The sequence below is a fragment of the Demequina subtropica genome, assembly GCF_000971235.1.
Taxonomy (GTDB): domain Bacteria; phylum Actinomycetota; class Actinomycetes; order Actinomycetales; family Demequinaceae; genus Demequina; species Demequina subtropica.
The window spans coordinates 144659-248035 of sequence record NZ_BBMB01000004.1 but is presented as its reverse complement, the minus strand read 5'-3'; the positions used below and the strand labels follow the sequence as shown (position 1 = coordinate 248035).

The 103377-nt window shown below is 70.6% G+C and carries 107 protein-coding genes, 1 tRNA gene and 1 pseudogene (1 of these 109 running past the window's edge); 23 read left to right on the top strand and 86 right to left on the bottom strand.

Translation table 11 applies throughout. The features are described from left to right. Window positions 1-54 precede the first annotated feature (54 nt). From guaA to AOM06_RS14930, 4 genes are read right to left on the bottom strand one after another with little or no spacing between them, the layout of a single operon-like run. Window positions 55-1626, bottom strand: coding sequence for a glutamine-hydrolyzing GMP synthase (gene guaA, locus AOM06_RS04805; RefSeq protein WP_062303449.1), 1572 nt, complete (start codon window positions 1624-1626; stop codon window positions 55-57). After that, window positions 1623-1970 carry a DUF3817 domain-containing protein gene (locus AOM06_RS04800; RefSeq protein ID WP_062303446.1) on the bottom strand — a complete coding sequence of 116 codons (348 nt, stop codon included), beginning with the start codon at window positions 1968-1970 and terminating at the stop codon, window positions 1623-1625. Before AOM06_RS04800 ends, guaA begins: the two co-directional genes overlap by 4 nt. Next, the gene (locus AOM06_RS04795; protein WP_062303444.1) at window positions 1967-2752 is read right to left on the bottom strand and encodes an SURF1 family protein; all 786 of its coding nucleotides are present in this window, start codon (window positions 2750-2752) and stop codon (window positions 1967-1969) included. The genes AOM06_RS04800 and AOM06_RS04795 overlap by 4 nt, the downstream gene beginning before the upstream one ends. Beyond that, window positions 2749-3918 (bottom strand): GGDEF domain-containing protein, encoded by a 1170-nt coding sequence (locus tag AOM06_RS14930; protein ID WP_062303441.1) that lies wholly within the window; start codon window positions 3916-3918, stop codon window positions 2749-2751. The genes AOM06_RS04795 and AOM06_RS14930 overlap by 4 nt, the downstream gene beginning before the upstream one ends. Window positions 3919-4110: 192 nt before the next feature. On the opposite strand from AOM06_RS14930, the gene pta reads away from it, so the two are divergent. The 5 genes from pta to AOM06_RS04765 all read left to right on the top strand — a co-directional run bounded on the left by pta (window position 4111) and on the right by AOM06_RS04765 (window position 14242). After that, the gene (pta, locus tag AOM06_RS04785) at window positions 4111-6189 is read left to right on the top strand and encodes a phosphate acetyltransferase (RefSeq protein ID WP_062303438.1); all 2079 of its coding nucleotides are present in this window, start codon (window positions 4111-4113) and stop codon (window positions 6187-6189) included. Further along, on the top strand, window positions 6186-7322 hold the full coding sequence (locus AOM06_RS04780; RefSeq protein WP_062303436.1) for an acetate/propionate family kinase: 1137 nt from the start codon (window positions 6186-6188) through the stop codon (window positions 7320-7322). Before pta ends, AOM06_RS04780 begins: the two co-directional genes overlap by 4 nt. Before the next feature lie 185 nt (window positions 7323-7507). After that, window positions 7508-9964, top strand: a complete 2457-nt coding sequence (locus AOM06_RS04775; protein WP_062303433.1) for a phosphoketolase family protein — start codon at window positions 7508-7510, stop codon at window positions 9962-9964. 185 nt (window positions 9965-10149) lie between these two features. Then, window positions 10150-11964 carry a hypothetical protein gene (locus AOM06_RS04770; RefSeq protein ID WP_062303431.1) on the top strand — a complete coding sequence of 605 codons (1815 nt, stop codon included), beginning with the start codon at window positions 10150-10152 and terminating at the stop codon, window positions 11962-11964. Window positions 11965-12157: 193 nt separating this feature from the next. Next, window positions 12158-14242 (top strand): methyl-accepting chemotaxis protein, encoded by a 2085-nt coding sequence (locus AOM06_RS04765; protein WP_062303428.1) that lies wholly within the window; start codon window positions 12158-12160, stop codon window positions 14240-14242. A gap of 19 nt (window positions 14243-14261) precedes the next feature. Here AOM06_RS04765 and AOM06_RS04760 read toward each other — a convergent pair whose 3' ends face one another. Further along, window positions 14262-14741, bottom strand: a complete 480-nt coding sequence (locus tag AOM06_RS04760) for a cupin domain-containing protein (protein ID WP_062303425.1) — start codon at window positions 14739-14741, stop codon at window positions 14262-14264. Window positions 14742-14823: 82 nt separating this feature from the next. Here AOM06_RS04760 and AOM06_RS04755 point away from each other — a divergent pair, with 82 nt between their 5' ends. Then, window positions 14824-15783, top strand: a complete 960-nt coding sequence (locus AOM06_RS04755; RefSeq protein ID WP_062303423.1) for a zinc-binding dehydrogenase — start codon at window positions 14824-14826, stop codon at window positions 15781-15783. 6 nt (window positions 15784-15789) lie between these two features. On the opposite strand, the gene AOM06_RS04750 is transcribed toward AOM06_RS04755, so the two are convergent. Beyond that, window positions 15790-16176, bottom strand: a complete 387-nt coding sequence (locus AOM06_RS04750) for a DUF3054 domain-containing protein (RefSeq protein WP_062303420.1) — start codon at window positions 16174-16176, stop codon at window positions 15790-15792. Then, window positions 16173-16865 carry a glutamine amidotransferase-related protein gene (locus tag AOM06_RS04745; RefSeq protein WP_062303417.1) on the bottom strand — a complete coding sequence of 231 codons (693 nt, stop codon included), beginning with the start codon at window positions 16863-16865 and terminating at the stop codon, window positions 16173-16175. Before AOM06_RS04745 ends, AOM06_RS04750 begins: the two co-directional genes overlap by 4 nt. 62 nt (window positions 16866-16927) lie before the next feature. Between AOM06_RS04745 and AOM06_RS04740 the strand changes: the two genes are divergently transcribed. The 5 genes from AOM06_RS04740 (at window position 16928) to AOM06_RS04720 (ending at window position 22392) form a co-directional block, all read left to right on the top strand. After that, window positions 16928-17347, top strand: a complete 420-nt coding sequence (locus AOM06_RS04740) for a nitroreductase family deazaflavin-dependent oxidoreductase (RefSeq protein ID WP_062303414.1) — start codon at window positions 16928-16930, stop codon at window positions 17345-17347. A 154-nt stretch (window positions 17348-17501) separates the two neighbouring features. Further along, window positions 17502-19349, top strand: a complete 1848-nt coding sequence (locus tag AOM06_RS04735; protein ID WP_062303412.1) for an ABC-F family ATP-binding cassette domain-containing protein — start codon at window positions 17502-17504, stop codon at window positions 19347-19349. Between the two features lie 101 nt (window positions 19350-19450). Beyond that, window positions 19451-20806, top strand: a complete 1356-nt coding sequence (locus tag AOM06_RS04730; RefSeq protein ID WP_062303409.1) for an urease accessory protein UreH domain-containing protein — start codon at window positions 19451-19453, stop codon at window positions 20804-20806. A 69-nt stretch (window positions 20807-20875) separates the two neighbouring features. Then, complete coding sequence (locus AOM06_RS04725) at window positions 20876-21946, top strand: malate dehydrogenase (RefSeq protein WP_062303407.1); 1071 nt, start codon at window positions 20876-20878, stop codon at window positions 21944-21946. Continuing rightward, on the top strand, window positions 21943-22392 hold the full coding sequence (locus AOM06_RS04720) for an ACT domain-containing protein (protein ID WP_062303404.1): 450 nt from the start codon (window positions 21943-21945) through the stop codon (window positions 22390-22392). Before AOM06_RS04725 ends, AOM06_RS04720 begins: the two co-directional genes overlap by 4 nt. Before the next feature lie 79 nt (window positions 22393-22471). Here the strand turns inward: AOM06_RS04720 and AOM06_RS04715 are convergent, their stop codons facing one another. Beyond that, complete coding sequence (locus AOM06_RS04715; protein WP_062303401.1) at window positions 22472-23596, bottom strand: GuaB3 family IMP dehydrogenase-related protein; 1125 nt, start codon at window positions 23594-23596, stop codon at window positions 22472-22474. A 108-nt stretch (window positions 23597-23704) separates the two neighbouring features. Between AOM06_RS04715 and AOM06_RS04710 the strand changes: the two genes are divergently transcribed. Both AOM06_RS04710 and AOM06_RS04705 read left to right on the top strand, forming a co-directional pair. Continuing rightward, on the top strand, window positions 23705-24481 hold the full coding sequence (locus AOM06_RS04710; protein ID WP_082105312.1) for an exonuclease domain-containing protein: 777 nt from the start codon (window positions 23705-23707) through the stop codon (window positions 24479-24481). A 125-nt stretch (window positions 24482-24606) separates the two neighbouring features. Continuing rightward, a complete protein-coding gene (locus tag AOM06_RS04705) occupies window positions 24607-25881 on the top strand; it encodes a Glu/Leu/Phe/Val family dehydrogenase (protein ID WP_062303399.1) in 1275 nt (424 codons plus the stop codon). Between the two features lie 66 nt (window positions 25882-25947). Here the strand turns inward: AOM06_RS04705 and AOM06_RS04700 are convergent, their stop codons facing one another. The 3 genes from AOM06_RS04700 to guaB all read right to left on the bottom strand — a co-directional run bounded on the left by AOM06_RS04700 (window position 25948) and on the right by guaB (window position 29470). Next, complete coding sequence (locus tag AOM06_RS04700; protein WP_062303396.1) at window positions 25948-26697, bottom strand: TSUP family transporter; 750 nt, start codon at window positions 26695-26697, stop codon at window positions 25948-25950. Window positions 26698-26722: 25 nt separating this feature from the next. Continuing rightward, window positions 26723-27829, bottom strand: a complete 1107-nt coding sequence (locus AOM06_RS04695) for a peptidoglycan DD-metalloendopeptidase family protein (RefSeq protein ID WP_082105311.1) — start codon at window positions 27827-27829, stop codon at window positions 26723-26725. Between the two features lie 129 nt (window positions 27830-27958). Continuing rightward, a complete protein-coding gene (gene guaB, locus AOM06_RS04690; protein ID WP_062303392.1) occupies window positions 27959-29470 on the bottom strand; it encodes an IMP dehydrogenase in 1512 nt (503 codons plus the stop codon). A 442-nt stretch (window positions 29471-29912) separates the two neighbouring features. On the opposite strand from guaB, the gene AOM06_RS04685 reads away from it, so the two are divergent. Beyond that, the gene (locus AOM06_RS04685) at window positions 29913-30203 is read left to right on the top strand and encodes a WhiB family transcriptional regulator (protein ID WP_062303390.1); all 291 of its coding nucleotides are present in this window, start codon (window positions 29913-29915) and stop codon (window positions 30201-30203) included. 143 nt (window positions 30204-30346) lie between these two features. Here the strand turns inward: AOM06_RS04685 and groES are convergent, their stop codons facing one another. Further along, the gene (groES, locus tag AOM06_RS04680; RefSeq protein ID WP_062303388.1) at window positions 30347-30640 is read right to left on the bottom strand and encodes a co-chaperone GroES; all 294 of its coding nucleotides are present in this window, start codon (window positions 30638-30640) and stop codon (window positions 30347-30349) included. A 169-nt stretch (window positions 30641-30809) separates the two neighbouring features. Between groES and AOM06_RS04675 the strand changes: the two genes are divergently transcribed. Continuing rightward, window positions 30810-31979 (top strand): THUMP-like domain-containing protein, encoded by a 1170-nt coding sequence (locus AOM06_RS04675; RefSeq protein ID WP_062303386.1) that lies wholly within the window; start codon window positions 30810-30812, stop codon window positions 31977-31979. Window positions 31980-32000: 21 nt separating this feature from the next. On the opposite strand, the gene AOM06_RS04670 is transcribed toward AOM06_RS04675, so the two are convergent. Then, window positions 32001-32405, bottom strand: a complete 405-nt coding sequence (locus tag AOM06_RS04670; RefSeq protein WP_062303383.1) for a VOC family protein — start codon at window positions 32403-32405, stop codon at window positions 32001-32003. A gap of 61 nt (window positions 32406-32466) precedes the next feature. On the opposite strand from AOM06_RS04670, the gene AOM06_RS04665 reads away from it, so the two are divergent. Beyond that, the gene (locus AOM06_RS04665) at window positions 32467-33417 is read left to right on the top strand and encodes a helix-turn-helix transcriptional regulator (RefSeq protein ID WP_062303381.1); all 951 of its coding nucleotides are present in this window, start codon (window positions 32467-32469) and stop codon (window positions 33415-33417) included. Here the strand turns inward: AOM06_RS04665 and AOM06_RS04660 are convergent. Genes AOM06_RS04660 through AOM06_RS04650 form a run of 3 tightly spaced genes read right to left on the bottom strand, consistent with a single transcriptional unit; the run spans window position 33414 to window position 34904 of the window. After that, complete coding sequence (locus AOM06_RS04660) at window positions 33414-33692, bottom strand: helix-turn-helix domain-containing protein (protein WP_062303379.1); 279 nt, start codon at window positions 33690-33692, stop codon at window positions 33414-33416. The two genes, AOM06_RS04665 and AOM06_RS04660, sit on opposite strands and share 4 nt — an antisense overlap. Before the next feature lie 9 nt (window positions 33693-33701). Next, window positions 33702-34253, bottom strand: a complete 552-nt coding sequence (locus tag AOM06_RS04655) for a GNAT family N-acetyltransferase (protein WP_062303376.1) — start codon at window positions 34251-34253, stop codon at window positions 33702-33704. Between the two features lie 33 nt (window positions 34254-34286). Further along, complete coding sequence (locus AOM06_RS04650) at window positions 34287-34904, bottom strand: LysE/ArgO family amino acid transporter (protein ID WP_062303374.1); 618 nt, start codon at window positions 34902-34904, stop codon at window positions 34287-34289. Window positions 34905-34974: 70 nt separating this feature from the next. Here AOM06_RS04650 and AOM06_RS04645 point away from each other — a divergent pair, with 70 nt between their 5' ends. Beyond that, window positions 34975-35856 (top strand): ArgP/LysG family DNA-binding transcriptional regulator, encoded by an 882-nt coding sequence (locus AOM06_RS04645; RefSeq protein ID WP_062303371.1) that lies wholly within the window; start codon window positions 34975-34977, stop codon window positions 35854-35856. Here the strand turns inward: AOM06_RS04645 and AOM06_RS04640 are convergent. Genes AOM06_RS04640 through AOM06_RS04625 form a run of 4 tightly spaced genes read right to left on the bottom strand, consistent with a single transcriptional unit; the run spans window position 35843 to window position 39138 of the window. Then, window positions 35843-37471 (bottom strand): glycoside hydrolase family 3 N-terminal domain-containing protein, encoded by a 1629-nt coding sequence (locus tag AOM06_RS04640; RefSeq protein ID WP_062303369.1) that lies wholly within the window; start codon window positions 37469-37471, stop codon window positions 35843-35845. The genes AOM06_RS04645 and AOM06_RS04640 overlap by 14 nt on opposite strands. After that, window positions 37471-38508, bottom strand: coding sequence for a tRNA (adenosine(37)-N6)-threonylcarbamoyltransferase complex transferase subunit TsaD (gene tsaD / locus AOM06_RS04635; protein WP_156163583.1), 1038 nt, complete (start codon window positions 38506-38508; stop codon window positions 37471-37473). The genes AOM06_RS04640 and tsaD overlap by 1 nt, the downstream gene beginning before the upstream one ends. A 34-nt stretch (window positions 38509-38542) precedes the next feature. Further along, a complete protein-coding gene (locus AOM06_RS04630; protein ID WP_062303364.1) occupies window positions 38543-38893 on the bottom strand; it encodes a type II toxin-antitoxin system PemK/MazF family toxin in 351 nt (116 codons plus the stop codon). Further along, window positions 38893-39138 carry a ribbon-helix-helix domain-containing protein gene (locus AOM06_RS04625; RefSeq protein ID WP_062303362.1) on the bottom strand — a complete coding sequence of 82 codons (246 nt, stop codon included), beginning with the start codon at window positions 39136-39138 and terminating at the stop codon, window positions 38893-38895. The genes AOM06_RS04630 and AOM06_RS04625 overlap by 1 nt, the downstream gene beginning before the upstream one ends. A 131-nt stretch (window positions 39139-39269) precedes the next feature. Here AOM06_RS04625 and AOM06_RS04620 point away from each other — a divergent pair, with 131 nt between their 5' ends. Further along, the gene (locus tag AOM06_RS04620) at window positions 39270-39896 is read left to right on the top strand and encodes a malonic semialdehyde reductase (RefSeq protein ID WP_062303360.1); all 627 of its coding nucleotides are present in this window, start codon (window positions 39270-39272) and stop codon (window positions 39894-39896) included. A 164-nt stretch (window positions 39897-40060) separates the two neighbouring features. On the opposite strand, the gene rimI is transcribed toward AOM06_RS04620, so the two are convergent. Genes rimI through glmS form a run of 6 tightly spaced genes read right to left on the bottom strand, consistent with a single transcriptional unit; the run spans window position 40061 to window position 44953 of the window. Then, window positions 40061-40522, bottom strand: a complete 462-nt coding sequence (gene rimI, locus AOM06_RS04615) for a ribosomal protein S18-alanine N-acetyltransferase (protein WP_062303358.1) — start codon at window positions 40520-40522, stop codon at window positions 40061-40063. Continuing rightward, the gene (gene tsaB, locus AOM06_RS04610; protein WP_062303356.1) at window positions 40519-41127 is read right to left on the bottom strand and encodes a tRNA (adenosine(37)-N6)-threonylcarbamoyltransferase complex dimerization subunit type 1 TsaB; all 609 of its coding nucleotides are present in this window, start codon (window positions 41125-41127) and stop codon (window positions 40519-40521) included. Before tsaB ends, rimI begins: the two co-directional genes overlap by 4 nt. A gap of 4 nt (window positions 41128-41131) precedes the next feature. Then, window positions 41132-41629: a tRNA (adenosine(37)-N6)-threonylcarbamoyltransferase complex ATPase subunit type 1 TsaE gene (gene tsaE / locus AOM06_RS04605; protein ID WP_062303353.1), complete on the bottom strand. Its 498-nt coding sequence runs from the start codon at window positions 41627-41629 to the stop codon at window positions 41132-41134. Continuing rightward, window positions 41626-42732, bottom strand: a complete 1107-nt coding sequence (gene alr, locus AOM06_RS04600; protein WP_062303351.1) for an alanine racemase — start codon at window positions 42730-42732, stop codon at window positions 41626-41628. The genes tsaE and alr overlap by 4 nt, the downstream gene beginning before the upstream one ends. After that, on the bottom strand, window positions 42732-43085 hold the full coding sequence (locus tag AOM06_RS04595) for a holo-ACP synthase (RefSeq protein ID WP_062303349.1): 354 nt from the start codon (window positions 43083-43085) through the stop codon (window positions 42732-42734). Before AOM06_RS04595 ends, alr begins: the two co-directional genes overlap by 1 nt. A 2-nt stretch (window positions 43086-43087) precedes the next feature. Continuing rightward, window positions 43088-44953 (bottom strand): glutamine--fructose-6-phosphate transaminase (isomerizing), encoded by a 1866-nt coding sequence (gene glmS / locus AOM06_RS04590; protein WP_062303347.1) that lies wholly within the window; start codon window positions 44951-44953, stop codon window positions 43088-43090. Window positions 44954-45065: 112 nt separating this feature from the next. On the opposite strand from glmS, the gene coaA reads away from it, so the two are divergent. Continuing rightward, the gene (gene coaA / locus AOM06_RS04585; protein WP_228372853.1) at window positions 45066-46022 is read left to right on the top strand and encodes a type I pantothenate kinase; all 957 of its coding nucleotides are present in this window, start codon (window positions 45066-45068) and stop codon (window positions 46020-46022) included. A gap of 1 nt (window position 46023) precedes the next feature. Here the strand turns inward: coaA and AOM06_RS04580 are convergent, their stop codons facing one another. The 39 genes and pseudogenes from AOM06_RS04580 to rpsJ all read right to left on the bottom strand — a co-directional run bounded on the left by AOM06_RS04580 (window position 46024) and on the right by rpsJ (window position 68680). Further along, on the bottom strand, window positions 46024-46905 hold the full coding sequence (locus tag AOM06_RS04580) for a class I SAM-dependent methyltransferase (protein WP_062303483.1): 882 nt from the start codon (window positions 46903-46905) through the stop codon (window positions 46024-46026). After that, entirely contained in the window at window positions 46895-47638 is a 744-nt protein-coding gene (locus AOM06_RS04575) for a DedA family protein (RefSeq protein WP_062303344.1), read from the bottom strand. The genes AOM06_RS04580 and AOM06_RS04575 overlap by 11 nt, the downstream gene beginning before the upstream one ends. Before the next feature lie 167 nt (window positions 47639-47805). Beyond that, window positions 47806-49167, bottom strand: coding sequence for a phosphoglucosamine mutase (glmM, locus tag AOM06_RS04570; protein WP_062303342.1), 1362 nt, complete (start codon window positions 49165-49167; stop codon window positions 47806-47808). A 10-nt stretch (window positions 49168-49177) separates the two neighbouring features. Next, complete coding sequence (gene rpsI, locus AOM06_RS04565) at window positions 49178-49663, bottom strand: 30S ribosomal protein S9 (protein WP_062303340.1); 486 nt, start codon at window positions 49661-49663, stop codon at window positions 49178-49180. A gap of 23 nt (window positions 49664-49686) precedes the next feature. Next, a complete protein-coding gene (rplM, locus tag AOM06_RS04560) occupies window positions 49687-50130 on the bottom strand; it encodes a 50S ribosomal protein L13 (RefSeq protein WP_042213112.1) in 444 nt (147 codons plus the stop codon). Window positions 50131-50312: 182 nt separating this feature from the next. Next, window positions 50313-51167 carry a tRNA pseudouridine(38-40) synthase TruA gene (gene truA, locus AOM06_RS04555; RefSeq protein ID WP_062303338.1) on the bottom strand — a complete coding sequence of 285 codons (855 nt, stop codon included), beginning with the start codon at window positions 51165-51167 and terminating at the stop codon, window positions 50313-50315. A 40-nt stretch (window positions 51168-51207) separates the two neighbouring features. After that, window positions 51208-51723, bottom strand: coding sequence for a 50S ribosomal protein L17 (gene rplQ / locus AOM06_RS04550; RefSeq protein WP_062303336.1), 516 nt, complete (start codon window positions 51721-51723; stop codon window positions 51208-51210). An 18-nt stretch (window positions 51724-51741) separates the two neighbouring features. After that, window positions 51742-52728: a DNA-directed RNA polymerase subunit alpha gene (locus AOM06_RS04545; RefSeq protein WP_062303333.1), complete on the bottom strand. Its 987-nt coding sequence runs from the start codon at window positions 52726-52728 to the stop codon at window positions 51742-51744. A gap of 156 nt (window positions 52729-52884) precedes the next feature. Further along, entirely contained in the window at window positions 52885-53274 is a 390-nt protein-coding gene (gene rpsK / locus AOM06_RS04540; RefSeq protein WP_062303331.1) for a 30S ribosomal protein S11, read from the bottom strand. A gap of 3 nt (window positions 53275-53277) precedes the next feature. Beyond that, entirely contained in the window at window positions 53278-53646 is a 369-nt protein-coding gene (rpsM, locus tag AOM06_RS04535) for a 30S ribosomal protein S13 (RefSeq protein ID WP_062303328.1), read from the bottom strand. 126 nt (window positions 53647-53772) lie between these two features. Continuing rightward, window positions 53773-53886: a 50S ribosomal protein L36 gene (gene rpmJ, locus AOM06_RS14355; protein WP_062069916.1), complete on the bottom strand. Its 114-nt coding sequence runs from the start codon at window positions 53884-53886 to the stop codon at window positions 53773-53775. Window positions 53887-53934: 48 nt separating this feature from the next. Further along, a complete protein-coding gene (gene infA / locus AOM06_RS04530; RefSeq protein ID WP_042213122.1) occupies window positions 53935-54156 on the bottom strand; it encodes a translation initiation factor IF-1 in 222 nt (73 codons plus the stop codon). A gap of 237 nt (window positions 54157-54393) precedes the next feature. Then, entirely contained in the window at window positions 54394-54714 is a 321-nt protein-coding gene (locus AOM06_RS04525) for a hypothetical protein (RefSeq protein WP_156163582.1), read from the bottom strand. Window positions 54715-54805: 91 nt separating this feature from the next. Continuing rightward, window positions 54806-55408 carry a hypothetical protein gene (locus tag AOM06_RS04520; protein ID WP_062303324.1) on the bottom strand — a complete coding sequence of 201 codons (603 nt, stop codon included), beginning with the start codon at window positions 55406-55408 and terminating at the stop codon, window positions 54806-54808. Between the two features lie 114 nt (window positions 55409-55522). Next, window positions 55523-56095 carry a hypothetical protein gene (locus AOM06_RS04515; protein WP_062303322.1) on the bottom strand — a complete coding sequence of 191 codons (573 nt, stop codon included), beginning with the start codon at window positions 56093-56095 and terminating at the stop codon, window positions 55523-55525. A gap of 172 nt (window positions 56096-56267) precedes the next feature. Next, window positions 56268-57074, bottom strand: a complete 807-nt coding sequence (gene map, locus AOM06_RS04510) for a type I methionyl aminopeptidase (RefSeq protein WP_062303320.1) — start codon at window positions 57072-57074, stop codon at window positions 56268-56270. Window positions 57075-57081: 7 nt separating this feature from the next. After that, window positions 57082-57645 (bottom strand): adenylate kinase, encoded by a 564-nt coding sequence (locus tag AOM06_RS04505; protein WP_062303317.1) that lies wholly within the window; start codon window positions 57643-57645, stop codon window positions 57082-57084. Further along, window positions 57645-58943, bottom strand: coding sequence for a preprotein translocase subunit SecY (gene secY, locus AOM06_RS04500; RefSeq protein ID WP_062303315.1), 1299 nt, complete (start codon window positions 58941-58943; stop codon window positions 57645-57647). Before secY ends, AOM06_RS04505 begins: the two co-directional genes overlap by 1 nt. Before the next feature lie 79 nt (window positions 58944-59022). After that, window positions 59023-59712 (bottom strand): 50S ribosomal protein L15, encoded by a 690-nt coding sequence (rplO, locus tag AOM06_RS14350; protein WP_082105308.1) that lies wholly within the window; start codon window positions 59710-59712, stop codon window positions 59023-59025. Continuing rightward, a complete protein-coding gene (gene rpmD, locus AOM06_RS04490; RefSeq protein ID WP_062293932.1) occupies window positions 59712-59894 on the bottom strand; it encodes a 50S ribosomal protein L30 in 183 nt (60 codons plus the stop codon). Before rpmD ends, rplO begins: the two co-directional genes overlap by 1 nt. Before the next feature lie 2 nt (window positions 59895-59896). Further along, window positions 59897-60466 carry a 30S ribosomal protein S5 gene (gene rpsE / locus AOM06_RS04485; RefSeq protein ID WP_062303312.1) on the bottom strand — a complete coding sequence of 190 codons (570 nt, stop codon included), beginning with the start codon at window positions 60464-60466 and terminating at the stop codon, window positions 59897-59899. 26 nt (window positions 60467-60492) lie between these two features. Further along, window positions 60493-60864 (bottom strand): 50S ribosomal protein L18, encoded by a 372-nt coding sequence (gene rplR / locus AOM06_RS04480; protein WP_062303308.1) that lies wholly within the window; start codon window positions 60862-60864, stop codon window positions 60493-60495. Between the two features lie 3 nt (window positions 60865-60867). Continuing rightward, on the bottom strand, window positions 60868-61404 hold the full coding sequence (gene rplF, locus AOM06_RS04475) for a 50S ribosomal protein L6 (RefSeq protein WP_062303307.1): 537 nt from the start codon (window positions 61402-61404) through the stop codon (window positions 60868-60870). A 21-nt stretch (window positions 61405-61425) separates the two neighbouring features. Then, a complete protein-coding gene (gene rpsH / locus AOM06_RS04470) occupies window positions 61426-61824 on the bottom strand; it encodes a 30S ribosomal protein S8 (RefSeq protein WP_062303305.1) in 399 nt (132 codons plus the stop codon). A gap of 57 nt (window positions 61825-61881) precedes the next feature. Continuing rightward, window positions 61882-62067, bottom strand: coding sequence for a type Z 30S ribosomal protein S14 (locus AOM06_RS04465; RefSeq protein WP_042213145.1), 186 nt, complete (start codon window positions 62065-62067; stop codon window positions 61882-61884). A 3-nt stretch (window positions 62068-62070) separates the two neighbouring features. Beyond that, window positions 62071-62631: a 50S ribosomal protein L5 gene (gene rplE / locus AOM06_RS04460; protein ID WP_062303303.1), complete on the bottom strand. Its 561-nt coding sequence runs from the start codon at window positions 62629-62631 to the stop codon at window positions 62071-62073. Then, window positions 62631-62969 (bottom strand): 50S ribosomal protein L24, encoded by a 339-nt coding sequence (gene rplX, locus AOM06_RS04455; protein WP_062303301.1) that lies wholly within the window; start codon window positions 62967-62969, stop codon window positions 62631-62633. Before rplX ends, rplE begins: the two co-directional genes overlap by 1 nt. Next, window positions 62969-63340, bottom strand: a complete 372-nt coding sequence (rplN, locus tag AOM06_RS04450) for a 50S ribosomal protein L14 (RefSeq protein WP_062293953.1) — start codon at window positions 63338-63340, stop codon at window positions 62969-62971. The genes rplX and rplN overlap by 1 nt, the downstream gene beginning before the upstream one ends. A 58-nt stretch (window positions 63341-63398) precedes the next feature. Then, a complete protein-coding gene (gene rpsQ, locus AOM06_RS04445) occupies window positions 63399-63686 on the bottom strand; it encodes a 30S ribosomal protein S17 (RefSeq protein ID WP_062303299.1) in 288 nt (95 codons plus the stop codon). A gap of 18 nt (window positions 63687-63704) precedes the next feature. Then, window positions 63705-63935, bottom strand: a pseudogene (rpmC, locus tag AOM06_RS04440) (50S ribosomal protein L29); the annotation flags it as partial. After that, a complete protein-coding gene (gene rplP / locus AOM06_RS04435; RefSeq protein ID WP_062303297.1) occupies window positions 63935-64354 on the bottom strand; it encodes a 50S ribosomal protein L16 in 420 nt (139 codons plus the stop codon). The gene rplP and the pseudogene rpmC, both read right to left, overlap by 1 nt. 2 nt (window positions 64355-64356) lie before the next feature. Then, window positions 64357-65166, bottom strand: a complete 810-nt coding sequence (rpsC, locus tag AOM06_RS04430) for a 30S ribosomal protein S3 (protein ID WP_062303295.1) — start codon at window positions 65164-65166, stop codon at window positions 64357-64359. 11 nt (window positions 65167-65177) lie between these two features. Next, complete coding sequence (gene rplV, locus AOM06_RS04425) at window positions 65178-65537, bottom strand: 50S ribosomal protein L22 (RefSeq protein WP_062303292.1); 360 nt, start codon at window positions 65535-65537, stop codon at window positions 65178-65180. Window positions 65538-65568: 31 nt separating this feature from the next. Continuing rightward, the gene (gene rpsS / locus AOM06_RS04420; protein WP_042213173.1) at window positions 65569-65847 is read right to left on the bottom strand and encodes a 30S ribosomal protein S19; all 279 of its coding nucleotides are present in this window, start codon (window positions 65845-65847) and stop codon (window positions 65569-65571) included. A gap of 12 nt (window positions 65848-65859) precedes the next feature. Further along, the gene (rplB, locus tag AOM06_RS04415; protein ID WP_062303289.1) at window positions 65860-66699 is read right to left on the bottom strand and encodes a 50S ribosomal protein L2; all 840 of its coding nucleotides are present in this window, start codon (window positions 66697-66699) and stop codon (window positions 65860-65862) included. Window positions 66700-66718: 19 nt separating this feature from the next. Then, window positions 66719-67024 (bottom strand): 50S ribosomal protein L23, encoded by a 306-nt coding sequence (gene rplW / locus AOM06_RS04410; RefSeq protein ID WP_062303287.1) that lies wholly within the window; start codon window positions 67022-67024, stop codon window positions 66719-66721. Next, window positions 67024-67671: a 50S ribosomal protein L4 gene (rplD, locus tag AOM06_RS04405; protein WP_062303479.1), complete on the bottom strand. Its 648-nt coding sequence runs from the start codon at window positions 67669-67671 to the stop codon at window positions 67024-67026. The genes rplW and rplD overlap by 1 nt, the downstream gene beginning before the upstream one ends. Before the next feature lie 5 nt (window positions 67672-67676). Beyond that, window positions 67677-68339: a 50S ribosomal protein L3 gene (rplC, locus tag AOM06_RS04400; RefSeq protein WP_062303285.1), complete on the bottom strand. Its 663-nt coding sequence runs from the start codon at window positions 68337-68339 to the stop codon at window positions 67677-67679. 32 nt (window positions 68340-68371) lie between these two features. Beyond that, complete coding sequence (rpsJ, locus tag AOM06_RS04395) at window positions 68372-68680, bottom strand: 30S ribosomal protein S10 (protein ID WP_042213186.1); 309 nt, start codon at window positions 68678-68680, stop codon at window positions 68372-68374. A gap of 367 nt (window positions 68681-69047) precedes the next feature. Between rpsJ and AOM06_RS04390 the strand changes: the two genes are divergently transcribed. Next, window positions 69048-69605 carry a hypothetical protein gene (locus AOM06_RS04390; RefSeq protein ID WP_062303281.1) on the top strand — a complete coding sequence of 186 codons (558 nt, stop codon included), beginning with the start codon at window positions 69048-69050 and terminating at the stop codon, window positions 69603-69605. A 10-nt stretch (window positions 69606-69615) separates the two neighbouring features. On the opposite strand, the gene AOM06_RS04385 is transcribed toward AOM06_RS04390, so the two are convergent. From AOM06_RS04385 to AOM06_RS04320, 14 genes are all read right to left on the bottom strand, one after another. Continuing rightward, window positions 69616-70563, bottom strand: a complete 948-nt coding sequence (locus AOM06_RS04385) for a hypothetical protein (RefSeq protein WP_156163581.1) — start codon at window positions 70561-70563, stop codon at window positions 69616-69618. A gap of 104 nt (window positions 70564-70667) precedes the next feature. Then, a complete protein-coding gene (gene tuf, locus AOM06_RS04380; RefSeq protein ID WP_062303275.1) occupies window positions 70668-71858 on the bottom strand; it encodes an elongation factor Tu in 1191 nt (396 codons plus the stop codon). A gap of 118 nt (window positions 71859-71976) precedes the next feature. Then, complete coding sequence (fusA, locus tag AOM06_RS04375) at window positions 71977-74091, bottom strand: elongation factor G (RefSeq protein ID WP_062303272.1); 2115 nt, start codon at window positions 74089-74091, stop codon at window positions 71977-71979. Window positions 74092-74134: 43 nt separating this feature from the next. Next, a complete protein-coding gene (gene rpsG / locus AOM06_RS04370; RefSeq protein WP_042213191.1) occupies window positions 74135-74605 on the bottom strand; it encodes a 30S ribosomal protein S7 in 471 nt (156 codons plus the stop codon). Continuing rightward, window positions 74605-74979, bottom strand: coding sequence for a 30S ribosomal protein S12 (gene rpsL / locus AOM06_RS04365; protein WP_042213193.1), 375 nt, complete (start codon window positions 74977-74979; stop codon window positions 74605-74607). Before rpsL ends, rpsG begins: the two co-directional genes overlap by 1 nt. 199 nt (window positions 74980-75178) lie before the next feature. Continuing rightward, window positions 75179-79051 (bottom strand): DNA-directed RNA polymerase subunit beta', encoded by a 3873-nt coding sequence (locus AOM06_RS04360; RefSeq protein ID WP_062303269.1) that lies wholly within the window; start codon window positions 79049-79051, stop codon window positions 75179-75181. A gap of 71 nt (window positions 79052-79122) precedes the next feature. Beyond that, on the bottom strand, window positions 79123-82596 hold the full coding sequence (gene rpoB / locus AOM06_RS04355; RefSeq protein WP_062303268.1) for a DNA-directed RNA polymerase subunit beta: 3474 nt from the start codon (window positions 82594-82596) through the stop codon (window positions 79123-79125). Window positions 82597-82908: 312 nt separating this feature from the next. Next, window positions 82909-83292: a 50S ribosomal protein L7/L12 gene (rplL, locus tag AOM06_RS04350; protein WP_062303266.1), complete on the bottom strand. Its 384-nt coding sequence runs from the start codon at window positions 83290-83292 to the stop codon at window positions 82909-82911. Between the two features lie 60 nt (window positions 83293-83352). Further along, window positions 83353-83874, bottom strand: coding sequence for a 50S ribosomal protein L10 (gene rplJ, locus AOM06_RS04345; RefSeq protein ID WP_062303264.1), 522 nt, complete (start codon window positions 83872-83874; stop codon window positions 83353-83355). Window positions 83875-84206: 332 nt separating this feature from the next. Next, a complete protein-coding gene (gene rplA, locus AOM06_RS04340; protein ID WP_062303261.1) occupies window positions 84207-84905 on the bottom strand; it encodes a 50S ribosomal protein L1 in 699 nt (232 codons plus the stop codon). 66 nt (window positions 84906-84971) lie between these two features. Next, a complete protein-coding gene (gene rplK / locus AOM06_RS04335) occupies window positions 84972-85406 on the bottom strand; it encodes a 50S ribosomal protein L11 (protein ID WP_062303259.1) in 435 nt (144 codons plus the stop codon). 60 nt (window positions 85407-85466) lie between these two features. Then, window positions 85467-86162: a transcription termination/antitermination protein NusG gene (gene nusG / locus AOM06_RS04330; RefSeq protein WP_062303257.1), complete on the bottom strand. Its 696-nt coding sequence runs from the start codon at window positions 86160-86162 to the stop codon at window positions 85467-85469. Between the two features lie 23 nt (window positions 86163-86185). Then, complete coding sequence (gene secE, locus AOM06_RS04325) at window positions 86186-86443, bottom strand: preprotein translocase subunit SecE (protein ID WP_062303254.1); 258 nt, start codon at window positions 86441-86443, stop codon at window positions 86186-86188. A 50-nt stretch (window positions 86444-86493) separates the two neighbouring features. Continuing rightward, window positions 86494-86566, bottom strand: a tRNA-Trp gene (locus AOM06_RS04320). Between the two features lie 243 nt (window positions 86567-86809). Here AOM06_RS04320 and AOM06_RS04315 point away from each other — a divergent pair. The 3 genes from AOM06_RS04315 to AOM06_RS04305 all read left to right on the top strand — a co-directional run bounded on the left by AOM06_RS04315 (window position 86810) and on the right by AOM06_RS04305 (window position 89821). After that, window positions 86810-88021, top strand: a complete 1212-nt coding sequence (locus AOM06_RS04315) for a pyridoxal phosphate-dependent aminotransferase (protein WP_062303252.1) — start codon at window positions 86810-86812, stop codon at window positions 88019-88021. A gap of 109 nt (window positions 88022-88130) precedes the next feature. Continuing rightward, on the top strand, window positions 88131-89006 hold the full coding sequence (locus AOM06_RS04310) for an ABC transporter ATP-binding protein (RefSeq protein ID WP_062303250.1): 876 nt from the start codon (window positions 88131-88133) through the stop codon (window positions 89004-89006). Continuing rightward, window positions 89003-89821 carry an ABC transporter permease gene (locus AOM06_RS04305; protein WP_062303248.1) on the top strand — a complete coding sequence of 273 codons (819 nt, stop codon included), beginning with the start codon at window positions 89003-89005 and terminating at the stop codon, window positions 89819-89821. Before AOM06_RS04310 ends, AOM06_RS04305 begins: the two co-directional genes overlap by 4 nt. Window positions 89822-89834: 13 nt before the next feature. On the opposite strand, the gene AOM06_RS04300 is transcribed toward AOM06_RS04305, so the two are convergent. From AOM06_RS04300 to AOM06_RS04270, 7 genes are all read right to left on the bottom strand, one after another. Then, complete coding sequence (locus tag AOM06_RS04300; RefSeq protein ID WP_062303245.1) at window positions 89835-91199, bottom strand: PP2C family protein-serine/threonine phosphatase; 1365 nt, start codon at window positions 91197-91199, stop codon at window positions 89835-89837. A 4-nt stretch (window positions 91200-91203) separates the two neighbouring features. After that, window positions 91204-91764, bottom strand: a complete 561-nt coding sequence (locus AOM06_RS04295) for an FHA domain-containing protein (RefSeq protein ID WP_156163580.1) — start codon at window positions 91762-91764, stop codon at window positions 91204-91206. A gap of 517 nt (window positions 91765-92281) precedes the next feature. Beyond that, on the bottom strand, window positions 92282-94831 hold the full coding sequence (locus AOM06_RS04290; RefSeq protein WP_062303241.1) for a transglutaminase domain-containing protein: 2550 nt from the start codon (window positions 94829-94831) through the stop codon (window positions 92282-92284). Further along, window positions 94828-96213: a DUF58 domain-containing protein gene (locus AOM06_RS04285; protein WP_062303238.1), complete on the bottom strand. Its 1386-nt coding sequence runs from the start codon at window positions 96211-96213 to the stop codon at window positions 94828-94830. Before AOM06_RS04285 ends, AOM06_RS04290 begins: the two co-directional genes overlap by 4 nt. Next, the gene (locus tag AOM06_RS04280; protein ID WP_062303235.1) at window positions 96210-97199 is read right to left on the bottom strand and encodes an AAA family ATPase; all 990 of its coding nucleotides are present in this window, start codon (window positions 97197-97199) and stop codon (window positions 96210-96212) included. The genes AOM06_RS04285 and AOM06_RS04280 overlap by 4 nt, the downstream gene beginning before the upstream one ends. Further along, on the bottom strand, window positions 97196-103333 hold the full coding sequence (locus AOM06_RS04275) for an Ig-like domain-containing protein (protein WP_062303232.1): 6138 nt from the start codon (window positions 103331-103333) through the stop codon (window positions 97196-97198). The genes AOM06_RS04280 and AOM06_RS04275 overlap by 4 nt, the downstream gene beginning before the upstream one ends. Next, window positions 103330-103377 carry the end of a serine/threonine-protein kinase gene (locus tag AOM06_RS04270; protein ID WP_062303230.1) on the bottom strand. 1044 nt of this gene lie beyond the right edge of the window, so 48 of the gene's 1092 nt are visible here — the last part of the coding sequence; the start codon falls outside the window, past its right edge — the gene reads right to left on this strand; it ends in the stop codon at window positions 103330-103332. Before AOM06_RS04270 ends, AOM06_RS04275 begins: the two co-directional genes overlap by 4 nt.

Here is a 103377-nt window from a genome sequence, read left to right as displayed (position 1 = left end):
GCAGATTCGAGCACTGAGCACCTCGTCGGGCCCCGATCGCGAGGATCGAGCGGGTCACTCCCACTCGATGGTGCCCGGCGGCTTGCTCGTGACGTCGAGCACCACGCGGTTGACCTCCGACACCTCGTTGGTGATGCGGTTGGAGATGTGCGCGAGGACCTCGTAGGGCACGCGCGACCAGTCGGCAGTCATGGCGTCCTCGGAGGACACGGGGCGCAGCACCACGGGGTGGCCGTAGGTGCGGCCGTCGCCCTGCACGCCCACCGAACGGACGTCCGCGAGCAGCACCACGGGGCACTGCCAGATCGACTGGTCCAGGCCGGCCTTGGTGAGCTCCTCGCGCGCGATCGCGTCGGCACGGCGCAGGATCTCGAGGCGCTCCCACGTCACCTCGCCGATGATGCGGATGCCCAGGCCGGGGCCCGGGAACGGCTGGCGGCCCACGATCTCCTCGGGGATGCCCAGCTCACGGCCCACCGCGCGGACCTCGTCCTTGAACAGCGCGCGCAGCGGCTCCACCAGCGAGAACTGGAGGTCGTCGGGAAGGCCGCCCACGTTGTGGTGGCTCTTGATGTTCGCCGCGCCCTCACCGCCGCCGGACTCGACCACGTCGGGGTAGAGCGTGCCCTGGACCAGGAACTCGACGTCCTCGCCGTGCGCGCCGGCCTCCTCGACCACCTGGCGCGCGGAGTCCTCGAACACGCGGATGAACTCGCGGCCGATGATCTTGCGCTTGGTCTCGGGGTCGCTCACGCCGGCGAGCGCGGACAGGAAGCGCTCCTTCTCATCGCGGATGATGAGGCGCACGCCGGTCGAGGCGACGAAGTCCTTCTCGATCTGCTCGACCTCGCCGGCTCGCATGAGGCCGTGGTCGACGTGGATGCACGTGAGCTGGTCGCCCACGGCCTTCTGGACAAGCGCCGCCGCCACCGCGGAATCCACGCCACCCGAGAGCGCGCAGATGACGCGCTTGTCCCCGACCTGCTCGCGGATGAGCGCGACCTGCTCGTCGATGACGTTCGACGGCGTCCAGTCGGGCTGGAGCCCGGCCACGTTGTAGAGGAAGTTCTCGATCGCGTGCTGGCCGAGCGGCGAGTGCTTGACCTCGGGGTGCCACTGCACGCCGCACATGCGCTTGTCGAGGTTCTCGAAGGCCGCGACGGGCGCGCCCTCGGTGGTCGCGAGCACCTCGAAGCCGGGGGGCGCGGACTGCACCGAGTCGCCGTGGCTCATCCAGACCTCCTGGACGGCCGGGCTGCCCGCGAGCGCGGTGCCCGCGGTGCCCACGGACGCCTGGGTGCGGCCGTACTCGCGCAGGCCCGTCTTGGCGACCGTGCCGCCCATGGCCTGCGCCATGGCCTGGAAGCCGTAGCAGATGCCCATGACGGGCACGCCGGCCTCGAACAGGGCGGGATCGATCTGCGGGGCGCCGTCCTCGTACACGGACGAGGGCCCGCCCGAGAGGATCACCGCGGCGGGGTCCTTCGCGAGCATGTCGGCCGCCGACATGCTGTGCGGGACCACCTCGGAGTACACGTTCGCCTCGCGCACGCGGCGCGCGATGAGCTGCGCGTACTGCGCGCCGCAGTCGACGACGAGGACGGGACGATGCTGGGTCTCAGTCACTTCTTGACCTCCAGGCTGGCGAGCACCTCCGCGTGGACGCGGCGCTCGGCGAAGAACGACAGCAGCGGGACCACTCCGCCCGCCGCCATGTAGATCACGCGCGGGACATCCCACCGCATGAGGAGCCACAGCTGCAGGACCGTGACCAGGTAGACCATGTAGACGAAGCCGTGGAGCTGCGCGATCACCAGCATCGCGGGGTCCAGGGTCTCCTTGAGGTCCTCGAGGCCGGGCAGGTACCGCAGCATGCCGAGGAAGACGACGATGAGCAGCGTGCCGGTGACGAAGGCCATCACGCGGTAGCGGGCCAGGGCGCCGGGGATCTTGCTGGAAGCGTCGCTCACGCGTGGTCCTCTCCGGTGGCATGCGCATCCTCCGGGGTATCCGGGCGCGCGCGACCATTGTCGCGTATCCAGCGTGCCGTGATGAACAGCGCGAAGCCTCCGAACAGCCACCACTCGATCGCGTACGCCGCGGAGCGGAAGTTGATCTCGGTGGTGGGCGGCAGCGGCTCGAGCGCCGTCCACGACGCGGAGCCGTCGTAGGACACCAGCAGCGCGCTGTACATCGGCGCGGGCCACACCTGCGCGAGCTCCGAGGTGGCCATCGCGGAGGCCCAGAACGTCCCGTCCGCGGGCTCCTCCTGCGGGAGGGACGATGCGGTCGACGCCTCGGGCGCCCGGAGGTAGCCCTCGAGCGCGACCTCCGTGCCCCACGCATCGTCCGGGCCGGCGACCTCGCCCTCGGGGCGCCACCCGACCACCACCGCGAGGGTCGCCTCCTCGCCCGTCCCGGTCTCCGCGGCCGGCACGGTCAACGCCCGCACCAGCATCTCGGCGGCCACGCCGTCGACCTCGCGGCCCGGGACCACGGCGGCATCCTCATCTGCCCACGTGCCCGTCACGGTGACCTGACGACCGATCGCGGTGCCGGCGGCCTGCGCGGGCGCGAGCACGTCCGCGAGCGCGACCGCGGGGTCCGGGAGCACCGTGCGGCCGGTGGTCGACGCCCGCGTCCACTGCCACCAGCCGAGCGCGCCGCACACCCCGACCGCGAGGGACACGACGAGCACGGCGGCGATCACGCGGCCCCAGAGGATGGCGCCGCGGGTGTCGGTCCGCGTCACCTCGCGGGCCGTGCCGACGTCCGTGACGAGCCGGGCTCGCCGAGCGGGCGCATGCGGACGCAGTCGCGGCCCGCCTGCTTGGCGTCGTAGAGCGCGTCGTCCGCCCGCTTGACCACGCGGTGGCTCATGCGGTCGGCCACGCCATCGGCGACGCCCACCGACACCGTCACCTGGTGCTCGTGGTCGCCGCACACGATCGGGCGCTCGCCCACGATCCTTCTCATGCGCTCCATCATGACGGCTGCGTCGGCCAGCGTGGAATCCGCGAGCACCACGATGAACTCCTCGCCGCCCCACCGGCCGAGCGCATCGGTCACGCGGACCTGGCCGCGCAGGCGGTCGCCCAGCTCGGCCAGCACGCGGTCGCCGCACGCATGCCCGTGAAGGTCGTTGAGCTCCTTGAAGCGGTCGAGGTCCGCGATCGCGACGCAGTACGCGTGCCCCTCCGCGGCGGCGAGCTCCTCGAGGCGTGCCGTCACGGGTCGCCGGTTCGCGAGCCCCGTGAGCGGGTCCGTGTTGGCCAGGAACTCGGCGTGGGCCGCCAGCCTCTCCGCCTCGGCGCGGGCCGCGCGAGCGCGATGATGCGCGACCACGGACAGGATGAACATGAGCGTCGCGGTGCCCACGGCGTTGATCGCGAACGTGTCGGCGATGTGGTCGCGGTCCGCGTACGGCCCGATCCCCTCGGTCGCGAGCTGCGCGTACACGAACGCGCCGGCTGACAGCACCGCGAACGTCCATCGCCAGGAGCGCTGGCGCTCGGTGAACATGAGGAACACCAGCTGGGAGGCGGTGATGAGGTAGAAGTGATGGCCGGAGGCCCAGCCCATGAGGACCGCCATGTACAGCATGCCCGCGGTGGCCGCCGAGAGGTACACGATCGCGGCCAGCAGCTGGCGACCGCGGGCGACGAGCACGAGCACCGCGACGAACGCCGCGATCTCGACGCCGTTGAGCCACGGCAGCGGTCCGGACGCGACCGCATCGTCCATGACGTAGCGCACCGTGAACAGCGCGGTGCTGACGATCGACACGAGCGCGAAGGTGCGCACGGTGCCTGCCGCGGCGCCCTCCGCGCCGCTCAGACCGCCCGCGCGGCGCTCGAAGAAGGTCGACAGCGCTGCAGGCAGGCGCGAGCCCTGAGCCTCGGGATCCCCCGGTCCCATCGCGCCTCCCTCCGGCCGCACCGCCGTGCCGGTGGCGCGACTCGCGGCCCAACCCCTCAGCGGGACCGCTACGACCAGCGTACGCAACCAGGGGGGCGATCGCTCCCGCGAGCGGCCGGAGGGGCATGGTGTCACGGCGTCTCCGGGACCTCTGGCCGCGAAGGTCCCGGCCATCCGTGGAACCATAGGGGCGTGGCACGAAGCATCTACATCGCATCGGCCGAAGGCGACACGGGGAAGTCCACCATCGCGCTCGGCATCACCAATCTCCTCGCGAAGCAGGTAGGACGGGTCGGAATCTTCCGTCCGGTCGCCCGCGTCGCGGATGGATCCGACTACGTCCTCCAGCTCCTTCTGGGACACGACAGCATCGACCTCAGCTACGAGGAGGCGATCGGCGTCCGCTACGAGGACGTCCACGCCGACCCCGAGAAGGCCCTCGCGACCATCGTGTCGCGCTATCACGAGGTCGAGCGCAAGTGCGACGCCGTCGTGATCGTGGGTACCGACTACACGGACGTCTCGGCGGCGGCCGAGCTCGAGTTCAACGGCCGCGTCGCGGCGAACCTCGGCGCCCCCGTCGTGCTCGTCGTGCACGGCAACGAGCGCACGCCGGCCGAGGTCGCCCAGGTCATCGACCAGGCGCGCCTCGAGCTCGTGGGCTCGCACGCCCACATCTCCGGGATCTTCGTCAACCGCTGCAACCCGGCCGACGCCGAGACCATCGCCGCGAACCTCCCCGACGCGCTGCGCCTGGGAGTGCTGCCCGAGGACCCGCTGCTCATCGCGCCGTCGATGAACCAGCTGGTCGAGGCCGTCGAGGGCGAGCTCATCACGGGCGACCCGGCTCTCCTGTCGCGCGAGTCGCGCGGGATCATGGTCGGCGCGATGACCACGTCGAACCTGCTCGACCGCCTCGAGGACGGCTCCGTGGTGCTGGTCCCCGGCGACCGCTCGGACACGGTGCTCGCGCTCCTCGCGGCGCACGGCGCGGAGGGCTTCCCCGCCCTGTCGGGTGTCATCCTCACCGGCGGGCTCGAGCCGCGCTCCGCGGTCCGCCGCCTGCTCGAGGGCCTCGGCTCGCCGCTGCCGGTGATCCGCACCGAGCTCGACACGTTCGAGACGGCACGCCGCTGCTCCGCCACCAAGGGCCGCCTGTCGCGCGAGAGCCAGCTCAAGGTCGACACCGCGCTCGCGATGTTCGAGCAGCGCGTCGACGCCGACAAGCTCCGCGAGGTGCTCGACGTCGCCCGCACGGACGTCATCACGCCGCTCATGTTCGAGTACGACCTGCTGGACCGTGCGCGCTCGCGCAAGCAGCACATCGTCCTCCCTGAGGGCGGCGACGACCGCATCCTGCGCGCCGCATCGTCCCTGCTCACCCGTGACGTGGTCGACCTGACCATCCTCGGCAACGAGCAGTCCGTGCGCGCCCGCGCCGCGGAGCTGGGGCTCGAGCTCGACGCCGCGCGCGTCCTGTCCCCGCAGGACCCGGAGTACGTCGAGCGGTTCGCCGCCGAGTACTACGAGATGCGCAAGGCCAAGGGCGCGACGCTCGAGGCAGCGCGCGACCGCGTCCAGGACGTCAGCTACTTCGGCACGATGATGGTCGAGCTGGGCCTCGCGGACGGCATGGTCTCGGGCGCCGCCCACACGACCGCGCACACCATCCTCCCGTCGTTCCAGATCATCAAGACGGTCCCGGGCGTGTCCGTGGTCTCGTCGGTGTTCTTCATGTGCCTCGCGGACCGCGTGCTGGTCTACGGCGACTGCGCCGTCAACCCCGACCCGACCGCGGAGCAGCTCGCGGACATCGCGATCTCCTCGGCGGACACAGCCGCTCAGTTCGGCGTCGAGCCCAAGGTCGCGATGCTGTCCTACTCGACCGGCGAGTCCGGCTCGGGGTCGGACGTCGACAAGGTCCGGGAGGCGACGCGCCTGGTCAAGGAGCGCCGCCCCGACCTCCTGGTCGACGGGCCGATGCAGTACGACGCGGCGGTGGAGCCCTCCGTCGCGCGCTCGAAGGCTCCCGACTCGCCCGTGGCGGGTCAGGCGACGGTGCTGGTCTTCCCGGACCTCAACACCGGCAACAACACCTACAAGGCCGTGCAGCGCTCCGCGGGAGCGGTCGCCGTCGGCCCCGTCCTGCAGGGCCTGCGCAAGCCGGTCAACGACCTCTCGCGCGGCGCGCTCGTGCAGGACATCGTCAACACGGTCGCGATCACCGCGATCCAGGCTCAGAACCTCGACTCCTCGGAAGGCAACGCGTGAGCGTCAACTACACGGGCATCGCCCTCGTCCTCAACTGCGGCTCCAGCTCGATCAAGTACCAGGTGGTGGACACCGCCCAGGACGCGCCCCTCGCGTCCGGCCTGGTCGAGCGCGTGACCGACCACAACGAGGGCGTGCGCCAGATCATCGCCGACCTCTCCCAGCCGGACTCCGGCGTCGACCTCTCGACGCTCACCGTCGTGGGCCACCGCGTGGTGCAGGGCGGCTCGGAGTTCACGGCCCCGACCGTCGTCACGGACGAGGTCGAGGACCACATCGCCAAGCTGTCGACGCTCGCGCCGCTGCACAACCCGGCGAACCTCGCGGGCATCACGGCCGCCCGTGCCGCGTTCCCCGACATCCCGCACGTGGTGGTGTTCGACACCGCGTTCCACGCGACGCTGCCCGAGGCGGCGTACACGTACGCGATCGACCGCCGTGTGGCCGAGGAGCACGGCGTGCGCCGCTACGGCTTCCATGGCACGTCGCACGCCTACGTGTCGCGCGAGACCGCGCGGCTCATGGGCAAGGACCCCAAGGACGTCAACATCATCGTGCTCCACCTGGGCAACGGCGCGTCGGCGTGCGCGGTCCAGGGTGGTGTCTCGGTGGACACCTCGATGGGCCTCACCCCGCTCGAGGGCCTCGTCATGGGCACGCGCTCGGGCGACATCGACCCGGCCGTCGTGATGCACCTCGGTCGCACCGCGGGCATGGACGTCGACGAGGTCGACGCCCTCCTCAACCGCCAGTCCGGCATGCTCGGCCTCACCGGGTACTCCGACATGCGCGATGTCTGGACTGCCGCGGACCAGGGCGACGCCGCGGCGCAGCTCGGCCTCGAGGTGTACGGGCGTCGCATCAAGGGCTACATCGGCAAGTACCTCGCCGAGATGGGCCGCGTCGACGCGATCGTCTTCACCGCGGGCGTGGGCGAGAACGACCACGGCGTGCGCGAGCTCGCGACGCGTGGGCTCGCGGGCCTGGGCATCGAGCTGGACCTCGAGCGCAACGACGGCCGCAAGAAGCAGGCGACGCTCGTCTCGACCGACGCCTCGCCGGTCCAGATCTGGGTGGTGCCCACCAACGAGGAGCGCGAGATCGCGCTCCAGTCGGTGGCCTCGGTCTCCTGACCCCCTCTGACAGCCGCAACGGATCTCACCTCGACACGCGGGTGGGAGGCCCCGGAAACGGGCCTCCCACCCGCGTGTCGTTCTGGTTTCCGTTGCCTCTGTCGAAAGGGACGATGCGGGACCTTCGCCGCGCCGTGTGAACGTTCACCATGGAACGATGAGCGGGTACCCGAACTGGAGGAGAAATGGCACCGAAGCCCTGGTCCCCCCGCACTGCGGATTCCGTCAGCGATGCCGAGGTCGAGGCCATCGACCTGTGGTGGCGCACGGCGAACTACATGTCGGTGGGGCAGATCTACCTGCTGGACAACCCGCTGCTCAGGGAGCCGCTGCACCGCGACCATGTGAAGAAGCGCCTCGTGGGCCACTGGGGCACCACGCCGGGCCTCAACTTCATCTACACGCACCTCAACCGCATGATCACGTCGCGCCAGCAGCCGACGATGTACATCATCGGCCCCGGCCACGGCGGTCCCGGTCTGGTCGCCGCGAGCTACCTCGAGGGCACGTACAACGAGACCTACCCCGAGATCTCCGAGGACGCGCGCGGCCTGCAGCGCCTGTTCAAGCAGTTCTCGTTCCCCGGCGGCATCCCGTCGCACGTCGCGCCCGAGACCCCCGGCTCGATCCACGAGGGCGGCGAGCTCGGCTACGCGCTGAGCCACGCGTACGGCGCGGCCTTCGACAACCCGGACCTGCTGGTCGCGGCCGTCGTGGGCGACGGCGAGGCCGAGACCGGCCCGCTCGCGACCAGCTGGCACTCGAACAAGTTCATCAACCCGGCCACCGACGGCGTCGTGCTGCCGATCCTGCACCTCAACGGCTACAAGATCGCCAACCCGACGGTCCTCGCGCGCATCGGCGACGACGAGCTCGAGGCCCTCATGGTGGGCTACGGCCACAAGCCGCACTTCTTCACCGCCGGCTTCGACGAGGAGTCGCCCGAGTCCTTCCACCGCCGCTACGCGGAGCTGATGGACGAGGTCATGGACGAGATCGCGGCGATCAAGGCCGAGGCCAAGGTCAACCCGCAGATGGACCGCCCCAAGTGGCCCATGATCGTGCTGCGCACCCCCAAGGGCTGGACGTGCCCCCCGTCGATCGACGGCAAGCGCACCGAGGGCTCGTGGCGCGCGCACCAGGTGCCGCTGTCCAACGCCCGCGACACCGACGACCACCTCCACACCCTCGAGGCGTGGCTGCAGTCGTACGGCCCCGAGGACCTGTTCGACGAGCACGGCGTGGTCAAGCCCGAGGTGCTCGGCACGGTCCCGCAGGGCGAGCTGCGCATGTCGGCCCGTCCCGAGGCCAACGGCGGCCTGCTCATGAAGGACCTGGTCATGCCCGACTACCGCGACTACGCGGTGGACGTGCCGGCCCCCGGCGCGGAGATCGGCGAGGCGACCCGCACGCTCGGCGACTTCCTCAAGGGCGTCATGGAGCGCAACCCCGACAACTTCCGCATCTTCGCGCCCGACGAGCTCGCCTCGAACCGCATCCAGGCGGTCCTCGACGTGACCCAGAAGGTGTGGAACGCGGAGATCGACCCCGACGACGGCCCGATGGGCCACAACGGCCGCGTGGTCGAGATGCTGTCGGAGCACCAGTGCCAGGGCTGGCTCGAGGCCTACAACCTCACCGGTCGCCACGGCCTGTTCACCTCGTACGAGGCGTTCATCCACATCGTCGACTCGATGTTCAACCAGCACGCCAAGTGGCTCAAGGTCGCCCACGAGCTGCCGTGGCGCCGGCCCATCCCGTCGCTCAACTACCTGCTCTCGAGCCACGTGTGGCGCCAGGACCACAACGGCTTCTCTCACCAGGACCCGGGCTTCATCGACCACGTGGTGAACAAGAAGGCGGAGGTGGTGCGCGTGTACCTCCCCGCCGACGCGAACACCCTGCTCGCGACCTACGACCACTGCCTGCGCAGCCGCGACCGCGTCAACGTGGTCGTCGCCGGCAAGCAGCCCCAGGCGCAGTGGCTCACCATCGAGGAGGCGGAGAACCACTTCGCGCGCGGCGCCGGCATCTGGGAGTTCGCCTCCAACGTGCCGCTGGGCGAGGAGCCCGACGTGGTGATGTGCGGCATCGGCGACGTGCCGACCATGGAGGTCCTCGCGGCGATCGACATCATCCGCGAGGAGCTGCCGGAGCTCAAGGTCCGCATGGTCAACGTGGTCGACCTCATGCGCCTGCAGCCGGAGAAGGAGCACCCGCACGGCATGACCGACCGGGAGTTCGACCAGCTGTTCACCGCGGACAAGCCGATCATCATGAACTACCACGGCTACCCGTGGCTCATCCACCGCCTCACGTACCGCCGCAACGGGCACGAGAACCTGCATGTCCGCGGCTTCAAGGAGGAGGGCACCACCACCTCGCCCTTCGACATGGCGATGGTCAACGACATCGACCGGTACCACCTGGTCATGGACGTCATCGACCGCGTCCCGTCGCTCGGCAGCCGCGCCGCGTCGCTGCGCCAGAAGCTGCAGGACAAGCGCTTCGAGGCCCAGCGCTACGCGTACGAGACCGGCGCCGACCTCCCCGAGGTCGCCGAGTGGGTCTGGTCGGGTGCCGGCACCGAGGTGCAGGCGAAGCTCTCGGGCGCGCTCGCGACCGACGGCGACAACGAGTAGCACGGAGCACGCGGCGCCACGCCGCAGCACAGGGGCCGATGGGCCGGGGCGATCCCGGCGCATCGGCCCCTCGTCGTACCCCTGGTCGTCGCGAGCCGCCGATGCGCTGGGCCTCCTACGGCGCTTCGTCGCCGGGTAGCGATACACTCGCGCGCACAATCGCATATGACTGGGGGAACACCACCTTGATCACACGTCTCGGTGCGCGCACGCTGGCGGTTGTCGCCGCGTCCGCACTCGCCTTCACGGGCCTCGCCACGGCGGCATCCGCCGAGGACGCCGCCACCCTGACGATCGGCTTCGCCGACGCCCTCGCACTCCCCGCCGGCGACGGCGTGCGCGACGAGACCACGGTCACCGTCACGTCCGACATCGCGACCACCGTGAGCGCCACCGTGGCGGAGGTCGGCCCGGGCGGTGACACCGTGCTCGCGTTCGCGCCCCGCGAGATCAACCCGGACACACCGCAGACGTACAAGGTGCCGGTGGACACGCTGCACTACGGCGGATACGAGCTCATGGTCCGGCCGGCCGTCGGCGATCCGGTCATCTCGATCATCAGCGTGAGCGACGGCAACCCGGTGGACATGTCCCTCAAGCTGTCCGCCTCCACCATCTACTCGTGGACCGGCGCGACGCCGACGACGACGACCGCGTCGGTCACCGCGTTCGATGAGCTGGGCCTGCCTGTGCCGTTCTCCGGCACCGTGACGGCCGCGATCGGCCCCAAGACCTTCACCGCCCCGATCGTGTCGACGACCGACGCGCCCGGGACCGCGGTCATCCCCGCGTCGAGCCTCACCGCCGGCACCGGCGCCGTGACGGCGACGGTCCTCGCGGCCGAGGACGTCGAGCTCACGGACTCGGCGCCCCTCACGCTCAAGCGCACCTCGGTGACGGGCGTGTCCCTGGCCCGCAGCGCGAGCACGGTCTACCCGTACAAGGACTCGTACCGCGACACGGTGAGCCTCACCGTCACGCCCACGACCACCACCGGCAAGGTCTTCCCTGCGACCGGCAGCGTCGCGATCATCCGTGACGGCAAGACCGTGAAGTCGTGGAAGCTCACGTCCTCCGCGAAGAAGACCTTCACGTGGGGCGGCCTCGCCGACGGCAAGGTGGTCCCCGGCACGTACACCGTGAAGACCGCGCTCCGCGGCCCCGAGGGCGGCACGCAGACTGCCACGATCACCGTCACGGTGGTGAACACCGCGGTCAAGAGCGTGGGCCTCACCAAGAGCGTCGCCACGGTCTACCCGGTCAAGGACTCCTACAACGACACGGTGTCCTTCACCGTCACGCCGACCTCAACCACGGGCAGGGTGGTGCCCACGACGGGCAAGGTCACCATCGCGCGCAACGGCACCACCGTGAAGTCGTGGAACCTCACCTCGTCCGCGAAGCGGACCTTCACGTGGGGCGGCCTGGCCAACGGCGCGATCGTGCCCGGCACCTACACCGTCACGGTCGCGCTGAAGGGCCCCCAGGGCACCACCAAGACCACGAAGACGACGGTCAACGTCAGCAAGAAGAAGCTGGTCACCGCGACCAAGAAGGTGACGCACAAGGCGGGCGCCGTCCTCACGTCGTACGTGCCCTTCGACTACTACTACGACGGCTACTGCGAGTCGAGCTACGACCGCGTCGGCGACGTCTTCTGCTGGAGCGAGGACGCCTACGACTACGACGACCTGGCGCTGATGGCCACGGGAAGCATCTCCGTGCCCGCCGAGGTGGTGGCCGGTCAGAAGCTCGGCGGCGCCTCGGTCAAGGTGCTCGCCGACTGGGAGAGCCTGTACGGCGACACCCTCTGGAGCTACGACAGGACCTCGACTGGGACCGCCAAGATCGGCTTCGCGCAGGAGGGCATCCAGGGCCTCGGCACGCTCAAACTGCCCGCGACGTCGAAGAAGGTCTACCTGACCGTGGGCCTCGGCGAGTACGCGTGGGCGCAGGTGAACACGTTCACCGCGGTCTACACCTACAAGAAGCTCGTCTAGGCGCGAGCAGCACAGCAGCATCGAGGGGCCGATGCGCCGGGTCGCCCGGCGCGTCGGCCCCTCGTCGTGTGCGGGAGATTCGACATGAGGGGCCGTAAAGCGGCAGGTTAACTCTGCGTTTCGACGTCTCACATCGACAGCCCTCGGCCGATGGGACGGATGATCCCCGTCATCCCGCTCCGGAAGGCCCCTCATGCCGCTCCCGTCCTTGCGCACCAGCCTGCGCCTCCAGCTCGTCGCGCTCGGCGCGGTCGCCGTGCTCGGCTCGTCCATCGCCCTGACCGCCGTGGGCACCATGCAGGCGCAGAGCCTGGCGGACCAGGCCACCGAGGACGTGCAGCAGCTCAACGCCGCCTCGATGGAGCAGACCGCGCGCTCGGCCCGTCAGCTGGTGTCGAGCCAGGTGGACGCCGTGACGTCGCGCATGGAGTCGGAGCTCTCCGTCGCGCAGGCGATCATGGCGACCATGGGCGAGGTCTCCCACGGCCAGCCGCGCACGTGGCAGGCGACGAACCAGAGCACGGGAGAGGTCACCGAGGTGACGCTGCCCCGCCTCCTCGTCGGAGGCCAGGACCTGGGCAAGGTCGCGGACCTGAGCACCCCGGTGCCCGTGGTCGACACGGTCACCGACCTCCTCGGCGCCGCCACCACCGTCTTCCAGCGCATGAACGATGCGGGCGACATGCTGCGCGTGGCGACCACCGTGCCGGGCTCCGACGGCTCGCGCGCCATCGGCACCTACATCGGCGCGACGAACGCCGACGGCACGCCGAACGCCGTGGTCTCCGCGCTGATGTCGGGCAACCCGTTCTACGGCACCGCGACCGTGGTGGGCGAGCAGTACGTGACGGCGTACGCGCCGATCATGGAGGGTGACGAGGTCACGGGCGCGATCTTCGTGGGACTGCCTCAGGCCGCGGTCGACACGCACCTGCGTGCCGCCCTGGCCGAGATGACCGTCGGCCAGACCGGCTACGTCACTGTGACGGACGCCGCGGGAGCCTGGGTGGTGCCGCCGCCCGGCACCGAGTCCGGCACGGTCGCGGACGAGGCGATCACCACCGCTCTGGCCGATGCCGAGGCGTCCCTCGAGGACGAGGCCGCGACCGCGGCGACCCATCTCGACCTCGCGACCGACGGCGCGCACGTCGAGGTCGCCCGCTACGCGCCGTGGGGCTGGACCATCGCCGCCTGGGGCCTCGACAGCGAGCTCGAGGTGGTGCCCAACCACCTCTCGGAGGGCATCGCGGCGCTGACGCGCACGCTGCTCATCGTGGGCCTCGTGGTGTCGGCGCTCGCCGTCGGCCTCATCGTGGTCGTGTCCGGCCGCATCGTGGGCCGCGTCCAGCGCATCACCGCCGCCCTGCACCGCGTCGCGGACCATGACCTCTCGCGCGACTTCGCGGCCGAGGGAGGCGACGAGATCGGCCGCATGGGCGACGCGCTCGGCGCGACGATCATCGCGATGCGCGACACGGTCACCAGCCTGCGCACGGGCGCCGAGTCGGTGCGCACCACCGCCGACCAGCTGCACGGCTCGAGCACCGACCTCCAGGGGGATGCCTCGCTCACCGCGACCCACGCCGGCAGCGCCGCGCAGACCGCGACCGCGATGAGCCTCGAGGTCCAGTCGGTCAGCGCCGCGATGATCGAGATGCGCACCACCATCGAGTCCGTGGCGCGCGATGTGCATGCCGCGACGGGCGAGACCCGCACGGCGGTCCAGACCACCGACGAGGCGGCGGCGCTCTCGGGCCGCCTCGAGGACTCGTCCTCGCGCATCGCCTCGGTGCTCACCACCATCACGGCCATCGCCGCACAGACCAACCTGCTCGCGCTCAACGCGACCATCGAGGCCGCACGCGCCGGCGAGGCGGGCAAGGGCTTCGCGGTGGTGGCGAACGAGGTCAAGGACCTCGCGCAGCAGACCGCGAGCGCGATCGAGACCATCCGCCCGGTGCTCGAGCACGTCGCGAAGGACTCCGCCGAGGTCCAGGCCGCGGTGGAGCGCGTCGCCGGATCGATCGCGCGGGTCGACGAGCACCAGTCGTCGATCTCCGCCGCGATCGAGCAGCAGAGCGCGACCACCACCGAGGTCGAGCGCAACCTGGTGGTCGCGGCCGACGGCGCGAGCGAGATCTCGACCGCCGCGCACCAGCTGTCCGACTCGGCGGAGAGCGCGCGCCGCAGCGCCGACGAGGTCGGCGGCGTGGTGACGGGGCTCACCGGGATCGCGAGCGACCTCGCGACGGGCGTCGAGAAGTTCGTGCTCGCCTAGGGTGCCCCCGCTCCGGCGCCTACCCGGCGTCCGGCTCCCCGTCGTAGTACGGGACCGCGTCGCCGTCGCGGTGGAATGCGACGGCGACGCCGCCGAGGATGAGGCCCGCCTTCCCGGAGTCGGGGTAGTGGGTCACGTCCGGGTCGCTCGTCGTGTCGACGTCGACGTACCGCAGCACCTCGGTGCCGTCGTTGGTGAGCCGGTGCGCGCCGGCGAGACCCGGCGGCAGCACCACCACGTCCCCGGCCTCCACGCGCCGGTCGCCCTCGGGCGTGCGCAGCGTGCCGGAGCCCGCGAGGATCACGTAGACCTCGGTCACTCCCTCGTGCCAGTGGTACGGGTAGCCGGACCGGCCCGGCGGGATCTCCATGAACGCCACGGTCGCCTGGTTGCCCGCCCGCGGGACCACCAGCCGCTTGCGGTACTCGAAGGCTCCGGCCTCCTGGTGCTCGGGTGCGAGGTCGCTCCCGTCGGTCACGATCGTCCTGTCGATGCCCATGCGCTCATCATCGTGCGTCGGCGGTGACGATGCGCGACCTGGGTCCCGGCGGCCGCCCGCGCATCGTCCTAGGGTGAGAGGCATGCTCGCCGCCTATGCCGCCCGCTTCTCCCCCGACGACCCCGCCAGCGCGCTCGAGGTGGGCGAACGGCCCGAGCCGGAGCCGCGCGAGCACTGGAGCACCGTGACGGTGCGCGCCGCGAGCATCAACCACCACGACGTGTGGTCGCTGCGCGGGGTGGGGCTCGCGGAGACGCAGCTGCCGATGATCCTGGGCTGCGACGCGGCGGGGGTCACGGACGACGGCGCCGAGGTGGTGGTGCACGGCGTCATCGGCGCGGACGGCCACGGCGTGGGCCCGCGCGAGCCGCGCTCGATCCTCTCGGAGCGCTACCCCGGCACGCTCGCCGAGCGGGTCGCGGTGCCGACGGCGAACCTCATCCCCAAGCCCGCCGAGCTCACGTGGGAGGAGGCCGCGTGCCTCCCCACGGCGTGGCTCACCGCGTACCGGATGCTCTTCCACGGAGCGGACCTCAAGCCCGGGCAGTCGCTGCTGGTCCAGGGCGCGGGAGGCGGCGTCGCGAGCGCGGCGATCGCGCTCGGCGCGGCGGCCGGGCTCGAGGTCTACGCGACGTCCCGGTCGGAGGCCAAGCGCGCGGCCGCCGTGGGGATGGGCGCCGTCGCGGCGGTGGAGCCGGGCGCCAGGCTGCCGCGCCGTGTCGACGCGGTGATCGAGACGGTGGGCAAGGCGACCTGGAAGCACTCGATCGCGAGCGTGAGGAACGGCGGGACCATCGCGATCGCGGGCCACACCACGGGCGATCCCGACCCCGCGCTGCTCACCCGCGTCTTCTTCCACGAGCTCCGCATCCAGGGCGTCACGATGGGCACGCGCGAGGACCTCGCCTCGCTCATGGCCTTCCTGGTGCGCACCGGCCTGCGTCCCACCATCGACGGCGTGCATCCCCTCGCGCATGCGCGCGATGCGGTGGCGCGGGTGGTCTCGGGCGAGCAGGTGGGCAAGGTCGTCGTGACCGCGTAGGCGGTCTCAGCCCGGGAGCCCCCGCCGCTTCGCGATCGCGCCGGACACCACGCGCCACCCGATCAGCGCGGCCGCGAGGAACGTCCCCGCGACGATCACGAACGAGACCTGCACACCCTGACCGCTCGCGGCACGCAGCGCCATGCCGCCCGCCAGGGTCGACGCCCAGACGACCAGGCCCGTGCGCCGCCAATCGCATGGCCTCTTCCACCCACGCGCGAGCACCCATCCGAGCGCGGCTCCCGCGGCGAACGGCCAGACCGTCGTCGCGAGCCCGGATCCGCCGGGGCCCAGGATGCCCTCGTCATGGCTCGCGCGCCCGATCGCGGCGAACACCACGATCGCGCCCGCATCGAGCGCCGCCGCTCCCGCCGCGGCCTGCCTGAGGTTCATGCCTTGCCCCTTCCCGGCCCCCGCAGCCAGTCCCGGATCATGAGGATCCCGGCCACCGCCGCATCGTCCCCGACCTCGCGCGACCGCTCCCGCAGCCCCGTCACCGACACCCCGAGCGAGCGCAGCTCGCCGGTATGGCCGATGAGCCACCGCTCGATGCGCTCCGCGTCCACCTCGGGATGGAACTGGAGCGCGAGCGCGGAGCCGTACGCGAAGGCCTGGCACGGGGTCGCGGAGGTCGAGGCCAGCACGGTCGCGCCCGCGGGAGGGACGATGCGGTCGCCGTGCCAGTGCAGGACCGGGGCCCCGTCGAGGCGACGCAGCGGCGTGCCGGCGGCCTCGGGCGTCAGGTCGACGGTCTCCCAGCCGACCTCGGGCTCGCCATGCTCGACCGTGCCGCCGAGCGCGTGCGCGAGCAGCTGCGCACCCAGGCAGACGGCGAGGGTGGGCATGCCCGACGTCACGCGCGAGCGCAGCAGCGCGGCCTCCTCGGCGAGCACGGGGTAGTCGTCGATGTCGGCGACCCCGACGGGCCCGCCGAGCACGATGCCGAGCTCGGCGGACGCGAACGGCGCGAGATCGTCGACCCCGGAGTCGAGGTAGACCACCTCGTAGCCGTGCGCCGCGATCTCCGCCTCCCAGATGCCGAGGTCCTCGAAGGCGACATGGCGGATCGCGACGCATCTCATGCCTGGGAGCGTAGCCGCGACCGCACTGCGCGGCGCCGCGCCTCATGCGCACAATGGAGCACATGACCTCCGCGATCGACCTCCACGGCCCCGCACATGTCGCGCGCTACCTCGAGACCGACGGCGCGGACGGCCACGACTGGCGCCGGGGCACCACAGTCCTGCTGCTCACCACCACGGGCCGCAGGAGCGGCGAGGCGCGCACCAGCCCGCTGATCTACCGGGAACAGGGCGGCGCGTACCTCGTGGTCGCGTCGCGGGGAGGCTCCGACGCACCGCCGGCATGGTTCCTCAACCTCGAGGCGAACCCCGAGGTCGCCGTGCAGATCAAGGCCGAGAGGTTCACCGCCCGCGCGCGCATCGCCACCGCCGAGGAGAAGCCCGCGATGTGGGCCGCGATGGTCGACGCGTGGCCCGACTACGACTCCTACCAGGAGCGCACCGATCGCGAGATCCCCGTGGTGGTGCTCGAGCGCGCCTGACCCGTCGCTACGGCTCCGCCACACGTCGCTCCGCGCACCGCCGTCGACGCCAGACCTGCAGCGCCGACACGCCGGCGACACGCCGGTCGCGGTGTGGCGGAGCCGCGGAGCCGTGTGGCGGAGCCGTGGGACCGGGCGCGACTACCCTTGTCGGGTGGCTCACCTGCTTGGCGCCGAGGCGCTTCACCTGGACTTCGGCACCGGACCCGTGCTCAACAACATGACCGTCGGCCTCGACGATGGCGACCGGATCGGCATGGTCGGCACCAACGGCGCGGGCAAGTCCACGCTCCTCAAGGTCCTTGCGGGCCGGGTCGAGCCCGACGACGGACGCGTGACGGTCGCCCGCGGCACCCGCATCGGCGTCCTCGACCAGTCCGACCACGTCGACGAGTCGCTCACCGTCGCCCAGGCGATCGTGGGCGACCGGGACGAGCACGAATGGGCCGGTGATCCGCGCGTGCGCGACATCATGTCCGGCCTGGTCCCCGACCTCCCCGCGGATGCGGTCGTGGGCGACCTCTCGGGCGGCCAGCAGCGGCGCGTCGCGCTCGCGCACGTGCTCGTGGGCGACCACGACGTGGTCTTCCTCGACGAGCCCACCAACCACCTCGACGTCGAGGGCGTGACCTGGCTCGCGGACCACCTCAAGCGGCGCTGGACCGCCAACAAGGGCGCCCTCCTGGTGGTCACCCACGACCGCTGGTTCCTCGACGAGATCTCCACCAAGACGTGGGAGGTCCACGACGGCGAGGTCGACATGTACGAGGGCGGCTACGCCGCGTACGTGCTGCAGCGCGTCGAGCGCGACCGCATCGCCGCCGTCACCGAGCAGCGCCGGCAGAACCTCATGCGCAAGGAGCTCGCGTGGCTCCGCCGCGGCGCCCCCGCGCGGACCTCGAAGCCCAAGTTCCGCATCGACGCCGCCAATGCGCTCATCGCGGACGTGCCGCCCATCCGCGACACCGTCAAGCTCCACCGCATGGCCGCCGCGCGTCTGGGCAAGGACGTGGTCGAGCTGGTGAACGTGGGCGTGAGCTACGGCGACAAGGAGGTGCTGAGGCACCTCGACTTCAACATCGGCCCCGGCGACCGCATCGGCATCCTGGGCGAGAACGGCGCCGGCAAGTCGACGTTCCTGCGCCTGGTCACGGGCGAGCAGGAGCCCACCTCCGGGCGGGTCAAGACCGGCATGACGGTCCGCGTCGAGCAGCTGAGCCAGCAGCTCGCGGAGCTCGACGACATCGCGGACGAGCGCGTCTCCGCCGTGGTGAAGCGCTACGCGTCGATCAAGCTGAGCGACGGCCAGGAGATGACGCCCAGCCAGCTGCTCGAGCGCATGGGCTTCACCTCGATCCAGCTCAAGACGCCCGTCGGGCGCCTCTCGGGCGGCCAGCGCCGGCGCCTCCAGCTCCTGGTGGTGCTGCTGAGCGAGCCCAACGTGCTCGTCCTCGACGAGCCCACCAACGACCTCGACACCGACATGCTCGCGGCGCTCGAGGACCTGCTCGACTCGTGGCCCGGCACGCTCATCGTGGTGAGCCACGACCGCTACCTCATGGAGCGCATCACCGATCAGCAGTACGCGGTGGTCGACGGCGGCCTGCGCCACCTCCCCGGCGGCGTCGACGAGTACGTCGCGATGTCGCGCGAGCGCCGCGCGGCCGGCTCCTCCGGCATCGGCACCTTCGGCGTGGGAGGGGACGATGCCGCGGCCACCGTGCGCGCGGCGTTCCCCGACGCCGTGGCGACCCCCGCATCGTCCGGCGAGCCCGAGCTCAGCGGCGCCGAGCGACGCGCCGTCGAGAAGGAGCTCAAGGCCGCCGAGCGCCGCATGGCGAAGATCCAGGAGCTCACCGAGGGCCTCCACAACGAGATGGTCATGCACGATCAGAGCGACTTCGCGGGCCTCGCGAGGTACATGAAGGAGCTCCAGGCGCTCGAGGGCGAGAACGCCGAGCTCGAGGAGCGCTGGCTGGAGCTGACCGAGCAGCTGGGCTGACATCGCCTACCATCCCTGCCCCTCGGGCAGGGTCGCGACCTCGGTCCCGAGCGCCACGGCTGCTGCTGATGCTTAATGGACTCACCCGAAGGAGAGTCCCCGTGAGCGAACGCACCGTCCCCATCGCCGGCATGACCTGCGCGGCGTGCGAGGGCACCGTCACCGCGGCGGCGCTCGCCCTCCCCGGGGTCGAGTCCGCGAGCGCGGATCGACGCTCGGGCCGGCTGACGCTCGAGGGCCGCGGCCTCCCCTCCGACGCCGATGTGGACGGCGCGCTCGCCGGCACCCCGTACTCGGTCGGGACACGGCCGTGGCTCAGCCGCGACCCCTTCGTCTGGCGCGACCTCCTGGTCGCCGTCGCGATCGTCGGGATGCTCGCCGCTGCCGCGTGGGGGCTCGGGCTCGCGTCGCGCGTGCAGGACCTGACGTCGGGCGCCTCCGCGGGATCGGCGGTGGTGGTGCTCGGGCTCGGCGTCGCGGCCTCGGTGTCCACATGCATGGCGCTGGTCGGAGGACTGGTGATCTCGCTCGCCGCGTCGGTGCCGTCCCGCGCGACGGGCCTGGCACGGCTGCGCCCGCACCTGGCCTTCAACGCGGGGCGGATCGTGGGGTTCGCGGCGTTCGGCGCGCTCATCGGGCTCGTGGGCCGCTCCCTCGCTCCGTCCGGGGTGCTGCTCGCCGTCGTGGTCCTGCTCGCGGCGGCCGTCATGGCGATCGTGGGGGTCCGCCTCACCGAGACCTCGCCGCGTGTCGCGGCGTGGCAGCTCTCGCTGCCGGGGCGCTGGGGCGCCTGGGTCAACGGCGCCTCGTCGGACGATGCGGGGGGCGGCACCGTGCGCGCGCTGGCGCTGGGCGCCGCCACGTTCTCCCTGCCGTGCGGTTTCACGCAGGCGGTCCAGGTCTACGCGCTCTCGACCGGCAGCCCGCGCGAAGGAGCGCTGGTCATGGGGCTGTTCGCGATCGGCACGACGCCGGGACTGCTGGCGGCGGGGGCGGCCGCTGGCGCCGCCGCATCGTCCCGCCGCCCTGCGGCCGGTCGCGTCCTGAGGGGCGTCGGCGTCGCCGTGGTCGCGTTCGCGCTGGTGACGGCCTCGGGAGCGATCACCCAGCTCGCTCCCGGACTTGGCGCGGCCACCGTGACCGCCACCGAGCGCACCTCCAACGTCACCGACGCCGGCGGGGTCCAGCACGTCACGACGGAGGTGGTCGACGACGGCTACTCCCCCGCGACCACCGTCGTGTACGTCGACGAGCCCGTCGCGTGGACCCTCGAGCCTGTGTACAAGGGATGCCAGAGCGCGATCGATGCGCCGTCGCTGGGCCTCGACCGGATCATGGTGCTCTTCGACGCCGAGACCGTCGAGTTCACGCCCACCGAGACCGGCACGTACCGGTACTCGTGCGCGATGGGGATGTACACGGGCGAGTTCGTGGTGATCGCGCGTCCCGAGACCTGAGGTCCGAGCGCCGGCAGATCGCGTCCCGCGGCAACACCCGGGACACACGCGCCGGGTACCGTCGAGGGCATGGATGTCGCGATCGTCGGAGCCACCGGAGACGTAGGCCGGGCGATCTGCGGCTCGCTCATCGAGCGAGGCGAGCTCGGGGCATCGTCCCGTCTCCAGCTGGTGGGCCGCACCGGCGGATCGTCGGGCGCGGCGGTGCACGGCCTCCGCGTGGACCTCATCGACGCGTACGACGAGCGCGCGCCGCACATCGACGTGGCGACCAGCCCCGAGGACGTGGTCGCGGACGTGGTGGTGATGACCGCGGGGCGCACCGTGCCCACCGGCACCGGCCAGGTGATCGACCGGGACAAGCTCGCCGCGGACAACCGCAAGGTCTTCGAGGAGTACGCCGACGCGCTCGCCGCGCACGGGTCCGGCCACGAGGTCGTCATCGTGGTCTCCAACCCCGTCGAGCTCGCCGTCGAGGTCTTCGCGCGGCGCCTGGGCCGTCATCGGGTGATCGGGATGGGTGCGTGGCTCGACACGCTGCGCTTCCGACGCGAGATCGCCGCGACGCTCGGCATCCGCCGGCACCGCGTCAGCGGCTTCGTCGCCGGCCAGCACGGCGACATGATGGTGCCGCTGTGGTCGAGCGTGCGGCTGCGCGGCCTCGACCCCGACGAGCGGGCCGAGATCGTCGACCGCCTCCGCGGGGACCGGACGCTCGCCTCGTTCCGCTCCGAGGTCGCGACCGCGAAGCAGCGCATCGTCGCGACGCCGGATGTCGCGAGCGCCTTCGCCGCGATCGACTCGTACCCGCCGGACGTCCAGGCCGTGATCCGCCCCTACCTCACCCACCAGAGCGGCGCGAAGACCGCGAACGGCACCGCGAACGCGACCGTCGACCTGGTGCGCACGGTCCTCGACGGCCGCGACATCGTCGTGGCGGGCCAGGTGCTGCTGGACGGGGAGATCGAGCTGGGCGGCGTCCCCTGGACCGGCGTGCTGGGCGTGCCGGTCGCGGTGGGCCCGGACGGTTGGACCCGCGTGATGCTCGACGACACCGCGCCCGACGAGTCGCGCGCCCTGTGGGAGGTCGCGCAGACCATCAACGAGTCCGTGGTCGCGTGGGGAGGCGGCGCCTCATGAGCACCCTGACCCAGCGCTGGTTCGCCTTCGTCCAGGTCGAGGACCGCTCGGGCGCGTCGGCCGCGATCGCGGGCGTGTTCTCCGAGCGCGGCGTGAGCTTCGGCTCGATCTCGACGCTCGACGTGCATGGCGGCGTGGGCACCCTGTGCATCGAGTTCAGCGCGTCCGAGAGGCTCGCCCAGGTGCTGATCCGCACGCTCGCGCGGCTCGCGGTGGTCCGCGCGGTCGACCTGGTCCACGCGGACGATGTGCGGGTCAGGGCGGTCGGGGTGGTCTCGGGCGCGCGCGACGACCTGCTGCTGGAGGCCGCCGTCGGCGTGCACCACGACGAGGCCGGCGGGACGGTGATCCTCACCGGCCCCGTGGCCGATGTGCGTGCCGCCGTGGCATCGCTGCGCGTCGACGGCGCGACCGTCGAGGCGCTGACCGTCCTGCCGCCGCGCTGACGCGCGCCGCTCCTGCCCGTGCACGCGACGACGCCCGGGCGGGTGACCCGCCCGGGCGTCGTGTGCGATGAGGTGCGGCTCAGCCCGCCTGGTACGGGCTCACCACGATGTCGACGCGCTGGAACTCCTTGAGGTCCGAGTAGCCGGTGGTCGCCATCGACCGGCGCAGCGCGCCCATGAGGTTCGAGGTGCCGTCGGCGCTCGTGCCGGGACCGAAGAGGAGCTCGTCGAGCGTGCCGTGGGTGCCGACGTGGACGCGCTCGCCGCGCGGCAGCACGGGGTGGTGCGCCTCGGGGCCCCAGTGGTAGCCCGCGCCCGGCGCCTCCTCCGCGCGCGCGAGCGCGGCGCCCAGCATGATCGCGTCCGCGCCGCACGCGAACGCCTTGACGATGTCGCCCGAGCGCCCCAGCCCGCCGTCCGCGATGACGTGCACGTAGCGGCCGCCGGACTCGTCGAGGTAGTCGCGTCGCGCCGCCGCGACGTCCGACACGGCGGTGGCCATCGGCGCGTGGATGCCCAGCGTGGTGCGCGTGGTCTGCGCCGCCCCGCCGCCGAAGCCGACGAGCACGCCCGCGGCGCCCGTGCGCATGAGGTGCAGGGCCGCCTGGTAGGTCGAGGCGCCGCCCACGATGACGGGCACGTCCAGGTCGTAGATGAACTTCTTGAGGTTGAGCGGCTCGGCCCCGTCGGAGACGTGCTCGGCGCTCACGGTGGTGCCGCGGATCACGAACAGGTCCACGCCGGCCTTCACGACCGTCGCGTAGTGCTCCTGGGTCCGCTGCGGGCTCAGGGCACCGGCGACCACGACGCCCGCGGCGCGGATCTCCTGGAGGCGCGCGGTGATGAGCTCGTCCTTGATGGGCTCGCGGTAGATCTCCTGCATGCGCGAGGTGGTGTCCTCCGGATCGAGCCCGGCGATCTCCTCGAACAGCGCGGCAGGGTCCTCGTAGCGGGTCCACAGGCCCTCGAGGTCGAGCACTCCCAGTCCGCCCGCGTTGCCGAGCGCGATCGCCGTCGCCGGGCTCATCACGGAGTCCATCGGGGCGCCGATGACGGGGATCTCGAACTGGAACGCGTCGATCTGCCAGCCCAGGCTCACCACCTTCGGGTCACGCGTGCGCCGCGAGGGCACCACCGCGATGTCGTCGAAGGAATAGGCGCGGCGTCCGCGCTTGCCGCGGCCGATCTCGATCTCGTTGCTCACGGGTCACCAGCCTAGCGTCCGCGTGCGACACCGCCGCAGGACGATGCGCCTCCCGCGCCTGGGGACAAGGGTGCGCCCTGTGTCGGAGCGGCGTGCCAGGCTAGGACCATGAGCTGGCTCGACGAGACCATGGTGGGATTCGACACCGAGACCACGGGCGTGTCCACCGCGACCGACCGCATCGTCACCGCGGCGGTGATCACGCGCCGCGGCGACGCGATCGCGACGCGCACGTGGCTGATCGATCCCGGCGTCGACATCCCCGCGTCCGCGAGCGCCGTGCACGGCATCTCAACGGAGAAGGCGCGTGCCGAGGGCGTCCAGCCGCCGGATGCGCTCGAGGAGATCGCGTCCGCCCTGGCCGATGCCCTCAACGCGGGACACCCCGTGGTCGCCTTCAACGCGCAGTTCGACCTCACGCTGCTCGAGCACGAGCTCGCGCGTCATGGGCGGCCGTCGCTCGCCTCGCGCCTCGAGCGCGAGGAGGTGCGCCCGGTGATCGACCCGCTCGTGCTGGATCGCAAGCTCGACCAGTACCGCAAGGGCAAGCGCAAGCTCATCGACCTGTGCACGCTCTACGCGGTCAAGGTCGATGCGGACGACCTCCACGCGGCCGACGCCGATGTGCTCGCGACGCTCGAGCTCGTCCAGGCCCTCGCCGCGGCGCATCCGACCATGCGGACCACGCCGCTCGACTCGCTGCACGATCTCCAGGCCTCGGCGCATCACGACTGGGCCGTGCGCTTCGGCGCCTGGCTCAAGTCGAAGGGCACCACGGACGACCTCCCCGACCCTCTGTGGCCCGTCGCGGCGCCGGCGCTCGCGCTGACCGCGCCGGCCTCGCCCGCCGGGGCGGACGACGGCGACGGAGAGCTGCTCTTCTAGCCCGCGCATCGTCCGGACGCGATATACAGCGCGGCCAACGCCCAGCCGTATTCTCGCCACCGCGGCGGTCTGCGGCGGTGACAACCGGGGATAGTGTCGAAGGACACACCTACCCGGAGGTCACAATGACGTGGTCCACCACGGAGGCCGCCCCTACAGGGGCCGGTCCTCTCGCCGATGCGCTCTCCCAGCTCGACTCCGCGCTGGCGCACCTCGGCATCAACGGCGGCATCAAGAAGATGCTCACCACCCCACGACGCGAGCTCATGGTGAGCGTCCCGCTGCGCCGCGACGACGGCTCGATCGCCGTCTACTCCGGCTACCGCGTGCAGCACAACTTCTCGCGCGGCCCCGCGAAGGGCGGGCTGCGCTACGCGCCGTCCGTCGACCTCGACGAGGTCCGCGCGCTCGCGATGTGGATGACGTGGAAGTGCGCGCTCGTCGACGTGCCCTACGGCGGCGCCAAGGGCGGCATCGCGATCGACCCGCGCGCGCACTCGCAGGCCGAGCTCGAGCGCGTCACGCGCCGCTACACCTCGGAGATCCTGCCGATCATCGGCCCCACGAAGGACATCCCGGCGCCCGACATCGGCACGGACGAGCGGACCATGGCGTGGATCATGGACACCTACTCGGCGGCCATGGGCCACACCGTCCCGGGCGTGGTGACGGGCAAGCCCGTGAGCCTGGGCGGATCGCTCGGGCGCGCCGCGGCGACGTCGCGCGGCGTCGCGCACATCGCACTCATGGCGCTCGCCTCGCGCGGGATGGACCCCTCGCGCACCACCGCGTCCGTCCAGGGCTTCGGCAAGGTCGGCCGCGACGCGGTGCGGTTCCTCGCGGCCGCCGGCGTCAAGGTGCTCGCGGTGAGCGACATCGACGGCGCGGTCTACGACGAGCGCGGGCTCGACATCGGCCGCCTGGCCGATCACGCCGACCGGACCGGCTCGGTGGCAGGGTTCGAGGGCACCGAGTCGATCGACCCCTCGTCGATCCTGCTGCTCGACGTCGACATGGTGGTCCCCGCCGCCGTCGAGGGCGTGCTCACGGCGGACAACGCCGCGAAGGTCCAGGCGCGCATCGTGGTCGAGGGCGCGAACGGGCCCACCACCAAGGATGCCGACGCGATCCTCGCGGACCGCGACGTCCTGGTGATCCCCGACATCCTGGCCAACGCGGGCGGCGTGGTCGTCTCCTACTTCGAGTGGGTCCAGGCGAACCAGGCCTACCAGTGGTCCGAGCGGGACGTGAACGACCGCCTCGAGGAGCGCATGACCAAGGCATGGCACGACGTGGTCGACTACGCCGGGGCGCACGGGCTGTCCTACCGCGAGGCCGCGACGGCGCTCGCCGTCGAGCGGGTCACCGACGCGCATCGGCTCCGGGGGCTCTACCCCTGAGCCCGCTCCGCCGGGAGCGGTGCTGGGCCGTGCGCGGCTCGGCACCGCTCCCGAGCCGGGCGCGGCTCAGCCGAGCAGGTAGCGGATCAGCATCCCCACGCTCATCACCACGATGAGCACGCGCAGCACCACGGGCCTCACCCGGAAGAGCACGTGCGACGCGACGTAGGCCCCGAGCAGCTGCCCGCCGATCATGACGCCGCCGACCGCCCACACCATCTTCCCCGCGAAGGCGAACACCAGGAGCGAGGCGACGTTCGTCGCGAAGTTGAGGGTCTTGGCGACTGCGGTCGAGCGAGGGAGGTCGTACGCCCGCAGCGTCACCCCGGAGAGCGCGAAGAGCGAGCCCGTGCCGGGTCCGAACGCGCCGTCGTAGGCGCCGATGGCGGGGACCACGGTCGCCTCGTACGGCGCGGCGCTCAGGCGGGCGTGAGCGGGCGGCTCATGCGCCTTGGGCACGAACGCGAAGTAGGCGGCGATGACGGCGAGCACCACCGGGATGACCACCCGCAGCGGCTCGGGGTCGACGAACTGGATCGCGACCGAGCCCGCCGCGGACCCCAGGAACGCCCACAGCATCGGCCACCGCGCATCGGACCACCGCACGCGACGCCGCCGGATCACCTGCCACGTCGCCATGCCCGTCCCGAAAGACCCCTGAAGCTTGTTGGTGCCGAGCGCCTGCAGCGGAGGCACCCCCGCGAGCAGGAGGGCGGGAAGCGTCAGCAGCCCACCCCCGCCCGCGAGCGTGTCAAGGAACCCCGCGAGCAGCGCGACGACCGCGAGGATCGCGAGCGTCTGCCAGGCGAGGTCCACCCTGAGAGCCTACGGGCGTGGAGGATCAGCACGTACCCGTCACCGGGTAGTTCGACCCGGTCTCGAGGTAGGCGTCCGAGACGTAGCCGACACCGGTGATGCGGTACCAGATGGTCGACCGGCCGTAGGGACCCGTCACAGCGGTGCCGGTCTTGTAGCACCGGAGCGCCACGAGCGACCCCGCATTGATCTTGCCCAGGTAGGTCGAGGACGTCGATGGCCCGCTGCGCAGGTTGACGTACTGGGAGCCGCCTGCCGAGGTCACCTTCGCGACGAACCATGACCCGGACGTCTTCGAGGTGGTGGTGTAGCCGGATCTCGACGCGGTCACCTTGAGGCTTACCTTCTTGAGATAGTCACCCGACGAGAGCTTGTAGGAGGTCCCGGTTGCACCGCTGATCGTCGATCCCGAGCGTAGCCACTGGTACCTGAGCGTGGGAGTCGGGCTCCACGTACCCGCGCTCCCCTTGAGCACCGCGCCGAGCGAGGTCGCCGTCACTCCCGGCGTCGGTGCGGAGGCGAAGGCCTTCGTCGTGGTGCACCCGCTGACCGAGAAGGTGGTCCCGCCCCAGATGCCGTTGCGGTTGGTGCCCGACGATCCCATGTCCGGGGCCCCGCAGATCCGCAGGCCGTTCGACGAGCTGAACGTCAACGGCGAGCCCGCGTTGTAGCAGTTCGGTGCGTTCCAGTACTCGAAGTGCAGATGAGCGACACCGTTGTTCTCGCGCTTCCCCGACGCGGCGACCTTGCCTACCTGCTGGCCCTTGGAGATCTTGCCGCTCGTGATCGAGGCGTCGATGTGGGTGAGGGTGTAGCTCCGTGTCGAGCTCACGTTGATGCAGAGGTTGCCGTATTCGGGCTGCCAGTACGCGACAGTGCCGGCCTGCGGAGCGACGACAGCGCGCCCTGCGGTCGACGTCGTGCTCGACGACGACGTGAGATCGAGCCCATACTTCGAGGTTCCCGTATGGGTTCCCGACGAGTAGCCCTGGTACACGTACACCGAGCCGGACGCGAACGGCGCCGGGATGTTGCCGGTCGCGGCAGATGCCGCGGGGGCGAACATGAGGCCCGAGACAAGGAGGAGGGCTGCGGAACCCGCAGCGATGACGGCACGACGCAAAGAACCCATGTGGATCCCCCAGCGCTAGTCATGCCGCCTCGCGACGAGACGGCACCGGTGCCCACCATGAGCCCAAACCGGACATTACTAGGCAGGACGCCGCCCCGCAACGAGAATTCGCGGGCGACCTACCGTCGTCTAGCTTCGGCCCGCGTAGTTGGGCGCCTCGACCGTGATCTGCACGTCGTGCGGGTGCGACTCCTTGAGCCCCGCCGGCGTGATGCGGACGAACTTCCCTCGCTCCTGCAGCTCGGGGATGGTGCGCGCGCCGACGTAGAACATCGACTGGCCCAGGCCGCCCACGAGCTGGCGGACCACCGAGGACACGGGGCCCTTGTAGGGGACGCGACCCTCGATGCCCTCGGGGATGAGGTCGTCGTCGCTCGGGGCGTCGGCCTGGAAGTAGCGGTCCTTGGAGTAGGACACGCGGCCGCGGGACGCCATCGCACCCATCGAGCCCATGCCGCGATAGCTCTTGAACTGCTTGCCGTTGACCAGCACCAGGTCGCCCGGGGTCTCCGCGCAGCCCGCGAAGAGCGAGCCGAGCATGACGGACGATGCGCCGGCCACCAGGGCCTTCGCGATGTCGCCCGAGTACTGGAGCCCGCCGTCGGCGATGACGGGCACGCCCGAGGGGTGCGCCGCCTTCCAGGCCTCGTGAACCGCGGTGACCTGCGGCACCCCGACGCCGGCGACCACGCGCGTGGTGCAGATCGAGCCGGGGCCCACGCCCACCTTGACCGCGTCGACACCCGCGTCGATGAGCGCCTGCGCGCCCTCGCGCGTCGCGACGTTGCCGCCGATGACCTGCACGTGCGCGGTCGCCGGGTCGGACTTGAGCCGCTGGATCATCTCGATCATCTTGCGCGCGTGGCCGTGCGCCGTGTCGACCACGAGCGCATCCACGTCCGCCTCCACGAGCGCGGTCGCGCGCTCCCAGGCGTCGCCGTAGAAGCCGACCGCGGCGGCCACGCGCAGGCGTCCCTCGGAGTCCTTGGTCGCGAGCGGGTACTTCTCGGTCTTGACGAAGTCCTTGACGGTGATGAGGCCGGTGAGACGCCCCTCGGCGTCGACCAGCGGGAGCTTCTCGACGCGGTGCTTGGCGAGCAGCTCGGAGGCCTCGGCGTTGGAGACCCCCTCGCGCGCCGTGATGAGCGGCATCGGCGTCATGTGGTCCTTGACCAGGCGCGACCCGAACTCGGATGCCGGCACGAACCGCAGGTCGCGGTTGGTGATGATGCCCAGCAGGCGGCGCTCCTCGTCCACCACCGGCAGCCCGGAGACCCGGTACTTGCCGCACAGCGCGTCGAGCTCGGCGAGCGTGACCTCGGGCCCCACGGTGACCGGGTCGGTGATCATCCCGGACTCGGAGCGCTTGACGATCTCGACCTGGTGCGCCTGGTCCTCGATCGACAGGTTGCGGTGGAGCACGCCGATACCGCCGAGCCTCGCGAGCGCAATCGCCAGGCGGGCCTCGGTGACCGTGTCCATCGCCGCGGACAGCAGCGGGACGGCCACGGAGATGCCCTTGGTGAGCCGCGTGGTGGTGTCGACCTCCGAGGGGATCACGTCCGACTCCCCGGGCAGCAGGAGGACGTCGTCGTAGGTCAGACCGGTGAAGGCGAAGGGATCGTTCTCAAGGGGCGCCATATGCAGAGTCTAAGTGCCCGTGGCGGGGCCGTCGTCACCGCGGAGACCGCGCGGATCGGCGTGCAACCCGCCCCGCGGCAGGCCCGCGTCGCGGGAGTCGGCCACGCAACCCTGTGGGCGCCAGAACCCCGCCCAACTAAGGCACACCTTACCTCACAGGTGAACAAAGTGGCTGGTAGATGAGATTTTGTAGGACAAGTAGACCGATATAGCCCCTGCTAGCGCCGCTCCTCGCGAGAACATCCGATGAAATGTCGGGAAACCCGGCAAATCGGGACTTCCCAAGCACCAGGGACGATGTTATGAATGGCTGTGGGGGGAGGGTGATCAGCACCGGCCACAAGCCGGCTGTTGGTCACATGCATAGGACGAGCATGATCGGCTCTGGATGGCAATGGCGCCATCCGTGGGGAGAGCCGACGGGAACCCACAAGGGGGCGCGATGGAGGCCGTGGCGAAGCTGCCAGCACCTACTCAGGATCAATGGGAATGGCAATACGAAGGTTCGTGCCGCGACGCGGATCCGGACCTGTTCTTCCACCCGGAAGGCGAGCGTGGAGCGGCGCGGAGGCGCCGTGCGGAGGCGGCGAAGGAGTACTGCGCCGGCTGCCCCGTGCTCGATACGTGCCGCGAGCGCTCGCTCCAGGCACGCGAGCCCTTCGGGGTCTGGGGCGGGCTGAGCGAGGATGAGCGGCACGCCGTCCTCGCCGGGCGCCTCAAGCAGGCGAGCTAGCGTCGCGCGGCGACCCGCGCCTCGTGCAGGCTGGACGATGCACGGGTCGCCGACGGCGGCGCCTCGCCCGCGACGAAACGGGCGCAGGAACGCCGACGGGCCCCGAGGCTGACGCCTCGAGGCCCGTGCGGATGCTGCCGGTGCTAGCCGACGATGGCGAGCAGGTCGCGCGCGGAGAGGATCAGGTACTCCTCGCCGGCGTACTTGACCTCGGTGCCGCCGTACTTGCTGTAGATCACCTTGTCGCCGACGTTGACGTCGACGGGGATGCGGTTGCCGTTGTCGTCGATGCGACCCGGGCCCACCGCCACGACCTCGCCCTCCTGGGGCTTCTCCTTGGCGGTGTCAGGGATCACGAGGCCGGACGCCGTCGTGGTCTCGGCCGCAGCGGCCTTGACAACAACCTTGTCCTCCAGGGGCTTGATGGAGACCGACACTGCGGACCTCACCTTCCGTGCTCGAAGTAAGTTCGGTGCAGACCCTGAGGACCGCCGTCGCGGGGGTCGATCCTGGATCTGCGCTCATGAGAGCACCATCAATCTAGCACTCGGGTGCCGAGAGTGCTAACGCGCTCCGGGCGTCGGCCACGGGTGAGATGATCCGGGGATGGACGTCGTCACCGCGCGCCTCACGGTCTCCGAGGCATGCCTCGAGCTCGCCGCGTCGCTGCGGGACGTCTCGCCCAAGGATGCCCTCGCCGTCACCGGACGGCTGCGCCGTGAGGGCCACTCCCCCGCGCTCGTGGCCGCGGCGATGACACTCGCGGATCTGCGGGGCGAGGCGCGGCCCCGTCTCGGCGAGACGGTCGACTCGATGGTCTTCCACCGCGCGGGGCTCGAACAGGCCTCGCGGGAGGTGGTCGCGCAGCTGCATGCGGCGCGGTTCGCCCAGGCGCACTGCCGCAAGGTCGCCGACCTCACCGCCGGCCTCGGCACCGACGCGATGGCGATCGCACGGCGAGGGCTCGGCGTCGTCGCCTTCGAGGCGGACGAGGCCACCGCGATCCTCGCCGCGCACAACCTCGCGCCGTGGCCGCTCGCCCGCGTGGTCCACGGCGACTCTCTCGCAGGCCTCGCGGACGTGCGCGTCGACGGGATCTTCGCGGATCCCGCGCGACGCAACGCGCGGGGCCGCCGCCACGACCCTGCGGACTACTCGCCGCGCCTCGACGCGGTGCTCGATCTGCGGCACCACGTCCGCGCTCTCGGCGTCAAGGCCGGCCCCGCTCTCCCCCACGAGGCGATCCCTGCGGACATGGAGGCGCAGTGGGTGAGCGTCGACGGGGACGTGGTCGAGGTGGGCCTGTGGGCCGGCGACGCCTCGCACGGCGCGGGCCACTCGGCGCTGGTGGTGCGCGGCGAGGACCACCACGAGATCGCCGGGCCCACGGACCGCGCAGGTTCGGGCCCCCTGGGCGAGTGGCTGCTCGAGCCCGACGGCGCGGTCATCCGCGCCGGGCTCGTCGGCGTGCTCGCCGAGGACGTCGGTGCGCACCTGGTGGACCCCAGCATCGCCTACCTGACCGCGGACGCGCCGATGAGCACCCCGTTCGGCCGCGCCTACCGTGTCATCGAGCGGCTGCCCCTCGACGTCAAGGCGCTCGCGAAGGAGATGCGCGCCCGCGACGTCGGGACCGTCGACATCAAGAAGCGCGGCGTGGACCTCACCCCCGAGCAGCTGCGACCCCGCCTCAAGCTCAAGGGCTCGCAGCGCGCGACGCTCGTGCTCACGCGCCTCGAGGGGCGCCACGCGGCGTTGCTCGTCGAGCCCGCCTAGCCCGGGGTCGCGCGCCTCGTCTCACGCCCGATCGGCGTGCTCGACCCAGTTCGGGTTGGTCATGATGGCGAGGATGTTGCCGAACGGGTCGACCACCGAGGCCGTGGTGAAGCCGTGGCCCCGCTCCCGGATACCGTCATGCACCGCCGCCCCGAGCGCGATCAGGCGATCGAAGGTGGCCGCGAGGTCGTCGACATGCCAGGACACGACCGCGCCGGCGGGACCGCCCGCCCCGGGCGCGAAGCGACGGTCGATGATGCCGAGCTCGTCCGCATGGTCGCCGATCCGGAACTCGACGTAGCCGTCGACGATGAAGTACGGCTCGGTGCCGAGGACCCGGGTGTACCAGACGCGCGCCGCGTCCAGGTCGTCGGCGAAGAAGGACACGTTGGCCAGGCCACGGAAGCTGCTCTCAGACGTATTCATACCTCCACCATCGCACCTGAAGTGCTCACCTTCTGCGTACTTTCTTTGAGATGGTGGGGACATGCGCGCGGATCGGCTGATCGCCACGCTCCTGCTCATGCAGGCGCGGGGCCGGGTCACGGCCGCCGAGGTCGCGCACGAGCTCGAGGTGTCGGTGGCCACCGCACGGCGCGACCTCGAGGCCCTCTCGACGGCCGGCATCCCCGTCTACCCGCAGCCGGGGCGGGGAGGCGGCTGGTCGCTCGTCGGCGGGTCGCGAACCGACCTCACGGGCCTCAGCGCGACCGAGGCCCAGGCCCTCTTCCTGCTCATCGGCACCTCGCGGACGGACCGCTCGGCAGAGGCGACATCGGCCCTGCGCAAGCTGGTGCGCGCCCTCCCCGCCACGTTCCGCGCGGACGCGGAGGCTGCGGGCCGCGCCGTGATCGTCGACCGCGAGACCTGGGGCGCGGCGCATCGCGACGACCCGACGTGGCTGGTGAACCTGCAACGCGCGGTGGTGCGGCACCGCCAGGTCGAGCTCACCTACGCGGGCCGCGACGGGGAGTCGCGCCGCGTCGTGGATCCGTGGGCGCTCGTGGACAAGGGTGGCCGGTGGTACCTGATCGCGGGCACCCCGGCCGGCCGGAGGACGTTCCGGGTCGACCGCATCGTGGCCGTCACCGTGGAGGAGACGCCGGCGGCGCGGCCTGCCGAGGACGACCTCGAGGGCATCTGGGACTCCGTGGTCGAGGACGTCGAGTCCCACCGGGGACGCGTCACCGCGACCGCCGTGACCCCGCCATCGCTGCTGCCGGTCCTCGGCAGGCTGTTCGGGCGGCACCTCGAGGTGCTGCAGGAGGACGATGCGCGGGCGGAGGTCCGGGTGGCCTCGCACACCGCGCGGTCCGTCGCCGAGCATCTGGCCGGGCTGGGAGCGGCCGTCGAGGTGATCGAACCACCGGAGGTACGCCAGGAGCTCGTCGCTCTCGCCGCGGAGATCTCGGACCTCTATGGCGGCGGCGGATCCTAGCCTCGAAGCGTCTTCGACACCATCTGCTGGCTGGTCCCCACCTCGCGAGCGATCGCGGTCTGCGACATCCCTCCGGCCGCAAGCTCCCGGATGCGCGCCTTGTGCTCGTCGGTGAGCGTGCCCGCGCGCTTCGACGGCCCTCCGCGACGCCCGCTCATGATCGAGTCGACGCTCGCCTTCGAGATCCCGACCGCCTCGGCGACCGCCACCCGCGGCTCCCCGGCCTCCACGCGGCGGCGCACCTCCGCGACCTGCTCCTCGGTGATCCGTGCCATGGCGCCAGCCTAGACAGCCGCCGGGCCGGTCCAGGAATCGTGGACGGCTTGGAACATGACGTGGTCCTGCCAGTCGCCCGCGATCCGCAGGTAGCGCGGCGCGTAGCCGTAGCGCTCGAACCCGTTGCGTGCGAGCACACGCTGGGAGGCGACGTTGTGCGGCAGCGTCTCCGCCTGGATGCGGTGCAGGCCCAGCGGCCCGAACGCGAGCTCCTTGATGCGCGCGACAGCCTCCGTCGCGAGCCCCCGCCCGTTGAGCTCCTGCGCCACCCAGTAGCCCATCCCCGCCGACTGCGCGGGACCCCGCGCGATCCCCCCGAGCGTGATGCGGCCCGCGACCGTGCCGTCGTCCGCGAGGATCACGTGGGGCAGCGCGCGCCCGTCCGCATGGTCCCTCAGGAGGCCGGCGATGACGGCCCGCTGCCCCGCCTCGCTGTAGAACTCGTCGTGGCGGACAGGGTCCCACGGCGCCATGAACGCGCGGTTCGCGGCGACGAGCGCGGCCAGCGCGACCGCGTCCTCGACCGCGATCAGCCGGGTGCGGGACGGGTCGGAGGTCATCCGGCCATCGTTCCACGGCGACGAGCGCGCGCGTCAGCCCGCGACGATGAGCGACACCGCGATCGCCGCCATCACCAGCGCGATCGCTCCGTCGAGGACCCGCCAGGCGCCGGGGCGCGCGAGCACCCCGGAGAGCAGCCGCGCCCCGTAGCCGAGCCCCGCGAACCACAGGATGCTGCCCGTGACCGCGCCGGCGGCGAACAGCCACCGCGCCTCATGCGTCGCCGCGACGGTGCCCAGCAGCACCACGGTGTCGAGGTACACGTGCGGGTTGAGCCACGTGAGCGCGAGGCACGTCGCGGCGACCGCGCGCGCGGACGATGCGGAGGGGCCTCCGGCGCGTGGCGCATCGTCCGTCTCGAGGCGCTCCCCCGCAGGCCTGAGCGCGCGCCGCGCCGCCAGGACGGCGTAGACCGCGAGGAAGGCGGCGCCCGCCCACCGGGCAGCTGTGAGCAGCCACGGCACCGCGACGATCGCCGCCCCGAGTCCCGCGACGCCCGCCGCGATGAGCACGGCGTCCGAGGCCGCACAGATCAGCACCACCAGCCCGACGTGCTCGCGGCGCAGGCCCTGGCGCAGCACGAAGACGTTCTGCGCGCCGATCGCCACGATGAGCGAGAGGCCGAGGCCGAGGCCGGCGAGGTAGGTCATGGCGACACGGTAGAGCCGAGTTATCCACAACACCACTAACAATTGTGAATACTGCATTAGCGTTGCTTATATGAAGATCCCCGCCGACCTCGCGCAGACGCTGGCTGCCGTCGTCGACGAGGGCTCGCTCGACGCCGCGGCGGGCGCGCTTCACGTCACGCAGTCCGCGGTGAGCCAGCGCCTCGCGACGCTGGAGCGCCTCGCAGGGCAGGTGCTGCTCATCCGCTCGCGCCCCGTGCGCGCCACGCCGGCAGGCGAGGCCGTGATCCGCTACGCGCGCCAGGTGACGCTCCTGGAGGCGGAGGCCGCGAGCGCGCTCGGCATCCCCGAGGACCGCCCCGCGCCGCTCCGCATCGCGGTCAACGCCGACTCCCTCGCCACCTGGCTGCTGGCACCGCTGGCACAGGTGCTGCCCGGGCTCGGCACCACGGTGCACCTCCACCGCGAGGACGAGTCCTACACCGCGGAGCTGCTCGCGCAGGGCGCGGTGGTCGCGGCGGTCACCACGCGCGCCGCGGCGGTCCCCGGCTGCACGGTCTCCCCGCTCGGCCGCATGACCTATCGCGCGGTCGCGGCGCCCGCCTTCGCGCGGAGGTGGTTCCCGGACGGCGCGACGGGCGACGCGCTGGCGACCGCGCCCATCGTCGACTTCGATCGCCGCGACGACCTTCAGTCGCGTTGGCTCGACGCGCACGGCGCGGGCACGGGCGCACCGCGCCACCTGGTGCCGTCCTCGACCGAGTTCGCCCAGGCGATCGCGCTCGGGCTCGGCTGGGGCCTGCTCCCGCGCGCGCAGCGCGAGGGCCTCGACCTGGTCGACCTGGGCGAGCCGGCGCTCGATGTGGCGCTGCACTGGCAGCAGTGGCGCGTGCAGTCCGCGAGCCTCGACACTTTGGCACGCGCGATCGCGGACGCCGCGCGGGCCTCTCTCGAGCCCGTCAGCCCGCGCTGACGGCGCACGCCGGGAACGGTGCGCCGCTCATCGCGACCGGCCAGGCGCCGCCCGGCTCGGCGGCTCCCGTGAGCACGTCCGCGAGCCCGGCGATGGTCGCACGCGACCCGCCGTACGTCGCGACGTAGGCCTCCGCGTCCGACGCGAAGAGCCCCCACGGCGCCCCGAGCGACACCACCACATCGGCAGTCGCACGCGTCCGCCCGGAGGGGACCAGCGCGATCGTCGTACCCTCGTCCCCGACCGCGACACCCGCGTCCTCGAGCCGGGCCGCGAGCGCGGCCCGCGCATGCTCCGGACCGGAGACGATGCTGGCCTTGCGCCCCACCAGCGGGGCGTCGCAGTCGTCGGCGGCCACCGTTATGCCCGCCGCGGCGAACCCACGCGCGTATCCCGGCGCGGGAACGGCCGTGTCGAGGCCCGCCGACCACCGCATGAGCAGGATCGAGCGCGCCGCCGCCTCGTCGAGCCGGTCCCGCGACACCCGGCCGCTGCGCACGGCCTCCACGAGCGCCTCCGCCGCGTCCCCCGCGTTCCTCGGCATGAGGAGCACGTCGGCCCCTGCGGCGAGCGCGTCGACGGCCGCCTGGCCCGAGTCGCGCGACCCGGTCACGGCGCCCATGTTGAGGGCATCCGTGACGATCACGCCCGTGAAGCCGAGCTCGTCCCGCAGGTACGCGTACGCCTGCGGCGCGAAGGTCGCCGCGTCCTCGCCCCACTCGGGCACCACGATGTGCCCCATCATCACCACGGGCGCACCGGCGTCGATCGCCTCGGCGAACGGCACCAGGTCGGCACCCGCGAGCCGCTTCACGGAGCGGTCCTGCACGGGGAGGCCGATGTGCGAGTCGACCGTGACGGAGCCGTGGCCCGGGAAGTGCTTGATGACGGGGACGACGCCACCCGCGACGAACCCCTCGACCGCCGCCGTCACCGCGGCCGCGACCGCCTCCGGCCCGTCGCCCGCGCTCCGCGTCCGGATGATCGGGTCGGCCGTGCCGATCGTGACATCCGCGACGGGCGCGTAGTCCACGTTGACGCCCAGCGCGCGCATCTCGCCCGCCGAGGCCCGGTACGCGTCCGTGACGGCGTCCTTGTCGGTCGCCGCGCCGGCGGCCATGAAGGAGGGCAGGCTGGTGACCGCGGCCGAGAGGCGCGAGACCACGCCGCCCTCCTCGTCCGCCGAGATCCAGACGGGCCACGTGCGGTCGTCGACGCCCTGGAGGCCCTCCGCGATCGCGGCGACGGCCTCGGCTGACGGTGCGGCGCCGTCCATGAGGATGACCCCGCCGAGGTGATGACGTCGCACCCGGTCGAGCGCCACGTCGACGTCCGGCGTGTAGAGGTCCGTGACGATCACCTGGCCGGCGGCGCGCGACAGCGGCAGCGCGCGTGCGGTCGCGAGCGCCTCGTCCCAGTCGGCGACGGCAGGCCCCCAGGCCAGGCGCTCGACGTCGACGGTGGCGACCGGTGCCGGGAGGGACGATGCGGCGACGGACGGCAGCGGCTCCGCGGCGGTCACGGACGGCGAGGGCGCGCGCGCCTCGTCCCCGTTGCTTGCGGTGCAGGCGGCAAGGAGCAGCACCGCGAGCGCCCCGGCCGCGGCCGCGCGCATCAGACCGTGATGGTCGACAGCGGCATGGACGAGTCGACGCCGATGTCGAGGCGGCTGGGGGCCACCCCTGCCTCGACCACGGCCGAGCCGAGCGCGGCGATCATCGCGCCGTTGTCGGTGCAGTAGCGCAGCGGCGGGATGCGGACGTCGATGCCGGCCGCCTCGCCTCGCGCCTGGGCGAGCTCGCGCAGCTGGCTGTTGGCGGAGAACCCGCCGCCGATCACGAGCGTCTCGACATCGTGCTCGCGGCACGCGTTGAGGGTCTTGGTGACCAGCACATCGGCCACCGCGGCAGCGAAGCTCGCGCACACGTCCTCGATCGGGACCTCCTGGCCCGAGTCGCGACGTGCCTCCACCCAGCGCGCCACCGCGGTCTTGAGCCCCGAGAACGAGAAGTCGTACGCATGCTTGGCCATGTCCTTGGGCTTGGACAGGCCGCGCGGGAACGGGATCGCCTCGGGATCGCCTTCGCGAGCGAGACGGTCGACGTGCGGACCGCCGGGGTAGGGCAGGCCGAGCAGACGCCCGACCTTGTCGAAGGCCTCGCCCGCCGCATCGTCGAGGGTGTGGCCCAGCTCGGTGACCTTCGTCGCGATGTCGTCGACCATGAGCAGCGAGGTGTGGCCGCCCGACACCACGAGCGCCATGGTGCGGTCCGGGAAGCGGCCGTGGACCAGCTGGTCGACGGCGGCGTGGCCGATGACATGGTTGACGCCGTAGAGCGGACGGCCGAGCCCGAGCGAGAGCGCCTTCGCCGCGGAGACGCCGACCGTGAGCGAGCCCACCAGGCCCGGCCCGGACGCGACCGCGACCGCGTCGACGTCGGAGAGCGTGCGCCCGGCGCGGCTCAGCGCCTCGTCGAGCGTCGGGAGCACCGCCTCGAGGTGCGCGCGCGACGCGACCTCGGGGACGATGCCGCCGAACCGCGCGTGCTCGTCCATCGACGAGGCGACCACGTCGGCGAGCAGCTCGCCGTCCTCCACGAGCGCGACACCCGTCTCATCGCAGGTGCTCTCGAGTCCCAGTACCAAAGCCACGGGACAACTGTAGTCGCGGGCCCGCGCACGCAGGTCAGAGCGAGAGGAATGTGCGAAGCCCGCGGTCGACCTGATCCATCACGTGGGCGGGGAGGAGACCCTCCCGGGCTCCGAGGACCCGGCGGTCCACCGTGGCGATCGCGGTCACGTTCACGCACGAGTCCTTCGCCAGACCCGTCGAACCGGCCGGCAGGAACACGTTGCCTGGAAGGTCCGCGAGCGCGGTGTTGCCCGTGATCACCAGCACCGCGACCGTGCCGAGCCGCGACCTGTTGTACGCGTCCGCCTGGACCACCAGCACCGGGCGGCGATGCGCGGGCGCACTCCCCTGCGCGGGTCCGAGGTCCGCCCAGCACACCATGCCGCGCGCCAGCGGCTCCGGCATCACCAGTCCTCGGATTCGAGCAACCCGCGCCCCACCTGGGCCGCGAACGCGGTGGACTCGTCCTCAGCGATTGCGATGCGCTCGAGCACGCTGTCGATGCGGCCGGTGAGCGCCGCCTCGTCGAGGTCTCGGAGATACCGCTGCGCGGCGACGGAGAAGAACTCGGAGCGGCTCATGCCGAGCGCAGCCGCACGTGTGGTGACCGCCTCGAACACGGCATCGGGCAGGGAGATCGCCGTCTTCATGCCTCGAGTATCACCCGGTATGACGGGCGCAGCAACAGCCTGTGGACGCGGGAGGCTGCTCGCGGGCGGACTTGGAGGCCGGGACCTCCGACCGTCGCGAGCACCTGTCAAAGAGAGGGATCATGGTTGATATGACAACTGCGAACCTTCCCCAGTCGACCGTCGACTTCTCCCTCGACCAGGAGGCGCGTGAGGCGCTCTTCACCGAGGCCCGCTCCGCGATCGCCTTCGACAGTGGCGAGGTCGACGCAGAGCTGGTGACGCGCGCCTGGGACCTCGCGAAGTGGGGCCCGTCGAGCATGAACACGCAGCCGCTGCGGCTCGTGGTCGCGCGTTCGGACGCCGCCCGCGCGGCCGTCATCGACGCCGCGATGCCCGGCAACCGTCCCAAGCTCGAGCAGGCCCCGCTGCTGCTCGTCGCCGCGCACGACGAACGCTTCCACGACCACCACGAGATCACCGCTCCCGGCTTCGCGGGCTTCCACGAGCGCTTCGAGTCCAACCCCGAGATGCGCGCGTCGCTCGCGACCTCGGGCGCGATGCTCCAGCTGGGCTACCTCATCATCGCGCTGCGCGCGGAGGGGCTCGCGCTGCGCCCGTACGGCGGCTTCGACAAGGCCGCGCTCGACGCCACGCTCATGCCCGAGGGCTGGCGCTCCGAGGTGCTCCTCGGGATCGGCCGGCCCGCGGCCGGCGACGACCAGTCGGGTGAGCGCCGCGGCCGCATCCCCGCGGACCTGGGCGTCCGCGAGCTCTGACCCTCCCGGGTTGGGACACTCAGCACTCCGGAATCCTTGAGGACACCGGCTTGCGGGACGCTGGGCTCCGCGCTTCTCGGCTCCACGGAGCTGAGCGTCCCGCGAGCACGCGTAGCAGCGGATCGAGGAGTGCTGAGTGTCCCCAACCCCCGACGGGCGGGCGGTCAGCCCTCCGGCTGGTACCCCCGCAGCGCGACCCGCATCACCAGCGCATCGATCCCCTCCGGCTGGTAGTACTTCCGCCGCACGCGCACGTCCTCGAACCCATGCGCCCGGTACAGCGACAGCGCCGCGTCGTTGTCGACCGCGACCTCGAGCCACGCATCCACCACGCCCTCGGAGCGCGCCTCGGCGAGGAAGTCCTCGAGCAGCGCGCGTCCCAGCCCGCGTCCGCGCACCTCGGGCAGCACCGCGAGGTTCATGAGGTGGAACGCGTCACCGTCGTAGCCGTACACGGCGTACCCGGCCAACGCGCCGTCGACCTCGAGGCCCCGGTAGCGCGCGAAGCCGTAGAGGTAGTCCTGCGTGATGAGCTCGCGCGACCACGCGGACGCGCCGAACAGCTGCGACTCGACCTCCGCCATCCACGGCAGGTCGTCCTCCGTGAGATCGCGGAGGGAGATCACGCGCCGGGCACCCCGTGGACGTCCGGGCGGCGCAGGTACAGCGGCTCGGTGGACATGTCCGAGCCCGCCTCGCGCGCGCGGTCGGCCGCACCGACGAGCAGCGCCGGGTCGGGGTCGCCGTCAGCGGCGCCGGGGAACGCCTCCGGGTAGAGCAGCGCGCCCCGGCCCACGACCGAGCCGATCACGGGCACGTCGCCCGGAGCGACCACGGCGGGCCCGGACACCCGGACCCCGTCGCGGTACGTCGCCCAGTAGACCTCCTTGCGGCGCGCATCGGCCACCGCGGTGACCTCGCCAGGCACGGCGGCGCCGAGAGCGTCGAGCGAGCACACGCCGTCGACGGGCACGCCCCACACGTGTCCGAGCGTCCGCGCGGTCACGAGCCCCACGCGCAGGCCCGTGAAGGGCGCGGGGCCCGTCCCGACGACGATGCGGGACACGTCCGCGCCCGAGGCTCCCGCCTCCGCGAGCACCTCCGCGATCAGCCCGGACAGCAGCTCGGCGTGGCCGCGCGGGTTGAACTCGGAGCGTCGCGCGAGCACCTCGCCGGAGGCGGAGACGAGCGCGACGGCGATGGCGGACGAGGTGTCGAGGGCGAGGATCACGGGACTAGCCTACGAGCGCGACGCCGGCCCAGCGGTCGCCGTGGGTGGTGAACGTGACGGTGCGCAGGCCCTCGTCGGGACGCTCCATGTCGACCTCCCCGCCGTGCTCGCGCGCGATCTCCACGTGGATGCGGTCCTGCGACAGCTGCTCGGCCTTGTCCTCGCCCCACTCGACCACGGTGACCGAGGACTCGACCGTGGCGTCGAGGTCGAGGTCGTCGAGCTCCGCCAGCGAGTTGAGCCGATACGCGTCGACGTGGATGAGCGCGGGCCCGCCGACCTCGGAGGGGTGCGTGCGCGCGATGATGAACGTCGGGCTCGCGACCGGCCCACGGACACCGATCGCGGCGCCCAGGCCCTGCGTGAAGGTCGTCTTGCCCGCCCCGAGGTCCCCGGAGAGGATCACCACGTCGCCGGCGCGCAGGTGCGGCGCGAGGACGTCGCGCGCGAGGGCGCGCATGGCGTCGCCGTCGGCGACGGTGAAGGTGGACGATGCGGTCATGCGGGGTGCTTCTCCTTGAAGCCGCCGAAGCGGCAGACGATCTCGTAGTCGATGGTGCCAGCAGCCTCGGCCCAGTCGCGAGCGGAGGGGCCGCCGGCGCCGATGAGCACCACCTCGTCCCCCGCGCGCTCGGTCGCGTCGGGCCCCAGGTCGAGCACCACCTGATCCATGCACACGCGGCCCGCGATGCGCAGCTCGCGGCCTCCGACGGACACCGGTCCGCGCCCGCCGCCGGCGCTGCGGAAGATGCCGTCCGAGTAGCCCGCGGTCACGAGCCCCAGGCGAGTGTCGCGCGGCGTGGTGTACTCGTGGCCGTAGCTCACACCCTCGCCCGCCGGCACGTCCTTCACGAGCGCGAGCGACGCGGTCACTCGCATCGCGGGCTCGAGGCCCCACCCGTCCCCGTCGGGCGACGGGACCGGCGGCAGCCCGTACACCGCGATGCCCGGGCGGACCAGGTCGAAGTGGAGGTCGGGGCGCGTCAGGGTCGCCGCGGAGTTCGCCAGGTGACGCACCTCGAGGGCGATGCCCCTGTCCTCGATGACCGCGAGCGCGGCGCGGAACACCGACGCCTGCCGGTCGATGGTCGGGTCGCCGGGGCGGTCGGCCCACGCGAGGTGCGACCACGCGCCCACGAGCTCGACCGCATCGTCGGCCGCGCGCGCGGCGTCGAGCAGCGCGGGCAGCGCCTCGGGGCGTACGCCCTCGCGCGACAGCCCGGTGTCGATGGCGACGTGAACCCTGGCGCGCTCTCCCGACATGCGGGCGGCGGCGATGATGACGTCCAGCACCTCGAGGGACGATGCGCTGAGGTCCACCCCCGCGCGGATCAGCCCGCGCGCGGGGAACTCGGGCCCGTAGAGCCAGCACAGGAGCCGCCCGGTGTCGCCGGCCGCGCGCAGCGCGAGCGCCTCGTCGGGCTGCGCGACGCCGAGCCACGCGGCCCCTCCCTCGCGCGCGGCGGCGGCCGCCCCGACAAGGCCGTGCCCGTACGCATCGGCCTTCACCACGGCCATGACGGCCGCGCCCGGCGCCATCGCCGCCAGCCGCGACACGTTGCGCGCGATCGCGCCATGGTCGACGGACACCTTGAGACGCGACATCAGCCCTCCCCGATGACCACGGCGGAGGCGATCCCCGCATCGTGCGACAGCGACACGTGAAGCGACGTCATCCCCAGGGCGGAGACGCGCGCGGCCACCGTGCCGGACACCTCGAGCACGGGCGCGCCGCCCGGGCCGCGCAGCACCTCGCAGTCCTGCCAGCTGAGCCCGCCCGGCGCTCCGAGCGCCTTCGCGAGCGCCTCCTTGGCCGCCCAGTTCGCGGCAAGGCTCGCGTGGCCCAGGTGCCGCTCCGCGGGCGTGAACACGCGGTCGAGGAAGCCCGGCGAGCGCTCGAGGGCGTCCTCGAACCGGGAGATCTCGACCACGTCGATGCCGAGGCCCAGGATGGCCACGGCTACTCCACCGTGACGGACTTGGCGAGGTTGCGCGGCTGGTCGACGTCGTAGCCCTTGGCCGACGCCAGCTCGAGCGCGAAGATCTGGAGCGGCACCACGGACAGCAGCGGGCGCATGAGCACCGGCACGGAGGGGACGTAGAAGACCTGCTCCGCGTAGTTCGCCGCCTCCGTGTCGCCCTCCTCGGCGATGACGAACGTGCGGGCGCCGCGCGCGCGGACCTCCTGCACGTTCGAGATCACCTTGGCGTGGAGCGACTCCACGCCGCGCGGGCTGGGCAGCACCACGAACACCGGCAGGCCCTCCTCGACCAGCGCGATGGGGCCGTGCTTGAGCTCGCCGGCGGCGAAGCCCTCGGCGTGGATGTACGCGAGCTCCTTGAGCTTGAGGGCCCCTTCGAGGGCGACCGGGAAGCCCACGTGGCGGCCCAGGAACAGCACCGTCTGCTCGGCGGCGAGCGTGCGCGCGACCTCGCGGATGGGCTCCGAGGCGTCGAGCACGCGCTGGATCTTCGCCGGGATCGCGTCGAGCTGCTCGAGCAGCGCCTCGATCTCGTCGGGGAACTTGTTGCCACGCAGCTCCGCGAGGTAGATGCCCAGCAGGTAGCCCGCCGTGATCTGGGCGAGGAACGCCTTGGTCGACGCCACCGCGATCTCGGGCCCGGCGCGCGTGTACAGCACGGCGTCCGCCTCGCGTGCGATCGTCGAGCCCTGCGCATTGACGATGCCGATGACCGTCGCACCCTGCTGCTGGGCGTGGCGCACGGCCATGATGGTGTCCATGGTCTCGCCGGACTGGCTGATCGCGACCACGAGCGTCTTGATCGACACGATCGGGTCCCGGTAGCGGAACTCGTGCGCGAGCTCGACCTCGACCGGGATCCGCGTCCAGTGCTCGATGGCGTAGCGCGCGGTAAGGCCCGCGTACGACGCGGTGCCGCACGCCACGATGATGATCTTGTCGATGGACTTGAGGATGTACTCGTCGATCATGCCGCCGTCGAGCTGGAGGCGGCCCTTGTCGTCGATGCGACCGCGCAACGTGTCCGCGACCGCCGTCGGCTGGTCGTGGATCTCCTTCTCCATGAAGGTCGGGAAGCCGCCCTTCTGCGCCGCCGAGGCGTCCCAGTCGACGTGGTACGGCTCGCGCTCGACCACGAGCCCCGCGGTGTCGGTGATGGTGACGCGCTCGGGCGTGATCTCGACCACCTCGTCCTGGTGGAGCTCGAGCGCCGTGCGCGTGTGCTCGATGAACGCGACCACGTCCGAGCCGAGGAAGTTCTCGCCCTCGCCCAGGCCGATCACGAGCGGGCTGTTGCGGCGCGCGCCCACCACGGTGCGCGGCTCGTGCGAGTCGACCGCGAGAAGGGTGAAGGCACCTTCGAGCCGGCGGGTGATGGTGCGCATCGCGTCCGCGAGCGAACGGCCGGCGAGCACCTCGCGCGCGAGCAGGTGCCCCGCGACCTCGGTGTCGGTCTCGGAGACGAACTCGACGCCCTCCGCCGCGAGCTCCGCACGGAGCGCGGAGAAGTTCTCGATGATGCCGTTGTGGATGATGGCGATGCGACCGCCCGCCGCGAGGTGCGGATGGGCGTTCACATCGGTCGGGGCGCCGTGCGTGGCCCAACGGGTGTGGCCGATGGCGGCGGTGCCGTCCGAGACCGGCCGCTCGGCCAGCTCCTTCTCGAGGTTGACGAGCTTGCCCGACTTCTTGCGCATGCCCACGCGCTCCGGGTCAGCGGTCACCACGGCGATGCCGGCCGAGTCGTAGCCGCGGTACTCGAGCCTTGCGAGACCCGACATCACCACGCCCTGGGGACGCGCTCCGGGCGCGTCCGAACCCACATAGCCGACGATTCCACACATGGCGACGAGTCTAGTTCCCGGACCCCCCTGCCTCGGCGCAGCGCGAAGGTGAGGCGCCCCGTCCCCCGGCGTGCGCATCGTCCCGCCGCGGACGATGCGCCACAATGGGCGGGTGAACGAGGCACGACGGTCCGACGCTGGCACCCCGTACGTCACCCTGACGCGCGACGAGTGGGCGGTCCTCGCCGATGCCACCCCGCTGCCCCTCACGGAGGCGGACATCGCGAAGGTCCGCGGCCTGGGCGACCCGATCGACATCGACGAGGTCGACCGCATCTACCGTCCCCTGTCGCGGCTGCTCGACCTCCACTCCGGGGCGACGGGCGCGCTGCACGCAGCGACGAGCCGCTTCCTCGGCGAGCGCGCCTCCCGCACGCCGTTCATCATCGGCGTCGCGGGCTCGGTCGCGGTGGGCAAGTCCACCACGGCCCGCCTGCTGCGCGAGCTCATGGCCCGCTGGCCCTCGTCGCCGCATGTCGAGCTCATCACCACCGACGGGTTCCTCTACCCCAACGCGGTGCTGAACGAGCGCGACCTGCTGGCCCGCAAGGGCTTCCCCGAGTCCTACGACCGCCGCGCCCTGCGCGACTTCATCCTCCGCGTGAAGTCCGGGGCGCCCGAGGTCCGCGCGCCCGTGTACTCGCATGTGGTCTACGACATCGTCCCCGGCCAGGAGGTGGTGGTCCGGCAGCCCGACATCCTCATCGTCGAGGGCCTCAACGTGCTCCAGACCGCGCAGTCGCGCGAGCCGGGTGCGTCGCAGCTCGCGATCAGCGACTTCTTCGACGTCTCCATCTACGTCGACGCGCACCCCGAGGACATCCGCCGCTGGTACATCGAGCGCTTCCTCGCGCTGCGCGAGTCCGCGTTCGCCAAGCCGGACTCGTACTTCCACTCCTACTCGACGCTGACCGACGCCCAGGCGGTCGCGGTCGCGGGCCAGGTGTGGGACACGGTGAACGCGCCCAACCTCGCGCGCAACATCGCCCCCACCCGCTCGCGCGCGACGATCATCCTGGGGAAGGGCCCGGACCACCGCGTCGAGTCGGTGCGCCTGCGCAAGCTCTGAGCTAGCGCGCCCGCGCGACCACGGTGAACGTGCACGGCATGCGCCGCGCATCGTGCCCCGGCCACTCGAAGTCGCCGTCCTCGCGCTCGACCATGCGCTCCGCGAAGCGCCACGGCAGCGTGCGACCTTCCTCGAGCGCGAGCAGCTCCAGCCCCGCCCCCAGCAGCGCGCCGACCGTCTCGCTCAGCGGATGCGGCCACTCGTACGTGCGGGTGCTCGCGAGCGTGCCGTCGCCCACGTAGGTGGTCTCCTCGTCCCAGGCCAGCGGCGTCCCGTCTCCGAAGTAGGGGTAGCGCGTCACCAGGCCGTCGACCCGCTCGTCGAGCGCGTACAGCGCGGGATGCCCGTCGCGGATGTAGAAGAGCCCGCGCGGGCGCAGGAGGCCCGCGATCTGGGCGGCCCAGCGCTCCAGGTCGGGCAGCCACGTGATGGTGCCGATGCTCGTGTAGACCACGTCGAAGCGCTGGTCGCCCCCGAGCGCGGCGTCGACGGCGGCCTTGGCGTCCAGCACATCGGCCTGGACCCAGGCGGCGTCGATGCCGAGCTCGCGCGCGAGCGACGACGCCGCCTCGAGCGCCGAGGGCGAGAAGTCGACGCCCACGATCCGCGCCGCGCCGGCGCGTGCGAGGGACACCGTGTCCGTCCCGATGTGGCACTGGAGATGGCAGACCTCGAGGCCGGCGAGCCCCGTGGGCAGGAAGGCTCCGAGCGCGTCGAGGTCGGTGCGCACCACCTGCGAGAGATGCGCCGGGTCGTCCCGGTAACGGTCGAGCCCGTACGCGTCGGTGTGAAGCGGGACGCGCTCCTCCCAGTTCGCGAGGTTGGCGTCGCGCGCCTCCGGATAGCCGGCCTCGGCCTCGAAGCCGCCCGGGTCAGTCGCCATCGTCCGCGCCGCCCTCGGCCGCGCGGCGCTCACGACGCGTCGGGCGGATCTGCAGCTCGCCGGTCACCAGCCGCTCCTCGATCTCGCCCGCGAGATCGGGCAGCTCGGGCTCGGCGAAGCCGAGCCTGGCGAGGATCTTGTCGATGAGGATGCCGATGAGGATGCCCCCCACCACGCCCACGGCGATCGAGACGAGCAGGTTCTCGAAGATCGAGCCGGCCCAGATGCCGAGCGCGGTGCCGTAGGTCGCCCAGATCACCACCGCGACCGCGTCCACGATCATGAACCAGGGGCGCGGGTACCGCAGCGCCCCGGCCGTGAGGTTCACCGCGACGCGGCCCATGGGGATGAAGCGCGCCGCGATGATGAACGTGGTGCCGCGACGCTCCAGGGTCGACTCGGCCCAGTCGAGCGTCTTGCGCATGCCGGCGCGCGCGAAGAACGGGTGCTTGCGCACGTCGAGCTTGGAACCGATCAGGTACGCGAGCTGGTCGCCGCACCACGCGCCTGCCGCCGCGAAGATCCAGACGAGCCACACCCACGGCGTGCCCGTCTGCTTCCACGCCGTCGCCGTCGCGATGACCACGGACTCCGAGGGGACGACCGGGAACACGCCGTCGATCAGCGAGAGCAGGAATACGCTCGGGTAGATCCACAGCGACTCCATGAGCGACTCGACCCAGATCTCGAGTTCATGGGACCAGTCGGTCAGGAGGTGCCAGAGGTCGTTCACGCGCCCAAGTCTGGCAGGTGTCCGCGGCGACCGCGATGGGGTGATCCCCGGATACCGCCTGACAGTGCCAACGGAACTCGCCGCGACACGCCGCCGGTCGACGCCCGATCCCACCCTTCGCCCGGCGTGTCGGGACCAGGTCCGTTGGGAGTGTCGCGGGGGGGGCGCTAGAGGCTCAGCCGCGAGCGGACGACCTCGGCCAGCGCGTCGGCGTGGCGCTGTGCGTCCTCGGCCGTCGCGGCCTCGACCATGACGCGCACCAGCGGCTCGGTCCCGGACGGGCGCAGCAGCACCCGGCCGGTGTCGCCCAGCTCGCGCCGGGCGGACGCGACGGCGGCCTGCAGGACGAGGTCCGTGTAGACCCGCGAGCGATCGGCGCCGCGCACGTTGACGAGCACCTGCGGCAGGGACTCGATGTCGGCGCACAGCTCGCGCAGCGAGCCGCGCGCCGCGACCTGGGACGTCATGAGCAGCGCCGTGAGCACGCCGTCGCCCGTGGTCGCGTAGTCCGCCACGATCAGGTGCCCGGACTGCTCCCCGCCGAGCGTGTAGCCGCCCTCGCGCATCGCCTCGAGCACGTAGCGGTCGCCGACCGCCGCCTCGACCATGTCGATCCCCGCGCGACGCATCGCGAGGTGCAGGCCCAGGTTGCTCATCACGGTCGCGACGAGCGTCGAGTGGTAGAGCGATCCGGCGTCGCGCATCGCGATCGCGAGCACGCCCATGATCTGGTCGCCGTCGACGATCGCGCCCGTGTGGTCGACCGCGAGGCAGCGGTCGGCGTCGCCGTCGAAGGCCACGCCGAGGTCGGCGCCGTGCTCGACCACGGCGGCCTGCAGCGGGCCGAGGTGGGTCGACCCCACACCCTCGTTGATGTTGAGCCCGTCGGGTGCCGCGTTGATCGCGGTGACGCGCGCGCCTGCCTTGGCGAGGGCCGCGGGGCCCACGTGGGACGCGGCTCCGTGGGCCGCATCGACCGCGATGTGCACGCCGTCGAGCGGGCTGTCCGAGCCGGCGAAGGACCGCACGGAGGCCACCACATGCTCGACGTACTCGTCGGCCAGGTGCGCGGACGGGACGATGCGGCCGACGTCTGCGCCGATGGGCCGCGACCAGGCCTCGCCCACGCGGGCCTCGATGGCCGCCTCGACCGAGTCGTCGAGCTTGTGGCCGCCGCGCGCGAAGAACTTGATGCCGTTGTCCGGCATGGCGTTGTGGGACGCGGAGATCACCACGCCCAGGTCCGCCTCGGTGGAGGCGGTCAGGTACGCCACCGCAGGGGTGGGCACCACGCCGAGGTCGAGGACGTCGACCCCCGCGGAAGCAAGACCGGCCGCGACCGCCGCCCCCAGGAACTCGCCTGAGATGCGGGTGTCGCGGCCGATGACGGCGACGGGACGGTGACCGGAGAACTCGCCCCGCTCCCCCAGGACGTGAGCCGCCGCGACCGAGAGGTCGACGGCCAGCTCCGCGGTGAGGTCGCGGTTCGCGAGGCCCCGGACACCGTCCGTGCCGAAAAGTCGCGCCATGCGCGAGAGATTAGCGCTTCGAGTACTGAGGCGCGCGGCGGGCCTTCTTGAGACCGGCCTTCTTGCGCTCGACCGCGCGGGCGTCACGCGTGAGGAAGCCGGCCTTCTTGAGCGCCGGGCGGTTGTTCTCCTCGTCGATCTCGTTCAGCGCGCGGGCGACGCCGAGGCGCAGCGCACCGGCCTGACCCGAGGGGCCGCCACCGTGGATGCGGGCGTGCACGTCGAACTTGCCCTCGATGTCGAGGAGCGCGAACGGCGAGTTCACCAGCTGCTGGTGGACCTTGTTCGGGAAGTAGTCCTCGATGTCGCGACCGTTGATGGTCCACTTGCCGGTGCCGGGCACCAGGCGGACGCGGGCAACGGCCTCCTTGCGACGGCCGAGGCCGGCGCCGGGGGCGACGTTGGTGACACCCTTGCCGCGCTCGGCAACGGTCTCGGTGGTGTACTCGGACGGGGTCTCGTTCTCGACCTCGGTGGTCACATCTGCCACTTTCATCAATCCTTAAGCTTCTGCGGCGCTTACTGCGCGACCTGGGAGATCTCGAAGACCTCGGGCTGCTGCGCGGCGTGCGGGTGCTCCGCGCCGGCGTAGACCTTGAGGTGCTTGAGCTGGGCGGCGCCGAGCTTGGTCTTGGGCAGCATGCCCTTGACCGCGTTCTCGATCACGCGACGGGGGTTCTTCTCGAGCAGCTCGCCGATCGGCACTGCGGAGAGACCGCCCGGGAAGCCCGAGTGGCGGTAGACCATCTTGTCGGTGAGCTTGTTGCCCGAGAGGGCAACCTTCTCAGCGTTGATGACGATGACGAAGTCACCGCCGTCGACGTGGGGCGCGAAAGTCGCCTTGTGCTTGCCGCGGAGCAGCGAAGCGGCCTGGGAGGCCAGACGACCGAGGACCACGTCAGTAGCGTCGATGACGTACCAGTTCTTGGTGACGTCACCCGGCTTGGGAGAAAACGTACGCACTGTGAAGCCTTACTTCTACTCGTTCTGGTGGACGATGCCGTGGTGGCATCGCGAAGCAATCGGTCGGCGGGTCCTGCGGCGGCGAGTGGGAGGCACCGTCCACGAGGGAACGCACAACGACGCACCATCATACGCGGCCCGGCCCGGAATCTCAATCCGAGCGCGAACGGCACGCGCGTCGGTCACGGAAGCGTGCGACGTCCTCGCGTAGCCTCCGCGCGCGCGGCGAGCTGCGCATCGTCCGGATACGAGACCTCCTCCAGCGTGAGGCCGTGCGCGGGAGCGACGGCGATCGCCTGGGAACGGGACGCGGTCGCCGCGACGAGCGCGAGCCAGTCCAGGTCGCGGCGCCCCTCCCCGACCGTGAGGAGCGCGCCCACGAGCGAGCGCACCATGGAGTGGCAGAAGGCGTCCGCGCGCACCGTCGCGACCACGAGACCGGCGTCGGGGCCGTCCGTCTCACGGCGCCAGCTCAGCTCGAGCAGGTCGCGGATGGTGGTCGCTCCCTCGCGACCGCGGCAGAACGCCGCGAAGTCGCGCAGCCCGGTGAGGGTGGACGATGCGGCGTTGAGGGCGTCGACGTCGACGGGGCGGCTCACGTGGAGCACGTGGCGCCGGCGCAGCACGTCGGGCACCGCATCGGTGACGCGGTAGGCGTAGCGGCGCTGGGTCGCGGAGAAACGGGCGTCGAAGCCCTCTGGGGCCTCGGAGACCGCCCGGACCACCACATCGTCCGGCAGCACGCCGTTGAGGCGCGAGAGCAGGCCGTCCGCGGGCGTGCGCTCGGAACGGCCGGGCATCCGCGCCCAGGCGGACGCCTCAATGTCGACGTGCGCGACCTGCCCCCGGGCATGGACGCCCGCGTCGGTGCGGCCGGCGACGGTCACGCGAGGGTACGCCTCCTGGCGGACGATGCGCACGAGCGCGTCCTCGAGGACGCCCTGGACGGTCCGCAGGCCGGGCTGGGTCGCCCAGCCGCTGAAGTCGGTGCCGTCGTAGGAAAGGTCGAGGCGGGCCCGCACAGTCTCAGGGAGCATGCGCGGACCCGCCTCGGGTTGCCTTGGGTGAAGGCGAGGGTTACTTGGCCTCGTCGGCAGCCGGGGCCTCGGCGGCCTCGGTCTCCTCGACGACGGTCTCCTCGGCGACGGGCGCCTCCTCGACCTTCTCGGCCTTCTTCGGCGCGGCCTTCTTGGTGGCCTTCTCGGCCTCCTTGGCGACGGCCTTCTTCGCGGGCGCACCGAACTCGACGAGCTCGATCACGGCCATGGGCGCGTTGTCGCCCTTGCGGTTGCCGACCTTGGTGATGCGGGTGTAGCCGCCGTCACGCTCGGCGAAGCCGGGGCCGATCTCGGTGAAGAGCTTGTGGACGACGCCCTTGTCCGAGATGATCCCGAGCACCTTGCGGCGCGAGGCGAGGTCGCCGCGCTTCGCGAAGGTGATGAGACGCTCGGCGTGCGGGCGCAGGCGCTTGGCCTTGGTCACGGTGGTGGTGATGCGGCCGTGCTCGAAGAGGCTCTGCGAAAGGTTCGCGAGCATCTGACGCTCGTGCGCGGGACCGCCGCCCAGGCGGGCACCCTTGGTGGGGGTAGGCATGATTGAGAATTCTCCTTGTTACTCGTCGCTGCCCGAGAAGTAGACGGACGAGCCGCTGTCGTACTCGACGGCGCCGTCCTTCAGGGAGAAGCCCAGCTCGGCGAGCTTCTCCTTGACCTCGGTGATCGACTTCTGGCCGAAGTTGCGGATGTCCATGAGGTCCGCCTCGGAACGCGCGGTGAGCTCACCCACGGTGTGGATGCCCTCACGCTTGAGGCAGTTGTAGGACCGCTGCGTGAGGTTGAGCTCCTCGATCGGCTGGTTGTAGTCCTCCTCGAGCGACTCGTCCGTCTCGGACGGGCCGATCTCGATGCCCTCGGCGGCCTCGTTGAGGCCACGCGCGAGCGAGAAGAGCTCGACCAGCGTCGCACCGGCCGACGCCACGGCGTCGCGGGGCGAGATCGAGTTCTTGGTCTCGACGTCGATGACCAGCTCGTCGAAGTCCGTGCGCTGCGCGACACGGGTGGCCTCGACCTTGTAGGTCACCTTGAGGACGGGCGAGTAGATCGAGTCGACGGGGATCTGACCGATCTCCGCGTCGTAGCTCTTGTTCATCGCCGCAGGCACGTAGCCGCGACCGCGCTCGACCGTGAGCTCGACCTCGAACTTCGCCTTCGCGTTGAGGGTCGCGATGTGGAGGTCCGGGTTGTGGATCTCGACGCCGGCCGGGGGCTGGATGTCAGCACCCGTGACGACGCCCGCGCCCGACTTGCGCAGGTACATCACGACGGGCTCGTCGTTCTCCGACGAGACCACGAGGTTCTTGAGGTTGAGCAGGATCTCGGTCACGTCCTCCTTCACACCATCGATGGTGGTGAACTCGTGGAGGACGCCCTCGAAACGCACCGACGTGACGGCGGCGCCCGGGATGGACGACAGCAGCGTGCGGCGGAGCGAGTTGCCGAGCGTGTAGCCGAAGCCCGGCTCGAGCGGCTTGAGCGAGAACTGCGAACGGTTCTCCGAGATGACCTTCTCGGTCAGCGTGGGACGCTGTGCGATCAGCACGGTTGTTTCCTTTCCGAGCATCCGCTATCTGATGCTCGAGGGTTCCCGGTCGGGATCGGTCCGACTGGGGCCAGAAGCTGGAAATGAGGGGGTGGCCACGGGCCGATGCACGCATCGGCCCGCGACCAGGAGCGCGGGCTCACCCGCGCGGGCGTGCTAGTTGCGGCGGCGCTTCGGCGGGCGGCAGCCGTTGTGCGCCTGCGGGGTGACGTCCTTGATGGAGGTCACCTCGAGGCCGGCGGCCGTCAGCGAACGGATCGCGGTGTCGCGGCCGGAGCCCGGGCCCTTGACGAACACGTCCACCTTGCTCATGCCGGCCTCGGTGGCGCGGCGAGCAGCGGCCTCGGCGGCCATCTGCGCGGCGTAGGGCGTCGACTTGCGCGAGCCCTTGAAGCCGACCTGGCCGGAGGACGACCACGACACCACGGCGCCCGAGGGGTCCGTGATCGAGATGATCGTGTTGTTGAAGGTGGACTTGATGTGCGCCTGACCGTGCGCGACGGTCTTCTTGATCTTCTTGCGCGGCTTGCGAGTAGGAGCGGCCATGTCTTACTTCTTCTTTCCGGCGACGGTCTTCTTGCGGCCCTTGCGGGTGCGGGCGTTGGTCTTGGTGCGCTGACCACGGACGGGCATGCCGCGGCGGTGGCGGAGACCCTGGTAGTTGCCGATCTCGACCTTGCGGCGGATGTCGGCGGCCACCTCGCGGCGCAGGTCGCCCTCGACGGTGAAGTTGGCCTCGATGTAGTCACGGATCGCGACGAGCTGGTCGTCGTTCGCGTCCTTGACGCGCAGGTCCGGGCTGATGCCGGTCGCTGCGAGGATCTGCTCGGCGCGGGTACGGCCGACGCCGTAGATGTAGGTAAGTGCGATCACCATGCGCTTGTCGCGCGGGATGTCGACACCGACGATGCGTGCCATTTCTGGTTCTACTCCATCAGTAGTCGGAGGTCTGACGCTCGACCGCCCCGCTTATGTGTTGCGGGCCCCGGCCTCCGAGCCGGGGGTTTGATGCATAGGGTCGAACGAGGATGTTCTCGGGTGTGTCTAGCCCTGACGCTGCTTGTGGCGCAGGTTCTCGCAGATGACCATCACTCGGCCATTGCGTCGGATCACCTTGCACTTGTCGCAGATGGGCTTGACGCTGGGCTTAACCTTCATGGTTCTTTCCTGCGTCGCTCAGGCGCGCGAAGACGCCGTCGCGACGACTCACTTGTAGCGGTAGACGATGCGGCCGCGGGACAGGTCATAGGGGCTGAGCTCCACCACCACGCGGTCCTCGGGGAGGATCCTGATGTAGTGCTGTCGCATCTTGCCGGAGATGTGAGCGAGCACCAGGTGCCCGTTCGTCAGCTCCACACGGAACGATGCGTTCGGCAGTGCTTCCACCACCACGCCCTCGACCTCGATGACGCCGTCCTTCTTAGCCATGAACTCCGCTAACGTTGATTGACAGGGATGCGGGCGCGCAAAAACGCCCAACGGAAAACTATACGGCAATCTCCGCGACCTCTCAAGCGGGGACGCGCGTCATCGCGCGAACGGGCATCGGCCCCTCCGCGGGTCCCTCGGACACCAGGGCGGGCGCAGCGTCGCGCCGGTCCCACTGTACGCGTCGCGGGGCCGCAGCGGCAGTCCCCCGGACCGGCGGCGGTGCGCCGAGGCGTGTCAGCGGAACGCGTTGCGCAGCCGCTGCACCGCGATCCCCGCGATGCGCGGGTCCCGGTGGTCGGCGAGCCGACGCACCACCGACGACGGCGTCCTGGGGTTGGCGAGCAGCGCCGAGAGCACCTCGAGGCTGGAATCGTGGCCGAGCGACACCAACGCCCCCATCGGGCAGTCGGTGCGGCCGGCGACCGCGGCGCGCACCGAGGCATCACGATGCACCGCCAGCGGCAGCAGCTCGGAGCCCGTGAGCTCCGGGTCCAGCGCCCTCACCACGTCCTCGGACTGCCCTCGAGCCGGAACCACCACGTCGTGCCTCCCCACGCTTACCGTTGTGGAAAGTATTTACTCGCGACGGCGCCAACGCCTCAAATCGGTGTGACGAAACAGACACCGAGAAACATCTGCGACATCTTCACGGTCGCCCGAGGGCGCCGTGGCCCGGCGGCACCTGGGGCCGGGGCGCCAGCACCGCGGGGTTGCGCCCGCCGGCGGGCGAACCGGGCCCAGAGCCGGCTGCGGGTGGGCGCGCTGCGTCGGCCCGGTCCTCGAGCTCCTGCGCGCCGGGCGTGCCCGACCCCAGCACCGCCCCCTCGAGAGATCGGCGGGCGAGCCGCGCCACGTCCTCGCGGCGATGCGCGGCGAGCGTCTCGAGCACGACGGCGGGCGTCACGGCGTTGCGCGCAAGCGCCTTGAGCACGCTCGGCTCGCGGTCATGGCTGAGCACTCCCGCGATCGCCACCGCGAGCCCGGCGCTCGAGGCCAGCGCGACGCGCACCGACGCCCGACGGTCGTGCACCAGCGTGGCCTGCATCGCGAGCGGGCAGTCCGGGCGCGCGGCGATCGCCTCTCGCACCTCGGTCGAGCGATGCGCCCCGAGGGTCGCGATGCGCGCGGCCCCGAGCCCGTCGGCGCGCGCCTCGTTGACGAGCGCGCGCACGCCGTCGTCGCGGCGCTCGGCGGCCACCGGCACGCCGGACGCCGCCATGAGCGCACGCGACCAGCCCTCGTCCGACACCTCTCCCCCTCGCGTCAGGTAGCGAGAGGCTAGGCGGCGCCGGTGTGCAACGGCTGACGGCCAGGTGTCCAGCCGGTGACAAACCGACCAATCCTGGGTGTCGGGTGGTCCGGGCTACCGCTCCGAGGGAGGAAGGAACCCGCGTACCGGCGCGGTGCGCACCGGGCGCGGCGCGGCCGCGACCACGGGCTCGGCGGGCGCCACCGCGGACGCGAGCATGGCCTCACGGCGCGCCTGCGACTCCTCGAACACGCGATCGCGCAGCTCCGAGGTGTCTCGCGCCCGGGCGCCGCCTGCGCGGTCCCGAGCGTCGAGCGCCGCGACGGCCGCGGCGCGCACCGACTCCTTGCGGCTGCCGGCCAGCGCGTCGAGCATGTCGGCCGTCGCGACGGGGTTGCGCGCCACGGCGAGCAGCACGCTCTCCTGCCGGTCGCGCGCGAGGCTCTCCAGGAGCGAGTGCAGCACGCGCGGGTTCGCGGCGAGCGCCGCACGGACCGGCGCCGCGGAGTCGTGAGCCAACGCGACCATGACGCCGAAGGGGCAGTCGGGACGGCCGGCGACGGTCTCGCGGACCACCGCGTTGCGCGAGCCGCCGAGCTCCTGGACCCTCTCCTTCGACAGGTCGGGCGCTGCGGCCTCCTCGACCTCCTCGCTCGTGCCAGGGGCGTAGTTGAACCCTCGCGCCATCGTGCCCTCCCTCAGGACGCCGACGTCCGGGGTGCGCCGGCTGGCCTGACGGTAGCGCAGCGTCTTTGCACCTGCGTGGCGCGCATGTAAAGGCCGTGTGAACTGCCTTCAGCTCTGTCACCAGGGACGATGCGCCTGCCCAGTCCAGCGGGTGGGCGTCCGCGCGCGGCCGCTACGGGGCGACGGGGGTGACGCCGAGCGGCACGAGGCGCGAGGCGCCGCCGTCCGAGGCGGTCAGGACCCAGATGCCGTCCTCGTGCACCGCGACCGAGTGCTCCCAATGGGCGGCACGCGACCCGTCGAGCGACACGACCGTCCACTCGTCGGACAGCACCGCGGACTCCGAGGTCCCGATCACCAGCATGGGCTCGATCGCGAGGCACATCCCGTGCTGCACGCGGGGGCTGCGCCCGCGCGTGCGGTAGTTCGGCACGTCCGGCTCCATGTGCATCGCGGTTCCGATGCCATGACCCACGTACCCGTCGAGGGGGTGAAGCCCCGCGGCCTCGGCCACGTCCTCGACAGCCGCGCCGACCTCGCCGATGCGGCTCGCGCCGGCGAGCGCCGCGATGCCCGCCCACAGCGACCGCTCCGTCACGGTGACGAGCGTCGCATCGGCCTGGCTCGCGGGCTCGCCCACGATGAAGCTGATCGCGCTGTCGCCGTGCCAGCGGTCGACCACGGCGCCGCAGTCGATCGAGACGACGTCGCCGGGGACGAGGACGCGGTCGCCCGGGATCCCGTGGACCACCTCCTCGTTGACCGAGATGCAGATGGTCGCGGGGAACCCGTGGTACCCGAGGAAGTTCGACGTCGCGCCCGCCTCCGCGATGACGCGCGCGGCCTCGGCATCGGCCGCGGACGTGGTGGCGCCCGGCACGCACGCGGCCTTCGCCGCGGCGAGCGCACGCTCGACGATCACGCCCGCCTGGGCCATCACCCGCATCTGCGCGCGGGTCTTCAGCTCGATGCGGGCCATGACCGGATCAGCGCGCGACGGCCGCGACGAGGCGCTCGGTGACCTCGTCGATCTCGCCGAGACCGTCGACCTGCACCAGCAGGCCCTTGCCCGCGTAGAACGCGGTCAGCGGCGCGGTCGAGGCGGTGTAGACCTCGAGGCGCTTGCGGATGACCGGCTCGGTGTCGTCCGCACGGCCCTCGATCTCGGCACGCTTGAGCAGACGGTCGGTGACCACGTCGAAGTCCGCCGTGATCTCGATCGCCACGTCGAGCTCCACGCCGAGGTCCGCGAGCATCGAGTCGAGCTCGACCGCCTGCTCGGGGTTGCGCGGGTAACCGTCGAGCAGGAAGCCCTGCGCCGCATCGTCCTCGGCGAGGCGCGCCCGCACCATGGCGTTCGTGACCTCGTCGGGGACCAGCTGGCCGGCGTTCATGTACTCCTGCGCCTTGCGGCCCAGCTCCGTGCCGCCCTTGACGTTGGCGCGGAAGATGTCGCCCGTCGAGATCGCGGGCACGCCGAAGCGCTCCGTGAGGCGGGCGGCCTGCGTGCCCTTGCCTGCGCCGGGAGGACCAAGAAGAACTGCGCGCATTACCGGAGGAACCCTTCGTAGTGGTGCTGCTCGAGCTGGGACTGGATCCGCTTGACGGTGTCGAGACCCACACCCACGAGGATCAGGATCGACGTGCCGCCGAACGGGATCGATGTCCCGAGCCCGAGCGCCGCGAACATGACCGTGGGCACGAGCGCCACGATCGCGAGGTAGATGGAGCCGGCCGCGGTGATGCGCGAGAGCACGTAGTCGAGGAACTCCGCGGTCGGGGTGCCCGGTCGGATGCCCGGGATGAAGCCGCCGTACTTCTTCATGTTGTCCGCCACCTCGACCGGGTTGAACGTGATCGCGGTGTAGAAGTAGGCGAAGAAGACGATGAGCAGGATGTAGAGCGCGATGTGCAGCGGGGCGCTGTTGTTCGCGACGTGGTTGTTCATCCACACGACCCAGTCGGCCGGGTCGTCGCCCTGGAACTGGATGATCACCTGCGGCAGCGTCAGCAGCGACGACGCGAAGATGACGGGGATGATGCCCGCCATGTTGATCTTCAGCGGGATATAGGTGGACGAGCCACCCAGCATCTTGCGACCCACCATCCGCTTCGCGTACTGCACGGGGATGCGGCGCTGCGACTGCTCGACGAACACGACCGCCGCGATGACCGCGAGGAGCGCGAGCGCGACCAGGAAGGTGTTGCGCGCGCCGTTGGTCGAGTTCCAGATCGACGACACCATGCTCGGGAAGCCCGCGGCCACCGAGGTGAAGATCAGCAGCGACATGCCGTTGCCGACACCGCGCTCCGTGATGCGCTCACCGAGCCACATGATGAAGACGGTGCCCGCGGTCATCGTGAGGATCATCGTGAGGATGACGTTCCACGAGTCGTTGGGGATCACGCTCTGCGAGCAGTTGGGGAAGAACAGCCCGTTGCGCGCCATCGTGATGTAGGACGCCGACTGGATGGCGGCGAAGCCCACGGTGATGTAGCGCGTGTACTGCGTCAGCTTGGCCTGGCCCTCCGAGCCCTCCTTGTGGAGCGTCTCGAAGCGCGGGATCAGCACGCGCAGCAGCTGGACCATGATCGACGCGGTGATGTACGGCATGATGCCGAGCGCGAAGATCGAGAGCTGCAGCAGGGCGCCGCCCGAGAACAGGTTGAGGATGGCGAACGCACCGGTGGCGGAGCTCTCGCTCAGGCAGGCCTCGACCGCCTCGTAGCTCACGCCGGGGGTCGGGATGGCGACACCGAGTCGGTAGATCGCGATGATCCCGATGGTGAAGAGGAGCTTCCTCCGAAGGTCGGGGGTGCGGAACGCACTCATGAAGCCACTCAGCATTGATCCTCCATGGATTTTTCGTCAGGACGAGGATACGCGACCGGGCCCGTCCTCCTGGACGGGCCCGGTGCGATCACTTCTAGCCCTCGTTGACCGAGCCGCCAGCGGCCTCGATCTTGGTCTTCGCGGACTGCGAGACCTTGTCGGCGTCGACGAGCGTCACCTTGACGGAGATCTCGCCATCGCCGAGGACCTTGACCGGCTGGTTGCGGCGGACCGCACCCTTCTCGACCAGGTCCGCCTTGGTCACCTCGCCGCCCTTGGGGAACAGCTCGGAGAGCTGGCCCACGTTGACGACCTGGTAGTAGACCTTGAACGGGCTCTTGAAGCCACGCAGCTTCGGGATGCGCATGTGGATGGGCGTCTGACCACCCTCGAAGCGCTCCGGAACCTGGTAGCGGGCACCGGTGCCCTTGGTACCGCGACCGGCGGTCTTACCCTTGGACGCCTCACCACGACCCACGCGGGTCTTCTTGGTGTGCGAACCCGGGGCGGGACGCAGGTGGTGCACCTTGAGGGTGTTCACCTTCTCCGCGGGCTCCTCCGCCTTCGGCGCGGCCTTCTTGGCGGCCGGCTTCTTGGCGGCGGGCTTGGCCTCGTCGGTCGCGGCGTCGGCCTTCTTCGCAGCAGGCTTCTTCGCGGCCGGCTTCTTGGCGGCCGGCTTCTCCGCAGCAGCGGTGGCAGCCTTGGCCGGAGCCTTCTTGGCGGCCGGCTTCTTGGCGGGCTTCTCCTCGACGGACTCGTCCGTCGGCTTCTTGGCCTCAGCCATCAGTCAACCTCCTCCACGGTGACCAGGTGGTCGACCGCCTTGACCATCCCGCGGATCTCGGGACGGTCCTCCTTCACGACGATGTCGCCGATGCGCTTGAGGCCGAGCGACCGCAGGGTCTCGCGGTGCTGCGGCTTGGTGCCGATCGCCGACTTCTTCTGAACGACCTTGAGTCGTGCCATGACTACTTCACCCCCGCTGCCTGCGCGCGGAGCATCGCGGCCGGGGCCACGTCCTCCACGGCCTTGCCGCGACGGGCCGCGACGGCCTCGGGGCGCTCGAGGCGCTTGAGGGCGTCGACGGTCGCGTGCACGATGTTGATCGCGTTGGACGAGCCGAGCGACTTGCTCAGCACGTCGTGGATGCCGGCGCACTCGAGCACCGCGCGCACCGGACCACCGGCGATCACACCGGTACCCGGCGACGCGGGACGCAGGAACACGACGCCCGCGGCGGCCTCACCCTGCACGGCGTGCGGGATGGTGCCCTGGATGCGCGGGACGCGGAAGAAGTTGCGCTTGGCCTCCTCGACACCCTTCGAGATCGCGGCCGGCACCTCCTTCGCCTTGCCGTAGCCGATGCCGACGTTGCCCTCGCCGTCGCCGACGATCACGAGCGCGGTGAAGCTGAAGCGACGACCGCCCTTCACGACCTTGGCGACTCGGTTGATGGTGACGACGCGCTCGACGAACTTGTTCTCGGGCTCGTTGTCGCGACGGTTCCCGCCGCGACGGCCGCTGTTGTTGTCAGCCATAAGTCTTCCTCACTCCTGGCCGCGCCCTAGAGGGCGAGGCCCGCCTCTCGGGCGCCGTCAGCCACAGCCGCCACGCGACCGTGGTACTTGTTGCCGCCACGGTCGAACACGACGGCCTCGATGCCGGCGGCCTTGGCACGCTCGGCGACCAGCTGGCCGACCTTCGACGCCTTGGCCGTCTTGTCGCCGTCCAGCGCGCGGATGTCGGCCTCGAGGGTCGACGCCGACGCGAGGGTCTTGCCGACGGTGTCGTCGACGATCTGCGCGACCATGTGACGGGTCGAGCGGGTGACCACGAGGCGGGGACGAGCAGCGGTGCCGGAGATCTTCTTGCGCAGGCGGAAGTGGCGACGCTTGCGCTGGATCGCCTTGCCCTTGCCCTTGATTGCGATACCCATGTCTTACTTACCCGTCTTTCCTGCCTTGCGGCGAACCTGCTCGCCGGCGTAGCGGACGCCCTTGCCCTTGTACGGCTCGGGCTTGCGAATCTTGCGGATGTTCGCCGCAACCTCGCCCACCTGCTGCTTGCTGATGCCGGCAACGGTGAACTTGGTGGGGCCCTCGACCGTGAAGGTGATGCCCTCCGGCGGGGTCACGACGACCGGGTGCGAGAAGCCGAGCGCGAACTCGAGGTCCGAGCCCTTGAGCGCGACGCGGTAACCCGTGCCGACGATCTCAAGCTTCTTCTCGTAGCCCGAGGTGACACCGGTGACCATGTTCGCGATCAGGGTGCGGGTCAGGCCGTGGAGCGACTTCGACAGACGCTCGTCGTTCGGGCGCTTGACCTCGAGGCCCTCATCGCCCTTCTCGACGGTGATGGGAGCGGCGACGGTGTGCGTGAGGGTGCCCTTGGGGCCCTTCACGGTGACGTCGGCGCCTTCGATGGTGATGTCCACTCCGGAGGGAACCGGAACGGGGATCTTGCCAATGCGGGACATTGCTCTTGTTCTCCTTTCCGGTTACCAGACGAACGCGACGACCTCGCCGCCGACGCCCTTCTTCTCGGCCTCGCGGTCGGTCAGCAGACCCGAGGAGGTGGACAGGATGGCCACGCCGAGGCCGCCGAGAACCTTGGGCAGGTTCGTGGACTTCGCGTAGACGCGGAGGCCGGGCTTCGACACACGGCGCACACCGGCGAGCGAGCGCTCGCGGTTCGGGCCGTACTTCAGCGTGAGGGTGAGGGTCTTGCCCACCTCGGCGTCCGCCACGGCGGAGCTGGAGATGTAGCCCTCGGCCTCCAGGATCGAGGCGATGTTCGCCTTGAGCTTGGAGTGCGGCATCGACACGGTCTCGTGGTACGCCGCGTTCGCGTTGCGCAGACGCGTCAGCATGTCTGCGATGGGGTCAGTCATCGTCATGAGTCTTGAACTCTTCCTCGCCGTGGTTTCCCCGCAGGGGACCTGTGGCGTAGTGGTTTACCAGCTGCTCTTGGTGATGCCGGGAAGCTCACCACGGTGAGCCATCTCGCGGAAGCACACGCGGCAGAGGCCGAACTTGCGGTACACCGAGTGCGGACGACCGCACTTCTGGCACCGGGTGTAGGCGCGGACGGCGAACTTCTGCTTGCCGGCGGCCTTGTTCTTGAGCGCAGTCTTGGCCATGGCCTACTTCTCCTTGAAGGGGAAGCCCAGCTGCTTGAGCAGCGAGCGGCCCTCGTCGTCGGTGGTGGCGGAGGTCACGACCGTGATGTCCATACCGCGGACGCGGTCGATCTTGTCCTGGTTGATCTCGTGGAACATCGACTGCTCCGTGAGACCGAAGGTGTAGTTGCCGTTGCCGTCGAACTGCTTCGGGCTGAGGCCGCGGAAGTCGCGGATACGGGGAAGCGCGATCGAGAGCAGGCGGTCGAGGAACTCCCACATGCGGTCGCCGCGCAGCGTGACGTGCGCACCGATCGGCTGGCCCTCGCGCAGCTTGAACTGCGCGATGGACTTGCGGGCCTTGGTCACCTGCGGCTTCTGGCCGGTGATGGCGGTGAGGTCCGCGATGGCACCCTCGATGAGCTTCGAGTCCTTCGCGGCGTCGCCCACACCCATGTTCACGACGATCTTGGTGAGACCGGCGACCTGGTTGATGTTCTCGTGCCCGAACTCCTCGCGCAGCTGCGCGATGATCTCGTTGCGGTACTTCTCCTTGAGACGCGGCAGCGTGGTCACGTCAGCCATCAGACGTCCTTACCCGAGCGCTTGGCGACGCGCACGCGCTTGGTGCGCGTACGGCCGTTCTGCTCGACCTCTTCCGTGCGGTAGCCCACACGGGTGCCCTTCTTGGTCTCCGGGTCCACGAGCATCACGTTCGAGATGTGGATCGCGGCCTCGACGGTCACGAGGCCACCCTCGGCGTTGTCGCGGCGGGTACCCGGCTTGATGTGCTTGGTGACACGCTGGATGCCCTCGACGACCACGCGCTCGCGCTCGGGGTCGACCGACAGCACGCGGCCCTGCTGACCGCGGTCACGGCCGGCGATGACGACGACGAGGTCGTCCTTCTTGATCTTCGCCATCAGATGACCTCCGGTGCCAGCGAGATGATCTTCATGAACTTCTTGTCGCGCAGCTCGCGGCCCACGGGGCCGAAGATGCGGGTGCCACGGGGGTCACCATCGAGGTTCTTGAGGATCACCGCAGCGTTCTCATCGAAACGGATGTACGAACCGTCGGGACGGCGGCGCTCCTTGGTGGTGCGCACGACGACCGCCTTGACAACGTCGCCCTTCTTGACGTTGCCGCCGGGGATCGCGTCCTTGACGGTGGCGACGATGATGTCGCCGATGCCGGCGTAGCGACGGTGCGAGCCGCCGAGCACGCGGATGCAGAGGACTTCCTTCGCACCCGTGTTGTCGGCGACGCGAAGTCGCGACTCCTGCTGAATCATGTCTGTCTCCTGTCGTCTGGTTCTCGCTCACACCGAGCGAGCCTGGTCGAACTAGTAGTTACTTGGCCTTCTCGACGATCTCGACCAGACGCCACCGCTTGGAAGCGGAAAGCGGACGGGTCTCCATCACGACGACGAGGTCGCCGATGCCGGCGGTGTTGAGCTCGTCGTGGGCCTTGATCTTGCTGGTGCGGCGCATGACCTTGCCGTAGAGCGGGTGCTTGACGCGGTCCTCGATCTCCACGGTGATGGTCTTGTCCATCTTGTCCGACGTGACGTAGCCACGGCGCGTCTTGCGGTACGCCCGGTGCTCCGACGTCGCAGTCGTCTGCTTCTTGGTCGACATATCTGTTCCTTATGCCTTCGCGGAGGGCGCGGTGCGGATACCGAGCTCGCGCTCACGCAGGATCGTGTAGATGCGCGCGATGTCGCGCTTGACGGCCTTGAGGCGGCCGTGGTTCTCGAGCTGACCGGTGGCCGACTGGAAGCGCAGGTTGAACAGCTCCTCCTTGGCCTTCTTCAGCTCCTCGACCAGGCGCTCGTTCTCCATGGCGTCCAGCTCGGACGGCATGAGGTCCTTGGTACCGATGGCCATTAGATGTCACCACCCTCACGGGTCACAAAGCGGGTCTTCATGGGGAGCTTGTGCTGCGCGCGGCGCATGGCCTCGCGAGCGAGCTCCTCCGGGACGCCGGCGAGCTCGAACATGACCCGGCCGGGCTTGACGTTCGCGACCCACCACTCGGGCGAGCCCTTACCGGAGCCCATGCGGACCTCGGCAGGCTTCTTGGTCAGGGGGCGGTCCGGGTAGATGTTGATCCAGACCTTTCCGCCACGCTTGATGTGGCGGGTCATCGCGATACGGGCCGCCTCGATCTGGCGGTTGGTGACGTAGGCGGGCTCGAGAGCCTGGATGCCGAAGTCACCGAAGGCGATGGCGGTGCCACCGGTCGCAGCGCCCGAACGCTTCGGGTGGTGCTGCTTGCGGTGCTTCACACGACGGGGGATAAGCATTCTCAGCTCTCCTTACCGGCCTCGGCGGGAGCCTCGGCAGCAGGGGCGTCGGCCGCGGGGGCCTCGGCCGAACGGGGGGCGGCGTCACGACGCGGGCCGCGGTCGCCACCGCGGCGGTCGCCACGGCCACGCTGCGGGCGGGGGGCCTTCGCCTGCTCGGCGGCCCACTCCTTCTCCGTCATGTCACCCTTGTAGATCCACACCTTCACGCCGATCTGGCCGAAGGTGGTGCGGGCCTCGAAGAAGCCGTAGTCGATGTTCGCGCGGAGCGTGTGCAGCGGCACGCGACCCTCACGGTAGAACTCCGAACGCGACATCTCGGCGCCACCGAGGCGGCCCGAGCACTGCACACGGATGCCCTTGGCACCGGCGCGGAGCGCGGACTGGATGCCCTTGCGCATCGCACGGCGGAAGGCCACGCGCGAAGCGAGCTGCTCCGCGATGCCCTGCGCGACGAGCTGCGCGTCGATCTCGGCGTTCTTGACCTCGAGGATGTTCAGCTGGACCTGCTTGCCGGTCAGCTTCTCGAGGTTCGCACGAAGCTTGTCGGCCTCGGCGCCGCGGCGGCCGATGACGATGCCCGGACGAGCGGTGTGCAGGTCGACGCGGACACGCTCACGCGTGCGCTCGATCTCCACCTTCGAGACACCGGCGCGCTCGAGGCCCTCCGACATCATCTTGCGGATCTTGACGTCCTCGTCCACGTAGTCGCGGTAGCGCTCGCCCTTCTTGGTCGAGTCGGCGAACCAGCGCGAACGGTGGTCGGTCGTGATGCCCAGGCGGTAGCCGTGGGGGTTGACCTTCTGTCCCATTACTTGGCCCCTTACTTGGCAGCGACCGGGGTCGCGACGGTGACGGTGATGTGGCAGGAACGCTTGAGGATGCGGTTCGCACGACCCTGAGCGCGCGGCTGGATGCGCTTCATGGTCGGACCCTCGTCCACAAAGATCTCCTTGATGACGAGCTCGCGCTCGTCGAAGCGCTCGCCGGCCTTGTCGGCCTTCACTCGCGCGTTGGCGATCGCCGAGTCGATGAGCTTGCGCACGTCGACGGCCACGGCCTGCGGCTGGAACTTCAGCGAGGCCGAGGCCTCCACAGCGTTCTGACCACGGACCAGGTTCACGACGCGGCGAGCCTTCTGGGCGGTCACGCGGATGTACCGCGTCTGCGCCTTGGCTTCCATGTTCTAACTCCTCTTACTTCGCTCAGGCGCCTTAGCGGCGGCCCTTGCGGTCGTCCTTGACGTGGCCCTTGAACGTGCGCGTGGGAGCGAACTCACCAAGCTTGTGGCCGACCATCGACTCGGTGACGAACACCGGGACGTGCTTGCGGCCGTCGTGCACGGCAAAGGTGTGACCCAGGAAGTCCGGCGTGATGACCGAACGACGCGACCAGGTCTTGATGACGTTCTTGGTGCCCGCTTCGTTCTGGGCGTCCACCTTCTTGAGAAGGTGGTCGTCGATGAAGGGGCCCTTCTTGAGGCTACGAGGCATGTCCAGGCTCCCTTATCGCTTGTTCTTGCCAGTCTTGCGGCGACGCACGATGAGCTTGTCGCTTTCCTTGTTGGGCTTGCGGGTACGGCCCTCGGGCTTGCCCCAGGGCGAGACCGGGTGGCGACCACCGGACGTCTTGCCCTCACCACCACCGTGCGGGTGGTCCACCGGGTTCATGACGACACCACGGACGGTCGGGCGCTTGCCCTTCCAACGCATGCGGCCGGCCTTGCCCCAGTTGATGTTCGACTGCTCGGCGTTGCCGACCTCGCCGATCGTCGCGCGGCAGCGCGCATCGACGTTGCGGATCTCGCCGGACGGCATGCGCAGCTGCGCGTACGGGCCGTCCTTGGCGACGAGCTGCACCGAGGCACCCGCCGAGCGGGCGATCTTGGCGCCGCCGCCGGGCTTGAGCTCGATCGCGTGGATGACCGTACCGACGGGGATGTTGCGCAGCGGGAGGTTGTTGCCGGGCTTGATGTCGGCGCCGGCGCCGTTCTCCACGCGGTCGCCCTGGCCGAGCTTCTCGGGGGCGATGATGTAGCGCTTCTCGCCGTCCGCGTAGTGCAGGAGCGCGATGCGGGCGGTGCGGTTGGGGTCGTACTCGATGTGCGCAACGGTCGCGGGCACGCCGTCCTTGTCGTGACGACGGAAGTCGATCACGCGGTAGGCGCGCTTGTGGCCGCCACCCTGGTGACGGGTGGTGATGCGACCGGTGTTGTTGCGGCCGCCCTTCTTGTGCAGGGGGCGGACGAGCGACTTCTCGGGCGTCGAGCGGGTGACCTCGACGAAGTCGGCGACGGACGAGCCACGGCGGCCCGGCGTCGTCGGCTTGTACTTACGGATAGCCATGAGTGCTTACCTGTCCTTCTCAGCTCGCCTGGCCGCTGAAGATGTCGATGCCCGCATCGCCAGCAATGGTGACGATCGCGCGCTTGACGTCCTTGCGCTTGCCGAGGCCGAAACGCGTACGACGCGTCTTGCCCTTGCGGTTGATGGTGTTCACGGACGCGACCTTGACACCGAAGATCTGCTCGATGGCGATCTTGATCTCGGTCTTGTTCGAGCGCGGGTCCACCTCGAAGGTGTACTTGCCCTCGTCCATGAGGCCGTACGTCTTCTCGGAGACGATCGGGCGGACGATGATGTCGCGCGGGTCCTTGTTCAGCGTGGTCATTACTTCTCCTCCGCCTCGGACGCCGTCGCGACGGCCTTCACGGACTTGCCGGTCGCGGGGCCCGCGACGAACGCGTCGAACGCGCCCTTGGTGAAGACCGTGTCGTCGTTCACGAGCACGTCGTAGGTGTTGAGCTGGTCGACCGCGATGAGGTGGACGCTCGCCGCGTTGCGCAGCGAGAGGATCGTCTGCTCGTCGGAGCGCTCGATGACCACGAGGGCCGAACGGCCCGCGGTGATCGCGGCGAGCGCCTCGATGGCGGCCTTGGTCGACGGCGTGTCACCCGAGATGATCGAGTCCACGACGTGCACGCGGCCGGCGCGGGCGCGGTCGGAGAGGGCGCCACGGAGCGCGGCGACCTTCATCTTCTTGGGGGTGCGCTGCGAGTAGTCGCGGGGCTGCGGGCCGTGGACGGTGCCACCACCGGCGAACTGCGGCGCGCGGGTCGAGCCCTGGCGGGCGCGACCGGTGCCCTTCTGCTTGTAGGGCTTGCGACCACCACCGCGGACGTCGCCGCGGGTCTTGGTGGCATGCGTGCCCTGGCGGGCGGCAGCGAGCTGCGCCACCACGACCTGGTGGATCAGCGGGACGTTGGTGTCGACGTCGAAGATGTCGGCGGGAAGCTCGACGGTCTTAGCGGTAGCCATGGTGATCACGCGCCCTTCACAGCGGAGCGGATGAGAACGACGCCGCCCTTGTTGCCGGGAACCGCGCCCTTGACGAGCACGAGACCCTTCTCGGCGTCCACCGAGTGGACGAGGAGGTTCTGGACGGTCTTGCGGGCGTTGCCCATGCGGCCGGCCATCTTGATGCCCTTGAACACGCGCGAGGGCGTGGAGGCGCCACCGATGGAGCCCGGCTTGCGGTGGTTGCGGTGCGCACCGTGCGAGGCACCCACGCCGGAGAAGCCGTGACGCTTCATGACACCGGCGGTGCCCTTGCCCTTGGTGGTGCCGGTCACGTCGACGAGCTGGCCGGCCTCGAACACCTCAGCGGTGATCTCCTGGCCCAGGGCGTACTCGGACGCGTTGGCGGTGCGGACCTCGGCCACGTGGCGGCGCGGCGTGACGCCGGCGGCCTCGAAGTGGCCCTTGAGGGGGTTGGTGACGCGGCGCGGGTCAACGGCGCCGAAGGCGAGCTGGACGGCCTCGTAGCCGTCGGTCTCGACGGCCCGCACCTGGGACACGACGTTGGTGTCGACCTGGATCACCGTGACGGGCACCACACGGCCCTCGGCGTCCCACACCTGCGTCATGCCCAGCTTCGTACCGAGCAGCGCGGTGACCGCGCGCTGGGCATTGGAAGTCGTAGTCATGTCGGTGGAAGTCCTTACTTCTCTTGCAGCTCTTAGAGCTTGATCTCGATGTTGACGTCCGCGGGCAGGTCGAGACGCATGAGCGAGTCGACAGCCTTGGGCGTCGGGTCCACGATGTCGATGAGGCGCTTGTGCGTGCGCATCTCGAAGTGCTCGCGGGAGTCCTTGTACTTGTGGGGCGAACGGATCACACAGAACACGTTCTTCTCGGTCGGCAGCGGCACGGGGCCCACCACCGACGCACCGGCGCGCGTGACCGTCTCGACGATCTTGCGGGCCGAAGAGTCGATGACCTCGTGGTCGTAGCTCTTCAGCCGAATGCGGATCTTCTGTCCCGCCATGGCGTGGTCTGCCTTATCTCTCGTGTACAACTACGGTCATCTCCCCGACCCCCGCGCTCGGGCGTGTCGCTCACTTGCGACGCACGCGCGCCATGACATTTCTGTCGGGCCGTGGGTGAAGGTGTGGCTGCCCGCAATAGGCAACCTGAATATTGTGCCAGATACACCCCATCCGTGCAAGACGGAGCGCAACGGTCACCGGGAGCCGTCGACCGCGCTCACGGCGGCCGGCTCCCTTCGTCCCCACGAGGATACGGCCTCGGCAGCCCTCTCGCCCAGTGCCGAGGTCATGCGCGGGGCCGCCCAGGTCGCGGCGGTAGGGTGACGATGCGGGACGCGCCCGCGCGTCCAGGCTTGGAGGAGTCCCATGACGGTCCTGTCCCCCGCGGTCGATGCGGGCCCGGCCCAGCCCGGCGACGGCCTGCGCGCGTGGGCGAGGCCCGTGGGCATCGGCCTGGCCGTCCTGGTCCCCGCCGCGGCGCTCGCCTTCGTGCACCCCGCCGCGTCGCTCATCGTCCTCGCGCCCGCCGCCGCGGTCGGGTGGCGGCTGCACGGCTCAGGGCTCGAGCCGTGGCGGCCCGCGCGCCCGGACCGCTTCCCCGACTCCGTGACGGACCCTCGCCTTCGCTCGTACGCCCGTGACCTGCGCTGGCGGTGGGAGCACGCCATGGTGGTGGGCGGGCTCGGCGCCTACGACGCCGGCGGCGCCTACTCGGGCCCCGTGCTGACCGCAGTCTCGCAGGACGGCGACCGCGTCATCGCTCACGCGCGGCCGACGGCGGCAGACGCCGCCCCCGCCGCCGGGGCGGCGGCGCCCGGTCTCACGGCGGGCCTGGAGGCCCAGGACGTGCTCGTGCGGCGCTCCGACGAGGTCGCCCTCGAGCTGTCGATCGCCGTGAGGGACCTGGGCGAGGGCTGGACCTGAGCCGCTCGGCTCAGCCGCGGCCCTCCGCGTCCCACCAGCGCTGAAGAGCCGCGCGGTCGACCGTCCCGTCCGACGGGAACGCATCCGCGAGGCCCACGACGTCGAGCACGCGGCCGGCGGCGGCCTGCTGCTCGGCGCTGATGCGCTTCATCCATGCGCGAGGGTCCTTGCCCGCGTGCGCGTTGCTGCCCTTGGCGTGCGTCATCTTCGACGGCCGCTCGAGATCGGTCAACCGTTCGGCGGCGATGCCGAGCCAGGCGGCGCCATCCGCGAGCTCGGACCTGTCCTCGACCGCCACGTCGTACGAGACGAGCGCGGTACGGTCGCCGCCGTAGGTGCGGGCCGCGGCGAGGTTCTCCACGGCCCATCGGGCGACCAGCGCGGTCGCATCGTCATCCAGCGCCAGGTCGCTCAGGGCGAGGTCGCCGAGCAGCCCGTCGACCAGCTCGGGCTGGGCGAGCATGTAGTGGAGCCGGTCCGGCGTCCAGCCGAGCACGCTCTGGCTGCTGAGCGTCGCGAGCGGGTGGCGGATCACATGGACGATGCGCACGTCCGGGTGCCGGCGCGCGACCCAGCCGGCCCACATGGGGAAGCGGATCTCCTTGATGAGCCGCCCCTCGTAGCGCTTGAACGGGTTGAGCGACGCCTCCTGGTCGGCCCACGGGTGGCGCGAACGTCCGGTGAGGACATCCTCGACCGCCTCCTGCGCCGGCAGGCGCGGCGCGTCCACCGGCACGAACCGGCCCGGCCGGAGGTCGCTGAAGCGCGCGTCGAGGTCGGGGCGGATCGGCTCGAAGATCGGCCGCAGGCGGCCTGCGCGCGAGTACGCCTCCATGAGCCACGTGGTGCCCGAGCGGCCGCTGCCGCTCAGCAGCGAGGCGTGGGCGGTGTCACGGTGCGGGTCCCACACGGCGATGGATCGGGCGAGCCGCTCGGCTCGGGTCAGGACGCTTGCCACGCGCCCAAGGTAACAGCCCGGAGAACGGGAGCCGGCCCCTTCCGGGAACGCGACGAGGGCCCCCGCCTTGCGGCGGGGGCCCTCGCGCTCAGTAAGCGAAGTACTTACTTGATGATCTTGGTGACGGTGCCGGAACCGACGGTACGGCCACCCTCGCGGATCGCGAAGCCCTGACCCTCCTCGAGGGCGATCGGCTGGATGAGCTCGACCGACATCTCGGTGGTGTCACCCGGCATGACCATCTCGGTGCCCTCGGGCAGCGTGATGACGCCGGTCACATCCGTGGTGCGGATGTAGAACTGCGGACGGTAGTTCGAGTAGAACGGGTTGTGGCGGCCACCCTCGGACTTGTCCAGGATGTAGCAACGGCCCTCGAACTGGGTGTGCGGGGTGGTGGTGCCGGGCTGGACCACGACCTGGCCGCGCTCGACGTCCTCGCGCTTGGTGCCACGGAGCAGCAGACCGCAGTTCTCGCCGGCCCACGCCTCGTCCATCTGCTTGTGGAACATCTCGATACCGGTGACGGTGGTCTTCTGCGGCTCGCGGATGCCGAGGATCTCGACCTCCGAGTTGATCTTGAGCTTGCCGCGCTCGACCTTACCGGTGACGACGGTGCCACGACCGGTGATGGTGAAGACGTCCTCGATCGGCATGAGGAACGGCTTGTCCATGTCGCGCTCCGGCTCCGGAACGTTCTCGTCGACAGCGGTCATGAGGTCCTGGACCGACTTGACCCACTCGGCGTCGCCCTCGAGCGCCTTGAGCGCCGAGACACGGATCACCGGGGCGTTGTCGCCGTCGAAGCCCTGCGAGGAGAGGAGCTCGCGCACCTCGACCTCGACGAGCTCGAGGATCTCCTCGTCGTCGACCATGTCCGACTTGTTGAGGGCCACGAGCAGGTAGGGCACGCCCACCTGGCGGGCGAGCAGCACGTGCTCACGCGTCTGGGCCATCGGGCCGTCGGTCGCCGCGACCACGAGGATCGCGCCGTCCATCTGGGCCGCACCGGTGATCATGTTCTTGATGTAGTCGGCGTGACCCGGAGCGTCGACGTGCGCGTAGTGGCGCTTCTCGGTCTGGTACTCGATGTGCGCGATGTTGATCGTGATACCGCGCTCGCGCTCCTCGGGAGCCTTGTCGATGTCCTCGAACGGCGTGAAGGGGTTGAGGTCCGGGTACTGGTCGTGCAGGACCTTCGAGATCGCAGCGGTCAGCGTGGTCTTACCGTGGTCGACGTGACCGATGGTGCCGATGTTGACGTGCGGCTTGGTCCGCTCGAACTTGGCCTTAGCCATTTTGGCTTCCTCCTGAATTGGTGGTGAGACTCGGGTAGAGGATCCGACTGCCGATGGCCGCTGCCATCGTGGGGCGTATCCCTACTGGTCGTATTGTTTCCTACTTCAACCGGTGGGACTACTCGCCCCGGGTCTTAGCGATGATCTCCTCGGCAACGTTGCGAGGAACCTCGGCGTAGCTGTCGAAGGTCATCGAGTACACCGCACGACCCTGCGTCTTGGAACGCAGGTCGCCGACGTAGCCGAACATCTCCGACAGCGGGACCAGAGAGTCGATGACCTTGACGCCCGCGGCGTCGGACATCTGGCGGATCTGGCCACGGCGGGAGTTGAGGTCGCCGATCACGTCGCCCATGTAGTCCTCGGGCGTACGGACCTCGACGGCCATGACGGGCTCGAGGAGCACCGGCTGGGCCTTGCGAGCGGCCTCCTTGAAGGCCATCGAACCGGCGATCTTGAACGCCATCTCCGACGAGTCGACGTCGTGGTACTGGCCATCCAGCAGGGTGGCCTTGACGCCCACCATCGGGTAGCCGGCGAGGATGCCGACGTTCATCGCGTCCTGGATACCGGCGTCGACCGACGGGATGTACTCGCGCGGCACGCGACCACCGGTCACGGCGTTCTCGAACTCGTACATGACCTCGGCGTCGGCCTCGAGCGGCGCGATCGAGATCTGCACCTTGGCGAACTGGCCGGAGCCACCCGTCTGCTTCTTGTGGGTGTAGTCGTGCTTCTCGACGGTGCCACGGATGGTCTCGCGGTACGCGACCTGCGGCTTGCCGACGTTGGCGTCGACCTTGAACTCGCGCTTCATGCGGTCGACGATGATGTCGAGGTGAAGCTCGCCCATGCCGGAGATGACGGTCTGGCCGGTGTCCTCGTCCAGCTTGACGCGGAAGGTGGGGTCCTCCTCGGCCAGCTTCTGGATCGCGACCGACATCTTCTCCTGGTCGCCCTTGGTCTTGGGCTCGACCGCCACGTGGATCACGGGCTCGGGGAAGGTCATCGACTCGAGGACCACCTGCGAGCTCGGGTCGCTCAGGGTGTCACCGGTGGTGGTGTCCTTGAGGCCGATCACGGCGTAGATGTGGCCCGCGGTGACCGAGTCGACCGGGTTCTCCTTGTTGGCGTGCATCTGGAAGATCTTGCCGATGCGCTCCTTCTTGCCCTTGGTCGCGTTGATGACCTGGGCGCCGGAGTCGACCTTGCCGGAGTACACGCGGATGTAGGTCAGACGGCCGAAGAAGGGGTGCGTCATGATCTTGAACGCGAGGGCGGAGAACGGCTCGTTCGCGTCGGCGTGACGCTCGATGACCTTCTCCTCGTCGTGGACGTCGTGACCCTCGATCGCCGGCATGTCGAGCGGCGACGGGAGGTAGTCCACGACCGCGTCGAGCATGGGCTGCACGCCACGGTTCTTGAACGCGGAGCCGCACAGGACCGGGTAGATCTCGGAGGCGATAACCATCTTGCGGATGGCGCCCTTGATCTCGTCGACCGACAGGTCGCCGCTCTCGAAGTACTTCTCCATGAGCGCCTCGTCGGTCTCGGCGACCGTCTCGAGCAGCTCGGCGCGGTACTCCGCCGCCTTCTCGGCGAGGTCGGCCGGGATCTCCTGCGTCTCGTACTGCGCGCCCAGGGTGACGTCACCCTTGGCATCGCCGGGCCACACGAGGGCCTTCATCTGGACCAGGTCGATCACACCGAGGAAGTCCGACTCGGCACCGATCGGCAGCTGGATGACCAGCGGACGCGCACCGAGGCGCGACTTGATGGTGTCGACGGTGAAGTAGAAGTCCGCGCCGATCTTGTCCATCTTGTTGACGAAGCAGATGCGGGGGACGTTGTACTTGTCGGCCTGGCGCCAGACGGTCTCCGACTGGGGCTCGACGCCCTCCTTGCCGTCGAACACGGCGACGGCACCGTCGAGGACGCGGAGGTTGCGCTCCACCTCGACCGTGAAGTCCACGTGACCGGGCGTGTCGATGATGTTCAGCTGGATGTTGTTCCAGAAGCACGTCGTCGCAGCCGACGTGATCGTGATGCCACGCTCCTGCTCCTGGGCCATCCAGTCCATCGTCGCGGCACCGTCGTGCACCTCGCCGATCTTGTAGGTGATACCCGTGTAGAACAGGATTCGCTCGGTCGTCGTCGTCTTGCCGGCATCGATGTGGGCCATGATGCCGAAGTTGCGGACCTTCGTGAGGTCCGTCAGCACGTCCTGTGCCACGAGTGGTTCTCCTCGGTTCTAGTGCGAACGAACTGGCCTGCGACTACCAGCGGTAGTGCGCGAACGCCTTGTTCGACTCGGCCATCTTGTGCATGTCCTCGCGGCGCTTGACAGCGGCGCCGAGGCCGTTGGAGGCGTCGAGGATCTCGTTCATGAGGCGCTCGGTCATGGTCTTCTCGCGACGCTGGCGCGAGAAGTCGACCAGCCAGCGCAGGCCGAGCGTGGTCTGACGCACGGGGCGCACGTCGACGGGGACCTGGTAGGTCGCGCCACCGACGCGGCGGCTGCGGACCTCGAGCGCCGGGCGGATGTTGTCGAGCGCGCGCTTGAGCACGACGACCGGGTCCTGGCCCGACTTCTCACGGACGCCCTCGAGGGCGCCGTAGACGATCGCCTCGGCGGTCGACTTCTTGCCGTCGAGCAGGACCTTGTTGATCAGCTGCGTGACGACCGGAGCGCCGTAGACGGGGTCGTTGATGATCGGCCGCTTGGGGGCCGGTCCCTTGCGAGGCATTACTTCTTCTCCATCTTCGCGCCGTAGCGGCTGCGAGCCTGCTTGCGGTTCTTGACGCCCTGCGTGTCGAGCGAGCCACGGACGATCTTGTAGCGGACACCCGGGAGGTCCTTCACACGACCACCGCGGACGAGCACGATCGAGTGCTCCTGGAGGTTGTGGCCCTCACCGGGGATGTACGCGGTGACCTCGATGCCGGTCGACAGGCGCACGCGGGCAACCTTGCGAAGGGCCGAGTTCGGCTTCTTGGGGGTGGTCGTGTAGACGCGCGTGCACACGCCGCGACGCTGGGGGCTCGACTGAAGAGCCGGGGTCTTGGTCTTCGAGGCCTTGGGGTGGCGACCCTTCCTGACCAGCTGCTGAATCGTAGGCACTACTTCTCCGTGTCTCTGTGGTTCTGCGGGAACGTTCTTCTCGTATCGGCCGACCCCCGCGCCCGGGCGTGTCGATCCATCGGGTATCGCGCGCTGGGCGCGACTCGGGGGCCCGGCGACGCGGGCACAAGCATCTAAGATACCTGCGCGCCGCGCCGCCGTCAAAAGCGGCATAACAACCGCCCGGCCCCGTCGTATGTCAGTCTCGGATGTCGAACTCCTCGAGCGGCACGGCCTCGCCGGTGCCCTCGCCGAAGTACTGGCCGTCCCACTCCTCGTACCCGAAGGTCGGGAAGAGGTTGGCCTTCGCCTCCTCGGTGGGCTCGACCGTCGCCGTGCGGTACTGCGCGAGGCCGGTACCAGCGGGGATGAGCTTTCCGATGATGACGTTCTCCTTGAGTCCGAGGAGCGAGTCCGACTTGCCGGACATCGCCGCCTCGGTGAGGACGCGCGTGGTCTCCTGGAAGGAGGCCGCGGACAGCCACGACTCCGTCGCAAGCGACGCCTTCGTGATGCCCATGAGCTCGGGACGCGCCGAGGCGGGCTTGCCGCCGGCGGTCACGGTCTCGCGGTTCGCGCCCTCGAAGCGAGCACGCTCGACGAGCTCGCCCGGAAGCAGGTTGGTCTCGCCCGAGTCCAGCACGGTCACGCGGCGCAGCATCTGCCGCACGATGACCTCGATGTGCTTGTCGTGGATCTCCACGCCCTGCGAGCGGTACACGTTCTGGACCTCGTCCACCAGGTGCTTCTGGGTGGCACGCGGGCCGAGGATGCGCAGCACGTTCTTCGGGTCGACCGCACCGGCGACGAGCTGCTGGCCCACCTCGACGTGCTCGCCGTCCTGGACCAGGAGGCGCGAACGCTTGGTGACCGGGTACTCGACCGGCTCGTCCCCGTTGTCCGGGGTGACCACCAGGCGACGGGTCGCCTCGGAGTCGTCGACCTTCATCACGCCGGTGACCTCGGAGATCGGGGCCTCACCCTTGGGGGTACGGGCCTCGAAGAGCTCCTGGACACGCGGCAGACCCTGCGTGATGTCATCCGCGGAGGCGACACCACCGGTGTGGAACGTACGCATCGTCAGCTGCGTGCCGGGCTCACCGATCGACTGCGCGGCGATGATGCCGACAGCCTCGCCGATGTCCACGAGCTCGCGGGTGGCGAGCGAGCGGCCGTAGCAGCGCGCACACGTGCCCACGACGGACTCGCAGGTCAGGACCGAACGGACCTTGACCTCCGTGACGCCGTGCTCGATGAGGTTGTCGATGAGGACGTCGCCGATGTCGGCGGCGGCCTTGGCGACCACCTCGCCGGCAGCGTTGAGGACGTCCGTCGCCAGCGTGCGGGCGAAGACCGAGGTCTCCACGCGGTCGTGCTTGACCTTGGTGCCGTCGGCGAGGACCTCGACGATGGGCATCGTCAGGCCGCGCTCGGTGCCGCAGTCCTCCTCGCGGACGATGACGTCCTGCGAGACGTCGACCAGTCGACGCGTGAGGTAACCCGAGTCCGCGGTACGCAGCGCGGTGTCCGCGAGGCCCTTGCGGGCACCGTGGGTCGCGATGAAGTACTCGAGGACGGACAGGCCCTCACGGTAGTTCGACTTGATCGGGCGCGGGATGATCTCGCCCTTCGGGTTCGCCACGAGGCCGCGCATACCGGCGATCTGGCGGACCTGCATCCAGTTACCACGAGCACCCGAGCCGACCATCGTGTGGACGGTGTTGTGCTTGGGGAAGGACTCGCGCATGGACTTGTCGACCTCGTTGGTCGCCTGCGTCCAGATCTCGATGAGCTCCTGGCGGCGCTCGTCGTCCGTGATCAGACCGGTGTCGAACTGGTCCTGGACCTTAGCGGCCAGAGCCTCGTAGCGCTCGAGGATCTCCTGCTTGTTCGACGGCGTCGCGACGTCGCCGATGGCGATGGTCACGCCCGAGCGGGTGGCCCAGTGGAAGCCCGCCGCCTTGAGGGCGTCGAGCGAGGCCGCGACCTCGACCTTCGGGTAGCGCTCGGCGAGCGTGTTGACGATGTCGCCGAGGACCTTCTTGTCGACGTTGCGGTTGACGTAGGGGTACGTCACCGGCAGCAGGTCGTTGAACAGCGAGCGGCCGAGCGTCGTGGTGAGCATGAACGGCTCACCCGCGACGTGGGCCTCGGGCAGCTCGAAGTCGACCGGCGGCACGGTGTCGCCGTCGACGCGCAGCGAGATCTCGGCGTTGAGCGAGATCGCGCCGGCGTCGTACGCCATGAGCGCCTCGGCCTGCGACCCGAAGACCAGGCCCTCGCCCGTCTCGCCCTCCTTGTGGAGGGAGAGGTGGTAGAGGCCGATGATCATGTCCTGCGAGGGCATGGTCACCGGGCGGCCGTCGGACGGCTTGAGGATGTTGTTGCTCGAGAGCATCAGCACGCGGGCCTCGGCCTGCGCCTCCGCCGACAGGGGCAGGTGCACAGCCATCTGGTCACCGTCGAAGTCGGCGTTGAACGCGCCGCAGACGAGCGGGTGCAGGTGGATGGCCTTGCCCTCGACCAGCTGAGGCTCGAACGCCTGGATGCCCAGACGGTGCAGCGTGGGCGCACGGTTCAGCAGCACGGGGTGCTCGCGGATGACCTCCTCGAGCACGTCCCAGACCTCGGAACGCGAACGCTCGACCATGCGCTTGGCCGACTTGATGTTCTGCGCGTGGTTGAGCTCGACCAGGCGCTTCATGACGAAGGGCTTGAACAGCTCGAGCGCCATCTGCTTGGGCAGACCGCACTGGTGCAGCTTCAGGGTCGGGCCGACCACGATGACCGAACGGCCCGAGTAGTCGACGCGCTTGCCGAGCAGGTTCTGACGGAAGCGACCCTGCTTGCCCTTGAGCATGTCCGAGATGGACTTGAGGGGGCGGTTGCCGGGACCCGTGACGGGGCGGCCGCGACGGCCGTTGTCGAACAGCGAGTCCACGGCCTCCTGGAGCATGCGCTTCTCGTTGTTCACGATGATCTCGGGAGCACCGAGGTCGAGCAGACGCTTGAGGCGGTTGTTGCGGTTGATGACGCGGCGGTACAGGTCGTTGAGGTCGGAGGTCGCGAAGCGGCCACCGTCCAGCTGCACCATCGGACGCAGGTCCGGCGGGATGACCGGCACGCAGTCGAGCACCATGCCCTCGGGCGAGTTGGTGGTCGTGAGGAACGCGTTGACCACCTTGAGGCGCTTGAGGGCGCGGGTCTTGCGCTGGCCCTTGCCGGTCGCGATGATCTCGCGCAGCTTCTCCGCCTCGGCCTCGAGGTCGAAGGTCTGGAGGCGCTTCTGGATCGCCTCCGCACCCATCGAGCCCTTGAAGTACGAGCCGTAGCGGCGCGACATCTCGCGGTACAGCATCTCGTCGCCCTCGAGGTCCTGGACCTTGAGGTTGGCGAAGCGGTCGAAGATCGCGTCGAGTCGCTCGATCTCGGCGTCCGCGCGCTTGCGGATGTTCGCCATCTCGCGCTCGGCGCCGTCCTTGACCTTGCGCTTCACGTCGGCCTTGGCGCCCTCGGCCTCGAGCTCGGCGATGTCCTTCTCGAGCTTCTCGGCACGCGCGTTGATCTGCACGTCGCGGTCGTTGGCGAGGGCCTTCTTCTCCTTCTCCATCTCGTTGCGGAGCTGGGGAAGGTCCTCGTGGCGGCCGTCCTCGTCCACCTCGGTGACCATGTACGCCGCGAAGTAGATGACCTTCTCCAGGTCCTTCGGGGCGAGGTCGAGCAGGTAGCCGAGGCGCGACGGGACGCCCTTGAAGTACCAGATGTGGGTCACCGGGGCGGCGAGCTCGATGTGGCCCATCCGCTCACGGCGGACCTTCGAGCGGGTCACCTCGACGCCGCAGCGCTCGCAGACGATGCCGCGGTAGCGGACGCGCTTGTACTTGCCGCAGCCGCACTCCCAGTCGCGGGTGGGGCCGAAGATCTTCTCGCAGAACAGGCCGTCCTTCTCCGGCTTGAGCGTGCGGTAGTTGATCGTCTCGGGCTTCTTCACCTCTCCATGCGACCAGTTGCGGATGTCCTCCGCGGTCGCAAGGCCGATGCGCAGATCGCCGAACTCGTTCACGTCGAGCAAGGTTCTACTTCCTTAACTCCGGCTGGATGCCGGCACTGAAACTTGTCCTGTATGGAGTGAGCTCGGGGCTCTTAGATCTCGTCGACGCTCGAGGCATCGGGGCGGCTGGACAGCGAGATGCCCAGCGACTCGGCCGCCTGGTAGGCGTCGTCGTCGGTCTCGCGCATCTCGATGACGTGACCCTCGTGGTTGAGGACCTCGACGTTCAGGCAGAGCGACTGCATCTCCTTCATGAGGACGCGGAAGGACTCCGGCAGACCGGGCTCCGGGATGTTCTGTCCCTTGACGATCGCCTCGTAGACCTTCACGCGGCCGGTGACGTCGTCCGACTTGATCGTGAGGAGCTCCTGGAGCGCGTAGGCGGCGCCGTACGCCTCGAGGGCCCACACCTCCATCTCGCCGAAGCGCTGGCCACCGAACTGCGCCTTACCACCCAGCGGCTGCTGCGTGATCATCGAGTACGGGCCGGTCGAGCGCGCGTGGATCTTGTCGTCGACCAGGTGGTGGAGCTTGAGGATGTACTTGTAGCCCACCGCGATCGGCTCCGGGAACGGCTCACCGGTGCGACCGTCGTACAGGCGGGCCTTGCCCTCCTGGTTGACGAGGCGCACGCCGTCACGGTTCGGGTTGACCACCGTGCGCAGGCCGCCGAGGACGTCCTCGCGGAGGCCGTCGAACACCGGCGTCGCGACCGGGGTGCCCGGCTCCGACGTGACCGCGTCCGCGGGGAGGTTCTTGGTCCACTCGCCCTCGGCGCCGGTCGCGTCCCAGCCGTGCTTCGCGATCCAGCCGGTGTGGGTCTCGAGGACCTGGCCGACGTTCATACGACCGGGGACACCCAGCGGGTTGAGGATGACGTCGACCGGCGTGCCGTCCTCGAGGAACGGCATGTCCTCGACCGGCAGGATCGTCGAGATGACGCCCTTGTTGCCGTGACGGCCGGCGAGCTTGTCGCCCTCCTGGATCTTGCGGCGCTGCGCGATGTACACGCGGACCAGCTGGTTGACGCCGGCCGGGAGATCGTCGCCGTCCTCCTCGGTGAACACGCGCACGCCGATGACCGTGCCGGACTCGCCGTGGGGCACCTTGAGCGACGTGTCGCGGACCTCACGGGCCTTCTCGCCGAAGATCGCGCGCAGCAGGCGCTCCTCCGGGGTCAGCTCGGTCTCACCCTTCGGGGTGACCTTGCCGACCAGGATGTCGCCCGCGCGGACCTCGGCGCCGATGCGGATGATGCCGCGCTCGTCGAGGTCGGCGAGCGCCTCCTCCGAGGCGTTCGGGATGTCGCGGGTGATCTCCTCGGGGCCGAGCTTCGTGTCACGGGCGTCGACCTCGTGCTCCTCGATGTGGATCGAGGAGAGGACGTCGTCCTGCACGAGGCGCTGCGACAGGATGATCGCGTCCTCGTAGTTGTGGCCCTCCCAGCACATGAAGGCGACCAGCAGGTTCTTGCCGAGCGCGAGGTCGCCCTCGTCGGTCGCAGGACCGTCCGCGATGACCGAGCCGACGACGACGCGGTCGCCCTCGTCGACGATCACGCGCTGGTTGTACGACGTGCCCTGGTTGGAGCGCTGGAACTTCGCGATGCGGTACGAGCCGGTCGTGCCGTCGTCGTTCGCCACGGTGACGAGGTCCGAGCTCACCTCGGTGACCACGCCCTCCTTGTTCGCGACGATGACGTCGCCGGCGTCGATCGCCGCGCGGCGCTCCATGCCGGTGCCGACGAGCGGCGCCTCGGAGCGGACCAGCGGCACCGCCTGGCGCTGCATGTTCGCGCCCATGAGCGCGCGGTTCGCGTCGTCGTGCTCGAGGAACGGGATCAGGGCGGTACCCACCGACACCATCTGGCGCGGCGAGACGTCCATGTAGTCGACCGCCTCGGGCGCGACGAACTCGACCTCTCCGCCCTTGCCACGGACGAGCACGCGCTCGTCGGTGAAGCGGTTGTTGTCGTCGAGACCGGCGTTCGCCTGCGCGATGACGTAGTGGTCCTCGTCATCCGCGGTGAGGTAGTCGACCTGCTCGGTGACGATGCCCTTGACGACCTTGCGGTACGGGGTCTCGACGAAGCCGAGCGGGTTGATGCGACCGAACGACGCGAGCGAGCCGATCAGACCGATGTTCGGACCCTCAGGGGTCTCGATCGGGCACATGCGGCCGTAGTGCGAGGTGTGGACGTCACGGACCTCCATGCCCGCGCGGTCACGGGAGAGACCGCCGGGGCCGAGCGCCGAGAGACGACGCTTGTGCGTGAGGCCCGCGAGCGGGTTGTTCTGGTCCATGAACTGCGACAGCTGCGACGTGCCGAAGAACTCGCGGATCGCGGCGACCACGGGACGCGTGTTGATGAGCGTCTGCGGCGTGATCGCCTCGACGTCCTGCGTCGTCATGCGCTCACGCACCACGCGCTCCATGCGCGACAGGCCCGTGCGGATCTGGTTCTGGATCAGCTCGCCGACCGCGCGGATGCGGCGGTTGCCGAAGTGGTCGATGTCGTCCGTCTCGACGCGAATCTCGCCCGCGGCACCCTCGAGGGTCGCGATGCCCGCGTGCGCCGCGGCGATGTACTTGATCGTCGCGACGATGTCGTCGAGACCGAGCACCGAGTCGCCGAGCTCCTTGGCGAGGCCGAGCTTCTTGTTCAGCTTGAAGCGGCCGACCTTCGCGAGGTCGTAGCGCTTGGAGTTGAAGTAGAAGTTGTCGAGCAGGTTCTGGCCGGCCTCGACGGTCGGCGGCTCGCCCGGGCGCAGCTTGCGGTACAGGTCGACGAGCGCTTCCTCGTGCGCGTGGACGGTGTCCTTGGCGAGGGTCTCGAGGATGGCCGGGAACTGCGCGAACTCCTCGGCGATCTGGTCGTCGGTCATGCCGAGCGCCTTGAGGAAGAGCGTCACGGGCTGCTTGCGCTTGCGGTCGACGCGGACGCCCACGGCGTCGCGCTTGTCGATCTCGAACTCGAGCCAGGCGCCGCGCGAGGGGATGACCTTCGCGGTGAAGATGTCCTTGTCGGACGTCTTGTCGGGGGTGCGCTCGAAGTAGACGCCGGGCGAACGGACGAGCTGCGACACGACGACGCGCTCGGTGCCGTTGACGATGAACGTGCCCTGGCCGCTCATGAGCGGGAAGTCGCCCATGAACACGGTCTGAGACTTGATCTCACCCGTGGTGTTGTTCATGAACTCCGCGGTCACGAAGAGCTGCGCGGAGTAGGTGAAGTCCTTCTCCTTGCACTCCTCGGGCGTGTAGCGCGGCTCCTCGAAGTACGGGTCCGAGAACGACAGGGACATGGTCTGTCCGAAGTCCTCGATGGGCGAGATCTCCTCGAAGATCTCCTGGAGGCCTGCCACCTCCGGGACGTCGTTCCGGCCGCTGTCCTTGGCGGCGGTGACGCGCTGCTGCCAGGCGGTGTTGCCCAGCAGCCAGTCGAAGCTCTCCGTCTGGAGCCCGATCAGGTTAGGAACCTCGATGGGGTCCTGAATCTGGGCGAAGGAGATACGGCGCGATGCGGAACGGTTGGAGATGGCGGAATCGGTGCGCGAGGCAGCCAAGGGGGGTTCCTTCCCTTTATGATCGTGCGTGACCACGATGCCTAGCCGCGGCTCCACCGGATCCTGGGGCGAAACCCGCTACAAGCGGACGCACGCCAGGTAGGCATATGAGGGCAGGGCGATAGACAGCGCAAGTCGTCAGACTACCGCGGCTCGTGCGGATTGTCCAGTCCGAATCCCCGGAATCCAGACGACACGCCGATCGTGCCCGAAAAGCAACCGCCGCATCGTCGACGTCCGGGGACAGCAGAACGGGGCCGGGCCCTTGCGGACCCGACCCCGTTCCAGTGCTTCGGCTGAGGCCGAACGAGCTTACTTGAGCTCGATGGTGGCGCCGGCAGCCTCGAGCTGCGCCTTCGCCTTCTCAGCGTCGTCCTTCTTCGCGGCCTCGAGGACGGCCTTGGGGGCCTCGTCCACAAGCGCCTTCGCCTCGCCCAGGCCGAGACCGGTCAGCGCGCGGACCTCCTTGATGACCTGGATCTTCTTGTCGCCGACCGCGGCGAGGATGACGTCGAACTCGTCCTTCTCCTCGACCTCGGCAGCGGCCTCGCCCGCGGGGGCGGCGGCGGCGACGGCGACCGGAGCGGCGGCGGTGACCTCGAAGGTCTCCTCGAACGCCTTCACGAACTCCGAGAGCTCGATGAGCGAGAGCTCCTTGAACTGCTCGATGAGCTCCTCGGTGGTGAGCTTAGCCATGATGACTTCCTTCTCTCTTGCCTGCGTGAAGCAGATGTGTGTAGTGGGGTGCAGCCTGGATCAGGCTGCGTCTTCCTGCTTCGCACGCAGGGCGTCGACGGCACGCGCGGCCTGAGCCAGCGGCGCCTGGAACATGTATGCAGCACCAAAGAGCGACGCCTTCATAGCGCCGGCTGCCTTGGCGAGCAGAACCTCGCGGGACTCGAGGTCCGCCAGCTTCTTGACCTCATCAGCGGAGATCACCTTGCCTTCGAGAACGCCGCCCTTGATGACGAGCTTGTCGTTCTCCTTGGCAAAAGCCTTGAGACCCTTCGCGGCCTCCACCGGGTCACCGGTGACGAACGCGATGGCCGTGGGGCCGACGAGAAGGTCGTCAAGACCCTCGATGCCGGCGTCCTTGGCCGCGAGCGCCGTCAGAGTGTTCTTCGCGACCTTGTAGGTCGCGGCGCCACGGATCTCACCGCGCAGCTTCGCGAGCTGCGGGACGGAGAGGCCGCGGTACTCGGTGATCAGCACCGCCGCGGAGCTGCGGAAGTCGTCCGCGAGCTCTGCAACAGCGTTCACCTTGTCTGGCGTCGCCATGTTTGTCCTTCCTTCGGATGACCACCATCCGGCCCGGACATGAGAAAGGCCCCGCGCAGGCGGGGCCGGGAGGCCTGGTCCGCGAAACAGAAAGGGCGACCCGAAGGTCGCCCAGACGTCCGCGCACTCGGCGCTTTCAGCTTCACCTGCGCTGGTCCCCGCATGAACGGAGCTTCGGTCGGCTCCGGGAGATCCCGGCGCCGACGACCGGCGGTCTTGGGCCTGACTATCTTAAGGGACGCATCGTACAGATGCAAATGGACGAGGCGCGTCCCCCTGAACGCCGACGGCCCGGCCCCCTCGCGGGGACCGGGCCGTCGGAACGTGGGTGCTTACGCCTCGGACTTGGCGAGGGCGTCCAGCGGGATGCCGGGGCCCTGCGTCGCCGAGATCGCGGCCTTCACGATGTAGCGGCCCTTCGAGGCGGACGGCTTGGCGCGGAGCACCTCGTCGAGCACGGCCTGGAAGTTCTCGAGGAGCTTCTCGTCGCCGAACGACGCCTTGCCCAGCACGGTGTGCAGGTTGGCGTGCTTGTCGACGCGGAACTCGATCTTTCCACCCTTGATGTCCGACACGGCCTTGGTGACGTCCATGGTCACGGTGCCGGTCTTGGGGTTCGGCATGAGGCCACGGGGGCCGAGCACGCGGCCCAGGCGGCCGACCTTGCCCATGAGGTCGGGCGTCGCCACGACGGCGTCGAAGTCCTGGCGGCCGGCGGCCACCTCCTCGATGAGCTCGTCGCCACCGACGATGTCGGCGCCCGCCTCGCGAGCGGCCTCTGCCTTGTCACCGTTGGCGAAGACCAGGACCCTGGCGGTCTTGCCGGTGCCGTTCGGCAGGATGACGGTGGAACGGACCATCTGGTCCGCGTGACGGGGGTCGACGCCCAGCTTGAAGACGACGTCGATGGTCGAGTCCGTCTTCTTGGAGGCCGTCTTCTGCGCGAGGCGGAGGGCCTCGAGCGGCGTGTAGAGCTGGCTACGGTCGACGAGCTGGGCTGCGTCGCGGTAAGCCTTGGAGCGCTTGGTCATCTGCGATCTTCCTTTGCAGTTCGTGGTGACGGGCCAGCGCGGCCCTCCCACTGGGGTGTGAGGTCCTTAGGAGACCGTGATGCCCATGGAGCGGGCGGTGCCGGCGATGATCTTCGCAGCGGCGTCGATGTCGTTGGCGTTGAGGTCGGCCATCTTGGCCTCGGCGATCTCACGCACCTGCGCGTCGGTCAGGTTCGCGACCTTGACCGTGTGCGGGGTGCCCGAGCCCTTGGCGACGCCAGCCGCCTTCTTGATGAGCTCTGCGGCCGGCGGGGTCTTGAGGATGAACGTGAACGTCCGGTCCTCGTAGACGGTGATCTCGACAGGGATCACGTTGCCACGCTGCGACTCGGTCGCCGCGTTGTACGCCTTGCAGAACTCCATGATGTTGACGCCGTGCTGACCGAGCGCCGGACCGACCGGCGGGGCAGGGTTGGCGGCGCCGGCCTGGATCTGAAGCTTGATCAGCCCAGTGACCTTCTTCTTCTTCGCGGGTGCCATGTTGAGGGTCCTTATCTTGTTGCCTGTGCGGCTTGGCGGCCGCGGGTGCGCTGTCGCGCGTCAGATCTTGGTGACCTGCGTGAACGACAGCTCGACCGGGGTCTCCCGGCCGAAGATGGAAACGAGCACGTGGAGCTTCTGGCTCTCGACAGAGATCTCCGAGATCGTGCCCGGGAGGGTCGCGAACGGGCCGTCGATGACGGTGACCGACTCGCCGACCTCGAACTCGACCTCGACGGGGGTCTGCGGTGCCGCGGCGTCCTCGGCGGCGGCCGCCTCGGCCACCTCCTTGGTCGCCAGCATCGAGTAGACCTCGTCGACGGTGAGCGGGACGGGGTTGTGGGCGTGGCCGACGAAGCCGGTCACACCAGGGGTGTTGCGCACTGCGCCCCAGGACTCGTCCGTGAGGTACATGCGCACCAGGACGTATCCGGGCATGCGGACACGGGTGACCTGCTTGCGCTGGCCGCCCTTGATCTCGAAGACCTCCTCCATGGGGACCTGCACCTCGAAGATGTAGTCCTCCATGTGAAGGCTCTCGATGCGGTGCTCGATCGCCTGCTTCACACGCTTCTCGTGGCCCGAGTAGCTGTGCACGACGAACCAGTCGCCCTCGAGGGTGCGCAGGCGCGACTTGAACTCGGCCACCGGGTCGGCCGGCGCCTCGTCGATCGCGGGCAGCGCAGCATCGTCCTCGACGGCAGCCTCGGGCTCGACGCCCTCGACCACGGTCTCGTCAACGTTCTCGTCGCTCATCACATACTCCCCTTTGGGCGGCGTCAGCCGCCGAACACCTTCTGCGAGATCCAGCCGAACCCGAGGTCCAGCACGAACACCAGGGCCATCATCACGGCCACGAAGCCGAGGACGATCCAGATGTAGCGGATCAGCTCCTGGCGCGTGGGGGTGACCACACGACGAAGCTCCGAGATGACCTGGCGCACGAACAGCGCGATGCGTCCGAAGATGCTCAGACCCTCGCGCGTCTCGTGCCGCGGGTCCTTCTCTCCGGAATCCGTCACGGCAGATTCGCTCACCGAAAAGTCCTTCTCTCTGGATTGCTCACGCGGGCGATCCCCGCGCGACGCAGGGCAGGCGGGACTCGAACCCACAACCGCCGGTTTTGGAGACCGGTGCGCTACCAATTGCGCCACTGCCCTTCGGGGGTTGTTGGCCCCCGCGGCTCTGTTCCCGCACCAGTCCGGCCGCCCTCAGGGCGCGAGCCATCCTGGCGAAAGTCAATCGCCGACGTCCAATGTTACGCGGTTCCCGGTGAGAAGTCGAACCCGGGTCTGGTGAGCGGCCTCGTCGCCGCCCGCTTGGACGCCCGGACAGCCTAGCGCGGGTTGCGGGTGCCTGATGACCCCCTCGCGCGGCTGTCGGCGGCCCCGCCTAGTGGAACAATGACCAGCATGAAGCCCTCTCGTCGCGTTTCCGCTCGTCTCGGCGCCATCGCGCCGTCCGCCACCCTCGCCGTCGACTCCAAGGCGAAGGCGCTCAAGGCCGCCGGCCGTCCCGTCATCGGGTTCGGCGCCGGCGAGCCCGACTTCCCCACGCCGGACTTCATCGTCGAGGTGGCGGCCGCCGCTGCCAAGGACCCGAGGAACCACCGCTACACGCCCGCGACGGGCCTGCCCGAGCTGAAGAAGGCGATCGCGGCGAAGACGCTGCGCGACTCCGGCTACGAGATCGACCCGGCGAACGTCATCGTGACCAACGGCGGCAAGCAGGCCGTGTTCCAGGCCTTCGCGAGCATCGTCGACCCGGGCGACGAGGTCCTCCTCCCCGCGCCCTACTGGACCACGTACCCGGAGGCCATCACGCTCGCGGGCGGCACGCCGGTCGAGGTCTTCGCCGGCGCCGACCAGGGCTACCTGGTCACCGTCGAGCAGCTCGAGGCGGCGCGCACCGAGAACACCAAGGCGCTGCTGTTCTGCAGCCCCTCGAACCCGACCGGCGCGGTCTACACCGAGGAGCAGACCAAGGCGATCGGCGAGTGGGCCCTCGAGCACGGCATCTGGGTCGTCACCGACGAGATCTACGAGCACCTGGTCTACGACGACGCCGTCTTCACCCCGATCCTGCGCGTGGTCCCGGAGCTCGCGGACCAGACGATCGTGGTCAACGGCGTCGCCAAGACGTACGCCATGACCGGCTGGCGCGTGGGCTGGATGGTCTCCCCTGCCGACGTCACCAAGGCGGCGTCCAACTTCCAGAGCCACCTCACGTCCAACGTGTCGAACGTGGCGCAGCGCGCCGCGATCGCCGCGCTCGAGGGCGGCCTCGAGGCCGTCCACGAGATGCGGGCGGCCTTCGACCGTCGCCGCAAGACGATGGTCGAGATGCTCCGCGCGATCGACGGCGTGGTCTGCCCGACGCCCACGGGCGCCTTCTACGCGTACCCGAGCGTCGAGGGGCTCATCGGCCGCACCATCGGCGGGGCGGAGATCACCTCCTCCGCCGACCTCGCGACCGTGATCCTTGAGCAGGCAGAGGTGGCCGTGGTGCCGGGCGAGGCGTTCGGCCCGTCGGGCTTCCTGCGTCTCAGCTACGCGCTCGGCGACGAGGACCTGGTCGAGGGCGTCACGCGCATCCAGAAGCTGCTCGCGCAGTAGGCGCGCGCCCGAGCGACCCGTGGGGGGCGCATCGTCCACCCGGACGATGCGCCCCTTTCCTTCCCCGGGGCACAGGACTGCAGGGACGATGCTGGCTAGGCTCGACCCCATGAGCGAACCGGCCATCCGCATCGAGGGCCTTCACAAGCACTACGGCGACCTGCACGCCGTCGACGGGCTCGACCTCGAGATCCCGCACGGCGAGGTCTTCGCGCTGCTCGGCCCGAACGGCGCCGGCAAGTCCACCACCGTCGAGATCCTCGAGGGCTTCCGCAAGCGCACGGCGGGCGAGGTCACGGTCCTCGGGGTGGACCCACACCACGCCGGCAAGGGCTGGCGCGGCCGGCTCGGGATCATGCTCCAGGGCACCTCGGAGCACGGCGCCCTCACCGCCCGCGAGTCGCTCCACTACGCCGCGAGCCTCTACTCCGACCCGCGGGACGTCGACGCGACCCTCGAGGCGGTCGGCCTGGCCGAGAAGGCCGGCGCGAAGCCCGCGACGCTGTCGGGAGGGCAGCGGCGACGGCTCGACGTCGCGCTCGCCGTGATCGGCCGCCCCGAGCTCGTGTTCCTCGACGAGCCGACCACGGGCTTCGACCCTGAGGCGCGACGCCAGTTCTGGACCCTCATCGAGTCGCTCCGCGAGGACGGCACCACGATCCTCCTCACCACCCACTACCTCGACGAGGCCGACCACCTCGCCGACCGCATCGGCATCATCGCGGCGGGCCGCATGGTCGCGCTCGACACCCCGGTCGGGCTGCGGTCGCGGGCGGCCGATGCCCGGGTCAGCTGGGTGGAGGGCGGCACCGCCCGCACCGTGGAGACCGCGACGCCGAGCGCGCTGCTGCGCGAGCTCCTCGCGCGCACCGACGGGGAGGTCGAGGGGCTCGAGGTGGTGCACCCCTCGCTCGAGGACGTCTACCTGCAGCTCATCGACGACGCGTCCCGCGGCCACGCCGAGACCGAGGAGGCCGTGGCATGACCGCCGCCACCGCATCGTCCGCGCCCACGTGGACCTCGATGACCCGCAGCCGGCTCGTGGTCGAGCTCAAGGAGTTCCTGCGCAGCCGCGAGCAGATGGTGTTCATCTTCTTCTTCCCGATGATGCTGCTGCTGCTCTTCGGGTCGGTGTTCGGGGGGCAGGAGATCGCGGACGGGGTGTCCTTCGCACAGTACTTCCTGCCGGGCATGGTCGCGTCGGGCATCCTCAACACCGGCTTCCAGTCCCTCGCGATGTCGATCGCGATCGACCGCGACGAGGACGTGCTCAAGCGCGTCCACGCCACTCCCCTGCCCGCGACGTCCTTCTTCGCGGCGAAGGTCGCGCAGGTGCTCATCGTCTCGGTGGTGCAGATCGCCGCGCTGGTCGCGATCGGCGTCGCGATGTACGACGCGTCGTTGCCGTCGGGCTCGGGGTGGTGGACGTTCACGTGGGTGTTCCTGCTGGGCACCGCGGCCTCGACCACGCTCGGGATCGCGATGTCCTCGCTGCTGCGCAACGCCAAGGCCGGATCGGCGATCATCACCCCGATCGTGCTGTTCCTGCAGTTCACGTCCGGCGTCTTCCTGGTCTACACGCAGATCCCGACGTTCCTGCAGCACGTCGCGGCGGTGTTCCCGCTGAAGTGGCTCGCGCAGGGCATGCGCTCGGTGTTCCTGCCCGAGAGCTTCGAGGCGGCCGAGGCGAGCGGGTCCTGGCAGCACCCTGCGACGGCGATCGTGCTGACCCTGTGGGTGATCGCGGGCCTGGTCCTCGCCGTGCGCACGTTCCGCTGGACGCGGCACGACGACAACTGACGCCGCCCCACGCTCACAGCTCGCTGATCAAATACACCTCGAGCGCGGCCAGCCCTGCCATCGCCAACAGCGTGCCCGTGATCACCCCGGCCCACGTCGCGCGGGCCCGCCGCGCCTTCGCGCGCACGCGCCGCTGGCGCTCCGACGGCTCGAGGAGCGGGGCGACGGACGGAGGCGCGACGACGTGCACCAGCTCGGCCGTGATGCGCTCGGGTGCCTCGCGCTCGAGGACCGCGACATGCGAGTGCGGGCCGCCGCTCGGGGCGGACGATGCCGGGGGCGCCGCGATCGGGGCGGAAGGCTCGCCGCGCAGGCGCGCGGACACGACCGTCGCGTCGTCCGGCTCCGGCTCCGGCTCGGACTCGCCGCGCAGGCGCGCGGACACGACCGTGGCATCGTCCGGCTCCGGCTCCGGCTCGGGCTCGCCGCGCAGGCGCGCGGACACGACCGTGGCATCGTCCGCATCGGGCTCGGGCTCCGGCTCGCCACGCAGGCGCACGGGCACGACCGTCGCATCGTCGGGCTCGGACTCGCCCATCCCGGTGACCTCGACGGAGGGGGACGCGACGTTCGCCGTGGGAACGGCGGCGGCCAGCGCATCGTCTGTCACGACGCCGGTCCACACGGGCCAGCCGTAGGTCTCCGCGCCGGCGGGGGTCTCCTGCCCGTCAGCGCGGGCGACCACCACGGTGACGTTGTCGCGCGCACCGGCGGCCACAGCCGCGTCGACGAGGCCCTGCGCGAGCGCGCCCGGCTCGCCGCCGTGCGCCAGGAGCTGCCCGATCTGGGCATCCGACAACGCCTTCACAAGCCCGTCCGAGACCGCCACCAGCGTGCGTCCGCGACGGCGCGGGACCAACCACACATCGACGCCGGTGCCGCCGTCGCCGATCGCCCGCGTCACGACGTTGCGCTCGGGGTGCGCCTCGGCCTCCTCCGGCGACAGCTGTCCGGCGTCCACCAGCTCCTGCACGCGCGAATGGTCGCGCGTGACCTGCTCGAGCGTGCCGGCGCCGTACGAGTAGACGCGCGAGTCGCCCACGTTGAGCACGAGCCACCACGGCACGCCCGCGAGGGCGACACCGACGGCTCCGGTGACGGTCGAGCCCGACTGCGCGCCATGGATGTTCGCAACCCGGCTCACGGCCTCGCGTGCGCGGTCGACGCAGCCGGCCGCCTCGGCGGGCTCGACATCGATCCGGCCCGCCAGCGGACGGAACGCCTCGATGACGGCCTGGCTCGCCTCGGCTCCCGCGGCATGGCCCCCCATCCCGTCGGCCACGATGAACGCGGGCGCCTCGGCCAGCAGACTGTCCTCGTTCGCACGCCTGCGACCGGTCGCGGTCGCGCCGCCGCCGCACAGGTCCAGCACGGTCACCCGCTCAACCCTCCTCGTCGGCCCGACGCACCCGGACCTCGAGGTCGCCCAGCTCGAGAACGCCGTCGACCGCGACCTCCTCGCCCGGCGTGAGAACGGTCCGCGCCCCCTCGGAGGCGCGCTTCGCCGTGCCGTTGGTCGAGTCGAGGTCCGTGACGAACCAGTCGTCGCCGTCACGCCGCAGACGCACGTGAGACTTCGACATGGTGCGCGTCGGATCCGCGATGAAGAGGTGGCCGTGTGTCTCGCCACGGCCGCGACTCGCGCGCCCGATCTCGACCGAGCCCTGCGCGGGGAGCTCGTGCGTGGCGCCGTCGGCAGTGACGAGCAGCCACCGGGCGGCACGGTGACGCGCGGACAGCACGGTCGCGTCGTCGTCGACCGGCGACATGATGGTCGCGTCGTCGTAGTCGTCGTCGGCCTCCAGCGCCGTGTCGACCGGCGCGGCGACCGGGATCGGGCCCGACCACAGGGACGATGCGGAGGCTGCCTCCGCAGGCGCTGGCTGCGTGGGCGGTGCGGGCGGCACGACCACGGGCGTGGGAGCCGTTGCGGCGGCGGGCACGGCCGCGGCCGCGGGCGGGCCGGCGGGCGCCGGAGGTCCCGCAGGTGCGGGCGGACCGGCCGGCACGACGATCGGAGCGGCGACGGCAGGAGCCGGCGGCGGCACGGGCGGGAAGCCGGATGCGGCGGGAGCCGGCGGCGGCGGACCCGCCGGGGCGGCAGCCGCGGGAGCCGGCGGCGGCGGAACCGCCGGGGCGGCAGCCGCGGGAGCCGGCGGGGGCGGCACGGGCGGGAAGCCCGCAGGCGCGGTCGGGACCGGAGCTGCGGGAACCCCAGCCGCGACGGGCACCGGCGGGGGCGGAACCGCGGGAGCGGCGACCGCAGGAGCCAGCGGAGGCGGCACGGGCGGGAAGCCGGCTGCGGCGGGAGCTGGCGGGGGCGGCGGGAAGCCCGACGCCGCAGGGAACGGCGGCGGCACGGGCGGGAAGCCGGCGGGTGCGGGTGGGGGCGGCGGCGGGAAGCCCGCGGGAGCGGGCTGTGCGGCGTGCGGCGCGGGCGCCTTGCCCGGCATGTGGTGGTCAGTCACGAGGATCTCCCTTGCGTCGATTCCGGCGCGACCGGCTCCGGGTCTCGACACGAGACCTCGTCACCGCCGTCCGGTCCGTCTTCCATGTGCTGCGGCCCGCGCCAGCGCGAACGTGGACCTGAGCGGCGTCGCGGCGCACGTCCCGCAGGAGCGAGCGCAGCGACAGCCTCATCCGGATGCGCGCGCTCCACGAGCGCGCGGACAGCCAATGGCGCCTGTCCTCGCGGACGAGCCGCCACATCGCCTCCGTCTCCTCGACCCCGACCTCGAGGTGCGAGAAGTCGACCTTGGTCGCGAGCGCCGCGATCGCCGGGCCGTGCGGGGAGCCGTACGCCGCCGAGACCTCGCTGTAGGTCCGCGGCCCCGCCGGCGGGAGCCCCGCATCGGCGGCGTCGTCGAGGTACTGCTGCCAGCCGGCCCGGATCGCGTCGTCCGCTCGGCGCCCCCGCCTGCGCGCACGCCGGGCCGCCTTCCACGCGATCAGCACGATCAGCGGCAGCAGGAGCGCGAGCACACCGACGCCGGAGATCGCGACGATGCGCAACGTGCGGGACTGCTCCTCGTCATCGTCCTCACCGTTCCCGTCGTCCTCGGTCGCCTCACCGCTGCGGCTGCGCTGCGAGCTCGGCGGATCCTCGACCTCGGCCTGGTCGTTGCGCAGATCGGTCGCGAACTCCGGCGGGGTCTCGCTGGTGACATCGGCCTCCAGAGCGAGCCCGATCTGGGGTGAGGTGTCGAGAGCGGCCCACCCGGTGGGGGTGGCGATCTCAACCCAAGCCGAGATGTTCCGGCCCCGGCAGACGCCGTCCTCGCAGGCAGGCGGCGTCCACCCACGGTCGCCATCGGTGTCCGCGAGCCGCGCGCCGACGACGACGCGCGCATCGAACCCGAGGTAGGTGGCGATCAGGGCGGACGCCGCTGCGAACTGCTCGTCGTCTCCCACCGCAGCGACGAGCGAGGCCTTCGGGTCCCCCTGCGTCTGCTCGGCACGGTCGTTGAGCTGAGCGAACAGGTCCTCGAGCCGCGTCGTCGAGTGTCCGGCCGCCGAGGCCTCGAAACCGAGGCCGGGCAGCGCCTCCTGCCACAGGTACTTCTCGCCGCTCGCGATGACCGCGTGCGAGAGGTAGCCGCGCTCACGCAGGCGCTCGACAAGCAGCTGGAGGCCCGCGGCATCGCGTCCCACGGCCTGCGCGTCCACCCACGCGGCGAGCTCGGGCATCTCCTCCGCCAGCGAGTCGGCGGGTGCGCCCGCCACGGCCTCACCGAGCGACGCGGCAGGCGCGGCCATGACGGACTCGTAGATCTCGTCGCCCGCGGTGAGGCCACCGTTCGCGGCGTCCGGCGCGGCACCGAGGGTGACGATGCCGGAGCCTCCGTCCTCCACGTAGTAGAAGCTGTCCACCAGCTGCGCGGCGCGGCCCCCGCCGAAGCCCACCTCGATGACATCGCCGACCAGCGGCGTCCACGGCCCGGTCAGGCCTGCGATGGCCACCGTCGCCTCGTCGGTGCCGCTCACGGGAAGCAGGCGGGCGGGCAGGCGCCGGAACACCTGGGTCGCGTCGGACGTCGGAGCGGCCTGGAGGTAGCGATCCTCGTCGTAGTACGGGAGCACGGCGAGGCGGACACGATCCGCGTCGCCGGCGCCCTCGACGCTGAACAGCTCGACATCGTAGAGATCATCCGACATGAAGGCGCGGTACGTGGACAACGGCGTCTCCGCGCGCGCGACCGCGGTGCTGGCCTCCACGCCCGTGCGCGCGACCGAGCGCGCCACGCTCGGCAGGGAGGAGGAGATCGTCATCGTCGCCGCCACGGCGGCCACCGCCATCGCTGCGCCGGACGCGAGCGCGATCGCGCGCAGCCTGCCCGGGGTGCGCGACCGTGCGCCGGCCGCGGACTTGAGTCGCGCGCGCTCGAGGGAGCCGCGCGCGATGAACCAGCCGAGCAGCGCCGCGAACGCGCCGACGCCGATCAGGGTCTCGCGGGCGATCGCGTGCGTACCGACCACGATCGCGGCGGCATCGGAGTCCCGCTCGGGACCGATCACGATCGCGGCCAGGAACGTCGCGGCGGCGACCACGGGACCGATCCACCAGCGCCGGGGCACGCGCAGCGAGAACGACACGGCGGCCCAGGAGCCGAAGAACAGCAGCGCGTACGCGGGCACCATGACGCCCTCGTAGGTGCCCAGCGGCGCGGGCAGCGTCACCACGCCCTTCCACCCCACGACGGGTCCGATCAGCACCTGCACCGCCGCCGTCACGATGTCGCCGGAGGCGGATACGGCCCCCGGGGTCGCGAGCAGGAGCGCTCCCACCGCGTAGCCCGCGATCGCAAAGAGGACGGACAGCCCCCAGGACCAGCGCAAGCGCTCGGACAGCACCGCGAGCGCCAGCCCCGTGACGGTCGCGGCGGAAGCCGGGAGCAGCAGCGCGTCGGGACCGTAGACGGGCGCGAGCACGATCGCCGCGAGCGTGAGGACCGCTGCGGCGCACGCCACGGAGAGCGCGACCTGGGACCCCGGGGGGAGCGGACGCCTCATCGCGACGCCCCCCGTGCCATCAGGCTCCGCAGGTCCTCGAGGAGGTTGATGGTGACCACCTGGACACGTCCGAGGGCGGACACGGCGGGCTCGTCGAGCGGGTCGCACAGGACCGCGGCGACGGCCACGTCGCTCGGGAACGCGAAGGCCGCCGTCTGGATGTGCTCGATCGCCGCCTTGGAGCCGGTGACCATCAGGGCGATCGAGATATCGGCCGTCTTGTCGGCCACCATGCGCGTAAGCGTGTCGAGATCCATGACCTCGGCTGCCGCCTCGACGCCCGAGAGGTCGTCGAGCAGCGCACGAGGGGTCACGGTCCGGAGCCGCTCGAGCGAGCGCACGGAGGCGCGCGCGAAGTGCGGGACCTCGCCGGACACGAACACGACGACATCGCGTCCGTCACGGATCGCGCGCATGCCGAGCGACCCGACCGCGCTCACCGCCATCTCGAACTCGCCCTCGGTCGCATAGGAGCGCTCGTCGAGATCGAGCATCAGGGCCATCGTCGAGCGACGCGTCTCCTCGAACTGCCGGACCATGAGCGAGCCGGTCTTCGCGGTCGACTTCCAGTGCACGTGGCGACGCGCGTCCCCTGCGGTGTAGTCGCGCACCGCATGGAAGGAGATGTCCTCGTTCGACAGGACCCTGGTCGAAGCGCCCTCGAGGTCGCGGATGAAGCCCTGGGCCGTCGACGGCACCGCGACCGTGCGGGGATGGACGTAGAGCGTGTGCACATCGGACCACCGGAACTCGCGGCGGACAAGACGCAACGGGTCCTCTCGCGCCGTCGTCGCCGGGCCCACGTCGATGATGCCCCGACGCTGGGTCGGCAGCTCGACCGTGGCGGTGAAGCTCTCGCCTTGGCGCAGCACCGGCACCTGGACCTCGGAGAGGCTGGGGCCGATGGGCAGGTCGAGCCTCCCGGCCCAGGCCATGCGGGCACGCGCGTTCGCCACCGTCACGGTGCCCTCGGCGGGATGGCCCGCGACCACGGCATCGCGGTCGACGCCGAACGAGACGTCGCGAGGCTCGCGTCCGATGAGGAACACGGCCGCGATGGCGACCAGGGCGAGCGCCAGGACCCCGCCGACGAGCATCTCGCCCCAGCCCCACGCCAGACCGGCGACGATGCCCGTCACGGCCCATGCGGCGGCGAACCAGCCCGCGCTGGTGACCACCGCGCTGACGGCGCCCCAAGCGCGGGCGGCACCGTCCCTCGCGGCCGCGGCAGCACCCTGCAGCGCCAGCCCGGTCCGCACCGCGCGGCCACGGCTGCTCGCCGTGACCTCGGTGTGCGTACGGGTGCGCGTGCGCGTCTGGGTGCGGGTCCCGCGAGTGCGACTCGTGAGACCCGTGCGCGTGCCGGAGGTGCGCTCGCTCACGCGCGCGCGTCGTGGGTGGGCGGCGGGACGTCGAGAAGGATCTGCGCGATCACCGCGGTGGCGGTGACACCGTCGAACTCGGCCTCGGGCTCGAGGATGAGGCGATGGGCGAGGACGGGCTCGGCGAGCTCCTTGACGTCGTCCGGGGTGACGTAGGTACGGCCGTGCGCCAGCGCCCATGCGCGGGTGACCCGCGCGAGGGCGATCGCGCCGCGCGTCGATGACCCGAGCCGCACCTGCGTCGCGTCGCGCGTGGCCTCGACCACGCGAGCGATGTAGTCGGCGATGAGCGCATCGAGATAGACGCCACGGCACAGCTGCGACATCGCGGCGACCGTGTCCAGGCCCACGACCGCCTCGACGGTGCGGTGCGGGTCGTGCGCGTTCTGAAGGATCTTGAGCGTCGCGCCGTGGTCGGGATACCCGAGCGACGTGCGCATGAGGAAGCGGTCGAGCTGGGCCTCGGGAAGCCCGTAGGTGCCCGCCTGCTCGACAGGGTTTTGGGTGGCGATCACCATGAACGGCGCGCCCACCGGATGGGTGACGCCGTCGACCGTGACGTTGCCCTCCTCCATCACCTCGAGGAGCGCCGACTGGGTCTTGGGCGAGGCACGGTTGATCTCGTCCGCCAGCACCACGTTCGCGAAGATGGGCCCGCGGTGGAAGTCGAACTGCCCCGACCGCTGGTCGTACACCGTGATGCCCGTGACGTCCCCGGGCAGCAGGTCCGGGGTGAACTGGATGCGCGAAGCGGAGCCGTGGACCGACTGCGACATCGCGCGTGCGAGAGACGTCTTGCCGGTGCCCGGGACGTCCTCGAGCAGCAGGTGGCCTCCGCTGAGCATCGCGGTGAAGGCGAGCTCGACCACGTGGTGCTTGCCGAGCACCGCGGTCTCGACGTTGCCCACGAGCGACGCGAACTGCTGGGCGAACCACGACGCCTGGTCGGGGGTGACGCCCTGTTGGGCGGCGGTCTCTGCGGTCATGGCGTGATCTCCTCGGTGCCGGTGCTCTCGGGATAGGTGCAGGTGACGGTGAGGGCCTGGGCGCCCTTGCCGACCACCGTCGGATCGAATGTGACGTCGAGCAGCGCCGCGATGGGTCCGCCCGGGTCGGCGAAGTCGCCGCCGTCGGTCGCGGCGCCGAACGTGTCGGTGTAGGAGCGCCACGCGACGGTGGTGCCGGAGGGGCTCGTGATGGTCTGCGGGGTGAGGACCGCCGCGAAGAAGGCCGGCGTGCCGGCGACGTCGTCCGCGGGCGCGGTCTGCTCCATCGCGCACGCGAGCGTGAAGTCGAACTCCTCGGCGGCCCCACCGTTGAGGACGGCGGCGGTCACCGGCGCCGAGTCCTCAGAGCAGATCGGTTTGCTCCCGCCGGTGTGGCAGTACTGCGCCGTGATGACGGTCGTGGGACCGATGCTCCCCCACGGGAAGTCCTTGCTGCCGGTCGAGGCACCGTCGACGAAGTAGGTGAGCTTGTAGGACGAGTACCCGGAGGGCTTGTCACCGACGATCGTGGGCGCCGCACCGCCGGAGCCCGTCCCGCCCGCGACCGTCCCGCCCGCGACCGTCCAGCACCTGGCGCCCTCGCACCGCACGCCCCAGCTGTACTGCGACAGCACCGGCGCCTCGACGTCCTTGGGGAAGAACGTGTGGGACACGGGCGCGGCGGTGCCGAGCGCCTTCCCTTCGGCCTTCCACCGCGCCTCCGCGCAGAAGGTGACCGTGTTGTCCTCGTTGACCGAGCCCTGCACCGCCACCCCGGCGATGGCCTGGCCCGCGGATGCTTGCAGCGACGGCGTGCACTCCCCGCCGCCGGTCTTCCAGCCGTAGTAGAGCTTGGCATCGGTGCCGCCCCCGCTCACGGTGACCGTGAATGTCGCCTTGCCATCCGCGCCTCCGTCGGCGGTCTTGGCGACCTCGAGCCTCGGGGCACCGATGCCGTGCATCGGCACGGGGGTGGTCGAGGGGTTGGTGTCGCCGGCGGCGTCGGGGACGTCTCCGTCGTTGACCGGCGTGATGCTCACGGTGGTGGGGCTGTTCGTGCCGACCACGATGCCGTCGAACTGCGCCTTCTTGCCGTTCACGGGCGCGTAGACCTCGCCGTGGGACCAGGAGAGCCGCACGCGCGACGTCGAGGCATCCGCCACGGTGACGGTGACGTCGACCGTGCCGTCGCCGGTCGGCTCCCACGCGATCGAACCCTCCGCGATGCTCGTCGGCGGTGCATACGACCACGCCGCGGCCGCGGTCACCTTCGTCGACTCGCCGACCGGGTTCACCGCGACCACGGAGTACACGTGCCGATCGCCGTTCACGAGGCCGCCGACCGTCACCGTGCATTCGCCACCGGCGGGCTCGCACTGCGCGACCTCGTTGCCGCCCTCGCGGATGAGGAAGTGCGTGACGGCCGGCACGGACTCGACCGTGGACCCCGTCACCTTGAGCGTGAGCGATCCGTCCGCGAAGGCGGTCTGCGTGAGCGCGGTCGGGGCGGCGGGCCTGCCCCTGAAGTGCACGGTCAGGGTGCCGTCGCGCGCATCGGTCGAGACCCGGCCCTGCGCGTCACGGACCTTGAAGCGCGCGACGCAGTCCCCACCGGGGGCCTGGTCCTGCCACGCCATGCGGATGGCCGTGGTCGATCCGGGGACCTTCGCGAAGCTCACCCCCGTGCAGGCGTCCGCACCCGTCGCACCGGAGACGGCGTCGAGCACCAGCGCCGTGGTCGGCAGCGGGTTGACCTCGCCGGGACCGCCGATGACCGTGACGTCGCACTGGTTCCCCGTGTCGGCGCTGCACGTCGCCTCGACGGCGTCGCCCTTGGGGAGCGTGGTGGGTGCCGGGCCCACGATCACGGCGACCACCGCACGCGCGTCCTCGTACCCCTGCGCCGTGAGGTTCAGGGACACCTGCGACTCCGGAGCGGCCGAGGCGTCCACCGTAAAGGTCACGAGGTCTTCCCGGCGCACGTAGGTGACGTCGTCGCTCGGCGACGGGTCGAGGACGAGCGCGAGATCGTGGTCCTTGCCGTCCGACCACGTGACCAGCGACGCGAGGTCCAGACCCACGGAATCACCCAGGGCGACCGTCTCCGACGACCCCTCGAGTGTCGGCACCGGGTCCTCGGGCGTCACCACGATCGGGACGGCGATGTCCCCGGTCACGTTCCTGCCGTCCGTCAGCGCGACGCGCACCGACACGACGCAGTTGTCCGTGTACGGCGAGCCCTTGCCCGCCGCATACGTCAGCCAGGTGTCCCCCTTCTCGGGGTCGCGGCCGCAGGCCGCCTCCCCACGCGTCCCGGTGGTGCCCGCACCCACGATGAACAGGTCCGCTCCTGGCGGGGTGGTCACCATGGCGGCGAGGTCGAACGGCGCGGTCGCGCCCTCGTCGACCTGCACCGGTTCGGCGTCGGCGTCGAGCGCCGGCACGTAGTCGGCCGCGCCCGGCACCTTGAGGAAGCCGTAGGTGACGGTCGGCTCGTCGGCGAAGTCCACGCCGGTCACCTCGAACACGACCAGCAGGTCGCGGTCGGGCAGCGCGCCGCTGAGCGTGCGGTCCGTCGCGGTCACCGACGCGGCATCCGTGGTCTCACCAGCGGCCTGGTACACGGCGTACACGCTGGTGCCGAGCCGGTTCACGTCTCCCGTCGCCCACGTGGCCTTGCCGGAGAGCACGTCCGTGCCGCCCACGAAGTCGGCGCGGTTCTGGAAGGAGAGCGCGGTGTCCTGGACCACCGGCAGGTCCGGGATCGGATCACGCACGACCTTGACCACCACGCGGCCCTTGGCCGAGCCGCTCTCGCTCCGCGCCTCGTAGACGTACGAGTAGGTGGCGGGCTCGTCCCCCGCGGTGAAGGTGACCAGCTCGGACCCTGGTTCCGTCGTCAGGTGGCCCGCGAGCTCCTCGTACTCGTCGAGGGCCTCGCTCACATCGGGCACGATGCTGGTGAGCGTGAGCGCGCCGCCGAACGGGTCGGTGTCGTTCGCCGTGGGCTCGACGACCACCTTGTTGCCGTCTCCCGCCTGGACCTGGACGTAGTCGGTGTACGTGATCGGGGTCGCCCCGAGCGGGGAGTCAGAGATCGCGACGCTCGCGTGAGCGACGACCGGTTCGCCCAGCCCGTCGGTCACCTGGTAGTCGAAGCCGTCCTGTCCCGCGCTGTCCCCCGTGGAGGTGTAGACCAGCGCCTTGCCGTCCGCCGAGAGCGTCGCGGTGCCGTGCTCCGGCTGCGTGGCGACGCTCACCAGGCGCACGCGATCACCGTCGACGTCCTGCCCGGCCGTCGGCACCGGGATGGTGACGCTCTGCCGCACGTTGACCCGCGACGAGACGCCGTTGGGCGTGGGGGGGTGGTTGGTGTCGCTCTGCGAGACCACCGTGATGGTGACCGTCGCGGTGCTCGTCTTGGACGGCGAGCCCACGGCGTAGGTCTCGTAGGTGAGCTCGAACGGCGCGACAGCGGTCTGCGGCGCCAGATAGCGCACCACGCGTCCGGAGGTGAAGGCGAGGCCGTTCTCGGCCGGGATCTCGACGGAGCCAGCCGTGAGCGCCACCACGGTGCCCGGCGCGCCCGCATCGTTCGCAAGGACGGTGAGGTCCATCTGCGTGCCCGCGCGGACGGTGAAGGCGTCGGCGACCGCCACGGGCGCCTCGACCGGGGTATCGATCAGCACGACCGTGATCTCGCCGCGAGCCTCGCGCTCCCCGTCCTTCACGGTGTACGCCACGGTCCCGAGCACGCCGGCGGATCCGTCCGGCCTCGCGCCCCAGACCCGCACCGCCTCGAGGTCCACGACGGAGTGGCCCAGCGTCGTCTGCAGCACCGCGCCCGCCTCCGAGGCGCCGGTGTACTCGAGGGGCGCGGCCTCCACCTCCTCCACGAGGAGGACCCGGCCCAGCGGGTCGATGGCCGACCCGGCGACATCGATCGTGACGTCCTCTCCGGCGCGGACGAAGGCGGTGAGAGGAACGGTGGAGATCAGCGCCTTCGCGGGATCGACGACGTCGACCCGGAGCACACCGTCGACCTCGGGCCCGCCATCGGAGGCCGTGTACGCGACCTCGTAGCTCCCGAGGGACGCGGACTCCGCGACGTCGATCCTCAGCCCGACCACGCCATGCGCGTTCGCGACCTTCACTCCCTTGAGCTCGGCCTTGCCGGGCTTGACGGAGACCGGCCCGATCGCGCCGGCGATCTGGCCGGCGAGGTCGACCGTCCTCGAGGTGCCAGCCGCGATCTGGACCGCAAGGGTCTCCGTCGCGATCGACGCCGGCGCCATGAGCGCGAGCGGCACGGATCCCCGACCCACCTCTCCGCGCGCGTCGGCGACCTCGTACTGGATCACCGCGGAGTCCGCCTCGAGGTCCGTCTGAGCGTTCGTGACCGCGAGCGTGCCGTCGCTGGCCGCGACGACGCTCACGCCGGGCTCGTCCACGGAGGCCGCCGCCAGGTAGACCGGGTCGCCGTCGGGATCGACCCACGCGTCGAGGACGGCGATGCGCGCCGAGCCCCCCTCGGGCACGGATGCGGAGGGGTCAGGGGCAAGGGCAAGGCACCCCGGATCGTCCCCGCACCACAAGGGCGGCGAGTTCGTCCCCTCGGGCGAGACCTTCAGCGTGACCACCGCCGTCTGGCTCGAGAGCGCGCCATCGGTGATCCGGTACGTGAAGGTCGCATCGTCGGGCGCCGTGTCGGCGACGGAGACCACCAGTGCCTGGCCGTCCTCGGCGAGCGCGACCGTACCGAAGGCCGGGTCGAGCGTGCCGTCGATCGATGCGGGGTCCACCGCCAGGACGTCGCCATCGTTGGCATCGTGGTCGTTGAGCAGCACCGGCAGACGGACCTGCCGTCCAGCGCGGACGCCGAACGAGTCGGCCACCGCGACCGGGGCCTCCTCCTGCTGGACCCGCTCCGTGGTCTCCTTGGTCTCCTCGCTCGGGAGATCGTCGTTGTCGGAGCGGTCCCACGCGAGGGTGGACTCGACCAGGTCGCCGTCCGGGAGCGTCCAGACGTACCCCGATGCCGTCTCGTTGAGCACGGCGCGCGTCCCGTTCGACTGGATCACGGGCCGGACGCCGGTCGTGAGCGTGGCCGCGTCCTCGAGGGGCTTCTCGACGCCTCCCGCCTGCCAGACGAGGCCGCCGGCCGTGCCCTCCTTGACCCATGCCGCCGTCAGGACGCCGTCGACCAGGGTCGGGCGCGCGGGGGTGCCCAGGGACTCGTCGGAGCCGACCTCCAACCCCGTCGCGGTGGAGCCGTCGACCTCGACCCGCCAGAGGTCCTCGCTGTCCGCGACGACGACCGACCCCTCGGCGCCGTCCCGCTGGAGCACGGCGCCCTCCGAGCCCACGGCCACCGGGCCGGCGGCGTCCTCGAACCACAGCTCGCCCTTGTCCTGGCCCTCGCCGGGCGGCTCCCACAGCGCGTAGCCGTCGCCGACGAACGTCATCGCCGTGCCGGGCTCGGTGAGCCCGTACGACACCTCGGTGACCTCGGGCGTCCGCGACGGGTCGTCCAGCCACGCGCGCGCGACGCGCTCGCCCGTCCCGCTCGGCGCGTACGCGAGCAACGTTCCGTCCGCGCGCAGCGCGACCGCGGTGGCCGCGAACGCCTCCTCGTCCTCGCCCACCGGCACCTGGACCTGCGCGGGCGGCGAGTCGGGCATCGTGGAGACGCGGCCGCCCCAGAGCTCCCCGCCCTCGGTGAGGTACGCCACGAAGTCGCCGCTGTGCAGCACCTCGGCGACCCCGGCCGGCATCTCCGTGGTCGCGCCCTCACCGATGTCCGTCGCCCGGCCCGGGTCCACGGTCGTCACAGCCGTGAGGTGCTCCGAGTAGACCAGCAGGTCGGACCCGTGCTGCACCAGCTGATCCGGGTTCGCCACGGTCTTGTAGGTGTCGAGCTCCCCGAGCGTGGTGTTGACCCGCCCGTACTGCGCGTGGTCCCCGTCCCCCTTCAGCACCCAGACCCCGGGGTCGACGGACTCGACCTCGCGCTGGTCGAAGTCCGGACCGAGCACCACGCCCGCTGCCAGCGCCACGCACGCCGCACCGCCGCCGATACGCCAGGCGCGCGCCCGGCGCGCCGCGGAGTAGCGGCCGACAGCGGGCTCCGTCACAGCAGGACCCACCATGCGGCCGCCGCGAGGCCCGCGGCAGCGAT

What these genes read in the sequence shown, in the direction of transcription:
- AOM06_RS14930 (WP_062303441.1), bottom strand. Translation starts at nt 3,918, where the DNA reads ATGGGACCGGGGGATCCCGAGGCTCAGGGCTCGCGCCTGCCTGCAGCG.
- AOM06_RS04775 (WP_062303433.1), top strand. Translation starts at nt 7,508, where the DNA reads ATGGCACCGAAGCCCTGGTCCCCCCGCACTGCGGATTCCGTCAGCGAT.
- AOM06_RS04765 (WP_062303428.1), top strand. Translation starts at nt 12,158, where the DNA reads ATGCCGCTCCCGTCCTTGCGCACCAGCCTGCGCCTCCAGCTCGTCGCG.
- AOM06_RS04760 (WP_062303425.1), bottom strand. Translation starts at nt 14,741, where the DNA reads ATGGGCATCGACAGGACGATCGTGACCGACGGGAGCGACCTCGCACCC.
- AOM06_RS04755 (WP_062303423.1), top strand. Translation starts at nt 14,824, where the DNA reads ATGCTCGCCGCCTATGCCGCCCGCTTCTCCCCCGACGACCCCGCCAGC.
- AOM06_RS04750 (WP_062303420.1), bottom strand. Translation starts at nt 16,176, where the DNA reads ATGAACCTCAGGCAGGCCGCGGCGGGAGCGGCGGCGCTCGATGCGGGC.
- AOM06_RS04745 (WP_062303417.1), bottom strand. Translation starts at nt 16,865, where the DNA reads ATGAGATGCGTCGCGATCCGCCATGTCGCCTTCGAGGACCTCGGCATC.
- AOM06_RS04740 (WP_062303414.1), top strand. Translation starts at nt 16,928, where the DNA reads ATGACCTCCGCGATCGACCTCCACGGCCCCGCACATGTCGCGCGCTAC.
- AOM06_RS04725 (WP_062303407.1), top strand. Translation starts at nt 20,876, where the DNA reads ATGGATGTCGCGATCGTCGGAGCCACCGGAGACGTAGGCCGGGCGATC.
- AOM06_RS04720 (WP_062303404.1), top strand. Translation starts at nt 21,943, where the DNA reads ATGAGCACCCTGACCCAGCGCTGGTTCGCCTTCGTCCAGGTCGAGGAC.
- AOM06_RS04710 (WP_082105312.1), top strand. Translation starts at nt 23,705, where the DNA reads ATGAGCTGGCTCGACGAGACCATGGTGGGATTCGACACCGAGACCACG.
- AOM06_RS04705 (WP_062303399.1), top strand. Translation starts at nt 24,607, where the DNA reads ATGACGTGGTCCACCACGGAGGCCGCCCCTACAGGGGCCGGTCCTCTC.
- AOM06_RS04695 (WP_082105311.1), bottom strand. Translation starts at nt 27,829, where the DNA reads ATGGGTTCTTTGCGTCGTGCCGTCATCGCTGCGGGTTCCGCAGCCCTC.
- guaB (WP_062303392.1), bottom strand. Translation starts at nt 29,470, where the DNA reads ATGGCGCCCCTTGAGAACGATCCCTTCGCCTTCACCGGTCTGACCTAC.
- AOM06_RS04685 (WP_062303390.1), top strand. Translation starts at nt 29,913, where the DNA reads ATGGAGGCCGTGGCGAAGCTGCCAGCACCTACTCAGGATCAATGGGAA.
- AOM06_RS04675 (WP_062303386.1), top strand. Translation starts at nt 30,810, where the DNA reads ATGGACGTCGTCACCGCGCGCCTCACGGTCTCCGAGGCATGCCTCGAG.
- AOM06_RS04670 (WP_062303383.1), bottom strand. Translation starts at nt 32,405, where the DNA reads ATGAATACGTCTGAGAGCAGCTTCCGTGGCCTGGCCAACGTGTCCTTC.
- AOM06_RS04665 (WP_062303381.1), top strand. Translation starts at nt 32,467, where the DNA reads ATGCGCGCGGATCGGCTGATCGCCACGCTCCTGCTCATGCAGGCGCGG.
- AOM06_RS04660 (WP_062303379.1), bottom strand. Translation starts at nt 33,692, where the DNA reads ATGGCACGGATCACCGAGGAGCAGGTCGCGGAGGTGCGCCGCCGCGTG.
- AOM06_RS04655 (WP_062303376.1), bottom strand. Translation starts at nt 34,253, where the DNA reads ATGACCTCCGACCCGTCCCGCACCCGGCTGATCGCGGTCGAGGACGCG.
- AOM06_RS04650 (WP_062303374.1), bottom strand. Translation starts at nt 34,904, where the DNA reads ATGACCTACCTCGCCGGCCTCGGCCTCGGCCTCTCGCTCATCGTGGCG.
- AOM06_RS04645 (WP_062303371.1), top strand. Translation starts at nt 34,975, where the DNA reads ATGAAGATCCCCGCCGACCTCGCGCAGACGCTGGCTGCCGTCGTCGAC.
- AOM06_RS04640 (WP_062303369.1), bottom strand. Translation starts at nt 37,471, where the DNA reads ATGCGCGCGGCCGCGGCCGGGGCGCTCGCGGTGCTGCTCCTTGCCGCC.
- AOM06_RS04630 (WP_062303364.1), bottom strand. Translation starts at nt 38,893, where the DNA reads ATGCCGGAGCCGCTGGCGCGCGGCATGGTGTGCTGGGCGGACCTCGGA.
- AOM06_RS04625 (WP_062303362.1), bottom strand. Translation starts at nt 39,138, where the DNA reads ATGAAGACGGCGATCTCCCTGCCCGATGCCGTGTTCGAGGCGGTCACC.
- AOM06_RS04620 (WP_062303360.1), top strand. Translation starts at nt 39,270, where the DNA reads ATGACAACTGCGAACCTTCCCCAGTCGACCGTCGACTTCTCCCTCGAC.
- tsaE (WP_062303353.1), bottom strand. Translation starts at nt 41,629, where the DNA reads ATGACCGCATCGTCCACCTTCACCGTCGCCGACGGCGACGCCATGCGC.
- alr (WP_062303351.1), bottom strand. Translation starts at nt 42,732, where the DNA reads ATGTCGCGTCTCAAGGTGTCCGTCGACCATGGCGCGATCGCGCGCAAC.
- glmS (WP_062303347.1), bottom strand. Translation starts at nt 44,953, where the DNA reads ATGTGTGGAATCGTCGGCTATGTGGGTTCGGACGCGCCCGGAGCGCGT.
- AOM06_RS04580 (WP_062303483.1), bottom strand. Translation starts at nt 46,905, where the DNA reads ATGGCGACTGACCCGGGCGGCTTCGAGGCCGAGGCCGGCTATCCGGAG.
- glmM (WP_062303342.1), bottom strand. Translation starts at nt 49,167, where the DNA reads ATGGCGCGACTTTTCGGCACGGACGGTGTCCGGGGCCTCGCGAACCGC.
- rpsI (WP_062303340.1), bottom strand. Translation starts at nt 49,663, where the DNA reads ATGAAAGTGGCAGATGTGACCACCGAGGTCGAGAACGAGACCCCGTCC.
- truA (WP_062303338.1), bottom strand. Translation starts at nt 51,167, where the DNA reads ATGCTCCCTGAGACTGTGCGGGCCCGCCTCGACCTTTCCTACGACGGC.
- rplQ (WP_062303336.1), bottom strand. Translation starts at nt 51,723, where the DNA reads ATGCCTACCCCCACCAAGGGTGCCCGCCTGGGCGGCGGTCCCGCGCAC.
- rpsK (WP_062303331.1), bottom strand. Translation starts at nt 53,274, where the DNA reads ATGGCCGCTCCTACTCGCAAGCCGCGCAAGAAGATCAAGAAGACCGTC.
- rpsM (WP_062303328.1), bottom strand. Translation starts at nt 53,646, where the DNA reads ATGGCACGCATCGTCGGTGTCGACATCCCGCGCGACAAGCGCATGGTG.
- rpmJ (WP_062069916.1), bottom strand. Translation starts at nt 53,886, where the DNA reads ATGAAGGTTAAGCCCAGCGTCAAGCCCATCTGCGACAAGTGCAAGGTG.
- infA (WP_042213122.1), bottom strand. Translation starts at nt 54,156, where the DNA reads ATGGCTAAGAAGGACGGCGTCATCGAGGTCGAGGGCGTGGTGGTGGAA.
- AOM06_RS04515 (WP_062303322.1), bottom strand. Translation starts at nt 56,095, where the DNA reads ATGGCGCGAGGGTTCAACTACGCCCCTGGCACGAGCGAGGAGGTCGAG.
- map (WP_062303320.1), bottom strand. Translation starts at nt 57,074, where the DNA reads ATGGCCCGCATCGAGCTGAAGACCCGCGCGCAGATGCGGGTGATGGCC.
- AOM06_RS04505 (WP_062303317.1), bottom strand. Translation starts at nt 57,645, where the DNA reads ATGCGCGCAGTTCTTCTTGGTCCTCCCGGCGCAGGCAAGGGCACGCAG.
- secY (WP_062303315.1), bottom strand. Translation starts at nt 58,943, where the DNA reads ATGCTGAGTGGCTTCATGAGTGCGTTCCGCACCCCCGACCTTCGGAGG.
- rplO (WP_082105308.1), bottom strand. Translation starts at nt 59,712, where the DNA reads ATGGCTGAGGCCAAGAAGCCGACGGACGAGTCCGTCGAGGAGAAGCCC.
- rpmD (WP_062293932.1), bottom strand. Translation starts at nt 59,894, where the DNA reads ATGGCACGACTCAAGGTCGTTCAGAAGAAGTCGGCGATCGGCACCAAG.
- rpsE (WP_062303312.1), bottom strand. Translation starts at nt 60,466, where the DNA reads ATGGCTGACAACAACAGCGGCCGTCGCGGCGGGAACCGTCGCGACAAC.
- rplR (WP_062303308.1), bottom strand. Translation starts at nt 60,864, where the DNA reads ATGGGTATCGCAATCAAGGGCAAGGGCAAGGCGATCCAGCGCAAGCGT.
- rplF (WP_062303307.1), bottom strand. Translation starts at nt 61,404, where the DNA reads ATGTCCCGCATTGGCAAGATCCCCGTTCCGGTTCCCTCCGGAGTGGAC.
- rpsH (WP_062303305.1), bottom strand. Translation starts at nt 61,824, where the DNA reads ATGACGATGACTGACCCCATCGCAGACATGCTGACGCGTCTGCGCAAC.
- AOM06_RS04465 (WP_042213145.1), bottom strand. Translation starts at nt 62,067, where the DNA reads ATGGCCAAGACTGCGCTCAAGAACAAGGCCGCCGGCAAGCAGAAGTTC.
- rplE (WP_062303303.1), bottom strand. Translation starts at nt 62,631, where the DNA reads ATGGCTGACGTGACCACGCTGCCGCGTCTCAAGGAGAAGTACCGCAAC.
- rplX (WP_062303301.1), bottom strand. Translation starts at nt 62,969, where the DNA reads ATGGCGAAGATCAAGAAGGACGACCTCGTCGTCGTCATCGCCGGCCGT.
- rplN (WP_062293953.1), bottom strand. Translation starts at nt 63,340, where the DNA reads ATGATTCAGCAGGAGTCGCGACTTCGCGTCGCCGACAACACGGGTGCG.
- rpsQ (WP_062303299.1), bottom strand. Translation starts at nt 63,686, where the DNA reads ATGTCGACCAAGAAGCAGACGACTGCGACGTCGGAGCACCGGGCGTAC.
- rplP (WP_062303297.1), bottom strand. Translation starts at nt 64,354, where the DNA reads ATGCTTATCCCCCGTCGTGTGAAGCACCGCAAGCAGCACCACCCGAAG.
- rpsC (WP_062303295.1), bottom strand. Translation starts at nt 65,166, where the DNA reads ATGGGACAGAAGGTCAACCCCCACGGCTACCGCCTGGGCATCACGACC.
- rplV (WP_062303292.1), bottom strand. Translation starts at nt 65,537, where the DNA reads ATGGAAGCCAAGGCGCAGACGCGGTACATCCGCGTGACCGCCCAGAAG.
- rpsS (WP_042213173.1), bottom strand. Translation starts at nt 65,847, where the DNA reads ATGCCTCGTAGCCTCAAGAAGGGCCCCTTCATCGACGACCACCTTCTC.
- rplB (WP_062303289.1), bottom strand. Translation starts at nt 66,699, where the DNA reads ATGGCTATCCGTAAGTACAAGCCGACGACGCCGGGCCGCCGTGGCTCG.
- rplW (WP_062303287.1), bottom strand. Translation starts at nt 67,024, where the DNA reads ATGACCACGCTGAACAAGGACCCGCGCGACATCATCGTCCGCCCGATC.
- rplD (WP_062303479.1), bottom strand. Translation starts at nt 67,671, where the DNA reads ATGGCTACCGCTAAGACCGTCGAGCTTCCCGCCGACATCTTCGACGTC.
- rplC (WP_062303285.1), bottom strand. Translation starts at nt 68,339, where the DNA reads ATGACTACGACTTCCAATGCCCAGCGCGCGGTCACCGCGCTGCTCGGT.
- rpsJ (WP_042213186.1), bottom strand. Translation starts at nt 68,680, where the DNA reads ATGGCGGGACAGAAGATCCGCATTCGGCTGAAGAGCTACGACCACGAG.
- AOM06_RS04390 (WP_062303281.1), top strand. Translation starts at nt 69,048, where the DNA reads ATGACGGTCCTGTCCCCCGCGGTCGATGCGGGCCCGGCCCAGCCCGGC.
- tuf (WP_062303275.1), bottom strand. Translation starts at nt 71,858, where the DNA reads ATGGCTAAGGCCAAGTTCGAGCGGACCAAGCCGCACGTCAACATCGGC.
- rpsG (WP_042213191.1), bottom strand. Translation starts at nt 74,605, where the DNA reads ATGCCTCGCAAGGGACCGGCCCCCAAGCGGCCGATCATCAACGACCCC.
- rplL (WP_062303266.1), bottom strand. Translation starts at nt 83,292, where the DNA reads ATGGCTAAGCTCACCACCGAGGAGCTCATCGAGCAGTTCAAGGAGCTC.
- rplJ (WP_062303264.1), bottom strand. Translation starts at nt 83,874, where the DNA reads ATGGCGACGCCAGACAAGGTGAACGCTGTTGCAGAGCTCGCGGACGAC.
- rplA (WP_062303261.1), bottom strand. Translation starts at nt 84,905, where the DNA reads ATGACCAAGCGCTCCAAGGCTTACCGCGACGCAGCCCAGCTCGTCGAC.
- rplK (WP_062303259.1), bottom strand. Translation starts at nt 85,406, where the DNA reads ATGGCACCCGCGAAGAAGAAGAAGGTCACTGGGCTGATCAAGCTTCAG.
- nusG (WP_062303257.1), bottom strand. Translation starts at nt 86,162, where the DNA reads ATGAGCGACGAGAACGTTGACGAGACCGTGGTCGAGGGCGTCGAGCCC.
- AOM06_RS04315 (WP_062303252.1), top strand. Translation starts at nt 86,810, where the DNA reads ATGACCAGCATGAAGCCCTCTCGTCGCGTTTCCGCTCGTCTCGGCGCC.
- AOM06_RS04310 (WP_062303250.1), top strand. Translation starts at nt 88,131, where the DNA reads ATGAGCGAACCGGCCATCCGCATCGAGGGCCTTCACAAGCACTACGGC.
- AOM06_RS04305 (WP_062303248.1), top strand. Translation starts at nt 89,003, where the DNA reads ATGACCGCCGCCACCGCATCGTCCGCGCCCACGTGGACCTCGATGACC.
- AOM06_RS04290 (WP_062303241.1), bottom strand. Translation starts at nt 94,831, where the DNA reads ATGAGGCGTCCGCTCCCCCCGGGGTCCCAGGTCGCGCTCTCCGTGGCG.
- AOM06_RS04280 (WP_062303235.1), bottom strand. Translation starts at nt 97,199, where the DNA reads ATGACCGCAGAGACCGCCGCCCAACAGGGCGTCACCCCCGACCAGGCG.